The following is a 111851-nucleotide window of genomic DNA, read 5'->3' as shown; positions in this document are numbered from 1 at the left end:
GTTGCAGGCGAAGGGGTCAATGATGCAGTTACCGAAACCATGGTCATATCTCCTGGATGGGGCGCGGCCGGCCTCTGAGCGCCGGCCGCTGCGATGTCACGCGAAGGCGCCGAGGCCGGTGACAGCCTTGCCGACGATCAGATTCTGCATCTGATACGTGCCTTCGTAGGAGTAGAGCGCTTCACAATCCGCAAAGAAGCGTGCCGCCTTGTAGTCGGCAACGATTCCGTTGCCGCCCATCAACTCGCGGGCCCAGGCAACCGTCTCGCGGCATTTGGCCGTAGCGAACGCCTTGGCAAGCGCGGCATGGGCGTCCGTCAGCTTACCTTCGGCATGCAGTTGCGCCTGGCGCACGATCAGGCACTGCGAAGCCGTGATGTTGGCGATCATTTTGGCGAGAAGGTCTTGGACTAGCTGGAACGACGCGATCGGCTTGCCAAACTGCAAGCGCTCCTGGCTATACTTCAGCGCAGCCTCGTAGGCGCCCATCGCGCATCCGGTCGCCATCCACGCCACGGCGTAGCGCGTCATCTTCAGCACCTTCGCGGTGTCTCGGAATGAATTGCCGCTCTGGAGGCGATTCGTTTCCGGCACTCGAACATCCTTCAGCGTGATGTGGCCGTTCTGGACCACCTTAAGCGCGATCTTGTTCTCGATCTTCTCGACGCTGAAGCCGGGCGTGGTCTTGTTCTCGACGATGAAGCCCTTCACTTGGTTGTCGGCGATATCGCGCGCCCAGATGATTGAAACATCGCACCATGGAGCATTGCCGATCCAACGCTTCTCTCCATTGAGGATCCAGGTGTCGTCCTCACGCTTCGCCGTGGTCAGCAGGCCGCCGCTGGCACCTGAGCCCACCAGCGGCTCGGTCAGGCCGAAACAGCCGATCTTCTCGAAGCGCGCCATCTGTGGCAACCATTTCTGCTTCTGCTCTTCCGATCCGTCGATGTAGATGGAGCCCATCGCCAGGCCGACATGCACGCCTATGAAGGTCGCGATCGACGGGTCGACACGTGCGAGCTCCATCTGAACAAAGCCCAACAGCCCCAAGCTTCCACCTGCGCAGCCGTAGCCGTGCATTGCAAGGCCACCGATGCCCAACTCCTTAATCGCCGGCAGCAATTCGAAGGGGAAAGCGTCCCTCACCCAGTAATCTGTGATGACAGGCGCAACCTTGGTTTCCATGAACGCGCGCACCCGTTTCACCGTCGCGAGTTCGTCGGCGCTCAAGGTCTCGTAGAGATCGTAGAAATCGCTATTTGGCGGCGGTAGCGGCTTCCGTGCGACGATCTTGCTTGCTGCGGTTGCAGTGGGCATTTGAGACTCCTTTGGCTGCGGCTTGAAAAGCCGGGAAAAATTGAAGGACGTTTCGGATGTGTGATCGATTTCGCCGATGGCGCCTGGTCTCAGGCGACCCGCTCCGTCGATTTCGTTTGGCTCGACTTGGCTACCTTGTTGCGCAGCTCAATCAGGCCGAGCAGCACTTCGTCGCGTTCCGCCTCCAGCTCCTCGATGGAGCGTGATCCAGCCTCGGCATGGACGCTGTCGATGAGCTTCTTTTGCACTTCCGGAGTTAGCACCGGTGAGCCGAGGGTTTTCCACCAGGCCGTCATCGGGCCGGTGAACTGCTGGAAGAAGTGCTCGATGCCGCCCGGGCCACCGCCAAGATGGTTGAGCATCAGGCCGCCCATAACGCCCCAGCGCAGTCCCGGCCCCCAGGAAAGCGCCGTGTCGACATCGGCGGCGCTCACGACGCCCTCGGCGACGAGGTAATAGATCTCGCGGCTCAGCGCCGCCTGCAGACGGTTGGCGACATGGCCCGGCATTTCCTTGTTGACGCGCACCGTCCGTTGCCCGATCGAGGTGTAAAATTCGTCCGCACGCCGGATCGTCGCTTCCGACGTCTTGGCCCCGCCGACGATCTCGACCAGCGGGATCAGATGGGGCGGATTGAACGGATGACCGATCACGCAGCGCTCGGGATGGGTCGCGGCGCCTTTCTGGATTTCGCTCATGGTGAGTCCCGACGAACTCGACGCGATGATCACGTCGGGCGGCAGCAGCTCGTCGAGCTGGCCATAGAGCTTCTGCTTGAATTCGATACGTTCGGGGCCGTTCTCCTGGACAAGGTCGGCGCCGGCGAGCGCCTTCGCGAGGTCGGCCGTGAACGTCAGGTTCGACTGCGACGCTCCGGGCGAGAGGCCCAATCGCTTGAGCGCAGGCCAGGCGGTCTCGACGAACTTCCTCAGCGCGGCTTCCGCGTTCGGAGCGGGATCCGTCGCGACGACCTGCAATCCCTTGGCGAGAAACAGCGAGCTCCAGCTCGCGCCGATCACGCCGGTGCCGATGATGGCGATGCGGCGAATGGGTTTGGTGTCGGTCATGTTATTTCTCCGATGCGTTTTCAGATTTCGGCGTAGGCGATGCCGGTGAGATTGCCCTGGGCGAAGAGGAAATTCCGTTCACCGGATCCATCGAGCCGTGCGGAGTAGATTGAACCGGCGAAATCGGTCACGAACATGCGATCGTTGGGAATATCGAGCGCGATACCGATCCCCTCCATGAGGTGAGTCACCACGATCTCCGGCTCGGCAGGCTTGTTGTCGATCGAGGCCCGGTTCACGGTGTTGCCGCGCGGCGGGTCGCCGCGGTCGGTCCAGTAGAGAATGCGATTCTTGACGTCGAGTTCGAGGTCAATCGGCTCCGGCAGACCGTCGTAGAAGATCTCGATATCGGACCTGGTCGCTGCAGTTTGGCCGGCGGGAATTTCGACATTGGCGCGGAAGATGCGACCGAGCCCGGCATTGTCTGGGCCTTTTTGCGTCCAGTAGATATGTCCGGATTTCGGGTCGATCGTCAGCCCAACGCACCATCGCGTCTGATCCCGGCGATCGACTTCGCCGCGGCCGGCTTCAATGAGCGTCTCCAGCTGCGAGCCGTCGAGATTGCAGCGCATGACGCGCATACCCTCGCGGTCGCACCAATAGAGCTTGCCGCCCTTCTTATCGAGTATGATCTGTTTCGGAGTGTGGGTTTTTCCCTGTGGGACGATGGTCTTGCGGTTCTTGCCGTCGATATCGGCGCGCTCGATGGTCCCGTCATCCAGGCTTGGGATGCCCATGTTGGTCCAGTAGATATGGCCAGCCTCAGCATCGACGACGATGCCGTCGGGCAAATGGCAATCCGACACGATGGTCTTACGGTCGGAACCGTCCGTATTCATGGAGTGAATGCGGCCGGCGTTCAGCTCAAGAACAAAGAGACGAGGGGCGACGGCGATGGCTCTGGCGCCAGCGCTTAGATTGTTCTTCTTGACGGCTTCAGACATGTGGCACCCGTATGGCGATCTGACGCGAAATTGGTCAACGCTTGACCGCGACTGTGCCGCGAAGACTTGCCACGATATTGAATGGGACGATCGTCGCTGGAACGGTTGTGCTTTTTTAGCGCTGTCGTACGGCGCGGCTCATCCCTTGCCGCGCACTTGCAAATTTCGAACGCGAAGGATATTTTTTGACACCGGTCCATGACCGGTTCACAGAGGGTTTTGCGACTGCGGACATGCGGACCGCGCGAGCCCCGCTCAACCCGCTCCCGCAGCGTCTTCCATAACGCTTATTTGCCGGCGATGGCCATGCGCGCGAAATTCGCCCTGACGCTACCTTCCGCCTCCAAACCAGGGGCGACAGTCAGGTTGCCACTGATCGACGTTCGCGTGCCGTGGCGCACGAGGCATCAGGACAACGCCGCACAACATGCCCCATGCGGCAATTCTAGTTAGGGACCCTGCCCAGCCTGTGAGATGCGCTGATGTCAGCGCAATGGAGGGAGGATGGGATACCGTCAGCGATTCTTGACCACGACCGCTTCCGGCAAGCACCAATGCCAGCGGACCGCTAAGGCGCGCTTCGCGCTTGAGGCGCTTGACCGCTACAATTGAGGGTACGAAACCGCGGAAAATCGTAGTCCTGCGTACAAAATCGCAGGATTGGAAGTCCCGTTCCAATCCATCATCGGGGCGACGCAAAATCTCTGCGCTAACATATTGTTTTCGTTCAGTTTCCTATTTTGAGTCCGTCCAACCGATTTCTGGGCCGACAAATGATCTGAGCGATAGAACTAACGCCCGATCTTCGCCCGATCCAGCACTGCATCGCTGTACCGGTCGCGCGCGCAGCTCCCACTTCGACTTCGACCGCTCCGATCTCGCCAGCGTCGAACACACGATCAGACGGCCGATCAAAGTCAGAAGCAAAGCAGCGCTGCGCTTTGCCGGTGCCAAGCCCGGCAACGCTCCGATCGTAGATTCGGTGACCGTATCGCATGGAAGTTGCGCGCGGCGGGATGCGTGATTGTGCGCGTCGTAGGTTCAAATCGGGAACCTGCAGCCACCGACGCCGACATTCGCTGACGGTCGATATTTAACGTGTGATAATGCATATGCCCGCCCTGGCATCAGCTATTCAAATTCATCCACACCGCCTTGGGCTCGGTGAAATTCTCGATCGCCGCCGAGCCGTGTTCGCGGCCGAAGCCAGAATCGCGCACGCCGCCCCATGGCAACCGCACATCGGTGTAGCCATAGGTATTGATCCAGACGGTGCCGGCGTTCGCTTTCTTCGCGAAACGCTGCACGCGCCCGATGTCGCGGCTCCATACCCCAGCAGCGAGGCTGTAGGCAGTACCATTGGCAATGCGCAGCGCATCGGCCTCGTCGCGGAACTTGATGACACTCACCACGGGACCGAAGATTTCCTCCTGCGAGATGCGCATCTCGTGCTCGACGTCGGCGAACACCGCGGGGCTGATGAAGTAGCCGCGGTCACCGACACGCCTGCCGCCGGTCGTCAACACGGCGCCCTCCTTCTCGCCGATATCCACGTAATCGAGAACGCTTTTCATTTGTTTCTCGGAGATTACCGGGCCAAGCGCCGTGGCACGATCTGCTGGGTCGCCCATCCGGATCGCCTTCGCGCGCTGCGTCAGCCGTTCGACGACCTCGTCGTAAACCTTCTCGTGCGCAAGCACGCGCGAGCCTGCCGAGCATACTTGCCCGGCATTGAAGAAGATTCCTGACGCAGCGGCCTTGGTCGCGGCCTCAATGTCGGCGTCGTCAAAGATGACATTGGCGGACTTGCCGCCAAGCTCGAGCGAAACGCGCTTAAAGTTACCCGCCGCACCGCGCAGAATTCCGCGTCCCACCCCCGGCGATCCCGTGAAGGTAACCTTATCCACATCAGGATGATTGACGAGGGCGTCGCCGACGACCCGGCCGGGTCCAGTGACGATATTGAGCACGCCCGGCGGCAGACCCGCTTCGAGCGCCAACTCACCGATGCGCAGCGCCGACAGCGAGGTCAACTCGGCAGGCTTCATAACAATCGTGCAGCCGCAGGCCAAAGCGGGTGCAAGCTTCCACATCCCGATCATCAGCGGGAAATTCCATGGTACGATCACCGCAACCACGCCGACGGGCTCACGGACCGTGTAGGTGAGCGCGTCGTCCCGCGTTGAGACGACTTCGCCGCTGATCTTGTCCGCCCAGCCCGCGTAGTAGGTCAGCGTGTCGATGGCAGCCGGCAGGTCCTGGCGCAGCACACCCGAGATCGGTTTGCCGGCATCAAGACTTTCCAGCGCGGCGATTTCATCCGCATGCTTTTTCATCAGGTCTACAAGCCTGAGCAGGATATGGCCGCGCTCGGCGGCTCGCATCGTGCGCCAGGGACCTTCGAAGGCACGGCGCGCGGCAGCGACGGCCCGATCGACGTCAACCTCGTTGCCTTCCGCGACGCTCGCGATCACCTGCTCGGTGGCCGGATTCAGGGTCTTGAACGTACGCCCGGAGGCTGACAGGACGTGTTGCCCGTCAATCAGTAACAGTTTGGGTCTGGAGGCCGAAGCTGAGGGTGTCGTCTGACGGGAATAGTCATATGCAATCGACATCATATTTCCTCCGGTGATTGTGCACCAAAATGAGGATAAAACAGGCCGCTGTAAATATGATATGATCTGCCTATGCTCGACGCATATATGAAGCTAATTTCATATCTTGGGATGACCGATGCTACATATCGAGATCGAAACCATCTGGCGATTTCACAAGGACGAGAGCCCGCAGACCGCTGTGGTCATGCTCGGAATCCTTAACGATATCCGGCAAACCGGAAAGCTCGCCAGCGCAGCAAAGCATGCCCAGCTTTCTTATCGGCACGTCTGGAATCTGCTTGAGCAGTGGTCAGAATTCTTCGGGGTGCCGCTGGTCGAGAGCCATCGCGGCAAAGGCACTGCGCTCACACCGTTTGGGGAAAAGCTGGTCTGGGCGGGACAGCGTATGCACGCGCGCCTCGGTCCGCAGCTCGAAAATCTTTCGCAGGAACTCGCGACCGAAATCAAACCGTTTCTGCGCTATGGGCCGTCCGTCATTCGCGTTCACGCCAGTCACGGTTTTGCCGTTGCCAAACTGCGCGAACTCCTCGACCAGACGCCGGGGATCGGCATCGATCTGCGCTATGTGAGCAATCAGAATTCACTGCTGTCGCTTGCGCAGGGGGCCTGCGATCTCTCGGGGGTTCATTTGCCGCGCGGCGAATTGCGCGAGCAGAGCATCGACGCCTGCAAAGAATGGCTCGATCCGCTCGAATATCGCGTCATCAGTTTCGTGACCCGCGAGATGGGATTGATGGTCAAGCGCGGCAATCCGCTCGCGATCACCTCGCTCAAGGACCTTGCCGAGCGAAGGGCGCGTTTCGTCAATCGCGACCATGATTCCGGAACGCGGCTACTATTCGACCAGCTGCTGGCGCTGCACGAGATCGACGAAACCGGAATCAACGGCTCGCAGCAGATCGAATTTACCCACGCCGCCGTCGCCGCCTATGTAGCCAGCGACATGGCCGATGTCAGTTTTGGCGTCGAAGCCGCAGCGCGACAATTTGGGCTCGATTTCATCCGGCTTCTGACGGAAGACTATTCTTTCGTCTGCCGTCGCTCGTTTCTTGAAACGGAGCCGATGCAGCGCTTGCTTGAAGTCATGAAGGGCAGCACGTTCCACGAGGCCATCGCCCGCCTGCCCGGCTATGCGGCAGTCAATACCGGATCGGTCAGCACCGTCCGGCAATTCCTGGACAGCCTATACCCAAAGCCTGTCACATCCCGGAAGCGAAATCTGCCAAGGTGATGCAACGTCCGCACTCGAAATGTTGCCCGCTCCGTCAAGGCAGAATTCATTCTACAAACTTCGCTGGATCTAACCGCCGGTCACTTCCTTGGCTTCTTCCCGCGAACCGGCGCTTCCCCGCCGCTTTATCTCCTGCATCAACGCAGCCAACCAGCGCAACAAGCCAGCTCTCTTCATCGCATCGTGCCGGGCCGGTCCAGGCGGCATGCTACGCGCCATTTCTATGGCCCGATCGGCCTTTGTCTCCCAGTCGGGTTTTGGGTTCGTATCCCCCGTCAAAAGACGCCCCCATGCTGTTACGCGCCGCGCATTTGACCTTCGAAAATTCGCCTGCACGCGGCAGCGATTGACGAACGGGCCCCGGTCATTGCCTGAACTCGTTGGCCAATTCGCCAATACCGTCGATCGCGATCGTGACCTTGTTGACCTGATCTTTCATTGACCCGACGCCCAGCGATGTGCCGCAGCAGATCAGATCTCCCGGCAGCAATGTCATGTCGTGCGAGGTCTTGCTGACAAGTTGCTGTGCGCTGAAGATCATGTCCGAAATCGGATACGACTGACGCTCCTCGCCATTGAGAATCGTCCGAACGACGAGCTTCGCCGGATCGATCCCGGATGCGATGACGGGCCCAAACGGGCAAAAACTGTCGAAGCCTTTGGCGCGCGCCCATTGCGCAAACGTGGCATCTTTGCCGATGATATCGGCGGCGGTGATGTCGTTGACGCAGGTATAGCCAAAAATATAATCATCGGCCTGATCGACCGATACCCCGCTGCATCTGCGCCCGATGACGATCCCGAGTTCGCCCTCGTAAGTGACTTTACCGTCATAGGACGCCGGTCGTTTCACGACCGCATTCGGCGCGGCTGATGTCGTCGGCGCTTTCAGAAGGTAGAGCGGATCGTCGGGCTCAGTGACCTTCAATTTTGCCGCAAGCGCATGAAAATTATTCCAAAGAGCGATGATCTTCGAAGGTTCGGTCGGAGCCAGGAGTTCGACATCGGACAAAGCGAGGCGCTGGCCATTTGCCCGTGAGTTACCGAACATCTCGCCGTCATGTACGCGGATCTCTGATTGCGAGATCGTTCCAAACCCGGTCATGTCGCTGTGTCGAAAGCGAACCCAATAGGTCACGATGAAACTCTCCGAAGTTCAAGAGCAAGGTTACTGCGCGGGCGTCGGGCCGGCCGCAGGGTGATAACCGCGTTCAATAGAGCCCTGCGATTCTGGCGCGCTGCGTTACGAGCGCCAGAACTGCGTCGATCGCCGGTGTCGGAGTCTGCGTGAGACGCCCCATTTCCTGAACCACGGTGACGAGCGGATCGATCTCCATCGGGCGTCCGCGCTCAAGATCCTGCAGCATCGACGTCTTGTGCGCACCGACCTTGCGCGCGCCTTCGATCCGGCGCTCGACGTCGACGCGGAATTTGACGCCAAATGTCTCCGCGATGCACTGGGTTTCCAGCATCATGGCCTTCGACAGGGCGCGGGTTGCCGGATCCGTGCAGATCTTGTCCAGGGTTGCGTGGGTCAGCGCGCTGATCGGATTGAAACAGACATTCCCCCACAGCTTGAGCCAGATTTCGTCGCGGATCCGATCGAGAATGGGCGCCTGCAATCCGGCCTTGACGAACATCGCCGCAAGCCGTTCGACATCTGCAGTTCTCTCGCCGGATGCCTCGCCGAGCGGAAAGCGATCGCCATAGACATGACGGATGACGCCAGGCGCCTCGATCTCCGTCGCGGGATAGACGATGCACCCGATCGCGCGCTCCGGCCCCAATTCCCGCCATTGCCGTCCGCCCGGATCGATGCTTTCAAGCGTCGCCCCCTCGCACTCATTGCCGTGCTTGTAGAAATACCAGTAGGGAATCCCGTTGACTGCAGTGACGATCCGAGTGTGCGCGCCAAGCAGCGGCTGGATTGCTTCGATGACACCGGTGATCGAGTGCGCCTTCAGGCAAATGATCACAAAATCCTGCGGTCCCAACTCGGCGGGGTTGTCGGTACAACGGGGATGCACTACGCGCTCCTCATCGCCGATCAGCAATTTGAGGCCATTGGCGCGCATTGCGGCCAAGTGCGCGCCGCGTGCAACGAGGCTGACATCTGCACCCGCTTGAGCCAGCTGCACACCGAGATAGCCGCCGATCGCGCCGGCGCCGTAGATACAGATTTTCATACCGTCCTCCAAAGCACTGGACTGGTCGTTCATGACCCGCTTATCCCTTCAGCACGTCGATCAGTGTCTTCCCAAGACGCGCCGGCGAAGGAGACACACGAATGCCGGCGCCCTCCATCGCAGCGATCTTGGATTCCGCATCACCCTTTCCGCCGGAGATGATCGCACCGGCATGGCCCATGCGGCGGCCCGGAGGGGCCGTACGCCCTGCGATGAAGCCGACCATCGGCTTCCTTCGGCCACCTTTTGCTTCATCCTTGATGAACTGCGCGGCGTCCTCTTCCGACGAGCCGCCGATCTCGCCGATCATGATGATGGATTTCGTCGCCGGATCGGCGAGGAATAGCTCAAGCATTGCGATGAAGTCGGTGCCCTTGACCGGATCGCCGCCGATGCCGACCGCGGTGGTCTGCCCGAGCCCCTCTGCGGTGGTCTGATAGACCGCCTCGTAGGTCAGCGTTCCCGAGCGAGAAACGATTCCGACGTTTCCCTTCTGGAAGATATTGCCGGGCATGATTCCGATCTTGCATTCACCCGCCGTCATCACGCCGGGGCAATTCGGGCCAATCAGCCGGGACTTTGAACCGTCGAGTGCTCGGCCGACCTTGATCATGTCCGCCACCGGAATGCCCTCGGTGATACAGACGATGAGCGGAATCTCGGCATCGATCGCTTCGCAAATCGCGTCCGCCGCGCCCGGCGGCGGGACATAAATCACGCTGGCATCCGCGCCGGTCTTTTCGCGAGCTTCGGCCACGGTATCGAACACCGGCAAGTCGAGATGCCGGGTGCTTCCTTTGCCGGGCGAGGTGCCGCCGACCATCTTGGTGCCGTAAAGCACGGCCTGCTCGGAGTGGAAGGTACCGTTTTTACCCGTGAAACCCTGGCAAATGACCTTGGTATTGCCGTCAATCAGAATGGCCATTACGCGGCCTCCCTTCGTGTGGCTCTGACGATCTTTTGTGCGGCATCGTCGAGGTTGTCCGCCGGCACGACATTGAGACCGGACTCTTTGATGATTTTTTTGCCAAGCTCCACATTGGTGCCTTCGAGCCGCACCACCAGCGGTACCGTCAAGCCGACTTCCCGCACAGCCGCGACCACGCCCTCGGCAACGACATCGCAGCGCATGATGCCGCCGAAGATATTGACCAGAATTCCCTCAACATGCGGATCGGATGTGATGATCCGGAATGCCGCCGCGACCTTCTCCTTGGTCGCCCCGCCGCCGACGTCGAGGAAGTTTGCCGGCGTTGCGCCGTAAAGCTTGATGATATCCATGGTTGCCATGGCCAGACCGGCGCCGTTCACCATGCAGCCGATCGTGCCCTCCAGCGCGATGTAGTTGAGATCGTGCTTCGACGCTTCGATCTCCTTCTCGTCCTCCTCTGTCAGGTCGCGCAGTTCGACCAGGTCGGAATGCCGGTACAGCGCGTTCGAATCGAAGCTGACCTTGGCATCGAGGCATCGCAATTCGCCCTGCCTGGTGACAACCAGCGGATTGATCTCAAGCATCGCCATGTCGGTGCCGACAAAGGCTTTGTAGAGCTGCGCCGTCAGCTTCTCTGCCTGCTTTGCGAGATTAGCCTTGAGGCCGAGCGCGCGGGCCACTGCGCGCCCGTGATGCGCCATGATGCCGGTTGCGGGATCGACCGAGAAGGTCACGATTTTGTCGGGCGTATCATGCGCAACTTTTTCAATGTCCATCCCGCCTTCGGTCGAGACAACGAAAGAGACGCGCGACGTCTCGCGATCGACCAGCATCGATAGGTAGAACTCCTTCTCGATGTCGCAGCCGGCCTCGATATACAAGCGGTTGACCTGCTTGCCTGCGGGACCAGTCTGCGCGGTGACGAGCGTGCGGCCGAGCATTTCCCTTGCGCAGGCGGCCACTTCATCGATTGATTTGGCGAGCCGCACACCGCCTTTTGCATCGGCCGGTAATTCCTTGAATTTGCCTTTGCCGCGGCCGCCGGCATGGATTTGAGATTTCACCACGTACACAGGGCCCGGGAGCGTCTTGGCCGCAGCGACGGCTTGTTCAACTGTGAGCGCCGCTTGACCTTGAGAGACCGGTGCGCCGAAGCTCTTTAGAATGGCCTTGCTCTGGTATTCATGGATATTCATGCCGTCCTCGACTCTTGTATTTTGTATGCCAGTACTTTGGAGACGAAAAAGAGAGGTGCACGGATGTTCACCTCGCCTGGATTTTCAAACAGTGGCGCTCAAACCACGCCCATCGTCCGCGCATCTGCGTCGACGCGAGCGGCTTCATTGCCCAGAATGAACGCACGCCGCATCGGCTTGATCACGAACAATGCAAGCAGCGCTGCGGTGGCGTTCAGGCCGACAGCGATGACAAAGACCGCCTGCCAGCCGTAGGTTGTCGCAACCAGGCTCGCGAGTGGGACCAGCAGCGAGGCTGTCCCCTTGGCGGTGTAGAGCATGCCGTTATTGGTGGTCGCAAACTTGGCACCAAAGGTATCGCCGCTGGTTGCGGGAAACAGGCTGTAGATTTCGCCGAACACGCCGAAATATACAGCGGTCGCAAGGACGAAGACGATTGGGATATTGCCAAAGACGGAGAGGGTCAGCACCATGAGCGCTGCCGTCCCGAACGCGATGAACATCGTATGCTCGCGGCCAATGGTGTCAGACAGCCAACCGAAGAACGGGCGGCCGAAGCCGTCGAAAATCCGGTCGAGCGATATTGCGAAGGTCAATGCCGCCATCTGAAAGCCCAGAAGACTTACGGGTTCGTTCGCGATCTTGAAGTCATGCGCGATCGGCGCGATCTGGGCTGCCGTCATGAGACCGCCCGCGGCCACCATCACAAACACCAGATACATGACCCAGAATATTGGGCTGCGCAGCACCTGTGGCGGCGTGAAGTCGATCTTGGTTTGGGGCAGGTTGAGCTGCTTCTTTGTCACCGCCATCGCTTGCGACGGCTTGCGGATGAAGATTGCCAGAACAAAGACGATCAGGCCCTGCCCGATGCCGAATGTAAGGAACGCGCTTTGGTATCCGCTGGAAACGATCATCTGAGCGATCGGCACCACCGTGATGGCGGCACCGGCGCCGAAACCGGCCGCGGTCGCGCCGGCCGCAACACCTCGCCGGTCAGGAAACCATTTCAGGGCATTGCCGACGCATGTTCCGTAGACCGAGCCTGCACCAATTCCGCCGAACACGGCGGCGGCGTAAAGCATCGTCAGCGAAGTGGCGTAAGAATTTAAGACCCAGGCGAGGGCGATCATGACTCCGCCGAACATGACGACAATGCGCGGACCATATTTGTCGACAAACCATGCCTCGATCGGCACCAGCCAGGTTTCGGTGAGCACAAAGAGAGTGAAAGCCAACTGAATAGCTGCGCGGCCCCAGTGAAATTTTGCGTCGATCGGATCGACGAACAGGGTCCAGCCGTATTGCAGGTTTGCGATCATCGCCATGCAGGCAATACCCATCGCGAGTTGCAGCCAGCGGAAATTCTTGCCTTCAACCGTCGGTAACGCAGCAGCCTTTGTCGTGATTGTCATGCTTCCTCCGGGCCTGGTTTTGAAATGAGCCTCGTCCTGTCTTGCACGCCAGTCTGGTATGCAATATACCAGATGGCAAGCGAATAGTTTGCGGAACTTCAAAAAAAATCGCGCTTGTTACGCCGATCCCATCAGCGCGTGAAATATTGTGTCAAAAAAAGAAAGCCCCGAAATTCTGGGCTTAGTTTGGGAGAGACGGTCGTGCAGACACGGCAGCGAGATGTGAAATCAAACCAGGGGCTGCGCATCGCGGATTTTGACGAACGGGCTGGAGGTCGAATCTATTGGTCCCGTAACAGGTTAGATATACCAGATGCCAGACCTCAAGGCTCTGATGTCGCCTATTCCGCCGCCTGCTTCCGCGGCGGATCGAGGGCGCCGGAATTGTGGATCTCGGCGACCTGATGGTCGGTGAAGCCGAGCACCTGGCGCAGGATTTCGTCGGTGTGCTCGCCGAGCAGCGGCGAACGGGTCACATCGCTCGGGCTGTCCGACATCTTGATGGGATTGCCGACCGAAAAGTACTTGCCGCGGGTCGGATGATCGACCTCGACCACGGTGCCGGTGGCCCGCAGCGACTGGTCCTCGATGATCTCCTTCATCGACAGGATCGGGCCGCAGGGGATGTCGTCCTTGTTGAGGATATCCATCGCCTCGAATTTGGTCTTGGTCATGGTCCACTGTTCGATGCGTGCGAAGATTTCGTTGAGCCGTGACAGCCGGGCCGGCGGCTTGGCGTAATCCGGATGGGTCTTCCAGGTCGGCTCGCCGATCACGTCGCAGATCTTCTCCCAGACCGGCGCTTGCGTGATGAAATAGATGTAGGCGTTGGGATCGGTCTCCCAGCCCTTGCATTTGAGGATGCGGCCGGGCTGACCGCCGCCGGAATCGTTGCCGGCGCGCGGCACCGCGTCGCCGAACGGAATGCCTTCGCCGAACTGGCTGTATTCCTTCAGCGGACCATGGGCGAGGCGCTGCTGGTCGCGCAACTTGACGCGGGCAAGGTTCAAGACCCCGTCCTGCATCGCGGCGGTGACCTTCTGGCCCTTGCCGGTGACGGTGCGCTGATAGAGCGCGGTGACGATGCCGAGCGCCAGATGCAGGCCGGTGCCGCTGTCGCCGATCTGCGCGCCGGTGACGAGCGGCAGCCCGTCGCGGAAGCCGGTGGTGGAGGCGGCGCCGCCGGTGCACTGGGCGACGTTCTCATACACCTTGCAGTCTTCATACGGTCCGGGGCCAAAGCCCTTGATCGAGGCCACGATCATCTTCGGGTTGATGCTCTGGATCTTCTCCCAGGGGAAACCCATGCGGTCGAGCACGCCGGGGCCGAAATTCTCCACCAGCACGTCGCAGCTCTTGATCAGGGCGGTGAGGACTTCCTTGCCCTTCGGGTTCTTGGTGTCGAGCGTGATCGAGCGCTTGTTGTGGTTGAGCATGGTGAAATACAGGCTGTCGACGTTGGGAATGTCCTGCAGCTGGCCGCGCGTGATGTCGCCGACGCCGGGGCGCTCGACCTTGATCACGTCGGCGCCGAACCAGGCCAGCAATTGCGTGCAGGTCGGTCCCGACTGGACGTGGGTGAAATCGAGAATGCGAACGCCCTCGAGCGCCTTTGTCATCTGTTCTCTCCTTGACTATCTACTGTGTCATGCGCTGGATGGCCCGCTGGCGCGGCGCATGACGTCGATGTTGGCTTACTTCTTCTTCAAGAATGCTTTGCGGATTGAGGTTGCCGATGCGGCCGCTTTCGGAGCCGGCGGCGGGATCGATTACCGCGTTGATCAGGGTCGGCTTGCCGGAATCCATCGCCTCGTTGACGGCGCGCTTCAGCTCATCCGGCGACGTCGCGTTGACGCCGACGCCGCCGAAGGCTTCCATCATCCTGTCGTAGCGCGAGCCCTTGACGAACACGGTGGGCGCGGGATCGGCGCCCACCGAATTGACGTCGGTGCCGCGGTAGATGCCGTCATTGTTGAAGATGACGATGCAGACCGGCAGCTTGTAGCGGCAGATCGTCTCGACCTCCATGCCGGAGAAGCCGAACGCCGAGTCGCCTTCGACCGCGAGCACCGGCTTGCCGGTCTCTATTGCCGCCGCAATGGCATAGCCCATGCCGATGCCCATCACGCCCCAGGTGCCGACGTCGAGCCGCTTGCGCGGCCGGTACATGTCGATGACGCCGCGCGCGAGGTCGAGCGTGTTGGCGCCCTCGTTGACGAGGATGGCGTCCGGCCGTTCCTTGATGATGGTTCGGAGCACGCCGAGCGCGCCGTGGTAGTCCATCGGCGAATTGTTGTTCATCAGCCGCGGCGCCATCTTGGCGACGTTCTCTTCGCGCTTCTTGGCGACCGCGCCGGTCCAGTCGGACGGCGCCGCCGCCCAGTTGGCGCCCATGCCCTCGAGCAGCGCGGTGACGCAGGAGCCGATGTCGCCGACCACGGGGGCGACGATCTCGACATTGGAGTCCATCTCCTTGGGCTCGATGTCGATCTGGATGAACTTCTTCGGCTGATCGCCCCAGGTCTTGCCCTTGCCGTGCGACAGCAGCCAGTTGAGGCGCGCCCCGATCAGCATCACGACGTCGGAGTCCTTCAGCACCGTCGAGCGCGCCGCGCCCGCGCATTGCGGATGGGTGTCGGACAACAATCCCTTGGCCATGCTCATCGGCAGGAACGGAATGCCGCTCTTCTCGACCAGGCTCTTGATCGCGTCATCGGCCTGGGCGTAGGCCGCGCCCTTGCCGAGGATGATCAGCGGACGTTTTGCGCTTTTCAGGACATCGAGCGCGCGCTTGACCGCCGAGGGCGCGGGTATCTGCGCCGGCGCGGCGTCGATCACCTTGACCAGCGACTTCTTGCCGGCCTCGGCGTCCATCACCTGGCCGAACAGTTTGGCCGGCAAATCGAGATAGACGCCGCCCGGGCGGCCCGAGACCGCGGCGCGGATCGCGCGCGCCAGCCCGATGCCGATGTCGGCGGCGTGCAGCACGCGGAACGCGGCCTTGCACAGCGGCTTGGCGATCGCGAGCTGGTCCATCTCCTCATAGTCGCCCTGCTGCAGGTCGACGATCTCGCGCTCGGACGAGCCCGAGATCAGGATCATCGGAAAACAGTTGGTGGTGGCGTGGGCCAGCGCGGTGAGGCCGTTGAGAAAGCCCGGCGCCGAAACCGTCAGACAAACGCCGGGCTTTTTGGTCAGGAAGCCCGCGATCGACGCCGCGTTGCCGGCGTTCTGCTCATGGCGGAACGAGATGACCCGGATGCCCGCGGCCTGCGCCATGCGGCCGAAATCCGTGATCGGGATGCCCGGCACCCCGTAGATCGTGGTGAGCCCGTTGAGCTTCAGCGCATCGATCATCAGATTAAAGCCGTCGGTCAGCTCGCGCTCGGCTTCAGTTGTATCAATGCTCTTGGCTGCAGTTACGGACATTCCGCTTTCTCCCTGATCATTCTCGGCGTGGACGAGTGCGTCGTCTTCTGTGTCGTCGCTCAAAGCGAAACCATGGTTAATCTGGCATACCAGATACCAGATGGTCAAGCCTGTTTTCCATGATGAATATGCGCATTTTGTGAAACACTCTTGACAAGACGCTCTATTGGCATACCAAATGCCAATTGTGCCAGCAGATCCTTGCCGGCTCATTGTGCGAACGCTGCCCGGCGAAAGCAGCGGCTTCGCGGGCGCCGGGAACGAAGCGAAACGCGAAAAAGTCTGATCGCGGCGCGCGTGCAAAGCGGAATTTGAAATCGAGCAAACGAACACGTCTTCACACCTACGGATGAATGCAGGTCGCGATGAAGAGAAACGTGATCCGCCGCAAGGCCATCGAGCTGAAATCCCGTTCGGATAGCGATCCCGACCCCGGCGACGGCGGCGTACAATCGGTGGATCGTGCTCTCCTGATTATCGAAACGCTGGCCGAGGATGATGAGGGATATCGGCTGAAAGACCTCGCGGTGCGCACAGGTTTGTCGCCTTCGACGGTTCACCGGTTGCTGACAACGCTGGAGAAGCGGCGATTCGTCCAGTTCGATCGCGACGAATCGATGTGGCACATCGGGGCGCAAAGTTTCGCTGTCGGTTCGACATTCGTTCGACGCCGCAATTTCGTGACACAGGCCTTGCCCTATCTTCGCAAGCTTCGCGACCAGACGCGCGAAACGGCAAACCTCGCCGTCGTCGACGACGGCGCGATGGTTGTTCTGACCCGGGTCGAGAGCCGGGAGATCATGCGATCTGTCACCAAAGTCGGTGGCCGGGTCCCCATGGTCGCCTCGGGGCTCGGCAAGGCTCTGCTCTCGACCTATTCCGAACAGGACGTCTTCGCGATCATTCAGCGTGAGGGCATGCCAAGGCTGACGTCGAAATCGATCGTGCGCGCCGGCGAACTCTGCAAATCGCTTCACGACATCAGACAGCAAGGTTATTCGATCGATGATGAGGAAGCCCTGATCGGCCTGCGGTGTGTCTCCGCCGTCGTCTACGACGATTGCAGCGAACCACTTGCTGCCATCTCGGTGTCGGGCAAGGCCTCTCGCGTTCCGAACGACCGCCTGCCTGTTCTCGGGAAGCTCGTGCAGGAAGTCGCAGCCGAGCTGACCAAAGCGCTCGGTGGCACGATGCCCGACGCAAAGTCCTTCTGAGCCAGAATCTCCGGGATTGCGGTGTTCTCGCCGGCAAGCGGTTATCGCGTGCGTCGGCCACGTTCGTCCACACTCGATATCTTCCATTTTTGAATCCGCCTAATCGTCTGATATCGCGCAAACTTCGCGATCCATTCCGCATGATGGGAAACAAATTCAATCTCATTGAGATACTTCCTCCCTCCCCTGATGATCACGGCCGAACCAAAATAAATCAACGGGGTGTGAAATGGCGAAGATGCGAGCAATCGATGCTGCCGTGCGTATTCTGGAAAAGGAAGGCGTTGTGTGCGCGTTCGGTGTTCCGGGCGCCGCAATCAACCCGCTGTATTCAGCCCTGAAGAAGCGCGGTTCGATCAACCACATTCTGGCGCGTCACGTCGAGGGTGCGTCCCACATGGCTGAGGGCTATACGCGCGCCAAGGCAGGAAACATCGGTGTCTGCATCGGGACATCAGGCCCCGCCGGCACCGATATGATTACCGGTCTATATTCTGCGATCGCCGATTCGATTCCGATCCTTTGCATCACCGGCCAAGCGCCCCGCGCGCGTCTCTACAAGGAAGATTTTCAGGCCGTCGATATCGAATCGATCGCCAAACCCGTGACGAAGTGGGCGGTGACCGTGCGAGAGCCGGCGCTCGTGCCCCGCGTATTCAGTCAGGCGTTCCACATTATGCGTTCGGGACGTCCTGGTCCGGTGCTCATCGATCTGCCGCTCGATGTGCAACTTTCGGAAATCGAATTCGACGACGAAACCTATGAACCACTGCCGGTCTACAAACCGTCCGCAACCCGCAAACAGATCGAGAAGGCCCTCGATATGCTCAATGCCGCCGAGCGTCCGCTGATCGTGGCGGGCGGAGGCGTCATCAATGCCGATGCATCCGACCTCCTGGTCGCGTTCGCGGAGATCGTCAACGTTCCAGTCGTGCCGACGCTGATGGGCTGGGGCGCTATCCCGGATGATCACGTGCTGATGGCGGGGATGGTCGGGCTGCAGACCAGCCATCGCTACGGCAATGCGACGATGCTGGAATCCGATTTCGTACTCGGTATCGGCAACCGCTGGGCCAACAGGCACACCGGGTCGATCGAGACCTATACCAAGGGGCGGACTTTCGTGCATGTCGATATCGAGCCGACCCAGATCGGACGTGTCTTCAATCCTGACCTCGGCATCGCATCCGACGCCAAGGCCGCGCTTGAATTGTTCGTCGCAGTTGCGAAGGAACGGCGGAAATCCGGCAAGCTGAAGGAGCGTCAGGCCTGGCCTGCGGCGTGCCAGGATCGCAAACGCTCGATGCTCCGCAAGAGCCATTTCGACAACGTGCCGATCAAGCCGCAGCGCGTCTATGAGGAGATGAGCAGGGCGTTCGGGCGCGATACCTGCTACGTCAGCGTGATCGGGTTGTCGCAGATCGCGGGCGCGCAATTCCTCGGCGTCTACCGTCCGCGCAACTGGATCAATGCCGGTCAGGCCGGCCCCCTGGGCTGGACATTGCCGGCGGCGCTGGGCGTGCGCGCCGCCGATCCACATCGCGAGATCGTGGCCCTCTCCGGTGACTACGATTTCCAGTTCCTGATCGAAGAGCTCGCGGTCGGCGCACAGTTCAAGCTGCCCTACATCCACGTCGTGGTGAACAATTCCTACCTCGGTTTGATCCGCCAGGCCCAGCGCGGGTTCGACATGGACTATCACGTGCAGTTGTCGTTCGAGAACATCAACGCGCCGGAACTTGGCGTCTATGGCGTCGATCATGTTGCGGTTGCCGAAGGCCTCGGCTGCAAAGCGATCCGCGTGACTGATCCCAAGGACGCGCAGGCAGCCTTCGCGACGGCGCGCGACTTGATGGCGCAATACAGCGTGCCGGTCGTGGTCGAGTTCATCCTCGAACGAGTGACCAATATCGCGATGGGGACCGAGATCAACAACATCGTCGAGTTCGAGGACATTCTCGACTTGCCGATCGACGATACACCCCCAAGTCCGCCTGCGGCATCGCGAGGCAAGCTTCTGCCCGTCTAAAGGCAGATCAGTCCGGATCGATAAACACCGTTAGCGGAACACGCGAGGACATCCGATCGTGCCGAAATTTGCCGCCAATCTGACCATGCTGTTTAACGAAATGCCATTCCTCGACCGGTTTGCTGCGGCCAAGGCCGCCGGCTTTAGCGGCGTGGAGTATCTGTTCCCCTATGATTTCGAAAAGAGCATGTTGCGCGAGCAATTGGAGCAACATGGACTTACGCAAGTACTGCACAATCTGCCGGCGGGCAATTGGGGGGCCGGCGAACGGGGGATCGCTATTTTCCCGGATCGGGTCGATGAGTTTCGCGATGGCGTCCTGCGCGCCATCGATTATGCAAAGGCTCTCGATTGCCGTCAGGTCAATTGCCTGGTCGGCATCGCGCCCGCCGATGCAGACATGCGTGAGATGAACGAAGTACTCCTGAAGAATTTGCGATTCGCTGCCGACGCACTCTCGCCGGAAGGTATTCGCTTGCTGATCGAGCCGATCAACACGCTCGATATTCCCGGCTTCTTCCTGAACAGGACGCAGCAGGCTGTTCAGATCATCTCTGACGTCCGATCGGAGAATCTCTTCATCCAATATGACATCTACCACATGCAGGTGATGGAGGGCGATATCGCGCGAACGCTGCAAAAACATCTGCCGCGCATCGGGCATGTTCAGCTGGCCGACAATCCCGGCCGCAACGAGCCTGGCACCGGCGAGATCAACTACCCTTTCCTGTTCCGTTATCTCGACCAGATCGGATACGGCGGCTGGATTGGTTGCGAATACAAGCCGAGGACTTCGACTATTGAAGGCCTCGGATGGCACGCGATGCAAACAATGGACACATAGTCCAACACACTATAGGGAAGATCAAAATGATTGATGTCGGCTTCATAGGCCTCGGTATCATGGGACGTCCGATGGCCGGACATCTTCAGGCTGCCGGGCATCGGCTATTTCTCCACGACGTCGGGCCGGTTGCGCAGGAACTCGTGGCCGCGGGCGGCATCGTCTGCAAATCCGGCAAGCAGGTTGCCGACGAATCCGACGTGGTCATCGTCATGGTGCCGGATACGCCGCATGTCGAAGCGGTCCTGTTCGGCGCAAGCGGCGTCGCGGAGGGAATTTCAAAAGGCAAGATCGTCGTTGACATGAGCTCGATCTCGCCGCTCGCCACGAAGGAATTTGCGAAAAAGATCAACGCACTCGGCGCCGATTATCTCGATGCCCCGGTCTCGGGCGGCGAGGTCGGCGCGAAGGCCGCATCGCTGACGATCATGGTGGGTGGCCCGGAGAGGGCGTTCAATACCATGAAGCCGCTATTCGAGAAGATGGGCAAGAATGTCACCCTCGTTGGTGGAAACGGCGACGGCCAGACCACGAAGGTCGCCAACCAGATCATCGTCGCGCTCACGATCGAGGCGGTGGGAGAAGCTCTGCTGTTTGCATCAAAAGCCGGTGCCGATCCGGCTCTCGTGCGGCAGGCCCTGATGGGGGGCTTCGCTTCTTCGAGAATTCTCGAGGTGCACGGGGAGCGCATGGTGAAGCGGAACTTCGAACCCGGCTTTCGTATCGAACTGCATCAAAAGGACCTCAACCTTGCGTTGGAAGGTGCACGGGCGTTGGGGCTCTCGTTACCGAATACCGCAACAGCGCAGCAGCTCTTCAATTCCTGCGCGGCGCAAGGCGGCAAGGCCTGGGATCACTCAGCGATGGTGAAGGCGCTGGAGCTGATGGCAAGCCACGAAATCGGCAGCGCGTGAAGCCGATCGGAAGCAAGCCATGAGTATCGATTATCGCCGTCTGTTGCTCAACATGTTTCAGGCGGCGGTGAACGCGGCGGCGCCCGCCCTGTGCGTGCCGGCGCACCTGCCGCCGCGGCCGAAGGGCCGCACAGTCGTTGTCGGCGCCGGCAAGGCGGCGGCTTCGATGGCGGCGGCCGTGGAGGCTCATTGGAACGGCCCGATCGAAGGTCTGGTGGTGACCCGCTACGGCCACGGCGTGCCGTGCAAGCATATCGAGGTGGTGGAGGCATCGCATCCGGTTCCGGATGAGGCGGGATTGAAGGCGGCGCGCCGGATCCTCGACAAGGTCTCCGGGCTGACGGCGGACGATCTCGTGCTGGTTCTGATTTCGGGCGGCGGTTCCGCGCTGCTCGCTTTGCCCGCCGATGGCGTATCACTTGCCGACAAGCAAGCCATCAACCGCGCCCTGCTGAAATGCGGCGCGCATATCGCAGAAATGAACACGGTGCGAAAACATTTGTCTGCGATCAAGGGCGGTCGTCTTGCCGTCGCGGCAGCGCCGGCGCGCGTGGTTGCACTGATGATCTCGGACGTGCCAGGCGACGAGCTCTCCGTTATCGCGTCCGGTCCCACCGTGCCGGACCTCTTCACGCGCTCCGACGCGCTGGCCGTATTGATAAAATATGGCATTGAGATTCCGGCGGCCGTTGCCATGCATCTGAACGACGAGGCGTCGGAGACGCCGAAGCCGGGCGATCCGCGCTTTGCAAACGTCACAAGCCGTCTGGTGGCGACGCCGCAGAAATCTCTGGAGGCCGCGGCCAGGGTCGCGCGCGATGCCGGATTGGCTTCCCTGATCCTTGGCAATGCCATCGAGGGCGAGGCCCGCGACGTCGGCATCGTTCATGCCGGCATTGCGCGGCAATGCAGCGATTGGGGCCAGCCGCTCGAAATTCCCTGCGCTCTCATCTCCGGCGGGGAGACCACCGTGACCGTGCGTGGCAACGGCCGTGGCGGCCGCAATGCGGAATTTCTTCTAGGTCTTGGGATCGCTACCGATTGCAGGAACGGCATTTGGGCGCTCGCCGCAGATACGGATGGCATTGACGGCAGCGAAAACAACGCCGGAGCGATTCTCACGCCTGACACGCTGCATCGCGCCAAGCTCGCCGATATCGACGTCAAGTCGCGGCTTGCGGACAACGATGCTTACACCCTGTTCGCAGCCCTGGACGATCTTGTCATGACTGGCCCGACGCTCACCAACGTCAACGACTTCAGAGCCATATTGGTCACCAAAAGGAATTGATTTTGCGCCGCTCACGGAACGCGAAGATCATTGCTACGCTTGGACCCTCCAGTTCGTCGCCGACAACGATCAGATCCCTGTTCGATGCCGGCGTCGACATGTTCCGGCTGAATTTCAGCCACGGGACCCACGACGATCACAAGAGACGCTTCGAGGCGATCAGGGGTGTCGAACGCGATGTCGGCCGTCCGATCGGAATCATGATCGACCTACAGGGCCCCAAGCTTCGCATCGGTACTTTTTTCGACGGCCCTGTCGAGCTTCAGTCCGGAGACAAGCTCAGGCTCGATCTCGAAAACACACCGGGCGACCGGACGCGCGTGCCGCTGCCCCATCCGGAGATTTTCGCAGCCTTGGTTCCCGGCACCGATCTATTGCTCGATGACGGCAAGCTGCGCCTCGAAGTCCTGGAATGTGGTCCGCGCTACGCCGAAACGCGCGTGAAGATCGGTGGCAGATTGTCGGAACGCAAAGGCGTCAATGTTCCCGGTGTCATTTTGCCGCTGTCGCCCTTCACCGAAAAGGACCGTCGCGACCTGACCTTCGGACTTGAACACGGACCCGACTGGGTCGCACTTTCGTTCGTGCAAAAGGCCGAAGACATCGCCGAAGCACGAACCTTGATCGGATCTCGCGCGTTGATCATGGCCAAGCTCGAGAAGCCGGCGGCCATCGAAAATCTTGATGCCATCGTAGCACTTGCCGATGGCATCATGGTTGCGCGTGGCGACCTCGGTGTTGAATTGCCGCCGGCGCAGGTTCCGATAATCCAGCGCCGGATCGTGCGCGCATGCCGTCGCGAGGGGAAACCCGTCGTGGTGGCAACACAAATGCTTGAATCCATGACTGCGTCCCCGGTTCCGACCCGGGCAGAAGCCTCGGACGTTGCAGCGGCGGTCTATGAAGGCAGCGATGCTGTCATGTTGTCAGCGGAATCCGCCAGCGGGCGTTTCCCCGTCGAATCAGTTGTCATGATGGATTCGATCATTCACGGCGTTGAAAATGATGCTCACACTCAAACCCTGACGGGCCTCAAACCGGAGGATTTTCGGGCCAGCCATGCCGATGCGATATGTTCGGCCTTGCGTCTCGTCGCCAAGCTGGTCTCGGCGACGGCGACGATTGCCTACACAAAATCCGGTTTCACCAGCATGCGCGCGGCGCGCGAGCGGCCGCTCGCGCCGATTCTCAGTCTGACGCCGTCGATTGCAACGGCACGTCAGTTGACGCCGGTGTGGGGCATTCATTCGGTCGTGGTGGAAACAGAAATCACTGATGAGGCGTCAATGACCCAGCTCGCCTGCGATTCGGCCCTTGCGGGAGATTTTGGAAAGCCCGGCGATAACATCGTGATCATTGCCGGCATACCGTTCGGCGTATCCGGCACGACGAATCTTTTGCGCGTGGTAACGCTTTCTTCCGCGCTTGCACCAGCGGTCCTGACGGACTGACGTTGGATCGAAAAGGGCTGATTCCGCAGGGCAGTCCAAAAGTGGATCAGTTCGCCCGCTCGATCCCCGTTGGGCGCATCGGCCGGCCGGACGATGTGGCCCGAGCCGTCATGTTTTTCTCGAGCCGGGATTCCGACTTCATCACCGGCCAGGCGCTCTATGTTTGCGGCGGCGCCAGCGTCGGCTCAATCACGCTTTAGATTTTGCTCGGTCTATCCGGCCATGAGACGAGACAATGCCGGACCGACGTCTGATCGGCGCGGCGGATCAGCCCCCGCACGCCCGCAGGTGAACGCCGCGCAAGCCGACGCGAACGACAACGCTCGGGCAAGCTCGCCGGGATTCATTCGCGCCAGCGCCCGGCGCTCAATCCGCCCGATGGCACGCAAGGCGAACAGCAGTGCAGCTTGAAAGCTGTCGCCTGCGCCGATGGTATCCACCACATCCGTTGCGGGCGCCTCGACTTCAACCAGACCTGCCTCTCCGTGCCACGCCCGAGCTCCCTTGATTCCACGCGTGACAACGACGAGGCTTGCACCGGCAGCAATGAGTGACTTCGCCTTTTCCCGGTAGTCACTGCCGCCATAGAGAAATTCGAAATCGACAGCGGACATCCGCACGATATCGGCGGCGGCGGCGAACGCATCCATCTGATCCACGTAGCGCGCCTTGAGCTTGACCAGATTGGGCCGGCAGTTCGGGTCGAAGGAAATGGTGGTTGCACCGCCGGCGTCTTCGATCATCGCAAGCGCCTGGGCGGCCCCCTGGTCGTGGGCGAGAGTGGTCGATCCGACATGGATTGCCTCGATCTCGTCAAAGGGTATTGAGCCGCGCCGATAGGTCCAGGCTCGGGACGCCGTCGCCTCGTCGTAGAACGCATATTGCGGCTCGCCTCCCAAGTGTCGGACGAACGCAAGTGTCGTCTGATGTTCGCTGCGTGTCGCATGGCGGAGGTCAACCTGCGAGCCGAGCGCGTGGTCGGCGATGATGCGTCCGAACAAATCCGTCGAGATGCCGCCCACAAACCCTGCCGGCGCGCCCAGGCGCGCCATGCCGACGGCGATGTTGAGACAGGATCCACCGGCAACCGGTACGGCCGCGGCGCGCCCGTCGACAGATGTGACGGGCAGGAAATCGACCAGGGCATCTCCACAACTCAGCAGCATGGTTCTAGCTCTTCGCGTCAAGTCCGGCGTTCGATGCGATCCCCTGCATCGCCTCGCGGCTTTCAGAATCAAGTCTGCGCATCAGCCCGTGAACCTTTCGCTTGGTGCGATGGAAGGACGCCACCCCTGGCGCTGTGGATTCGCTGAGCCTGCCGATCGCCGACATCGAAGCCATGGCCTCGCCGATCGACCCGCGAGACTTCGCCGCAACGGCGCCCAGCATCGCGGCGCCGAGCAGGACGGGCTCTTGCGTTCCGGGGACGGCAACGGTCAGGCCGGTCGTATCCGCCATGATCTGGCGGACCAGCGGACTTCGTCCGGCGCCGCCGCTGATCACCATCATGTCGCTTTCGACGCCGTGCGATCGAAAGGCGTCCACGACATCCGCGAGTCCGTAGGCAAGCCCGCAGAGCCCGGCCACGAACAGCCGCTCCATCGAGCCGATGTCGGCATCGAGGTCCATTCCGACGACGACCGCACGCGCGTCAGGATCAGCGAACGGTGACCGGTTTCCGAGAAACTCCGGCAGTACGTGGATGTCACGGGCAAAGAATGCCGCTTCGCCGGGACCTGTCACGCGCGAGACGATGCGCCGCTCGAGAAATTCCGGAACTTCCATCGCAGCCGCGCGCGCCGCTGCGACAGTCTCATCATACGCAGGATGGGACCTGACCAGATGATCGATCGCCGCGCCGGCGGCGGACTGCCCGCCTTCGTTGAGCCAGAACCCGGGAACCATTCCTGAATGATAGGGACCCCAGACACCGGGCACGAAGCACGGCTCACGCGTCGTTGCCATGATGCAGGCCGAGGTCCCCATGATGTAAGCAAGGCGACGACACACATCGACCTCCTCACCCGATTTTCCCTGCCCGCCGATCGTGCCGACGCCGCCGGCGTGAGCGTCGATCAGCGAGGCGCCGACCGGCGTTCCCTCGAGCAGGCCGAAATCGCTCGCGGCGGATTTGGTCAGGCCGACGCCGAGCGGCGTGCCGGCCGCAACGATCTCGCTTCCAATTCTCGCATATTTGTCCGCGGCTAGATCGCCAAGACCGATGAACTCCAAATAGCTGCCGCTCCACCGTCGTTCGTGGGCAAGATAATTCCATTTGCAAGCCAGGGTACACATCGAACGCGCGGTCGATCCGGTCGCGCGAAACGAAAGGTAATCAGCGAGGTCGAAGAAATGCCCGGCTGCCTGATAGGTCGACGGAAGGTACCGATTCAGCCAAAGCAGTTTCGGAATTTCCATTTCCGGCGAGATCGAGCCGCCGACATAGCGGAGCACGTCGTCGCGCGTCTCGTTGACCCGGCGGGCCTCGGCAATCGCGCGATGATCCATCCACACGATGACATTCCGCCTGATGTCGCCGGATCCGCTGACCGTCAGCGGGTTGCCGGCGGCATCCACGACCACAAGCGAGCAGGTCGCGTCGAAACCGATGCCCCTGACGGCGGAAGCAGGAAGTCCTGCCTCCGCCATGGCCGCGCGGACCGAGGCCGCGCAGGCGGCCCAGATCTCGGAAGACGACTGCTCGGCGACGCTGCCCGCCTCGTGCCACACCGTGATCGGATGGCGGGCGCTCGCAAGCAGACTTCCGTTCTCGTCAAATATCCCGGCGCGCGCGCTCGATGTTCCGACATCGATGCCGACGAAGGCCTGCTGCATTGCAACCCCGCTTCAGATCAGCGCCAGCTCACCAGCACGTATAACCTCCGTCAACGAGGACAACGCTCCCGGTCATCAGGCTGGCGGCGTCGGACGCCAGAAACAGAACGACGGACGCAATCTCGTCGACCTCCCCCATCCGGGCCATCGGCGTGCCGCCGATCCAGGCATCGTACATCTGCGGGCTGTTTTTGACGAATGCGTTGAGGGGGGTTGCGACGTAAGTCGGCGCCACGGCGTTGACGCGCACGCCGCGCCCGCCCCACTCGGCCGCGAGCGACTTGGTGAGATGGTGCACCGCAGCCTTGGAGGCGTTGTAGTAGCACTGCTCCTGCGGCTTGTTGACGATGAAGCCGGACATCGACCCGATGTTCACAATGGAACCCGACCCGGCGTCCAGCATGAGTTTGCCGAAGGCGCGGCAGCACCAGAATGTGCCGTTGAGATTGACGTCGATGACGTTCAGCCAATGTTCGTCGGCAACCTTCTCGGCCGGAGTCTCGCTTCGTGCGATGCCGGCGTTGTTGACCAGGATATCGATGCCGCCATAGCGGGACGCCAGCTGGCCGGCGACCTCGGAAACGCTGCGCGAGTCGGTTACGTCCATGATGACGATTTCGGCATCCAGGCCTTTTGCCCTCAGGCTTGCGCGCCCGGCATCGGCAAGCTGGGGGTCACGATCGGCGATCACGACTTTCGCTCCCGCCTCGGCCAGCGCTTCCGCGCAGGCCAGTCCGATTCCCTGGCCGGCGCCCGTCACCACGGCCGTTTTCCGGTCCAGCTTGAATTTTTCCAGATACATCTTGTTGTTTTTCCTGTTTGCTTATCGTGGCGTAGCGCGCCGACCGCTCATGTCCCGATGACGGCGCCATCCTTGTCGAAGCGATGCAGGCGGGCTGGATCGGGCGAAAGCCACACACGGTCGCCGGCTTTCAGGCTGAACTCTCCGATGCATCGCGCCGTCAGCATCCCAAGCTTGCCGGCGTCGACGTAGAGGAAGGTGTCGCTGCCCAGATGCTCGGCGACCGACACGGTCCCGGGCCAGCCTTCCCCCTCCTTGCCGATTTTCAGATGCTCGGGCCTGACGCCGAGCGTGGCGACGGCGAGTTCGCCGACCGCCTCGCCGGGCACAAAATTCATCTTCGGCGAACCAATGAAGCCGGCGACAAACAGGTTTGCCGGCCGCTCGTACAACTCCAGCGGCGAGCCGTATTGTTCGATGTTGCCCGCGTTGAGTACGACAATCTTGTCGGCCATGGTCATGGCCTCGACCTGGTCGTGGGTGACGTAGACGGCGGTGGTACCGAGCTGCTTCTGCAATTTGGTGACTTCCAGACGCATCTGGACCCGCAGCGCCGCATCGAGATTTGACAAGGGCTCGTCGAACAGAAACGCCTTCGGCTCGCGCACGATCGCGCGCCCTATTGCGACGCGCTGACGCTGGCCGCCGGAAAGCTCGCGCGGCTTGCGGTCCAGATAGGGCGTCAGGTTCAAGGTGGCGGCCGCCGCCTCGACCTTGCGGTCGATGTCCGGGCGCGGCAGGCCTGCCATCTTCAGGCCGAACGCGATGTTGCCGCGGACGCTCATGTGCGGATAGAGCGCATAGGACTGGAACACCATCGACAGCCCGCGCTTCGCCGGCGGCACGTCCACCACGTTCTTGCCATCGATCAGGATTTGACCGCCGGTGACATCCTCCAGTCCGGCGATCAGGCGCAAAAGCGTGGTCTTGCCGCAGCCGGATGGCCCGACGAAGACCACAAAGGAGCCGTTGTCGATATCCAGATTGGCATCCTTGATGATGTTGACTGGCCCGAACGATTTGCGGACTCCCTGCAGCGTGATCTGGCCCATGATCCCTGTCCTTTGCTATTTGACGGCGCCGAAGGTGAGCCCGCGGACGAGTTGCCGCTGCGTGAACCATCCGAGGATGATGATCGGCGCAATGGCGAGCGTCGAGGCGGCTGACAATTTGGCCCAGAACAGGCCCTCGGGACTCGAATAGGATGCGATGAATACGGTGAGCGGCGCTGCGTCGAGGGTCGAGAGGTTCAGCGTCCAGAACGCCTCGTTCCACGCCAGGATGAAATTGAGCAGCAGCGTCGAGGCGAGCCCGGGAACGGCCATCGGCGTCAGCACGTAAATCAGCTCGCGTCCGATCGTCGCCCCGTCCATCCGCGCGGCCTCGAGGATATCCTTGGGAATTTCCTTGAAATAGGTGAAGAGCATCCAGATCACGATCGGCAGATTGCCGAGGCACAGGATCATGACGAGACCCGCGCGCGTATCAAGCATGCCGAAATCCCGGAAGATCAGATAGATCGGAACCAGCACGCCGACCGACGGCATCATCTTGGTCGAGAGCATCCAGAGCAGAACGTCCTTGGTGCGCTTGGTCGGCGCGAACGCCATCGACCACGCGGCCGGAATGGCAATGATCATCGCAATCAGTGTCGACCCGCCGGCAACGATGATCGAATTGAGCGCATGATGAATATAATCGCTGCGCTGCTGCACCGTCGCATAGTTCTCCGTGGTCCAGTGGAACAACAGGAATTTCGGCGGCATAGCGAACGCATCGAGCTCGGTCTTGAAACTGGTCAGGACCATCCACAGGATGGGGAGAAAAATCAAAAATCCGAACAGCCACGCGGCAGCCGTGGACACCCATACGCGTCTCGTAGTCACCTTGCGCGCCATGGCTTATGCCTCCAGATTCCGCCCGACGATCCGCACCAGGAAGAACGCGACGATATTGGCGATCACGACCGCAACCAGTCCGCCGGCCGAGGCGTTGCCGATGTCGTACTGGATCAGCGCCTGCGAGTAGATCAGGAACGCGATATTGGTGGTCTGCAGGCCCGGACCGCCGCCGGTGGTCACGAAGATCTCGGCAAAAACCGTCAGCAGGAATATCGTTTCGATCAGGATGACGACGGTGATCGGCCGCGCCAGGTGCGGTAAAGTAAGATAGATGAAGGTCGAAAGCGCGCTTGCGCCATCCATCTCGGCCGCTTCCTTCTGCTCCTCATCCTGGGACTGCAGCGCCGTCAGCAGGATGAGGGTGGCAAACGGCAGCCATTGCCAGGCCACGATCAGGATCACCGCGAGCAGAGGCGCATCGTTGAACCAGTCGATCGGCGTCGCTCCCACCAGTGTCGCGATCCAGGCGAACAGTCCGGACACCGGGTGCATCAAGAGGTTCTTCCAGACCAGCGCGCTGACGGTCGGCATCACGAAGAACGGCGCGATTACCATCAGCCGGACGATGCTGCGGCCGATCACCTGCTGGTCGAGCAGCAGCGCCAGCGGCGTGCCGAGCAGGATGGTGATCGCGAGCACCGAACCGACCAGCACCAGCGTGTTCTGCAGCGCGGTCAGAAAAGCCGGGTCGGTGAGAAAATATCGAAAATTCTCCAGCCCGACGAAGCTCCAGGTTTCCGAGTCGAGCAGGCTGTAGTGCAGCGTCGAAAAATAGATCGTCATCGCGAGCGGGACGATCATCCAGATGAACAGCAATGCGACGGCCGGCGTCAGCAGGGCCCTACCGAGGACCTGGGTTTGCTGCGTTGCCATCGCCGCCTCCTGTTATCGCTTGAAGGGAGATGCGGCTGCCGTCAGTCCTTGCCTGACGGCAGCCAGGACGGGTGCGGCGCGCTACTTGATATAGCCGGCCCGCTTCATTTCACGCTCGGTGGCCGACTGCGCGGCGGCGAGCGCCGCATCGACGGTCGAAGCACCCGACAACGCCGCCGAGAATTGCTGGCCGACGCTGGTGCCGATGCCCTGGAACTCCGGAATGGCCGCGTATTGCACGCCGACGTAAGGCACCGGCTGCACGCTCGGCTTGTTCGGATCGGCGGCGTCGATCGACGCCAGCGTCAGCTTGGCGAACGGCGCGACCTTCAGATACTCCGGATTCTGGTAGAGCGAGGTTCGGGTGCCGGGCGGCACGTTGGCCCACCCCTCCTTCTTGGCGACGAGCTGGGTGTAGTCCTTGCTGGTCGCCCAGGCGATGAATTTTTCCGCAGCCGCGGTCTTCTTCGAGCCCGCGGGAATGGCGAGGTTCCATGCCCACAGCCAGTTGGCGTTCTTGCCCAGTCCCGCATTCGGGGCGAGCGCAAAGCCTACCTTGTCGGCAACCCTCGAATCCTTCGGGTTGGTGACAAAGGACGCCGCCACCGTGGCGTCGATCCACATCCCGCATTTGCCGGAGTTGAACAGCGCCAGGTTTTCATTGAAACCGTTCGAGCTTGCGCCGGGAGGGCCTGCGGCCTTCATCAGATCAACATAGGTCGAGAGCGTCTTCTTCCACTCCGGTTTGTCGAACTGCGGCTGCCATTTCTCATCGAACCAGCGCGCGCCGAACGAATTGGACATCGCGGTCAGGAACGCCATGTTCTCGCCCCAACCCGCCTTGCCCCGCAGGCAGATGCCGTAGACGCCGGCCGATTTGTCGGTGAGCTTCTTCGCCGCATCGATCACGAAGTCCCAGGTCGGCTTTTCCGGCATCGTCAAGCCGGCCTTCTGGAACAGGTCGGTCCGGTACATCACCATCGAACTCTCGCCGTAGAACGGTGCGGCATAGAGCTTGCCCGATACCGACACGGCATCACGGATCTTGGGCAGCAGGTCCGCGGTATCGTAATCGGCTCCGAGATTGTCGAGCGGAATGAGCCAGTTCTTCTTGGCCCAGATCGGGACCTCATAGGTGCCGATGGTCAGCACGTCGAACTGCCCGCCCTTGGTCGCGATATCGGTTGTGACGCGCTGGCGCAGGACGTTCTCTTCGAGGGTCACCCACTTCACGGAAATCTCGGGGTTTTTGGCGGTGAATTCGTTGGTCAGCCCCTGCATCCGGATCATGTCGCCATTGTTCACGGTGGCGATGGTCAGGGTTGTCTGGGCGATGGAAGGGGCTGCACCCAACAAGGTAGCCGCGCCCAGGAGGGCGCTGAGGACGTGCTTCACGGTAACCTCCCTTATTGGCGTTGAGCATATGCTCACGCTTTGCAATTATGTTCACACTGAGTCCCAGGGTTGTCAAGGATCGGAATCGCACTTCGGCACCGGACCTGCGTGCTGGAGGAGATGCTCGAATAGGGGCACGCGCCGGATCGGCCCGCGGGCAACCCCGCGTCGGCGTGACAGCCGGACCGGTTCAGTCCGCTACGGCTTGAGGATGGCGCCTGCCGTCGCCTCGTCGGTGATCAGCCCGTTGAGGAGCCGCCCCTTCAGCGCCGCCCTGATCGCCGAAACCTTGGCACGACCGACCGCCGCTCCGATGGTCAGCGCCTGCGCCGGTACCCGCGGTGGAATGCTGGTGAGACGGAGGTTGGTCCCGCCGTTGATGATGCGGCCCTCCGCGTCGAATGCCCAGCCGGTCAGTTCGCCGACGGCACCGAGCCGCATCATCTCGAGCAGTTCTTCGCGCGAGACGAAACCATCGACATGGACTTGCGCCTGCTGATCCATCTGCCCCACGCCGACCAGGCGCAGGTCGGCCTTGGCAGCGACCGCCCGCACCTTGGCGATCGGATCGATCTTGAGCATCTGGTCGCGCTCGCGCTCGGACGACATCAGAAACGGCAGCGGCATCGGATAGTGGCGCGCCTTGGTCCGGTCCGCGAGACGGCCGACCGTGTCGAAGAAGCTGGCCGAGCCGTCGGCCGAGATATTTCCGACCAGCGACACGATCTGGTGGTTCGGACAGTCGATCGGGGACACGCGCTCAACGGCAGCCCGCACCGCTCTGCCGGTACCAAGCGCCACGATCGTCGGCTTTTCGGTGCGCAGCGTCGTTTCCAGGATGTTGGCGGCGCGTTCGGCAATTCCGGCGGACGAGAGCGGCGCGGCCGGGTCGGTCGGCACCACTTCGCAATACGCAAGATGAAACAAGTCCTTGAGCTGCGCGGCTAACTCCATGCACGCCGCGATCGGATGCTCGAGCCGGAATGTGATCAGGCGCTCGGCGAGGCAGAGTGAAACCAGGCGCTGGGCCGAGGCGCGAGAGACCTGCAGCATCTTGGCAATTTCATCCTGGGTGTGGCCGGCGATGAAGTACAGCCAGCCCGCACGCGCGGCTTCGTCGAGACGCGATTTCTCGTTGTCGGATGCTGCCATCAGTCTGCTTGCCGTTCCGTTCGCCAGAAATCAGCCATTCGTCCAAACACGCGATCGGCCCCCGCATCGCGAAGAATGGCCTTGCCGTCACGCGATTGATAGTGGCTGCCTCCGACAAATCCCCAAACCGTCATGCCGGCCGCCTTGCCGGCCCTGACGCCGCTAACGCTGTCCTCGATCACGAGGGTGCGGTGCGGATCCGCCCGCATCCTTTCGGCTGCGTAAAGGAAGAGATCGGGCGCCGGCTTGCCGCGCCTCACCATCTGCGAGGTATAGAGGTGCGCGTCGAAATGCGGCGCGAGGCCGGTCAGGGAAAGCGAGAACACCACCCGATCGACATCGCTGGACGAAGCAACGCAATGCGGGATTTGCAAGTCCGCCAGCACCGAATTCACCCCCTCAATCGCACAAAGTGAGGAAACAAACGCCGTGCGAACCCCCGTTTTCAATTCGGCTGCAAATTGCTCGGGGATCGTGCATCCCAACGCTTCGTAATGTTCGAATACCGCACTCAGATTCCGTCCGAGGAACAGGTCAAGTGCCTGATCCACACCAAGATCGATGCCATAGCCCGCCAGCGCTTCCGAAAGGCAGCGGCAGCTCAGCATCTCGCTATCGACCAGCACGCCGTCGCAGTCGAAAATGATCAGATCGGGCCGGAACATCGCTAGTTTTCCCAATCTATGAGAGCATATACTCATAGAATGGGCAATAACCCTCATCGTGGGGGATAGATTGAGCCCCTCAAAACCGAACTCCCGCGTCCGATTCCAGCGTGCGCCATGTCGCTTGCGACAAGCTACCGGGCACGGGCAAGATCCGCGACCGCGCCATGGGAGTACACGGTCCGAGCGTATTTGGCGGGAAGCTACATTCCCCAACGCAAAGCCGGCGTATGGACCGGCGCGTCCCAGAGGCGCTTTATCTCGTCATCGAGGATCGATACGGTCGTTGAACAGCCTGCCATGTCGAGGGATGTGACGAAATTGCCCACCAGCGATCGCGCCACAATCAGACCGGCGGGCTCGAGCCGTTGGCGCACGGCGTCGTACATCAAATAGAGTTCCGACAAAGGCGTCGCTCCAAAGCCGTTGATCAACAGGATGGCTTCGCCGCGTGCGCGCTCGCCCAGATCAGCCGTGATGGCATGGACCATCTCGGCCGCTATTTCGGCAGCCGGCTTCAATTTCACCCGGCGGCGCCCCGGCTCGCCATGGATGCCTACCCCGATCTCCATTTCGTCTTCGGCGATGTCGAAGGTCGGCTTGCCGGCGGCCGGAACCGTGCAGCTCGTCAGCGCGATTCCGATCGAGCGGGTGGCCGCGTTGACACGGTCGCCAAGCGCCTTCAGGGAAGCCAGGTCGCGCCCCTCTTCGGCAGCCGCGCCCACGATCTTTTCCACGATCAGCGTGCCGGCAACGCCGCGTCGTCCCGTCGAAAAAGTCGAGGTCTCCACCGCGACATCGTCATCGGTAACAACGGTCGCAATCGATTTCCCGGACATCTCGCGCGCCATGTCGAAGTTCATGACGTCGCCCTCATAATTCTTGACGATGAACAATACGCCGCCACCGGTGTCCGCGGCCTCGGCGGCAGCGAGGATGAGATCGGGTGTCGGCGAGGTAAACACCTGACCGGGACATGCGGCATCCAGCATTCCCTGCCCGACGAAACCGCCGTGAAGCGGCTCGTGTCCGGAGCCGCCACCCGACACCAGGGCAACCTTGCCCTTTGTCAGACGCCGGCGCTGCACGAACGGCGCTTGTTCGCCGATGCGCACGATGTCGGAATGCGCCGCACAGAATCCGGCAAGGCTTTCAGTCACCACGTCGTCGACGGCATTGATCAGCTTCTTCATCCTAACCCTCCCCGTTTTGCGCTTCGATTCGGCGTCAGGTGTCCTCGATCAGCCGTGCGACTTTTTCCGCGAACTCGCTCAACAGCGAGTCAAGCTTGTGGTTCTTCTGCTCTGAACCGAGATCGGGCAGCATCAATGTGAGCCGTCGGCTGCGCTCGCGCTCCTTCAGAAGCAGCAGCCGGCGCGGATGCGCGCGGTGATAGGCTTCGAGAAAGCGGTCCCTCTCCTGCGCCGAGAAGTGGCAGACCTGAATGATGGCATGGACGTGCTGCGCCGGGATCGGCGTTTGATAGGCCGGGTTGGCAATTTGAGTGATGAAGCTGCGGTTCTTGCCGAGTGCTTCGGCCAAACGCTGGCGCATGCCCGACGGCCGCCGGTCGAGCACATCGCGAAGGACGGCCTTGTACGCCGCGATCAGATCCTGCGACGCCGCTGGCGTTACGTCCGCGCTCATGCGGCAGAGCCGGCATAATTGGCAATCGCCGCCTTGACGGCGCCAAGCGCTCCCGGCGTCACCGAAAGGACGCGCAAGCCTTGATCCAGGAGGGCCGCGACTTGCGCGGGATCGCCGGCCAGATCGCCGCACAAGCTCGCTTCGCGGCCGGAGCGGTTGGCATGATCTACGACATGCCGGATCAGGTTGAACACCGCGCGCGAGGGACGCGAGAGATCGGCGAGCTGCGGTTCGTCCCGGCTCGCCGCCGCCACATACTGGATGAGATCGTTGCTGCCGATGGAAAAGAAGTCGGCGTTGAAGTCTTCGATGGTCAGCGCCGCTGCCGGCACCTCGACCATCATGCCGAGCGGCGGCATCTGCGCTTTTTGGCCCTCGCGACGCAATTCGTCGCAGGCCTGCTCGAACAGCGCGCGGCAGCGGTCGAGTTCCTCGGGCACCGTTATCATTGGAATCATCACCTTGAGATTCCCCGCGACGGCGGCACGGGCCAACGCTCGCAACTGCGCGCGAAAGACGTCCGGGTACCGCAACGACAGCCGCACACCGCGCACGCCCAGAAATGGGTTCATATCTCCAGGCTGCGTCAAGCCAGCGATCGGCTTGTCGCCGCCAGCGTCGAGCGTGCGGATCGTCACGGGCTTACCCGCTGCCCATTCAAGCATGCGCCAGTAGATCCGATATTGTTCTTCCTCGGTCGGCAGTTTTTCCCGGCCCTGAAACAGAAACTCGGTCCGCATCAAGCCGATCCCGTCGACCTCCGCAGGATCGAGTACGCTGAGTTCGGCAAGGCCGGTCACATTGATCATGACCCGAACCAATTCGCCGGTTGCGGTTAGCGCCGGACCGCTGAATGACGCCGCGGCCTGTCGAGCCTTCGACTGCTCGGCGCGGCGTAAACTGAAGCCGGCTCGCATATTCGTGTCGGGATTGACGATCAGAAGCCCGGCATCCGCATCGAGCAGCGCGTCGGTGCCCTGTTCGAGACGATCGACGTCTACCCCAACAATCATCGGGACGCCGCGCGACCTGGCGAGAATGGCAACATGGCTGCTGGGGCTTCCGCGGCGCAAGACCAACCCGCCATCGCGCCAATCGGTGGCCAGAAAGGTGGAAGGCGGCATATCGTCGGCGGCGAGGATGACGCCCGATGGCACGCTCTGATCCGCCTCACCTGCAAGATGCCGCAGCACGCGATCACGCAGATCGCGCAAATCAGACGCGCGCGCGCGGAAATAGGGATCTTCGGCCGCATCATACGACGCGATTTCCGGATCGATCGCCGCGCTCCAGGCCTGACCCGCGCCATCGCCGGCGTCGATCCGCGCCAGCGCCGGCGCGACAAGGCTGTCGTCCTCGAGCAGCGCCATCTGGAAGGCGAGAATGGCTTCCGCTTCATCGTCGCCCGCCTGGCGCGAGAGCGCGCAGAGGTCTTCCTGCGACGCCGCGAGCGCATCGACAAGGGCCCGATGCTCCTCTGCCGCAGAGCGGTATTGACGGACTACATGTTGCACCGAAATCAGGCGCACGAGCGGTCCCAACGCCAGTCCAGGGGCGGCGGACCGCCCCTCGATGCGATGAGCAGCCCGGTGCGTTCTATCGTCCATCCTGAAAATCTCCGTCGACAAGCGTCACGAGCGCCTCCAGCGCGGCCTTCGCATCGGCCCCCTCCGCGCGAAAATAAATCGTCGAATCCTTTGGTGCCCTGGTCGCCATCACCTTGACGATGCTCTTGGCATCGACCCAGGGACCGTCCGGCGACAGGCCAAGGTCAATGCGCGATTCAAACGCCTTTGCGAGCTTGGTCAACTTGACCGACGGGCGAGCATGGAGCCCCACCTCATGCCGCATAAGCACTGATGCCTTGTGTTTATTCATCACCCTTGCCCTGCATCAGACCGGCGTCAGTTCTTCGGCGGTTTGACGCACCGCTTCAAGCGAAGCCCCCGAAGCCGCTTCGGTCGCCGCCATGACGGCGCCCTCGACAACCGGCGCGTTGCAAACCACGACACGGGCGCGGCGCTCCTCGGGCAACATCTCGATCGCCATCTCGCTATTGGTTTCTGCGCCGCCGAGGTCGACCAGAATGGCAACGCCTCGCTCCGACCACGCCCGCTCGATCGCCGCCATGATCGCCTCGACGCTGGTGCCGAGCCCGCCGCCGGGATCGCCGCCGCACCAGCCGAGAGGCACTTCATGGCCGACCATTTGCTCGACCATCAGCGCGGTGCCCCGCGCTACGTCCGCCGAGTGCGACACAATGACGATTCCAACATTTTCGCTCATGCCAATCCTTCCATGACGTCTGCGACCGCGTCGACGATCAGCGCCGAGGATCGAGCCCCCGGATCCATGTGACCTACGCTGCGCTCGCCCAGAAACGACGCACGCCCGCGAATCGCCCGCATTGGTATAGTCTCCTCGGATGCAGCCTTGGCTACGGCCTTCAGGCGCACCGGGAGTTCTGTGCCGCCTTCGCGCAGAACTGCGAGCACCGGAAAAAGCACGTCGAGCATGGTCTTTTGCCCGACATCGGACTTGCCCCGCGCCCTGACTGCATCGATGGCCGTGGCAAACGCATCGGCGACCCGCTCACACGTCACCTCGTCATCCAGCGTTTTGCCGAGCGACATGAAAAGCGTGCCGTAAAGCGGACCTGATGCGCCGCCGACTTTCATGACGAGAGTGGTGCCGACGCCCTTCAGGGATTCGCCGAGGTTTTTCGCGGAGAGCTCATCAACCGCCGCCAGCACGGCTTCAAAACCGCGGCGCATGTTGGCCCCGTGATCGCCGTCGCCGATTGCGCGATCGAGATCAGTCAATTCTTCGGCGCTGGCAATGACACGCTGCGCCACCGTTTCAAACAACAATTTGCGAGCCTCGCGGTCGATCATCATGCATGCCCCCGCAATCCATCGGCGCCGATTCGGCGACCTGCCTGATCGAAATAAAGCGGGGACTCGAATTCGAGGGAAACCTGATCCCCCGCCTTGAGTGGCTGGACCGGATCGGCAAGCGTCACCAGCGAATGGGTCGCGAGCTTGAGGTGAACGTGGTTTTGATCGCCGAGATGTTCGACCCAATGCACCTGTGCGCGTGGTCCGGGGCCATCCGCGGTCGAGATGCGGATATGCTCGGTCCTTAATCCCACCGTCTCCACCTGCGGCGGCACCGGTCCGCCCAGAAGCCCGGCTGGAATGAGGTTGATGACCGGTGTACCCAACCGGCCCGCTACATAGGCACTGTTGGGCCGTTCATAGATCTCTCGCGGCGTACCAAGCTGAATGAGTAATCCCTCGTTCATCACGCCGATCCGGTCCGCCATGGTCATCGCTTCGATCTGGTCATGCGTCACGTAGAGAATCGTCGTTCCCAATTCGCGCTGGATGCGCTTGAGCTCGAGGCGTAATTCGGCCCGAAGTTTTGCATCCAGCGAAGAGAGCGGCTCGTCCATCAGATAGACAGCTGGCTCGCGCACCAGCGCCCTGCCGATGGCGACCCGCTGCATTTCACCGCCGGAAAGCGCGGTGGCCCGGTTACCGAGCTTGTGTTCGATGTGAAGCAATTCCGATATCTGCTGAACCCTGCGGCGTATCGTCTTCTCGTCGACGCGCCGGGCCGGAGAACGCAGGGGGAAAGCCAGATTGTCATAGACCGTCAGATGTGGATAAAGCGAATATTGCTGAAAGACGAACGCGACGTCGCGTTCGGCCGGAACTTCCCTGGTCACGTCGCGGCCCTGGATCACCACACGGCCTTGATCGGGCCGCTCCAGGCCGGCGATCAACCGCAGCGTCGTCGTCTTCCCGGCGCCGGTCGGGCCAAGCAGCACGACAAATTCACCATGCGCGACCGAGAGCGAGAGACCACGGACCGCTTCCACGGCACCGTAGCTCTTGCCGACATCGAGCAGTGTGACCTCAGCCATGGTGCCCTCCATAAAGTGCCGACGAGAGCGCCCGGCCGCTGACCGCGTCGAACAGCGATAGTTTGTCCGGACGCAGCGCAAGCCCGACCGTTTCGCCAATTCGGACCGCGTTGCCTGACGGCAGCCGGGCCTTGATTTGACCGTTGGCCGTCGTCACCGTGACGATCTGCGTCGTACCGAGATATTCGGCGCCGATCACGCGACCGCGCAAGCCCGCGCTATCTGCGAACGACACGTTCTCGGGTCTCACGCCGAGTGCGAGAGAGCCCTCGGCACGATCTTCGAACAGTTGGGGCATTTCGAGCGGCACGCCGTCCACCTCGATACTGCGAGCGCCGCGCGGCAGCGATGCCCAGACAGCAAGAAAACTCATCGGCGGAGCACCGATGAAATCGGCAACGAACATCGACGCGGGACGATCGTAAATCTCCTGAGGCGTACCGATTTGTTCGACGCGGCCCTGATTCATGATAGCTATAACATCAGCCATCGCCATCGCCTCGAGCTGGTCGTGGGTGATGTAGACCGTTGTCGCATCGATACGGTCGTGCAATTCCCGCAGCTCACCACACATCAACTTGCGAAACTCGGAATCGAGGGCGCCGAGCGGCTCGTCCATGAGAAATGCCTTCGGCCGACGCACAATGGCGCGGCCGAGCGCAACGCGCTGCCGGTCGCCGCCGGAGAGGCCGCCGACCCGGCGGTCCAGTAGATGATCTATCCTCAGCAATCTTGCCGTTTCCTCGACGCTTCGTCTGACCTCGTCGCGCCGGTAATTCTGGCAGCGCAGCGGAAAGGCAATATTCTGGCGCACGTTCATGTGCGGGTAGAGCGCAAACAGCTGGAACACAAAGGCAATGTCCCGCGCCGACGCGGGCAGCACCGTCACGTCTTCGCCATCGAGCAGGATGCGGCCGGACGTCGGCAGTTCGAGGCCCGCCATCATGCGCAAGGTCGTCGTCTTGCCGCAACCCGAGGGACCCAAAATGACGAAGAACGAGCCGTGATCGACGGTGACGTCCACGCCCTTGACGGCAGCGAATGTTCCGAATGTCTTGGCAACGGATTCGAGTTTGATCTCTGCCATGGCGGTTAATCCGGAAAGTGACTGACGATCACGAAGCCGAGCGTCCCGGCCAGGATCGTCACGAAGGAATGGCTGTACAGGTTCAACGACAGCGGCTGCATCAGCATCACGACGCCAAGGCCGATCAACGCCATCGCCACAGCCTCGCAAGGACCGCGACGGAGCCAGAGCGGCCATCTCGATGTGTGTCGTGCAACCCTTTCCGTCATTTGCGAACCGCCCCAAAGGTAATGCCGCGCAGCAAATGGCGACGCAACAGGATGGTGAAGCAAAGGATCGGGATGAAGAATATTGTTGTCGCAGCCGCCACCGCGGGCCAATCCTGGCCACCTTCGCCGATGATGAAGGGGATAAAGGGCGGCATCGTTTGGGCATCGCCGCTGGTGAGCAGAACCGCGAAGGCGTATTCGTTCCAGGCGAAGATCAGGCAGAAGATCGCGGTTGCCGCGATGCCGGTCGTCGCCTGCGGAAGAACCACCTTGAAGAACGCCTGAAGCCGTGTGTAGCCGTCGACCATCGCAGCCTCTTCGTACTCGCGCGGGATTTCATCCATGAATCCCTTCAACAGCCATACGGCCAGGGAGACATTCACGGCGGTATACAACAGGATCATCCCGAGCTTGGTATCGGTTAGTCCCAAGTGCCGGAACATCAGATAGATCGGGATCGCGACCGCTATCGGCGGCATCATCCGTGTCGACAGGATGAAGAACAGCAAATCGTCGGCAAGCGGCACGCGAAAGCGCGAAAACGCATAGGCGGCGATCGTGCCGAAGCAGACGGCGAGAAAGGTCGAGCCGAAGCCGATCACCATGGAATTCACGAAGCGCGGCACCACTTTCGACGGTCCGCCGATCACCATGTTACGCGAGCGCACGAGACGCTCATACCAGGTCTGCGGCGGCGGCAAGGTGGCCAGGAATTCAGGCGTCTGTCGCGAGCGCGTCGTAAACAAATTGACGTAGCCTTCCACCGAAGGCTCGAACAAGACCTTGGGTGGATAGGCGATCGAATCCGGCGGCGTCTTGAACCCGGTGAGGAAGATCCACAACAGCGGTAGAATGGTTATGACCGCGTAGGTGACGACCAGGAACGAAGCGATCAGCTTCGATCGTGACGATGGCTCGGCCACTGAATGAGCGGTGACGGGCGTGCTCATCGTTGCTTCACCCGGTTGAGCGCCTTTACATAGATATTGGCGGCACCGAAGACGGTGACGAAGAGAATAATGGCCAAGGCCGACGAATAGCCGGTCCGCCATTTTTCGAACGCCTCGCGTTTCAGGGTGATCGACGCGACCTCCGTGGTGGATCCCGGCCCGCCCGAGGTCAGCAGATTGACCATGTCGAACATCTTGAAGTTTTCGATCGCCCGAAAAAGGATGGCGAGCATCACGAACGGCATCACCATCGGCAGCGTGATGGACCAGAACTGCCGCAACGGGGATGCGCGATCGACCTCGGCTGCCTCATAGATGTAATCAGGTATCGAGCGCAAACCGGCGAGGCAGATCAGCATCACATAGGGTGTCCACATCCAGGTATCGACCATGATAATGGACCAGGGTGCCAACCGGACGTCGCCGATCATCTGGAACGAACTCGGATCGACCCCGGTCACCAGCGCGATCCCGCTGTTGAACAGCCCTATCTGCGGCTGCAGCAGAAAGGTCCAGAAGTTGCCGACGACCGCGGGCGAAAGCATCATCGGCAGCAGGATGATGGTGGTCCAGAAACTGTGGCCGCGGAAGCCGCGGTTGATCAGGAGCGCCAGGCCAAAGCCGAGTATTAGTTCGAGCGCTATCGACCACAGCACGAAATGAGCGGTGGCCTGCATGGCCTGCCACACCTCGGGATCCGTCAGTATGTCGCGGTAGTTGTCGAGGCCGACATATCGGAGCACCGCATTCGGGCGATTGGCCCGGTAGTTCGTGAACGATAGCTGGATCGTCCACAGCAGCGGGAAGATGTTGACCGCCAGCAGCAGCAGCACCGACGGCGTTATGAACAACCAGGCAATGGCCCTGTCGGACATCCCGCCGAACCGTAACGCAAGTCGGCGTGGGGTCCGGGCCACGGCCCGCTCTGCAAGAGTGCTCATCTGAGACCTGTCGTTCACGGATCGGAACACGATTAGGGGGTCTCCCGGCCGAGGCCGGGAGACCTGCGACGCGTCAGGCTAGATCTTACCTTCGTCCTTGAACACCTTCTGCCAATCCTTGACCAGCAGGTCGAGCGCCTCCTTTGCGGTGCCCTTGTCGGCCACGACGTAGTCATGGACGCGCTTCTGCATGTCGAGCAGCAGCGACGCATAGGCAGGCTCTGCCCAGAAGTCCTTGACGATGTCCATCGACTTCAGGAAGTCGGCGGCAAACGGCGCACTCTTGGGGAAGGACGGGTCGTTGAGCACGGCCTTGTGGCAGGAATAGCCGCCCAGCGCCCACCACTTCTTCTGAACGTCGGGCTGCGCGAACCATTTGATGTAGGCGAGCGCGTCGTCCTTATGGTCGGAGTAGGAGACGACCGAGATCCCCTGCCCGCCGAGCTGGGTGAAATGGAACTTCTGCTTCGGGTTGACGAAGAAGCCGATCTTGTCGCCGCCGACATTGGGATCCTTGTAGAGGCCGGGAAAGAAGGCGAAGAAGTTCATCTGCATCGCGACCTGACCGGACTTGAAGGCGTCGAGCCCCTCAGACATGTAGGCATTGCTCATGCCCGGCGCGGTGCAGCATTTGTAAAGCGACTTGTAGAATTCCAGTCCCTTGACCGCATCGGGCGAGTTGACGAAGCCTTCCATCTGATAGGGCTTTTTGGGATCGTCGTACTGGAAGCCCCAATCGTAGAGCGCGTTGGTCACGCCCATCGTGATGCCTTCGGAGCCGCGCTCGGTGTAAATGTAAGTTCCGTAGACCTTCTTGCCGTCGATTTCTCGGCCCTGAAAGAACTCGGCGATCTGCTTGAGTTCATCCCAGGTCTGGGGCGGGCTGAGATCGCGCTCGTACTTCTTCCTGAATTCGGCCTGAATCTCCGGCCGGGCGAACCAGTCCTTGCGGTAGGTCCAGCCGATCGCATCGCCCATCGCCGGCAACGCCCAATAGTTCGGAGTATTCTTCGGCCATTGCGAATAGCCGACCACGGTGGCCGGCATGAAATCGTCCATCGAGATCTTTTCTTTGGCGAAGAAGTCGTTGAGCTTGACGTAGTGACCGTTCTCGGCGGCACCGCCAATCCACTGGCTGTCACCGATGATGAGGTCGCAAAGTTTCCCCTTTGAATTGAGTTCGTTGAGGAAACGGTCGGCGTAGCTCGTCCATGGGACGAACTCGTATTTCATCTGAACGCCTGACTTGGCGGTGAAGTCCTTCGAGAGTTCCACCAAAGCGTTGGCCGGATCCCACGCCGCCCAGCACAACGTTAACTGCTTCGTCTGGGCGACGGCCTGACTGCCAAGACAGGAGGCGACAACAACCGCGGTCGCCCCCAAAGCACGCACCATTTGGATCATCACAACCTCCCTGTTGTCGCAGGCGATTGCCTGCTTGCGCTTCCCGTCCTCGCCGTTCGGCAGTCGTGAGCGCGGAGATCAATCCGCCATTCATTACCGCTGCGCGAGTGTTTAGTGTTTTTGTTAAGTTACAGATTTTCACTAAACACAATGACTGTCAATGGGACACCATCGATTTTTCATCGAGCCAAGTTATTGCTGCAACGCAACCACTATTGCATCGGCGTCGGCCAACTCACATCCGGCAGGGAAATTCCCCTTGTTTAGTAAATGAGATAGGACTGCTCTGCGTGTCCACGCGTGATAGCGGCGAGCACCAGCGCATGCCGCCGCAGCGCCTTCACAACCCCGTTTTGCGAATAGAGCCCTCGGGCAAGATCGGCCCCGCTAGTTCCGGGATTTCCGAACGAGATCACTCTCTTGGAGACCCGACGTGCAGTTGACCCGTCGCAAAGCGCCGCCCGCAATTTCGCTGCGGATCAACAGCGCCGCGTTGTCCGTTAGCGCTTGAATATCAGGCGCTGCGCACTCAAACGTTCCTGCCAATTGTAGCGTTCGAGTTCGGGATCGAGGTGCTCCTCCACCGGCCGGCCGATACAGAGGTAGGCAATCAGGGTCCAGGATTCCGGCACCTCGAGGACCCGGCATAACGTCTCCGGTTCGAGGATCGAAATCCAGCCAAGCCCAAGTCCCTCGGCGCGAGCGGCAAGCCATAAGGTCTGAATTGCGGCAACAACGGAATATCGAAGGGTCTGCGGCATGGTTTGACGACCCAGGCCACTGCCCGCCTCCGTCGCCTCGTCGGCGAAGACCGCAAGATGGACCGGAGCATCTTCGAGCCCCTCAAGTTTCAGTCTGGCGTAACGCGCACGCTGTTCGCCGTCATAGGTTTCGAGCGCATTTGCGTTGGCCCGAACAAAGCTCGACCTCACCGCTTCCCGGCATTCGGCGGATTCGACCAGCACGAACCTCCAGGGCTGGCAATGCCCAACGGACGGAGCGTGGCTGGCGAGTTCAAGCAGCGAGTGAATCAAAGCCGGATCGACGGGATCGCGGCGAAACCGGCGAACGTCGCGGCGCCAGAGGACGAGGTCGCGGAGCGACTGCCGAAAGGCGGCATCGAATGGTCGCGGAGATGGATCGGGCGTCTCGGTCATATCGCGATCCGGTCGATGACGTGGAAAAACGTGCCCGTTGTCGAGCCCTGTCGGGCACCTTGTTCAGGAACTTCCGCGCCGGCGGCATCCCAGCAATCGACCAGCGGATCGTCGCTCGTCGAAACCGTGCTCGCGTAGTGGAACTCATGGCCGAGCACTTCCGTGCCCTTCGCGCCCAGGGCGCAGGCTATGCGAAGCCGCGCGCGTCGATAGCCGAGGTGCAGCCTGCGCTTCGCGAAGGAAGTTTCGAGTCCGAGCAGACCGGTCATTTCGTGCCTGTTCCCGTCGGCATCCTCGAGGCCGCGCCCCAGCACCATATGGCCACCACACTCGCCGTGGATGGGAATGGAGCGGCGGGCCAGTTTCTGAAGACCCTCCCGGAAGCTGTGAGCGGATGCCAGCGCGCCGGCATGGAGTTCTGGATAACCGCCCGGCAACCAGACTGCATCCGCCGTGGCATCGGGAGGGTCGTCGGCCAGCGGCGAGAACGGAACGATTTCCGCGCCCGCGTGCCGCCATTGCCGAAGGACATGAGGATACATGAAGGAAAATGCCCTGTCCTGCGCGAGCGCGATGCGCTGCCCGGGCGGCTGCAGCCGCGATCGCGCTCCGTCAGAATGCGCTTCGCGGATCGCGATGGCTGCCTTCGCGGGCCTCGCCGATTGCCCGATCGCATCGAGATCGATTGCAGCGGCAATGATATCCGCAAGCGCGTCCAGACGCTGGTCGATCGCGGGTATCTCGCCGGCCTGGACCAGGCCGAGATGCCTCTCGGGCAGCGCGAGACGGTCCTCGCGCAGTATCGCACCGAAGATCCGCATATTGATCCGGTCGAACGCCGGCGCCACCAGCGAGAAATGACGCTGGCTCGCCACGCGGTTCAGGATCACGCCGGCGATATCGACGTCGTCCCGATATCGGGCACAACCGAGCGCGACGGCCGCCGCCGTCTCGGTTTGGCCGGCGACATCGAGCACGAGCACCACCGGCCACCCAAGGAGAGCCGCCAGATCGGCGGTCGCGCCGGTCCCGGACCGTCCCCGCGCCGCGGCGCCATCGAACAGCCCCATCACACCCTCGGCAATGGAAATAGTCGCACCGGCCGACGCTTCGGTCGCGAGGGTTGCGATCAACTCCTCCCCCATCGCCCAGCTGTCGAGATTGAAACTCGGCCGGCCCGCGGCGATTTCGTGAAAAGCCGGATCGATATAGTCCGGACCGCACTTGAAGGGCTGTACGGCACCGCCTTGGCGCCGAAGCGCCCGCAACAGCCCGAGTGTCACCGTTGTTTTTCCGGCACCCGAGCGTGGCGCTGCGATGATAAGGCCCGGCGGACCGACGGAAAAGTTCATCGCGCGCCAACCATATTCGCCAGAAGCCGTTGCCTCATTTCCGCAATGGCACCGACGATCACGATCGCGGGCGCGTCGACCCCTTGCATCGCAGCGTCCCGGGCGGCCGTCCCGAGCTGCGTTTCGATAATCCGTTCCTCCGGTGTCGTCGAGGAGCTGATGATCACGGCAGGCGTATCGGGAGCCATGCCGCCGCGTTCAAACGCGCTCATGATCTCCGGCAGATTCGCCATCGGCATATAGACGATGATCGGCTGCCCGGCGCTCGCCAGCTTCTCCCACTCGGCCGCCGACGTGCCGTCCACCGCCCGGCTTCCCGCCACCAGGATAACGGCGTGGTTGGTCTCCCGCATTGTCGCGGGAATGCCGGCCAGCGCTGCCGCGGCAAGCCCCGACGTGATGCCGGGAATGATCCTGAACCGAAGCCCGGCACGCGTCAGCGCCAAGGCTTCTTCTCCACCGCGCCCGAACACAAAGGGGTCGCCGCCCTTCAGGCGCAGCACGCGTCGCCCCATCCTGGCGCGCGCGATCAGAAGGTCGTTGATATCGGCCTGCTGAGAGGAAGGTCTGCCGCCGCGCTTGCCGGCAAAGATCAGCTTGGCCTGGTTGCCCGCGAGTTGCAGGATGCGTGGATCGACCAGCGCATCGTGAACGATGTCGTCGGCCGCTCTCAGCGCATGCAACGCGTGCAAGGTCAAAAGCCCGGGGTCGCCGGGACCCGCACCTGCAAGCCAGACTTCGCCAGGCGGAAAGTCCGGGAAATCAGGGAGACCGTCGGCGAGCAGCTTCATGGCGAAATCGTGCTAGGTTTTGCTGCGCCCGAACGGAGCAGAATGTGAACGACGCCGCAGACGCGAATCAAAGGAGACCGGGCCAGCCGCTCAGGCGCGGCTGGACCACGGGTACTTGCGCGACGGCCGCAACGCGCGCGGCCTACGAGGCGCTTGTCACCGGTGAGTGTCCGGACCCCGTCGAAGCGGGGCTTCCCGGCGGGGCGCGCGTCAGTTTCGCGGTTGCGGTCTTCGAAACGTTTGACGGGGCTGCGACCGCCGGCATCGTGAAAGATGCCGGCGACGATCCCGATGTCACGCATGGCGCCCTGATCAAGGCGACGGTGAGAGCGGGTACGCCAGGGTCCGGCGTCACCTTTGCTGCGGGCGAAGGCGTGGGGACGGTGACCAAACCCGGCCTCCCCATCCCGCCGGGTGAGCCCGCCATCAATCCGGTGCCGCGCGAGATGATGCGAGCGGCGGTTCGCGAAGTGGTGGAGCGCTTCGGCGCCTCCGGCGACGTTATCGTCGAACTCTCGATTCCCGGAGGAGAAGCGCTCGCCGCCAGAACGCTCAATGCGCGTCTCGGCATTGTCGGTGGACTTTCCATCCTGGGAACGACCGGAATTGTCGTGCCCTATTCCTGTGCGGCCTGGATCCACTCCATCTACCGCGGCATCGACGTGGCACGCGCGAGCGGCATCAAGCACATCGCGGGGTCCACCGGATCGACTTCCGAGATGGCTGTTCAGAAGTTGTACGGTCTTTCCGAAACCGCGCTCATCGACATGGGCGATTTCGTCGGCGGCATGCTGAAATACGCGAAACGACACCCGGTCCCGCGCATCACCATCGCCGGAGGCTTTGCCAAGATGACGAAGCTCGGACAGGGACTGCTCGATCTGCACTCCAAGTCTGGCAGCGTCGACCGTATCTGGCTTGCGGAACTTCTCCGGGAGGCGGACGCGCCGGCCGACCTCATCGAACTCTGCCGTGACGCCAATACGGCATTGCAGGTCTTGCGCGAAGCAGAACAGCGCGGGATCCCGATCGGTCAGTTCGTTGCCAGGGCTGCGTGGAAGACCGCTGCGCAGGTTCTCGACGGATCGCCAAGCGTCCTCGACATCGCCGTATTCGACCGCGAAGGCAAAATCGTCGGACGCTGGGGCTAGCGGTTCGATCATGCGCCGCCTCCCCGGAATCGCCGACGATAGCCGCTGTCGTAGAGTGCACTGTCCCGGAAATAGCGCGCTGCCAGTACGTCACCGACGATGATCAGCGCCGTGCGCTCGATATCGGTCTTCTTGACCTCGGCTACGATCGTGCCGAGCGTCGCCCGGATGATCCGCTCGTCAGGCCAGCTGGCACGAAACACGATGGCAACCGGGCAGTCCTCCCCGTAAGCCGGAAGCAGCTCCGCGACGGTCTTGTCAATCACGTGAATCGAGAGATGAATGGCCAATGTCGCGCGGGTTGCCGCGAAAGCCCCGAGATTTTCGCTCGCCGGCATCGCCGAGGCGCGTCCGGGAGTTCGGGTCAGTACCACCGATTGCGCCACTTCGGGCAATGTCAATTCCCTGGCCAGCGCCGCGGCGGCCGCAGCGAAGGCGGGTACGCCCGGCGTGACCGTGTACGGGATATTGAGGGCATCCAGGCGCCGCAACTGTTCGCCGAGCGCGCTCCAGATCGACAGATCTCCGGAATGCAGGCGCGCGACGTTTTGGCCTCGCTCGGTGGCACGGACGATTTCTGCGACGATCTCGTCGAGCGACATCGACGCCGTATCGATGATACTGGCTCCGGGCGGGCAATAGCCGAGCAAAGCTTTCGGCACCAAAGAGCCGGCATAGAGGCAGACCGGGCAAGCCGCGATAAGATCGCGTCCCCGCACGGTGATCAGGTCGGGTGCACCCGGTCCGGCTCCGATGAAGTGAACGGTCATGAGGCCTCACTGATGGCGATGGCACAGGTCACCTTGTTGGCCGCGACCCGCGCGCCGAGCAGCCGTGCATTGCGACCCGCCGCGACGAGGGCCGACGCTTCAGCGATCGACGGAACTCCCTTGAGCGCCTGAACGCGCGATGAGCGCGTCACGACCCTGTCGGTGGCGCGATCCAGATCCGCAAGCGAGCACCGGACAAGACGAACCGACAACGATTGCGCAGCATTTGCAATCCCGCTGTCATCCGCCTTCGACGCTTCGGTCGCGATCGCATCGAGTTTCTCGCGCGCGATTCCAAAGCTCGCAAGAACCGTGAGAATCAAGCTCACAATGTCTTCGGACAATGTCCCGCGGCCACATCCGATCCCGGCGACGATCATGGCCTCCTCACTCGCCATTGCGTAACCGGCATCGCCGGGCGCCAGCCAGACATGGTACCCACTTTATCCGCTCTCGCGACCTGCAGTCGAATGAGCTCGCCGCCGAAACGGCCGAAATAATCGGCCAGCCGGGCCTCGGTCTCGAGCGACACCGCGTTGGCCACCAGGCGGCCGCGAGGTTTTAGAGCTGCCCAGACCGCTTCGAACACACGATCGTCCATCATGCCGCCGCCGACAAACACGGCATCCGGTCTGGCAAGCCCCGCCAGCGCCTCCGGTGCGCGGCCTTGCACGATCTGAAGTTCCGGCACGCCGAGGGCTGCGGCGTTGCAGGCAGCCCGGGCGGCCCGGTCGTTGCGCGCCTCGATGCCGATCGCGCTCAACGAGGGATGGCGCAACAGCCACTCGATCGCGATCGAGCCCGCACCGAGCCCGACATCCCAGAGCAGTTCGCCATGTCGCGGTTCCAGCGACGAAAGGGTCACGGCGCGAATTTCGCGCTTTGTCAGCTGGCCGTCATGCTCAAAGAACGCGTCGTCAAGGCCGGATGCGAGGGCAATGAACGCGGCCTCCGGTTCCGCGATCACCTCGATGGCGATCGTATTGAGCGGGAGAATTTCCTCGATCTTGAAATGCGATGCCGTCGCGTGACGTATCCGCTCGCGAGGTCCCCCCATCGCCTCCAGCACCGTGATCCGCGATCGCCCCATGCCACGCGCGTCGAGAAGCCCGGCAAGGTGCGCAGGCGTCGCGCCGTCCCAGGACAGCGCCAGGATGCGTGCGCCGGGCTGCAGGTGCCGAATGATGCCCTCGAGCGCGCGGCCATGCAGCGAAACAAGCGAAACGTCCTGCAGCGACCAGCCCATCCGTGCTGCGGCAAGACTGAAGGCGGATGGTTGCGGCAGGCAAACGAACTCCTCGGCTGGGACAAATGCCGCGAGTTGCTTGCCAACGCCGAAATAGAAGGGGTCACCGCTCGCGAGAACCACGACAGAACGTCCGCGATGCCGCCTGACCTCGCCAAACGCATCGCTCATGGGACTGGGCCAGGCAAGACGCCGGCCACAGATAAGATCACCCGCGAGTTCCAGATGGCGCGCGCCGCCGACGACCAGTTCCGCCGACCCGATCAACTGCCGCGCCACGGAGCACAGCCCCTCCACGCCATCCTCGCCAATGCCGATGATAGACAGCCAGCGCTTCTCCGTGCAGGTTGCGATCTCAGCACTCATGGAGATGGCCTCGATGCGCGTTCTCATCCTCGGAGGTACCACGGAAGCCTCGGAGCTGACGCGCCTGCTTGCGGCCGACAAGCGCTTTAATGTCACCCTTTCGCTTGCCGGGCGCACCGCGAGCCCCAAAACACAGCCCGTTCCAACGCGGGTCGGCGGCTTCGGCGGCTCTGACGGTCTGGTGGCGTGGCTGAAGCAGAACGCAACGCAAGCGGTCATCGACGCGACGCATCCCTACGCCGATCAAATCTCGTCCAACGTCGTAGTCGCCTGCGCACGACTCGCGATCCCGCTCGCCTCGATCGTACGCCCTGCCTGGGAGCGCCAGCCGGGCGACAGCTGGCTTCCCGTCGCGAGCGCCGAAGCCGCCGCCGACGTGCTTGGGCCAAACCCCCGCCGGGTTTTCTTGACGCTGGGCCGCCTGGAGCTTGGCACCTTCGCAAGCAGCCCTCATCATCATTACATTGCGCGCACCATCGACCCGCCCGGCGACGTCGCGCTGCCGCCCGATATCAAATTGTTGTCCGGTCGCGGCCCCTTCGACCTGCAGGCGGAAACGACGCTTCTCAAGCAGGAGAAGGTCGATGTGCTTGTCTCCAAAAACTCGGGTGGAACGGCGACCTACGCCAAGATCGAAGCCGCACGCAATCTTGGGATTCCGGTCGTGATGATGGCGCGTCCGCCTAAATTGCACGGACATGCCGTCGAAAATGCCGAGGCGGCCATGATTTGGCTCGAACAGCAGCTTGCTCATCGCACGACGTCCTGCTCCGCCCGCGGCGTATAGACCCACGGGCCGTGGTCCTTTCGCGATATGAGCCGTGTTGCCGCTGATCCAATGATGACCAGCGTGCGCATATCGGCAACGGCCGGATCTGCTTCTGCCAGGATTGTCGTGACGACGCGCGATTCGGGTGTCGCGGCGCTTCTGACGAAGAGCACGATGGTCTGCGGCGACTTTGTCGCTCGCAACAGATCGAAAGCGCGCCCGAGTTGATGTGGCCTCGCGCGGGAAGCGGGGTTGTAAAGTGCAATGACGAAATCACCTTCGGCCGCGGCCCGCAGGCGTCGTTCGATCGTTTCCCATGATTTCAAATTGTCCGACAGCGAGATCGCGCAGAAGTCTGCGCCGAGCGGCGCGCCGACTTCAGCTGCAGCCGCAAGCATCGCCGTGATCCCGGGCTCGACATGAATATCGAGGTCTCGCCACGCGGGATTGCCGGATTCGATTGCTTCGAAAACCGCAGCCGCCATTGCGAATACGCCGGGATCGCCGCCCGAGACAACGGCGACGCTTTTGCCTTCGGCGGCGAGCGTGAGCGCGTGGCGTGCCCGGTCGATCTCGACGCGATTGCCGGAAGCATGACGGCAACCGCCGAAGAGAGTGGTTGGAATTCGATCGAGATAGGTTTCGTATCCAACGAGATCCGTTGCCGCCTGCAGCGCCCGCCCCGCCGCCGGCGTCAGGAGATCGATCGATCCCGGTCCAAGGCCGACGACGGCGAGCGAGCCGCTCACAACCGCCTCCCCTGACCGGGGATCAGCACCATCGAAAAGTAAGGGCCCCTGCCATCGGGACATTCGGACAAGGGCATGATCTGCTCCCCTTGCATGGTTCCGCGCTCGATATAAATCGCGCGCGACAGCAATCCGGCCGCTTCGACAGCCCGGCGGACCTTTGCGAGGTTCTTGCCGACTTTCATGATGACGGCGGCATCGGTCTCGGCGAGCCGGCGGGTCAATTGCTCCTCGCCCAACGTCCCGGGCAATATCGAAAGGATGTCGTTGCCCCAGGTGATGGGCGCATTGGCGCGCGTCCAGCAGCCCGACATGCCGGTGACGCCGGGGACAATTTCGACCGGGAAATCGCCTTCGAGACGGCGCCACATATGCATGAAGGAACCGTAGAAGAACGGATCTCCTTCGGCCAGAAGCCCGACGGACTTGCCTTGCCGCAGCATCTCCGACAGCGCAGCGCCGCTTTCCTCGTAGAACTGGCCGATCTGCCTTTGATAGGAAGGATTCTCCGGCGGGATCTCGTCGGTCACCGGATATTCAAGCCGAAACTCGGTGCGTCCCGGCGCAATCAAAGGATCGACAATGCCGCGCGCATTTCCCTGCAGCCCGCGCTTGGCGAAAAAAGCCACGACGTCGACATTGCGCACCAGCCCTGCTGCCCGCAACGTCAGATAGCGGACATCGCCCGGCCCCACGCCGATGCCGTAGAGCGTCCCGCCACAGGCGGTTCCCGCGATCGCGTCAATGCTTGTCATTCTCGCTCACTTGCCAGCGCATTGATTGCCGCAACGGCCATGGCGCTCCCGCCTCTGCGACCGCGCACAACAAGGAATGGCACCCGCGTCTGCAATCCAAGCGCTTCCTTGGATTCGGCTGCGCCCACGAAGCCGACGGGCACACCGATGATGGCGGCGGGAAGCGGCGCGCCCTCGTCGAGCATATCAAGCAACCGAAACAGCGCCGTCGGCGCATTGCCGATGGCGACGATGGCGCCGTCGAGATTAGGCCGCCAGAGTTCCAGGGCCGCCGCCGAGCGCGTATTCCCGGCTTCTGCGGCGAGGCCAGCAACGGCGGGATCGTCGAGCGTGCACATCACCCTGTTGTCGCGAGGCAGCCTGTTGCGCGTGATGCCGTGTGCGACCATCTTTGCATCACACAAGATCGACGCGCCCCTCAGCAAGGCCGCGCGCGCGCTTGCGGCAAATGTCGGGGACATCACGATATCGCTGGCGATGTCGGTCATGCCGCACGCGTGGATGATCCTGACCACCACCTTTTCCTCGTTCTCCTTGAAACGGGAGAGATCGGCTTCAGCGCGGATGATCGCAAACGAGTTACGGTAAATCTCGGCTCCATCCCGGATATAGCTGCGAAATTCAGTCATGGTGGTGCCCTTTGGAAACGATCGAAGAGCGCGTCAGGATCAGCGACAAGCGCTGCGAACGAGCAACTCCGTGCAGGCCGATCCTGGGCGGTTCCGTTACGAACGATCCCGTAGAGACCATCAGCGCCGACAAGCGTGAGGTCGGCCGCGTCGGACTTGGCGCACCCCTTGGCGCAACCGGAGACGTGAGCGGTCCCTTCAAAGCCGAAGCGGGGTAACAATTCGGCTAGACGGCGAGCATCGCCACGGGTATCGAGGCTCGTCGATCGACAGGCCGGCGCACCTGGACATGCTTCGATTCTAAGCAGTGGATCGCAGGGTTCGGCAACAAAGCCTGCGGCACCGGCGGCAGCCAGGATCGCATTTCCCGCCGATGCCGAGGAAACCTCGGCATACAGGATACGCCAGGGTGACAGCCTGATTTCCTTGACACCGAAAGCCGCCATCTCGCCGGCACATTTGCGAAGCTGATCGGTCTCGACGCGGCCGAAAGGCGCTACGACGCCCACGGCGAACCGGCCCAGGCCCAAATCAAGCAGGCCAACTCGCCGATCCAGCGACACATCGATTTTTGGTGGATCGCGCGTCAGCGGATCGAGCCGTCGCTTCATCGCCGATCGGACGAAGGCAAGGCCTTCAACGGAAAGGTCACGCATGCGTTGCCGCGTCCCGTTCGAGATCACCTTGAGGAAGGCGTACGCGGCTTCCATCGCAGCTGCAGCGGCCGTTGCGGGAGAGACTGAGCCCAGCCATTCGATTCCGGCCTGCGTGTCGAGGCCGACCGCGACCGCGGGGGCTGCGCCGAGGCGAATAGCGGCAAGACGAATATCGGCGCGCTCGGCCGCAAGCGTCAAGCTGCCACAACCGTCGACGACGAAACCGAACTTGGACGGCAACGCCCAGAGAGCCTGCTCGGATGCGAGCAGTCGCGCGAGCTCCCCGGCGATGCCGCTGATATCAAGCACCTCGGCCGGGTCGATCCCCGCGAGCGGGCTGATCATGAGGTTACGGACCGCCTCCGCTTCCGGTGTCGGGTCGAGAAGCCCAAGCGTTCCGATCACGTCTTGCAGCCCCGGCAGATTTTCTTCGCCGACACCGCGGATTTGCAGATTGGCACGCCGCGTCAGGTCGATATGACCGTTGCCGAAACGCCGCGCGGCATCGGCGAGAACGACCAGTTGGTCCAGGCTGAACATTCCGCTTCGTGGGCGTACCCGCACGATCAATCCGTCACCGCTTTGCATCGGCGTCAAAGCGCCCGGGCACCAGCCCTTCACCTCGAATGCCACAGCCCGATTCACTGTGCGGCCTCCATTGACGGACCGCGATCGCCCGGTGATTTCCTGGTGGCGCGGTCCAACTCGCCGGCAACGGCGTTGCGCCGCGCGACCCAAAGCCCGCGCGCCAGCGCGTCGCGCAGCCGCGCAACGATGGCTGCCGCGCCTGCCGGGTTGGTCGCGATCATTCCGGCGAGCACGGCCTCATCCGCAATCAGGGCATCGTGCGTGAGATCGAATAAATGACCGGGCACAGCACGGGTCGTCGCCGCGAAGGCGTAAAGCGCGTCGACGCCTTGGGCGATCTCGGCCACGCCACGGTGACCGTGGCTGAGCATACCCTCGATCCAGCGGGGATTGGTCAGCCGTCCCCGCACCACCCGCGCGATCTCCTCACCAGCCGTGCGAGCCTTGGGCGTCGATGGCGTGCTGGTATCGAGGTGGTAGAGTTCTACATCATTGCCGAGCAATGCCGCCGCCGCCGCAAAGCCGCCGACGAAATCGGCAACCCCGTCACCATCGAGAAGATCGCGCTCGCGGTCGTCTTGCGGGTGGACCAGCGCATCGGCCAAGGACACGCGGGTACGGAAGCCATCCCCCGCCGGCATGGCCGCCTGCGCGCCACCGTAGGAATGGGTTACGGCGGAGAGGTAGGCCTCGCCGAGATCTTCACGCGCTCCCCAGTTGCTGTCGAGCGTGAGCGCCGCGATTCCCGCGCCGTAACTACCGGGCGCACCGCCGAAGATGCGCGCAATATCGTCGCCGCACCGGCCCGCGCCGGCGATCGGATTAGCGGCGTCGTCCTCGTCGAGATCGGCGATCCTGCGAATCGCCGTATCAAGCAGGGCGATCTGTGTTTCGAAAATATCCCTGAAAAGACCGGATATCCGTAGCGTCACATCGATGCGCGGCCGTTCGAGTTTCGCCAGCGGCAGAATTTCGACGCCGGTGACGCGGTTCGACGACATGTCCCAGACCGGTCGAGCGCCCAGGTAACCGAGCGCCTGCGCCAGGTCGTCGCCGCCGGTTCGCAGCGACGTGGAGGCCCAGAGGTCGATCACGAGCGAACGGGGATAGTCGCCGTGATCTTGCAAGTAGCGGCGCACCACTTCATCCGCGGCCCTTAGGCCGATCGTCGTGGCCGTCCGCGTCGGAATCGATCGCGGATCCATCGTCGTCAAATTCCTTCCCGTGGGCAAAACATCAGCCCTGCCCCGGCTCGGCGCCCCGGCCGGGCCCGGGCTCACGCGGCGCCCGTCAAGCGCCGCCAAGAGCGCCTTCTCCTCGTGCGACGCGCTGCTGCGCACCGCCCCTGCAATCCATTGACGCTGCTCACCCGTTACCGACGTGCATGCTGCCGCAACGATCGCTTCGACCAGCGATGACTGTGCATCATCCGCGGGAGCTCGCCCGAAAACGTGCAGCCGGTCGCGGATACTGAGTTCCTTGATATCGCACAGACGGGCATCGAGCTTGACGATCGCATCCCTCGCCGGCTCGTCTCTCGAGAGATTACATTCGGCGGCCAGACCCGATGTCCAGGCGCAGTCGATGATGGCGCCTTCGAGCAAATCGAGCCGGCGGCGATCGAGCCCCCCTGCTTCGGCATATTCCTCGACCAGCGCCTCCAGTTCGGCCGCCACGCCGTGCAGCCCCGCTGCGCTCAGCGGCGGGGTGAGATGGCCGATGGTCACGGCACTTAGTCGGCGCTTGGCCTGCACTGCCTCGCCGGGATTGTTGACGATGAAGGGATAGATGACCGGCAACGGACCCGTCACTGCCTCGGGCCAGCACTCGGCGGAAAGGGCTAGCGCCTTGCCGGGCAGCCACTCTAGCGTACCGTGGGTGCCGAGATGGATGAGTGCGTCGATCTTCGCCTGCTCGCGCAGCCAGGCATACAGCGCGACATAGGCATGGCGCGGGGGAATCGACGTGTCGTGATAGCCGGCCTTGCGGTCATGCGCCGCCCCGCGGTCGGGCTGAAGAAGAACCAGCAGTTTTCCTGCTTTCAGCACCAGAAAGGAGAAGACATCGTTTTCAGCGGTGGGAGCGCCCCAGCTATTTTCGATCTCGTTCTGCAGACTCGGCGGAAAGGCCTTCAGCCATGACGCATACGTGTTCACGGCAATATCGATGCCGGCGCAATCTCCCGAAAGCAGCCGCTCGACATCAGCCGCGCACAATCCTGCTTCGCCGACATCGTAGCCTTCCGCATGCATCAGCTTGACGATTTGAACGACGCTTTCGGCCGTATCCAGTCCCACGGCATAGCCGGCACGTCCCGCGCGAGCCGGATAATCGGATAGAACGAGCGCCAATCGACGCTCCGCGCGCGGGGTTCGGCCCAACTTGACCCAGCGGGCCGCCTGACGCGCGACAAACTCGATCCGGTCGGGACAAGGTCTGTGCCGAACGGACGCAAATTCAATCCGGGAATCGAACTCGTCCTCGGTCTTGAACGAAATGGCACGGCTCAACAACCGACCATCCAGTTCGGGCAGCACGACATTCATGGCGAGATCTGACGGGGACAATCCGCGTGGCGACGAGGCCCAGGCCTCCTGCGAGTTGCTCGCCAGCACAACCTGCAGCACGGGAACGCCGGCAGCGTCGAGAACCGTCGTGCCATCTTCGCGCAGAGCGGAGAATGCCGTCGCATTGAGGATAATCGCCGGCCGCCGAACCGCGATCACCCGTTCGAGAACTTCTGCCGCCGCCGGATCCTTGAGGCTGGAGACTGCAACTGCGACCGGCGCGAGGTTCTCCGCTTCGAGCGCCGCCATCAAGACGCGGATGGGGGCCGTGTCGGCCGCGAGCAGGCTCGCTTTATAGAACAGGACCAGCGCAACGGGGCGTTTGTCGACCGCGCCAAACAAATCCTTCAGGGGTACCGTGCGTCCGTCGGCGGAAAACCCGACGGCCGGTCCGACCGGCATCGGATCGGTCCAGGCGGTGTCTCGACCCAGCAGGCTGCCGACATATCCCAGGGCCTGGCGCAGATTCTCCGGGCCGCCTTCGCGAAAGAAACGGTCCAGACGAGACAGCGTCTCCGTTGTCACCGTGGAGATTTCGGCCAACCGGGAATCGGGGCGATCGTCACCGGGCAAGGCGGCAAACAGAATGCCGCTACCGCGCGCGATCGAAGCGATGATTTCCAGTCCATACCGCCAGTATTCGAAACCGCCGAGACAGCGCACGATGACCATCCGTGCATGCGCGACGACGCGCTCGACATAGAGGTCCACGGACATCGGGTGCTTCAGTCTCTTGAGGCTCGCAAGCCGCAACGCCGGCAGTACCTCGGCATCCGACTGCCAGGCGGCGGCCAGAGCGGACAGGTCGCTGTCCGCGAAGGAGAGCACCACGAGATCGGCTGGCGACTGTTCGAGATCGACCGCGGCTTCCGCCTCGTCCAGTTTCGCAACGTTGGTCGCCAGCAGATGCATGCGGAATCAACCCAGGATCAGGTTTCGAATTGCGGCGGCGTCGAGCCCCTTCTGGCCGATGACGACCAGACGGCTGCTTCGCTCCTCGTCCTTGTGCCATGCGCGATCGAACCGGTGCTGGATGCGGGATCCGACCCCCTGAATCAGCAGACGCATCGGCTTGTCAAGAATCTCCACAAAGCCCTTGACGCGAAGGATGTCATGCGCCGCCGCCGCCTCGGCAATTTTCTGAACCAGGGTTTGCGGGGTTTCGAAACGCCGGAGATCGATGACAAAGGACTCGAAATCGTCGTGGTCGTGTTCGGCTTCGGCATCGTGGTGGGAGTACCGGTTTGCAATATCGTCTTCGGCGGCAACGCCGAGTCCCAGCAGGATAGCGGGCGACACGCGGCCGCTTTCCACCTCGACGATCTTGACCGATCTGGAAATCACCCGTCCGATCTCGCCGACCACTCGGCCCCGCTCTTCCAGCGACATCAGATCGGCCTTGTTCAGAACAATGAGATCGGCGCAGAGAAGTTGATCCTCGTAGACTTCCTCGAGCGGATTGTCGTGATCGAGGGCCGTGTCCTGCGCGCGCTGCCGGCTGACGGCATCCGGATCGTCGACGAACCGTCCTGCGGCAACGGCGGCGCCGTCGACGACGGCGACCACGCCATCGACCGTCACGCGCGAGGCGATCTCCGGCCAGTTGAAGGCCTGCACCAGCGGTTTGGGAAGCGCGAGGCCGGAGGTTTCGATAACGATGTGCTCCGGCGGAACCGGATGATCGAGCAGACGTTTGAGGGCGGGAACGAAATCGTCCGCCACCGTGCAACAGATGCAACCGTTGGATAACTCTATGATCCGGTCTTCCGGGCAGCTCTCGATGCCGCAGCTCTTCAAAATCTCGCCGTCGATGCCGATGTCGCCGAATTCATTGACGATCACCGCAAGGCGGCGCCCGCCGGCATTTTCAAGAACATGGCGAACGAGTGTTGTCTTGCCGGCGCCGAGGAAGCCCGTGATGATCGTGCAGGGAACTTTGGCTAGGGATGTCATCAGCAATCTTCCTTCAAATTTCTGTTCGCTAGACCGGGAGCGGCGGAACTCGCGCAATCGTATTCTTGCGGATGTGGACGGGCCGTTCCCGCCAGACCGGCAGTCCCTCGGCATGGGCATGGTGAAGCCGCGCAAACCGAACGATGTCATCTGCATGCTGCTCGGGGTCGAGTGCGCCAAGCACGTAAGTCCATTTGCCGGGTCCCGAGACCGCCACCGTGCAACCGCGCGTGCAGTTTGACAGGCACTCGACAGGCACAATCTCGATCTCTTGCTGGCCATCCTCGATGAGCTGCGACAGGATCCCTATCAAACGCGCGCCGGGGCGCGGCTGCTGATCCTCGGTCGTCTCGCCATTGAGACGGCACGTGATGCAGACAAACAGCTTTGAGGCGCTCGGGGGCGGCAAGGCCGCGGTATCGATCGACGTGGGCATGTGCTTTCTGCGCTCAGCTCGGGAAGCCGGCAGCAGTGCCGGTCAAAGCGCTAGAGAGGACAATGACGACCCGGTCGAACGAGGGTGCACCCAGCGCCGGAACCGACGCGAGCATGGCAGCACGCGCTGCAAGCACGCCTGGTCGATTGAGCAAAGTTGTCATCGCGGACCTCCGTCGTCGTGGGCTTCGTCTGCCCTGGCTTGGCGCCGCTTCCGACGGGGCCCAGTCGCGACAACATTCGTCGTCGGCTCGTGAGCCTTCTATGACCATCGCGACGCCCCGCGCGATGAGCCGGATAACAGCATTCTCGACGGCAGGTCTCCTGGCTCTCGGGTCTCAGCGTCAGGCCACCTTCCCGGTTTCCCAGTGGTGTGTTGGCCTTCAGCTCACCGACTACAGTTGCGGGGGCAGCCGCGGATTTGGGGCCTGATGACCCCTTACCGCATTCCCATTCAATCCCCTTGCGGGGAACCGTCGCCCGATTGATAAGGGCAAGGATCAACCCCCGTCAATCGAATTCGCGGATCATGAGCGTTCCTCCCCTGCCTCGTCTGACCTTCGTTCTCGGCGGCGCGCGCTCGGGAAAGAGCCGATATGCCGAGGGTCTGGTGACGGGCTGCGCCCCGCCCTGGGTCTACGTCGCCACCGCTGAGGCACATGATGACGAGATGACGGCGCGGATTGCCGAGCACCGGCACCGGCGTGATCGCAGGTGGCGCACGGTCGATGCGCCTTTGGACTTGCCTGCAGCGATCCAAGCGCATGGCAGCACGGGACAGGCCGTCCTGATCGATTGTCTCACGTTCTGGCTCAGCAATGTCATGCTGGCCGGTCAGGATTCGATCGCCGAGCTGCAGCGGCTTGTCGCGGCGTTGAGCAAGGCCAGCGGCCCAATTGTCGTCGTCTCCAATGAAGTCGGCTGTGGAATCGTTCCCGATAACGTGCTGGCGCGGAAATTCCGCGACGCTCAAGGCCGCGCTAATATGGAGGTTGCGGCCATCGCCGACCGCGCTGTCCTGATTGCAGCGGGATTGCCGCTCATCCTGAAATAAGTCGATGTGAGGAACGTTTTATCATGACAGCCGAAACCAACGATGAAGCGCGCCACAAGGCCAAGATGGCCAACCGCAAGGCAGTCCAGGACGCCGAGGTTGCCGGAAAGACCATCGAGAAGGGGCTGCTCATTGTCCACACCGGCAAGGGCAAGGGCAAATCGACCGCGGCCTTCGGCCTCCTGCTGCGCGCGATCGGGCGCGGTTTTCAGTGCGGCGTGGTGCAGTTCGGCAAGGGAGCCTGGCAATCGGGCGAGCGTACCGCAATCGAGCGCTTCGGCGATCAGGTCAAGTGGCACACCCTGGGCGAAGGCTTTACCTGGGAAACACAGGATCGCGCGCGCGATGTTGCTGCCGCTGAGCGCGCATGGGCCAGGGCGACCGACCTGATGGAAGATCCCTCCATCAAATTACTGGTCCTCGACGAGCTCAATATCTCCTTGCGCTACGAGCACATCGACCTCGGCCAGGTGCTTGCAGCGTTCGCGAACCGGCGGCCTGACCTGCACGTCGTCGTCACCGGCCGCAACGCCAAGCCTGAATTGATCGAAGCAGCCGACCTCGTGACCGAGATGGTGGCCGTGAAGCATCATTTTGCGGCCGGCGTCAAAGCACAGCCAGGCATTGAATTTTAATGCCTGCGCGCGCGATCATGCTGCAGGGTACAGGCTCGGATGTCGGCAAGTCGCTGCTGGTTGCGGGATTGGCGCGCGCGTTCGCCAATCGCGGCTTGCGGGTGAGACCGTTCAAGCCACAGAACATGTCCAACAATGCCGCCGTTACCGCTGATGGTGGCGAGATCGGGCGCGCGCAGGCGCTGCAGGCGCGGGCTGCCCGTGTGCAACCGAGCGTGCACATGAACCCGGTGCTGCTAAAGCCCCAGAGTGAAACCGGGTCGCAGGTGGTCGTACAGGGCCGCGTCGTCGGCAACGCCAGGGGGCGCGAATATCAGGCCATGAAGCCCGGACTTCTTGGCGCCGTGCTCGAAAGCCTGCGCCACATTGCAGGCGAGGCCGACCTCGTGCTGGTCGAAGGCGCGGGTTCGGCCTCTGAAGTGAACCTGAGAGCCGCCGACATCGCCAATATGGGCTTTGCACGAGCGGCCGGCGTGCCCGTCGTGCTGGTCGGCGATATCGACAGGGGCGGCGTCATCGCCAGTCTCGTCGGCACCAAGGCCGTCATCGCCGCCGAGGACGCCGCGATGATAGCCGGCTTTATCGTCAACAAATTTCGCGGCGATCCGTCGCTGTTCAGCGATGGGATGGCAACAATCGCGCGACACACGGGCTGGCAGCCACTCGGCCTCGTGCCGTTCTTCGACCTGGCGTACAGGCTGCCGGCGGAAGACGCGCTCGGACTCGGGACTGGCCGGGCTCGCGGCGGTGGCGACCGCAGCTTGATCGTCGTGCTTGCTTATCCCCGCATCTCGAACTTCGACGATTTTGATCCGCTGGGCCTTGAACCCGGCGTCGATCTCGTCTTCATCCGACCTGGAGAGCCCATTCCCGGCGACGCCGCGCTGGTCATCCTGCCAGGCTCGAAGGCCACCATGGCCGACCTCGCCGTGCTGCTCAAAACCGGATGGGACACGGACCTCAAGGCGCATGTGCGGCGTGGCGGTCATGTGCTCGGGATTTGTGGCGGGTATCAGATGCTCGGCACGCATATTTCGGATCCCGACGGAATCGAGGGACCTGCCGGTTCCGTCGCCGGTCTTGGACTGCTAGATGTCGAGACGGTGCTTCAGGGCGACAAGATGCTCGTCGAAATCTTCGGCGAGAGTGCCGACGGGAGCGCGCCCTTCAAGGGCTACGAAATGCACGTCGGACGCACGACCGGGATGGAGTGCGCAAAACCGCTTCTGCGTTTCGCCGACGGACGCAACGAAGGCGCGGTCAACGGCTCGGGCCGCATCGCCGGGTGCTACGTTCACGGGCTCTTTTCCGACGACCGGCAGCGCGGCCACTGGCTGCGTCGTATTGCAAGCCAAGCTTCCGGGTTCGCCTACGAAGCCGATGTCGAGGCGACCCTCGATCGGCTGGCCGACCACATCGAGCGGCACGTCGACTGCAACCGCCTCCTCGACCTTGCACGCCCGCCCGATTTCAAAGCAACGCCATAGCCGCGGCGAGTGCCGCCACACACACAAATTGAATAGCGTATGCGACCCGGTATTGCCTGAGAGCCAAGCGAATATCCCGGACGGAGGCGGCCTCACGGCCATCGCCGATCCAATGGTCGTCGATCATCGCGCCGTCATAGGCGCGCGGCCCGGCCAGCCTCAAACCCAGCGCTCCCGCCATCGCTGCCTCGGGCCATCCAGCATTCGGCGAGCGGTGCCTGGACGCATCGCGCCACACGACCGCGATCGCGCCTCGGGGAGAAAGCCCCGGTAATGCCGCCGCGGCCAGCACCAGCCACAGCGCGGAGAGACGCGATGCGGGCAGATTGACGAGATCGTCCACGCGCGCCGACGCCCAGCCGAAGGCGAGATAGCGATCGGATTTGTGGCCAATCATGCTGTCGGCGGTATTGATCGCTTTATAGCTGAAAATGCCGGGCAATCCCGCAACCAGGAGCCAGAACAGCGGCGCCACGACGCCGTCAGAAAAATTTTCCGCCAGGCTTTCGATGGCGGCGCGGCTGACTCCGGCTTCGTCCAGGGCTGCGGTGTCACGCCCGACGATCATCGACACCGCACGACGGCCTGCCTCGATCCCCTGCTGCTCCAGCGCATCGGCAACGGCCAGGACATGCGCATCGAGGCTGCGCTGCGCGAGCAGCGTGCTGGCCACGGCTCCGCAAACGAACGTCGTTGCGAAGCCTGCAAGAAAGTGATGCGCCAGCAGGAAGATGACCGTCGCGGAGAAACCGCTGACAGCGAGCAGCGAGAGCAGCGTTCCAACGCCAAGCATGCGCCGACGCTCAAACGAGAACTCACGGCGGTTCCAGGCGCGGTCGCACCATGCTATCAGCGCTCCAATCCAGCCTACGGGATGGCCGATCCTGCGATAGAGGACGTCCGGAAATCCGAAAGCGGCTTCGATAGCGAGCGCAATGAGAGCGAGTTCAGCGAACATGCGTGATCCGGAACACCTGGGTAGTGCGAGGGCCCTGCCTATCATGCGGCCTGCGACCGCGGAACCTATCTCGCATGGCGGCGATTTGGACGCTGCGCGAGAACGGTATCCCGGCGCGCCGGAGCCGTGGATCGATCTTTCCACCGGCATCAATCCAACCCCCTTCCCGATTCCCAATCTACCGGCGGAAATCTGGTCGCGCCTGCCGGCGCGCTCTGAAGAGGAAGCGCTGCTGGCCGCGGCAGCGGCGAGGTACCGTGTCCCCGATCCCGAGATGATCGCCGCCGCATCGGGCACGCAGGCCCTGATCCAGCTTCTTCCCCGTCTCGTCCCGACGTCTCGCGTGGAGATTCTCGGGCCTACCTACGAGGAGCACGAGGCCTGTTGGACGAGACAAGGCCATCGCGTTTCGGTCGTGAAGGATCTTGAGCAGAGTGAAGGCGCCGACGTTGTCATCGCCGTCAATCCCAACAACCCGACCGGGCGTGTTATTCCAGTGAACAGGCTTCGCACCGTTGCAACGGCGCTTGCCAGAAAGAACGGTCTGCTCATCGTCGACGAAGCCTTCATCGATGTGCTTCCCGAAACCGCGAGCATCGCCTCCGATCCGCCGCCTGCAACGATCGTTCTGAGGTCCTTCGGTAAAACCTATGGATTGGCGGGATTGCGGCTCGGCTTTGCGATTGCCGAAATCCCGCTCGCAACGCGCATCCGCGCCGAATTCGGCCCTTGGGCGGTTTCAGGCCCCGCGCTGCGGATCGGCAAGACCGCGCTCTCTGATCCGCATTGGCTCGCCGAGACGACCGCGCGTCTTCGGTCTGATCAGCAGCGGCTCGATGCCGTGCTGGAGGCTGCGGGCTTTACTATACTTGGCGGGACGCCGCTCTTCCGCCTTGCCCGTCATGTCGAAGCGACCAAGCTCGCAGAACGGTTGGGCCGCCATGGCATCCACGTTCGCTGCTTTGCACGTGAACCGCAGTGGCTGAGATTTGGACTGCCCGCAGACAAGCTGGCATGGAACCGTCTCGCTGCTGCGCTTTTGAGTGAATAACAGCGGCGCATTTGATCTCCCGATGCACACATCGGTGCACACGGTGCTCACTAGCGCATCGAAATAAGGACCTCATCATCGGGTTGAGGAAATCTAAATAGTCGTCCGTGAAGAATTCCCAAGTCGTTGATTTAGAATCTGGAAACGGGACGCTGTGACAATCGAGTTTGCCGGGAATCGGGTGTGCGGAAGGGGATTCCTTGCAAATTTGATTTGTGATTCACTCGCCTTTGAATGTTTTGGCGGGGGACCAGATGCGGCCATCGGAACGGCGGGAGACGGGAGAGCAGGATCTGTTCCGCTCCCGGCTCGATCAGATCATCGACCTGAAGCATCCACTGGTGGCGCTGGGGCGCACGGTGGATTGGCGGTTCCTGGAACGGGAGTTTGGGGCGGTCTACTCGGATGATCCGGGCCGCCCGCCACTGCCGACGCGATTGATGGCGGGGCTGGCGATCCTCAAGCACACCTACGACCTCTCCGATGAGGTGCTGTGCGAGCGCTGGGTCGAGAACCCCTATTACCAGTTCTTCTGCGGCGAGGAGTTCTTCCAGCACCGGCTGGTGTTCGATCGCTCGTCGCTGACGCGCTGGCGCAATCGCATGGGCGAGGCGCGGCTGCAGGCGCTGCTCCAGGCGAGCCTTTCGGTGGCCGCCAGGACCAAGGCGATCAAGCCGTCCGAGCTGTCACGGGTGATCGTCGATACCACGGTGCAGCCCAAGAACGTGACGTTCCCCACCGATGCCAAGCTTCTGAACCGGGCGCGCGAGAAGCTGGTGCGGCTGGCGCAGCGCCACGGGGTAGATTTGCGCCAGTCCTATGCGCGGGTGGGCAAGTTCGCCCTGATCCAGCACCAGCGCTATGCCCACGCCAAGCAGTTCAAGCGTGCCAACCGGATGCTCAAGAAGCTGCGCACCTATCTCGGCCGCGTCATCCGCGACATCGGCCGCAAGATCGAGGGCAACAGCGGGCTCGAAGGGACGTTCGCACAGCTGCTATTGCTGGCGCGGCGCGTGCGCGAGCAGCAGCAACGTCAACGCGGACCGAAGGTCTATTCCCTGCATGCGCCGGAAGTCGAATGCATCGGCAAGGGCAAGGCCCATCGGCCTTACGAGTTCGGCGTCAAGGTCAGCGTTGCCACCACCCTCAAGCACTGCAAGGGCGGCCAGTTCGTCACCCACGTGAAGGCGCTGCCCGGCAATCCATATGATGGCCACACCTTGGAAACCGTGATCCCGGACATGGAAGCGTTGGTCGGCAACACCATCGCGCGCATCCTCGCCGACAAGGGCTACCGCGGCCACAATGCGCCGCCCGATTACAAGTTCAGGGTCTTCATCTCGGGGCAAAAGCGAGGGGTGACGCCGCAGATCAAGCGCGAACTCCGCCGCAGGTCCGCCGTCGAGCCCGTCATCGGCCATCTCAAGGCCGAGCACCGCATGGGCCGCAACTATCTCTGGTTCCGGCGCGGCGACGCCAACAACGCCGTCCTCGCCGCCGTCGGCTACAACTTCCGCCGCCTGATCCGCTGGCTCAGGATTTTGCTGCGCCAAATCCTGGCCGCTCTCTTCGCCGACCCGTTGATCAATTCAGTCTGAAATCAGCGTTCTTCACGGACGACTAAATAACATATTGTTTTGATTTACTTTTTTATTCGTCGCCACTGCGTCGCGCAACTCAAGCCTAGGCCTCCCACCGATCGCCCTTGATGATCCGGACGAACTGGCGCGCGTGATATTCGGCGCTATCGACATTCACGATGGTGACGTCGGGCGCAGCCGAAATGTCATCGACCGTCCGGCTTAACCGGTGCTCGATTTTGCCATCGCTGCTGCGCCCCCGCATCGCCAGCCTTTCAGCAAGAACGTTTGTCGGCGCCGTGATCGAAACCACCACGACGTCGGCGTAAGCGCGGCGCACCGTTGCAATCACGGTCCGCGATACATTGGCAATCACCGTGCGCCCGGCGCGCAGGTCGTCGTCGATCCTACGTGACAAGGCGTAGCAATGGCCGTGCGCCTCCCAGTGCACGGCATATTCGTTCCGCGCCAGCGCCTGCCGGAACGCGTCCGGGCTGACCTCTTCATTGTCTTCAGACGCCGAGGCTACGCGCGTGATCACGCGGCGCGGAAACACAATATTGGGATCGTCGGCGCAGGCGGCTTTTGCCAGCCCAAGCAGCGTATCCTTGCCGGCGCCGCTTGGGCCAACCACCAGAATGAGACTGCCGGGTCCAATCGCGGCGACACGATGTTCTGCGACAACAGGCGCCTCCGTCATGCCACACGCTGCCCTTCGCGCCAGACACTGCGCACCGCCGGAACGTTATGGGCGACGTGCACCCGGATCACGTCGGCGCGCTTGCCGACCGCGATCTCGCCGCGGTCAGCTAACCCCACCGCTTCCGCCGGTGTCTTGGTAACGGTACGAACCGCCGACGCCAGATCGATTGCCGGCACGCGCTCGGGCAATTGCAGGGCAGCCATCAAAAGGCTCGAGGGAATGTAGTCGGACGACAGGATGTCCAACAGCCCTTCGCGGGCGAGATCGATCGCGGCGATGTTGCCGGAATGCGAGCCGCCCCGCACCACGTTCGGCGCCCCCATCAAGATGCCAATACCCGCCTGATGCAGTCCGCGCGCGGCCTCGATCGTGGTCGGAAACTCCGCCACCGATACGCGATCGCTGATGGCGTCGGCGACGTTTTCCTCGGTCGTATCGTCGTGGCTGGCGAGCGGGATTTCATATTGTTGCGCCAGCGCGACGATCGCGCGCATATTGGTGGCGGCGTAGGTTTTCTGATAGGTAAACCGTCTCGCGAACAGCACATCGAGCTCGGCGTCGGTCATGCCGGCGCCCTTGCCGCGATAATAGTCGCGCAGCTTGACCTCGTCGCGGAATTGGCGTTGGCCAGGCGTATGATCCATCAGCGACATCAGTCGGACGTCCGGCCGTCCGATCAGCTCCCTGGCCTCCTCGACCACGCTCGGCATCGGGATCTCGCAGCGCAGATGCAGGAAATGATCGGCACGCAGCAGGTTCGCCTCCCGCGCCGATGCGATCGCTTCAGCCAGTACCCCGGCCCGGCCGTCGACCTCTTCGGCGCCATCCTCGCGCCAGACCCGCAGCGAATCCAGCACCGTCGTGATGCCCGATGTCGCAAGCTGTCCGTCATAGGAGACGACTGCCGCAATCGGATCCCAGAACACTTTTGGGCGCGGCACATAATGCGCTTCGAGATGATCGGTATGCAGCTCGATCAGGCCGGGCATGATCAGGTCCCCGGCGGCATCCTCGCTGCCGGCAGGCGCATGGCCTTCGCCAAGTTCAGCGATGCGGCCATCGGCAAAAGCCACCCAGCCACGTTCGATCACGCGATCGGCCAGGACTATCCTGGCGTTTGCAATGACGGTCTCGTGCTTGATCGAAGTCATCTCACATCTCTTCCTTCATGCAGCAGCCGCAAACGACGTCACATCAACGATTCGGTCGGCGATCAGATGACGGATCTCGTCGTCATGGACGATTGCCACCATCGCCACGCCCTGACGCTTCTTCTGGTCGATCAATTCCACCACCACGGCGCCATTGGCGGCATCGAGCGAAGCGGTCGGCTCGTCCAGAAGCAGAATCGGCAAATCGGAAATGAAACCGCGCGCGATGTTGACGCGCTGCTGCTCGCCGCCCGAGAAGGTCGATGGCGGCAGCGCCCACAGCCGTTCGGGAATGTTAAGGCGGTGCAGCAGCGCACCGGCCTGTTCGCGCGCTTCGGGACGCGCCACCCCGTTCGCTATCAGGGGTTCGGCCACGACGTCGATGGTCGCCACCCGCGGCACCGCGCGCAGGAACTGGCTGACATAGCCGATGGTAGCGCGACGCACGCTGAGAACCTGCCGCGGCTCGGCCTTGGCGAGATCCATCATGGCGCCCTGGTGCCGGATTCCGATCCGGCCGCCGTCGCAACGGTAGTTGCCGAACATCATCTTGAGGATCGACGATTTGCCCGCGCCGGATGGGCCGGACAGCACCACGCATTCGCCCGGCTCGACATGAAACGAGACGCCGCGGACCACCGGCAGTTCCACTCCACCCTGCAGATGCATGGTAAAAGTCTTTTCGGCGTTTGATATGTCGATCATCGCAGTCATTGGCTTAGCTCACGCCGGCAAAATCGAGGAAACGAGCAATTGGGTGTAGGGCTCGCGGGGATCGTCGAGCACCTGATCGGTCAGTCCGGTCTCGATAACGCGGCCGCCCTTCATCACCATCACGCGATGCGACAACAGCCGCGCCACCGCGAGGTCGTGGGTGACGACGATGGCCGCAAGTCCGAGTTCGCTGACGAGGTTGCGCATCAAATCCAGCAGGCGCGCCTGGACCGACACATCGAGGCCGCCGGTCGGCTCATCCATGAATACCAGGCGCGGCTCGGTGACCAGATTGCGCGCGATTTGCAGCCGCTGCCGCATGCCGCCCGAATAGGTCCGCGGCGCATCGTCGATGCGGCCAACATCGATCTCGACGCGTTCCAGCCATGACGACGCGGTGTCGCGGATGCGGCCATAGTGATTCCAGCCCACCGCCATCAGCCGTTCGCCGACATTGGCGCCGGCGGAGACGGCCATCCGCAAGCCCTGCGCCGGATCCTGATGCACATAGCCCCAGTCGGTCCGGAACAGAAAGCGCCGCTCGGCCTCGCCAAGGCTCGCGAGATCGCGCAACACGCCATCGCGCATTCGGTACGACACCCGTCCAGTGCTCGCCGCAAGCTGCGCCGACAATAGCTGCAGCAGCGTCGTCTTGCCCGAGCCGGACTCGCCGACGATCGCCAGCACCTCGCCGGGGTAGAGCGCAAACGACACATCGCGGCAGGCGGTCAGCCGACCATAATTCTTGCCCAGTCCTTCGGCGATCAGCAGAGGCTGGTCGTTTTCCGGCGCGCTCACCTGTTCAGCCATGCGCCCTCTCCTTGTGCGGGGCCACGCTCTCGCTGCCGCGATGGCCCGCCACCTGGCGCGTCTCGCAATAGTCGGTATCGGAGCAGACGAACATCCGGCCGCCCTTATCGTCGGTGACGATCTCGTCGAGATAGGAATCACCGGCCCCGCACAGTGCACAGGGCGCGTCGAACCGGTAACGCGTGAACGGGTGGTCCTCGAAATCGAGCGAGACCACCGTGGTGTGCGGCGGGATCGCATAAATGCGTTTCTCGCGGCCGGCGCCGAACAATTGCAGCGCCGGACAATTGTCCATCTTGGGATTGTCGAATTTCGGCGTTGGTGACGGGTCCATCACATACCGCGCATTCACCTTCACCGGATAGGCGTAGGAAGTCGCGATGTGGCCGAAGCGGGCGATGTCCTCGTAGAGCTTGACATGCATCAGGCCGTATTCGCCGAGCGCGTGCATGCGCCGCGTCTCGGTCTCGCGCGGCTCGAGGAAGCGCAGGGGTTCAGGGATCGGCACCTGATAGACCAGCACCTGTCCCGCATGCAGCGGCGCCTCGGGAATCCGGTGCCGGGTCTGGATGACGGTGGCGTCCGTGGTGTTGGTCGTGGTCGCAACGCCGGCGGTCTTGCCGAAGAACTTTCGGATCGAGATCGCGTTGGTGGTGTCGTCGGAACCCTGGTCGATCACCTTCAGCACGTCATCGGGACCGAGGATCGCCGCGGTCACCTGCACGCCGCCGGTACCCCAGCCATAGGGCATCGGCATTTCGCGGCTGGCGAACGGCACCTGGTAGCCGGGGATCGCGATCGCTTTCAGGATCGCGCGGCGGATCATCCGTTTGGTCTGCTCATCAAGATAGGCAAAATTGTAAGCTGGAGCGTTCATTCGGCGGCCTCCTGCATCGCTGGAGCTTCCGCAGCCTCGGCAAACTCCTTGCGTAATTTGCGCAACAGGCCGAGCTCGGACTGGAAGTCGACGTAATGCGGCAGCTTGAGATGCTCGACGAATCCGGTCGCCTGCACATTGTCCGAATGCGACATCACGAACTCTTCGTCCTGGGCAGGAGCAACGACCTCTTCCGCGAGCTCGCGCGCGCGTAAGGCACGGTCGACCAGTGCCATCGACATGGTCTTGCGCTCGCTTTGTCCGAACGCCAGACCGTAGCCACGGGTAAAGCACGGCGCTTCGCTCGCCGAGCCCTTGAACTGGTTGACCATCTGGCATTCGGTCAGCGCGATTCCGCCGAGCGGCACCGCGAAGCCGGCGTCTTCGGCGAAAAATTCAACCTCGACCTCGCCGAAGCGAATTTCGCCGGCGAAGGGATGGTTGCGGCCGTAGCCGCGCTGCGAGGAATAGCCGAGCGCCAGCAGAAAGCCCTCATCCGCCCGCGCCAGGTTCTGCAACCGTAAATCGCGATCGGCCGGAAAGCTGAGCGGCTCGCGCGTGAGGTCGCCGACCGCCGCATCAGCCCCCGCTTCGGGTGACGGCTCGATCAGGCCGTCGCGGCCGAGAATGTCGGTGACGCGCGGCATGGCCGCGGCTGACGCTTCACCCGTCGCGGGCAACTCGGGCACCCACCCCTCCGCAAGCTGCGGGTCCAACAGACGATGCGTATAGTCGAAGGTCGGTCCGAGAATCTGGCCGCCCGGAATGTCCTTGAAGGTCGATGAAATCCGGCGGCGCACCTGCATCTCGCCGGTATCGACCGGCTCGGTCGCGCCGAACCGTGGCAGCGTGGCGCGGAAGGCACGGACCAGGAAGATCGCCTCGATCATGTCGCCACGCGCCTGCTTGATGGCGAGCGCCGCAAGCTCGCGGTCATACAACGAGCCTTCGGTCATGACGCGATCGACGCCGAGCGAGAGCTGTTCCGAGATCTGGTCGAGCGAAACCTCGGGAACATCCCGATCGCCACGGCGCTCATGCGCCAGCAGGCGGTGGGCGTTCTCAATGGCGCGTTCGCCTCCCTTGACGGCAACATACATGGTCAGGCTCCCATCGTGACAAGCCGCGTCGTGCGGGGTATCGCGACAATGACATCGTCATGGACCAGCACGACATCGATGCCGCGGGGAAACATTGTCTGATTGATCGAAAGCCGTTCGAACAGGTCCGGCGGCTGGATCGTGGCCTGCAGTACAATCGTGCCGTCGATGCCAGGCCCCCGCAATTCGAAGGCCGGTCCTGTGGTGAGGCTTTCGACCTGCAGGATCAGCGTCGTGGAGCGATCGGGATATTCATTGCTGCCGAACGCGAACCGTTCCAGCGCCGGAAGGCCCGGTGCGTCGCCGATCAACGCAAAGCTGGCGACCGAGGCATCCGTAATCACCGGCGCGCTGGTGTGAAATTTCAGCCATTTGGCGACGGCCGATGTCTGGGACATCCGGGCATCGAGCCAGATCGGCGTGTCATGGTCGAACAAGGTCAGTGCGATCGCTGCGGTGCCGCGCATCATGCCGGGCGGTTCGCCGGCGACCGCCTCGATGCGCTGAACGCTGCCGGGACGCGCCATCGCATCCATCACCGAGCGGAAGGTTGATTGCGCCGACAATACCTTGTCGACAAATCCTGCTGGCAACTCCGCAACCGTCGTCATGCCTCACCCCTCGCCGCGCACCAGCGTATAGAAATCGACTCGCGTCGCCGCGGTCTCCGCAGCCTGACGCTTCCGGTTCGCGGCGATCGCGGCCCGCAACGGGGCGATCACCCCGGATTCGACCACGCCGGCGAATTGATCCGACTGCAGCATGGCGTCGCACAGCGCGATCATCCGGGCCTTCTGCCGGTCGCGCCCGAGCGTGTAGCCGAAACCCACTTCGCCGGTCGAAAGCCGCACCGCCGCACGCGATACCGTTGCCTCGCCAAGATTGAACGGCGCACCGTCGCCACCGATGCGGCCGCGGACCATCACGAGGCCATTCTCGGGCTCGCGCAGATTTTCATGGGCCGGCAACGCGACCGCATCGAGACGGCCCGAGATCTCGGCCGAGTCGGAATGCGCGAGCACCGCCATCGCCAGCTTGCGCTGCGCCTGCCTGGCATTTTCTGTCGTTGTGGTCATAGCGGCCCTTGCCGGAATCAAGTTGTCTATTATACTAGACAACTTGATAACGAAACGCCATGACTGTTTCGTGACAAAAGGATGATTTTCCGGATGCGTTCCATGGGCGGGTCCACACCATGAACATGCAGGATGCTGCTACCGGTGTCGCGCTGTGGCGGCAGGTCGCCGACGGAATCGAACGCGGCATCGCCGATGGCCGCTTTGCGGCCGGTGAAAAGCTGCCGGGCGAGACCGAGATCGCCGAAACCTATCGGGTTAACCGCCATACCGTGCGCCGGGCGTTGGCGACGCTTTCGGAACGCGGGCTGGTGCGCGCCGAGCGCGGCAGCGGCACCTATGTCGAGACGCGACGGCTGGCTTATCCCCTGCGCTCGCGGACGCGGTTTTCCGAAATCGTCGGCGCCGGCGGCCGCGAGCCGCACGGCCAGTTGATCGACGCCTCCGAGGAAGTCGCGACGCGCGAACTGGCGCGGGAACTTGCACTGAAGACCGGCGCGCCGTTGATCCGGATCGAATCCCTGCGATTAGCCGACCGAACGCCGATCTGTATCAGCACCACGTGGCTATCGGCCGAACGCTTTCCCAGCGCCGGGAGCGTATTCGTCGGCGCGCGCTCGATGACAAAGCTGCTCGCGCATTACGGCATCCGCGACTATCGCCGGGGATCAACCCGGATCAGCGCGGCCATCGCCGACGCTTCCGACGCCGCGCGGCTCGATCTTGCGCTTGGACGTCCCGTCCTCGTGGTCGACAGCACCGACCTCGATCCCGACGGCAAGCCGCTCGTGACAAAACGCTCGCGTTTTGCCGCCGAGCGCGTCGAGTTCCTGGTCGAGAACAGCTAAAACTGGGCGACCGCGCGCCGCCCGATGATGGCGAAGCGCAGCTTGCCCGAGATCCAGTCGATCGCGGCAACCGCCACCAGGATCATCAGGATCAGGAACGAGACCTTCTGCCACTCCAGCACGCGGATCTGCTCAGCCAGCTGCAGGCCGATACCGCCGGCACCGACAATGCCGATAATGGTGGCCGAGCGCGTGTTCGATTCGATGAAATAGAGCACCTGGCCTGCGATCACAGGCAGTACCTGCGGCATCAGGCCGAAGCGTATCTCGTGCAGGACACTGCCACCGGAGGCGCGGATGCCCTCGACCTGCTTCTTGTCCGCGGCCTCGATCGCCTCGGAAAACAATTTGCCGAACGCGCCGAAGTCGGACACCGCGATGGCCAGCACGCCGGCGAACGGGCCGAGGCCGACCACGTTGATCCACACCAGCGCCCAGATCAGTGTATCGACGCCGCGGATGGAGTCCAGGAACCGGCGAACGGGAAAGCGGATCAGGTTCGAGGGAATGATATTTCGCGCGGCCAGCAGGCTGACCGGCAGCGCGAACACCGCTGCGATCGTGGTGCCGAGCAACGCGATCGACAGAGTTTCGCCGAGCGCGGAGAGATAGATCGGCAACGAGGAGCCTGGGTCGGGTGGGATCATCATCAGCGTGATCCAGCCAAGCTGGTGCAGGCCTGAGAACAATCTTGCCGGCGAGAAGTCGAGATCGACCAGCCCGAACACGAAAATGGCGAAAGCGCCAAGGATCATCGCCGGCATCGCCAGCCGCGCCGAAGCCGGCCGCTCGAAGACGTCGGGGTATTTCGCGCGCAGCTGCCCTGCATCGGGTTTCGGTAGCTGGCTCATGCGCGGGCGTCCTTGCCGAACAGCCGGCCGCGCAACCACCCGGTGGCGATATCAATCACAAAGACGGTGACGATAATCATAACCAAAATCGCGCTGACGTCCGAATAGTAGAATTTCCGGATCGCGACCACGAGCTCCTGCCCGATGCCGCCGGCGCCGACGAAGCCCATGACGGACGCCTCGCGGACGTTGATCTCAAAACGCAGCAGCGCGTAGCTCGCGTAGCCTGCGGTTACTTGCGGCAACACTGCGAACCGCATGCAGGACAGCCAGCTTGCGCCGGTCGATCGTACGCCTTCAACCGGCTTCATGTCGGCGTTTTCGACGATCTCGGAGAACTGCTTTCCGAGCGCGCCGGTGGAATGGATGGCGATGGCGAGCACGCCCGCCATCGGCCCGAGGCCGAATGCGATGACGAAAATCAGCGCAAACACAATGCCGGGGACCGTCCGGGCGAATTCCAACAGGCGGCGGACGGCGAAACGCAGCAACGGCGCGGGCGAGGTATTTTCGGCCGCAAGGAAATTCAGCGCAAACGCCAGCACCGCACTGGCCAGGGTACCGACATAGCTGATCAGGATGGTCTCGCCGAGCATCTTGAGCCACTTGTGCCAGCCCCAGAACCACTCACCGATGTCAGTCCAGACCCGGGCGCCGTTTTCCAGCGTGAAGATGCGGTCGAAATAGCTGACGAAATGTCCGAAATAGGTGAAGAAGGTGCGCAGGTTCACTTCCGCGCCGATGGCGGAAATGACGAGTGCGGCGAAAAACACCGCCGCCGCCAATGTCATTCTCAGGCGCTTGCGCGCGACTGCCCTGCGATAGGCCTCGTTGAGCGCCGCCAGCTGAGGGCCGGGCAGAATGGATACGGCCGTGGCCATCGATGATTACGATCCGGTTCAACGCCAAACGAGAAAAAGGCCGGGTCACATGGACCCGGCCTGGTCTTGTATCCGCCGTCCGATCAGGACGCCTTCTTGCGCAGATTGTCGACGAACTTAATCAGCTCGATGGTCTTGTCGTAGTCTGCGTTGGTAATCGGCTGCCAGGGCAGATTCTTGCCATCGGACAGTTTCTTGAAGGCTTCCTTGTCCTTTTCAGGAGCGTTGAGGAATGCCTGCTTGATTGCGGCCTTCATGTCCTCGGGCAGGTCGCTGAGATAGGCGTAGGGCGAGTTGATGATGAGGTCCGACTTCACGATGACGCGAAAATCTTCCTTCTTCAGCGGCGTGCCGTCGCTCGACTTGACCATGTTCTTGGCGAGCATGCGGGTGAGGTTCGAATCATCTTCCGCGTTCCACCAATTGGCGGCGACGTCGACCGTGCCCTGGGCCAGCGCCAGCACGGCGTTCTCATGGCTGCCGGTGAAGATCACCTTTGAGAAATAGGCGTCGGGATCGATCCCCATCTGGTTCATCTTGAAACGCGGCATGTTGTTACCCGACGTCGAGTTCGGGTCGACCAAGCCAAGGTTCTTGCCCTTTAGGTCTTCGATCTTCTGGTACGGGCTCTTGGCGAGCACGTAGAACACCGAATAATAACCCTTGGAGCCGTCGGCGTTGACATCGATCACGAAGGCGTCGGTCTTCACCCCGGTGAGGCGGGCGCGCGAGAACGACGCCGGACCGTAATAGCCGATCTGGATGTTGCCGGCGCGCTGTCCTTCGATGACGGCGGCATAGTCGTTGGCGACGCGCAGATTCACCTTGATGCCGAGCTCTTTCGACAGATAGTTCACGAACGGCGTGTAGCGTTCAAGAACGCCGGAGCCGTTCTCGGCCGGAATCACGGCAAAGGTGATTTCCGGATATTTCGCCTTCCAGTCTTCGGCTGACGCGGATGCGGTGAACGCCAGCGCGGCGGCGCTGGCCAGAACGATGCGACGAGTGATCATGATGTACCCTCTTGTTGTAGTTACGCCCATCGGCCGATTGCAGGCTTGCAACGGCCGCCCTGTACTGAAGCGATCAGGCCGCAGCTGCGGTGCCGAGCGCCGGAACGGTTGCGGTTTCAGGCGCATGAATCGGCGCGCTGCCCATGACTTCGTTGGCCTCGAGATCGTAAAGCTCACGCGCGATATGATCGGTCAGCGTCACCGGCGCGCCGTCGAACACCACGCGGCCGGCCGACATCCCGATCAGGCGATCGCAATAGTTTCGCGCCAGATCGAGCGAATGCAAATTGCAGATCACGGTGATGCCGAAGTGCTTGTTGATGCGCAGCAGCGCGTCCATCACGATCCGGGTGTTGCGTGGGTCGAGCGAGGCGATCGGCTCGTCGGCGAGGATGATGTCGGGCTCCTGCACCAGCGCGCGCGCAATCGCAACACGCTGCTGCTGACCGCCGGAAAGCTGGTCGGCGCGCTGGGCCGCGAGCGATGCCATATCGAATTGCTCGAGCGCGGACATCGCCAGCGCCTTGTCGTGTTCGGGCCAAAGCTGTGCCAGCGAACGCCAGGACGGGATTTCCGCCAAACGCCCCATCAATACATTGGTCAGCACATCGAGCCGGCCAACCAGGTTGAATTGCTGAAAGATCATCGCCGAACGCGCACGCCACTGCCGCAAATCCCTGCCGCGCAGCGCAGTGACATCGATGCCTTCGAACACGATCCGGCCTTCGGTGGGGTCAGCGAGGCGGTTGATCATTCGCAGCAGCGTCGATTTGCCGGCGCCAGACCGACCGATCACACCGATAAAGGCACCGGGTGCTACCGAGAAGGAAGCATTGTCAACCGCGGCTTTGGTGCCGAAACGGCACGTCAAACCTTCTACCACCAGCATGCATTGCTCCAACCGCGTCGTCCTCGGTCATCGCTAGCGCCGGTATCTAACAGTTGTGTGACAGCCGCGCCGCGGTGCGGCGATCATCCACACCGGGGACAACTGTCATGTATCCGTCATGACATTGTCATCAGGCCCATTGATGACGTGCGCAGCACCTCTAATCCCGATTGCTCATGGAAACGCAAATGGCCGGCAAGATGCTCTCCGTTGAACCGACCGTCGATCCCACCGCCTCAGTGCGTGAAAGCCAACTCGGCGCCTATACCGAGGTCGGTGCGCGGACCATCCTGCTCGACGTCACCATGGACGACTATTCCTATGTCGTGAACGACGCACAGATCACCTACACCACGATCGGCAAATTCTGCTCGATCGCGGCGATGACCCGGATCAACCCCGGCAATCATCCGATGTACCGGGCGTCGCAGGCGCATTTCACCTATCGTGCCAGCGCCTATTTTCAGGGCGAGAGCGACGACGCCGATTTCTTTGAATGGCGGCGCGAACACCGCGTCCATATCGGCCATGACGTCTGGATCGGGCATGGCGCCATCGTATTGCCGGGGCGCTCGGTCGGCACCGGCGCGGTGGTCGCGGCCGGTGCGATCGTGACCAAGGACGTCCCCGCCTACACCATCGTGGCGGGAAATCCGGCGCGGGCGATCAAGCGGCGATTTCCCGAGGCCATCACCAGCCGACTGGCCGAGCTTGGTTGGTGGGATTGGGACCATGAGACGCTCCGTGCCGCCCTGCCTGATTTCCGAAGGCTTGGTATCGAGAATTTCCTCAGGAAATACGAGGCGGCGGGCGGCTCGGCTCGCTCCCACGCCAGACGGCGGAGTGCAATATCGTGACAGATATCCTTCTTGAAGGCGGCCGGGCGCTGGTCGGTCGCAAAATTGTCGAGACCTCGCTGCGGGTCGCCGGTCGCGAAATCAGCGCCGTGGGTTCGGACCAGGGACGCGCCTCGCTCCACATTGATGCCGATGGCCTCAAGGTGCTGCCTGGCATCGTCGACCTGCATGGCGACGCGTTCGAGCGGCAGATGATGCCGCGCGCCGGGGTCGACTTTCCCGTCGATGTGGCGCTGGCGGACAGCGACCGGCAGGCAATCAGCAACGGCATCACCACCGTCTATCACGCCACGACATGGTCCTGGGAGCCCGGACTGCGCAGCGGCGATAATGCAAGGCTTCTGCTCGAGGCGATCGAATCGATGCGGCCGCAGCTTGCCGCGGATACACGATTCCATTTGCGTCACGAGACCTATAATCTCGATGCCGAGGCCGAAATCGTCAAATGGCTGGCAGAAGGACGCATCGATCTCTTGGCGTTCAACGATCACATGGATTCGACGATTGCCAGTCTGGCAAAACCGCAAAAGCGCAGCCGCATGGTGGAACGAACCGGACTCTCGAACGACGCGTTCGACCGGCTGGTGGAGCGGGTCGTTTCCCGCGCTCACGATGTGCCTCCATCAATCGCACGCCTGGCGCAGGCCGCGCGCGTAGCCGATGTCCGGATGCTGTCGCACGACGATGCAAGCCCGGCGATGCGGGCGGCATTTCGCTCGCAAGGCGTCGGGATAGCCGAATTTCCGGTGAACGAGGAAACCGCGCGCGGGGCGGCCGAGGCCGGCGACTTCATCGTGTTCGGCGCGCCCAACGTCGTGCGCGGTGGCAGCCATACCGGGTGGACCAAGGCATCTGACATGATCGCCAAGGGCCTGTGTTCGGTGCTGGCGTCCGACTATTACTATCCGGCGCAATTGCTGGCGGCGTTCCGGCTTGATGCCGACGGCGTGCTGCCGCTTGCCAAAGCCTGGGAGCTGATTTCGGCGGCGCCGGCGCGCGCTGCGGGTCTTGGAGATCGCGGCGTTCTCGCCGAAGGCCAGCGCGCCGACATCATCCTCGTCGATGACCGGATGCCGCTGCGGCCGCGAATCGTCGCGGTCATTGCCGCGGGACGTCTGGTGCATTTGACGGATGCGAGCCGTCTCATCCATTCATCCGCCATCCCGCGCAAGGCAGTTGCAGCCGCGTGACGCGGCTCTATTGTGCGGCGATGGGGAATTATCCACGCTATGCCATTTATTACGCTCCCGCACCCGGCAGTGTGCTGGACCGTTTTGGCGCAGATTTACTCGGCTACGACGCCTATCGCGGGGACGACCTGCCCTTTCCGCGCGACCTGACCCTGGCCACGCCCGACTGGCGCGACCTGACCCAGGATCCGCGAAAGTACGGCTTTCACGCCACACTGAAGGCGCCGATGGCGCTGGCGCTCGGCAGGACCGAGGCTCAGCTCGCCGCGGCGTGCGAGGCTTTTGCCGGTACGGCACGGTCCATTCCGGCGATTGAGCCCGTCGTCGATTCGATCAGCGGCTTTATCGCCGTGATGCCGGCAAAACCGTCGGCGGAACTGCTGCAGTTTGTCGGGGATGTGACCCGAGAATTCGATTCATTCCGCGCGCCGCTGACGGCCGGGGATCGCGCGCGACGAAATCCCGCGAAACTGACACCGAGGCAGTGTGAATATCTCGATCGCTGGGGCTACCCTTATGTGATGGAAGAGTTTCGGTTTCACATGACGCTGACCGGCCGACTGGATGAAGCGCGGCGCGAGCCCGTGATGGCGATGCTGAGGGATCGGTTTTCCGCAATCGGTCTCAAGACGCTCGCGATCGACCGGGTCGCACTGTTCCGCCAGGATCATGCTGACTCACGCTTCCGGATCATCCAACATTGCGCCGTCAAGCAAATGCAGGACTAGCTGGGATCGGAAATGGCGGACCGCCAACTAGGGATCGAGGCGCCTAAGCGGGTCCGTCCGACGGATGCTCCGTTACCGGCTCATCATCGGCAATGGCCCGCCAGGCCGCGCCGTCGAGATCGTCATACTGCCCGCTCTTGAGCGACCAAAGAAATCCGAGCAACCCTACGAGGCCGAGCGCAAGCGCCAGCGGCACCAGAATGACCAGCACTTCCATCATGACCTCCGTTGCGCGACGCCGCGCGCGCGAAGCGCGTTCAGCATTACCAGCAGTGAGGAGCCGGACATCGCGACCGCCGCGATCAGCGGCGTCACGAACCCGGCAATCGCGATCGGAACCGCAAGGAAATTGTATCCGACCGCAAGCCAGAGATTCTGCCGCATCAAATACAGCGCCTTCCGCGAGAAATCGATCGCGGCAACCACGGGAGCGAGGGGCTTGCCGAGAAACACAAGATCCGCGGTGGCCTGGCTCAGATGGGCGGCACTGATCGGCGACATCGAAACATGCGCGGCGGCGAGCGCCGGCGCGTCATTCAGCCCGTCGCCGACCATCATGACCTTGAAGCCCTGCTGTTTCAGCTCTTCGATGCGCGCGATCTTGTCGGCTGGCGTGACGCCGGCACGCCACTCGCCAATTCCGAGCGATTGCGCGGCCGCCCGCACGGCCGGTTCCCGGTCGCCCGAGACAATCTCCACCGCGATGCCGCGTGCCTGAAGCACGGCCATCATCGCTGGCGCATCCGGGCGCAGAAGCTGCCGGACCGCGAACACATAGCGGGCACCGCCCCGGCTGAACGCGACGGCCGACACTTCCGGGTCCCGGATCAGAATCTCGTTGGCCAGCCGGTCGGCACCGCAAAAGGACGGCCTACCCAGCCTGATCTCCTCGCCCTCGATGAAAGCGCGAACGCCCTGCCCGGGCTCCTCGACCACGCCGGCCAGCGGTGATCGGGCGTTCGACGTACGCGCCACCGCGGCGGCGACCGGGTGATGACTTGCGAGCGCCAGCCGTCCGGCAAGCTCGAACATTTCGGGCGGGATAGCTGCGGAATTGACAACGTCGAGTTCAGGCAAGGTCAGGGTTCCGGTCTTGTCGAAGATAATCCGGTCGACCTCGGCCAGCCGTTCGATGGCATCGCCCGAATTGAGCAGCACACCGGCGCGGAACATTGCGCCCGATGCCACCGTCTGGACGGTCGGAATGGCGAGGCCAAGCGCGCAGGGACAGGTGATGATCAACACCGCGATTGCGGTAACAACCGCATCGTGCCAGTTCGCCCCCATCAAGGCCCAGCCGATCATGGTCAACAGCGCCGCGGCATGTACCACCGGCGCATACAGCCTCGAGGCGCGGTCTGCGAGACGCACATATCGGGAGCGGGCCTGCAAGGCATTGTCGAGTAGCCGGGTGATGTCCGCCAGCAGCGTGCCTTCCGACGCCGCCGAGACGCGGACGCGCAGCGTGCCAGAAATATTGAGCGACCCGGCATAAACGGCCGTGCCTTGCGCTGCGGTGACGTGCACGGTTTCGCCGGTGATCAGGCTTTGGTCGATCTCGGATCGGCCCTCGATCACCGTGCCATCGACCGCGCAGCGCTCGCCGGGCCGCAGCAGGACGATGTCGCCGGTATGGATCGCAGCGACCGGCACCTCGGCGATCTCGCCGGCACCGACGAACGTGGTCGCGGTCTCGGCCTTCAGCGCCGCCAGGTTTCCGGCAACCGCCCGCGTTCGTCGTCGCATGTTCTGGTCGAGATAACGGCCCACCAGCAGAAACGTCAGCAGCATGATCGCCGCATCGAAATAGGCATGTTCGGCGTGGTGGATAGTCTCGATCAGCGACATGCCCAGCGCCAGCATGACGCCGACGCTGATCGGAACGTCCATGTTGACGTTGCGGGTGCGCAACGCCTGATACGCCGAGCGGAAGAACGGTTGGCCGGCATAGGCTGCGGCCGGCAGCGCGATCAGCGCCGACAGCCAGTGAAAGAAATCGCGCTGCTCGGACATCATGTCGCCGATGTTGCCGGACCACACCGGGATCGACAGCATCATCACGTTCATGGTCGCGAACGCCGCGACCCCGAGGCAGCGCAGCAGGAAGCCCGATCGCTCGGCTTCCGCGGCCTCCGCGCTTTCGGTCTCGAACGGGTGGGCCTTGTAGCCAAGCTCGGCGAGCCGGTCGATGAATCGGGCCGGATCGACCGCACCCTGGCGCCATTCCAGCGCCACGCGGCGGTCGGTGAGATTGACGCGTGCGAGCGTGACATCGGGGATCGCCGATAGTCCGCGCTCGATTTTGGACATGCATCCGGCGCAACTGACGCCCTCGACTGCCAGATCGATGTGGGACAGACCGGAGCCTACGTCCCGGACGTAATGCGAAAAGTCGCGCACGGCCTGCATGGTCGATGCCTTCCTAGTTCAACAGCACACGATTCTTCGACAGGAACATCCGTCGGCCCGCCGCATCGCCCTGAAGCACGAGGTCCCATTGCCCCGGCGCGATCAGCGACGCGCTGCCGCGGTAGATACCGATCCCGGTCTCCGCAAGTGTCACCGCCTGATCCGCGCGCCTGTCGGCTGGACGTTCGAAGCGGCCCTGAAACTTCAGACCGGACATCGGCCGGCCGTCGTTGTCCCGTGCCTCCACCTGCAGCGTCGCACCACCATCGGGGCCGCGCTGAACGTGTGCGTCGACTTTCCAGTTGCGCGCGTTCTGATCGTGGGCGGCCGCGATCTCCCCCTCATAGGCCAGGCTGGCGCTATAGGCGCTGTCGACCTCGGTGCCCGGCAAGGTCTGGATCGCGAACTTCATCATGACCAGATTGACCCCGATCACGACACCGAAGAACGCGACCAGCAGAAATAACACCGCGCGTCCGGTCAACGGTTTCGGTGTGTGAGACACTCTGTTCATGCGATACTCCGTCGGGATGCTACGGCGTGACGAAATTGTCGATCGCCGAGGCGACTTCGCCGAGACCAATGTCGGTCACCCGGAATCGCACCGGGATCGACTTCTCGGGGTTGTTCTCGGACGGCGCCGTTACCAGCAGCCGCAATTCGGTGGTCTGATCGCGGCCGAGCACGATCATCGGCCGATCGGGGGTCACGGAATCGATGCCAACGACATGGACCGTCGCGTTCGCTGGCCCGTCGATATCGATGGCGATGACGCGATCGACTTCGCGTTTGTTCAGAAGACGGACTGTGTAGGCATTTCGGATCGAGCCGTCGCTCAATTTCACCGCGACCGGATTGCGGTCATGCAGCACATTGACGTCGAGCAGCGACCGCGTCAGCAGTGCATACAGCATGATCGCGCCGACGACTGCGATCATCGCGCTGTAGACGATCGTGCGCGGCCTGACGATGCGATAGATCGGCGGCTTGCCGGCCTGGCGCCGCTGGATGTTGATGTCGTTGTCGTAGCCTATCAGCCGGGTTTCCCTGCCGATCTTCTTCATCACGGTATCGCAGGCGTCGATGCACAACCCGCACTGGATGCAGTCGAGTTGCGCGCCGTCGCGGATATCGATGCCGGTCGGGCAGACCGCGACGCATTGATAGCAGTCGACGCAATCACCGACCGCCTTGCCGAGCGCGCGCAATTCGTTGGCCTTTTTCAGCGAGGTGCGCGTTTCACCCCGGTCGTATTTGTAGGTGACGTTGAGCGCCCATTCGTCGGTGAGCGCGGCCTGGATTCGCGGCCACGGGCACATATAGACGCAGACCTGCTCGCGCATGAAGCCGGCGAGCAGATAGGTCGTAGTTGTCAATATGCCGATCCAGATATAGGCCAGCATCGGCGCCTGGAACGTGACCAGCTGTTTCACCAGCGTCGGCGCATCGTTGAAATAGAGCACCCAGGCGCCGCCGGTCCACCACGCGATCATCAGCCAGATCGAATGTTTCAGCGTGATTTCGGGAAAGCGCTGCAGCTTCAGCGTACCTTTGGCAGCGTCCTTTTTCATGCGCTCGCGGCGGTCGCCTTCCACCATTCGCTTGACGGCGTAGAACAGGTCGGTCCACACGGTCTGCGGGCAGAGATATCCGCACCAGATCCGGCCGCCGATCGAGTTCATCAGGAACAGCGTGATGGCGGCGACGATCAGCAACCCCGTGAAGTAATAAACCTCCTGCGGCCACAGTTCGATGAAGAAGAAATAGAACCGGCTGTTCGGCAGATCGACCAGCACCGCCTGGTCGGGCGCGCCGAGACCGCGATGCCAGCGTACGAACGGCAGCAAATAGTAGACGCCGAGGCAAAACGCCATCAGGCCCCATTTGATGCGGCGGAATGTTCCGGAGACGCTTTGCGGATAGACCTTCTTACGGGCGGCATAAAGCGGTCCGTAATCGTCAATCTCCACTTCGATCGGGGATGCGGTCGTGTTCATCTGAGGGATCTCGCATTTGCGGCCGAGCCTAACCGGAGGCCTCAGATGCGCAGTTGATCCACCTCAAACAAACCTGGGGAACCGTCGCCCGCCGCGCTCACTTTCCGCCGCCGAGCGAGTGAACATAGACCGCCAGCGCCTTGATCGTGGGGGGATCCAGACGGCCGACCCAAGCCGGCATGACGCCGCCACGGCCGTTGGTAATCGTCTCGATCAGGGTCGCCTCGTCAGAACCGTAGAGCCATATCTTGTCGGTGAGGTTGGGCGCGCCGAGTTCCTGGTTTCCCTTGCCGCCGTCACCGTGACAGGCTACGCAGTTGTCCGCGAAAATCTTCGCGCCCGCCGCCGCGTCATAGCCCTGGCTCGTCGACAGGCCGGACAATGATCGGACATAGTTCGCGACGGTGACAATCTGCTCCTTCTTGAGGACCCCCTCCTTGCCGAAGGCCAGCATCGCGCTCTCATGGGCCTTCGTATGTCCCGAGCGCGCGCCGAACTGGATCGTCTGCACGATCTGGTCGAGCGTGCCGCCCCACAGCCAATCGTCATCGTTCAAATTCGGATAACCCTTGGCACCGGCCGCGCCACTGCCATGGCAAGGCGCGCAATTGTCGCCGAACACCGTCTTGCCGCGGGCGCGGGCGAGCGCCAGCAACGCCGGGTCCTTTTCGATATCCGCGAGCGGCGCGGCGCCGAGCGCAACCATCTTGTCGCCGCGTATCTTTTCCAGATTGGCAAGTTCGACACCGACGTCCGCCCGGGACGAGTAGTGCAACAGGCCGCTGGTATTGCTCCACAGCATCGGCCAGGCGGGATACACGACCCAATAACCCACCGCCCAGACAATGGTGAGGTAGAAGGTGATGACCCACCAGCGCGGCAGCGGCGTATTTAGTTCCTTGATGCCATCCCATTCGTGACCGGTGGTCGTTTTTCCGGTGACGTGGTCCAGATCGTTGTGGTCAGCCATGATTGGTCAATCCTCCCGCAGCGGCATTTTCGACGCATCGTCGAATGCCGCCCGATTGCGAGGCCAAAGCGCGTAAGCCACGATGGCGAGAAAGATGCCGACGAAAATCGGCGTCCAGAATGTCGTGACGAAATCCGATGTGAAATTCTGGACTGTTAGGATTGCTTTCATCGTCCTGCCTGCTCAGCGAAGATTGGCTTTTTCGTTGTAGAGCTTGAAATCCACCAGGGTGCCCAGCATCTGCAGATAGGCAACCAGCGCGTCCATCTCGGTGGGCATTCCCGGCTTGCCGTCAAAATTGCGCACGAACGCCTTCGGATAGCGTTTTGCGAACCCGCCGGCCCCGGCGCTGTCCGGATCGGCCTGCGCCTTCAGGTCGTCGACGGCGTTGGCGATCTGATCGTCCGAATAGGGCACGCCGACGCTGCGGCTGGTCCGCAGATGGTCCGCGATTGTCCGGGGATCAACTTCGGTGTCGGCGAGGAACGGATAACCGGGCATCACCGATTGCGGAACGATGGCGCGCGGGTTGGTCAGATGCGTCACGTGCCATTCGTCGGAATATTTGGCGCCGACGCGTGCGAGATCCGGCCCGGTGCGCTTTGACCCCCACTGGAACGGATGGTCGTACATGCTCTCCGCGGCCAGCGAATAATGGCCATAGCGTTCGACCTCGTCGCGCAACGGCCGGATCATCTGCGAGTGGCAGAGATAGCAGCCTTCACGGACATAGATATTGCGGCCGGTCAGCTCGAGCGGAGTGTACGGCCTGACGCCATCGACCACTTCAATTGTGCTCTTGAGATAGAACAACGGTGTGATCTCGACGAGGCCACCGATCGCGATCACCGCGAGGATGCCCACGATGAGGACGATCGAGTTTTTCTCGAGGATCTGATGTCGGGTCCAGAATGACATTGCCTTGCTCCTCACTCTGCCGGCTGAAGAGCAACGGGTGAGTGCAGCGCCGTCGATTCGGCCTCGCCGACCCGCACGGTCATCCAGAGGTTATATGCCATGATCAGCGCACCAATCAGGAACAGCGCCCCGCCCGCGGCGCGGATGATATAGAAGGGATGCATCGCCTCGACGGTTTCGATGAAGGAATATTCGAGGAAACCCAGCGAGGTGTAGGCACGCCACATCAGGCCCTGAAGAATTCCCGACACCCACATCGCCGAGATGTAGAGCACGATGCCGATGGTCGCGGTCCAGAAATGCCAGTTGACGAGCTTGAGGCTGTAGAGCCCCTTGCGATTCCACAGCCAGGGGATCAGGCAATACAGCGCGCCGAACGAGACGAACCCGACCCAGCCGAGCGCGCCCGAGTGAACGTGGCCGATGGTCCAGTCGGTGTAGTGGCTGAGCGAGTTCACTACCTTGATCGACATCAGTGGGCCTTCGAACGTGGCCATGCCGTAGAACGCGACCGACACGACCAGCATCCGCAAGACAGGATCGGTACGCAGCTTGTCCCAGGCACCTGACAGCGTCATCAAGCCGTTGATCATGCCGCCCCAGGAGGGCATCCACAGCATGATCGAAAACGTCATGCCCAATGTCTGCGCCCAGTCCGGCAGCGCGGTGTAATGCAGATGGTGCGGCCCGGCCCAAATGTAGAGAAAGATGATCGCCCAGAAGTGGATGATCGACAGCCGATAGGAATAGACCGGCCGCTCTGCGCGCTTGGGAATGAAATAGTACATGATGGCGAGGAAACCGGCCGTGAGGAAGAAGCCCACGGCGTTGTGCCCGTACCACCACTGGAACATGGCATCCTGCACGCCGCCCCAGGCGATGTAGGACTTCGAGCCCCACACCGAGACGGGCAATGCGGGATTATTGCCGAGGTGAAGCACCGCAATGGTGACGATGAAGGCGAGATAGAACCAGTTCGCGACGAAGATGTGCGGTTCCTTGCGCTTCACCAGCGTCATCAGGAACACCAGCAGATAGGTCACCCAGACGATCGTGAGCCAGAGGTCGGCGTACCACTCCGGCTCCGCATATTCCTTCGATTGGGTCACTCCGAGCAGGTAGCCGGTGCCGGCGATCAGGATGAAGAAATTATAGCCGAGAACGACGAACCACGGCGCCAGATCGCCGGCGAGACGGACCCGGCAGGTTTTCTGGACCACATAGAACGACGTAGCGATCAGCACGTTGCCGCCGAAGGCAAATATGACCGCCGAGGTATGCAGCGGCCGCAAGCGACCGAAACTGGTCCACGGCAAATCGAAATTCAGCGCAGGCCAGGCAAGCTGCGAGGCGATCAGCAGTCCGACGGTGAAGCCCGCTATTCCCCAGAATACCGATATTGCCGCCGCGAACTTGACCGGGCCGAAATTGTAGTTGGGCCGGCCGTCGATCTCCTGAGGAGGCAACGCGGCCGGACGGTCGAAATAGCGATTGAAGATCGCAAAGGCCGCCGCGAGGCTCGCCGCCGCGCCGAGCGAAGCGTGGAAGGCGAAAGCCGTGTCGAGCGCCTTGGCGGCGGCTATCAAGCAGAGGAAGGCGGCCGCCGAAAAGAATACGGCCAAGCCGGCTTCGCCGTGCGTCATCCATTTTTCGGATTGAGACTGGTTCATCGAATGATTCTCTTTGGAGCGGCCCGGAGCGGCACCGCTCCATCAATCCCGATTCCGCCGCCGATGAATTGATCAAGATCAAGTTACGCCGGGCCACAGGCGACCAAACCCGCGGCGGCCGCAAGGCGTGCGCGCGTTCAGAAACTGCGGCGCTTGCGATGGCCGTCGGCTGGCATCTGCTGCAGTGACCGGGACTGGCGTTCGCCCCAGGCCAACACACCGGCAAAGATTACGAACATCGCCACCACAGCTACGGAAACCAGCACCGAATCGATAGGCATAACGACCTCCTTTGATTTCATCGAGAGTATGGCGAACCAAAGCAGGCGGTCTTTGACGTCGATCAAACTCGCCCGATAAAAGTCCGCGGCGCTGGACTCAAGCGGCGGCCAGGGCTTCGGCGCGTGCTGCATCAGCCAGGCGAATGCCGCCATGCACGATGTCGATCACCCCGTCGCGCTCCAGCTTGGTGAAGGTACGGCTAACCGTTTCGATGGTCAGACCGAGGTAATCGGCGATGTCCCGCCGACTCATCGGCAACGGCGTTATCGCAGAGATTTGGCCGATCCGTGCCAGCCGCTCCCTCCATTTGACGAGGAAGGTCGCGACCTTCTCTTCCGCCGACCTTCGTCCGAGCAGGACCATCTGGTCGTGGGCCTGGTCGAGATCGCGGGTGACGAATTCGTTGATACGGCGCAGGACATTCGGCCGCTCATCCACGAAACGAACGAATGATTTCTTGACGAAACGGCAGACCACGACCGGTCCCGCCGCGTCGGCCGAGATGCCGTGACGGCCGTTGACGGCAATACCGAGGAAATCCCCGGGCAGCGCAAATCCGACAATCTGCCGGCGGCCGTCGGGCAACAGCTTGTAAAGCCGCATCACGCCTTCGAGCACGTTGAAACATGAGGTGGCGATCTCTTCCTGACTGAACACCGGCTCGTTGGGGCGGTACCGGAGGCGCTGCCCGAGTTGTTCGAGTTCGCGCAATTCGTCATGGTCGAGCGCCGCGCAAATCGCTTGCGGACGCACCGCGCAGTCCACGCAAGGTTCCGCACAGGGTTGGCCTGCGACAACGATTTTCTTCATGCACGACTCCAGTCGCCGTCCGAGGGACCAGTCCAGGCATCTTAAAGGATTGGCCCCAGTCAAATTGATTCAGATCAAGCGTGAAAGATTTCGGTCCCGATATCGTGCCCTTGCGCCGATGCCCGGCCGGTCGAAGAAAATTGTGCCGCCATGTTGCGACCCACCCTGCACCAAACACTGACCGCGCTGATTCTGGTCGCGCCGGCGTTGATCACGCCAACACTGGCCGCCTCACCTTCCGAGGCCCGTGGCAAGACTTTCGCGCTCAATAATTGCGCGCGATGTCACTCCGTGGATCGGGTGACCCAAAGCCCGCTCAAGATCGCGCCGCCGTTCCGGACCCTGCACACCCGCTATCCGGTAGAAACCCTGGCTGAGGCGCTGGCCGAAGGCATACAGACCGGCCACCCGACCATGCCGCAGTTCCAGCTCGATCCGGACCAGATCCACGATTTACTGTCGTATCTGAAGACCCTCGAATAGCCGGCTTGCAGGCCCCGGGCGTACCGCTCCGGGCCGCGGCACCGAGACCAGCCCCCGCCTCGCCTACAGCGCCTGCGCCGTCCAGGCGATCATATTTTTCGCGAGCCGGCCGAACGCTACGTCGAACGCGGTGACCGCGGCCGGCGGCTCGACCTTGTCGAACTTCTCGCTTTCCTCGAACAGGCGCGATGCGACCACCATGCCGTTCTTGTCGACGATCCTCGCCGACAATCCGATCTCGGCGGCTGGCGTCGGATCGACGGCAATCCGGAAGCGCCGGACATCGATCAGGAGCTGGAAGTCGGTCTGCCCGATATCGGCCATGCGCAGCGGTGCATGCGCGAGATCGTAGTTCTCGAAGCTCTCGATCAGCCTCGCCTGGATCAATTTCGGAAGCGCGTCGGCCCACATCGCCTCGGAGAACCCCGGGTATTCCTGCGCCGGCTGGAACAGGAAACGCTGCGTCTCCAGCATGGCCACGGCGGTGGGCTCCGGGATCGCCCATTGCACATTGATGGTTTTGCCCGGCGCTCCCGGATTTTGCACGGCGCGCAAATCATAGGTGATTTTCGGCGGCGGCGTTGTGGCGCCGGTCATGCGTTCGAGGCCGGCGACAATGCCGTCGAGTTTTGCCGTATTCCGCGACAGTCCTTCGGAAAAAACCTTGAAATTGGCGATGGTGTCCTTTAGCGGCCCCGAGTTTTCCGCCAGCACCGAATCCACCCGCCGCAATGCGTCCCGGGCGGCCTGGGTCATGCTCTGGCCTGTCCCTTGTTCCGCAATCAGCGTCGGCACCGGGCCGGAATTGGCCTTCGCCGTGCCGCCCTCCAGCGCAATCACGGGGACGCCGGTGAGACCCTGGAATTCGAGACCGACCTTGGTGTCGGCCCGCACCGGCGTCGCCGACGAAACCGAGATCGTCGCATTGACGCGGCGCGGATCGTCCGGCGCCAGGCCGAGATCGCTGACCTCGCCGACGCGGATACCGTTGAAGAGGACTCCCGCGCCCACCAACAGCCCGGGCACCGAGCCCTCGAACTGCACGTGGTAGGTCACGCGCTGCCCGAGCCCTCCGGTATTGTGAAGCCAGTAGATGAAGCCGAACACAGCGGCGATGGCCGCCAGAACGAAGGCGCCGACAATGACGAAGGGAGCCCGGGTTTCCATCTCTTAACTCGCTTTGGGTTGCAGCATCAGGGAACGCTTGCCGTGGAAATAGGCCCGCACCCAGGGATGCTCGGATTGGAGCAGTTCGCGCATCGGTCCGATGGCGACAATCTTGCCGTCCGCCAGCGCTGCGACGCGGTCGCAGACGGTATTCAGGCTGGCGAGGTCATGGGTGACCATGAACACCGTCAACCCCAGCGTCTTCTGCAATGTCTTGATCAGCGCATCGAAATCGCCCGCCGCGATCGGGTCGAGCCCCGAGGTCGGCTCATCGAGAAACACTATCGCGGGGTCGAGCGCGAGCGCGCGCGCCAGCGCCACGCGTTTGGTCATGCCGCCGGACAATTCGGACGGAAACTTGTCACCGTCCTCCGGCGCCAGTCCGACCATTTCGAGCTTGGCGGTGGCAATCTCATCCATCAGCGCCTGCGAAAGAACCAGATTTTTCCGCAGCGGAAACTGGATGTTCTGCCGCACGGTAAGCGATGAAAACAACGCCCCCTGCTGGAACAGGATGCCCCACCTCCCCGCGGCGCTCTGCGTGCTGCGGCTATGCGTATCGCCGATCATCGCGCCCATCACTTCGAGGGTTCCCGCCCATCGTGGGATCAAGCCGATGATGGTGCGCATCAGCACGGATTTGCCGCCGCCTGAGGCGCCGACCAGGCCCAGGATCTCGCCCTTTCGGACATCCAGCGTCAGATGGTCGATCACGACCTGCTTGCCGAAACCGACCACGAGATCGTGTACGCGAATGGCAAATTGCGGGGGTACTTCCTGCATCGCTACATTCCGATCGAGGCAAAGAAGACCGCAAACAGACCGTCAAGCACGATCACCAGGAAGATCGACTTGACGACCGAAGTCGTCGTCTGCTTGCCGAGCGACTCGGCACTTCCCTTCACCCGCAAGCCTTCGCTGCAGGCAACGATGCCGATCACCAGCGCCATGAAGGGCGCCTTGATGATGCCGACCTCGAAATGCGTGACCGACACCGCTTCATGCAGCCGTGCAATGTAGATTTCCGGTCCCATGCCGCCGTAGAATTGCGCCACCAGTTCGCCGCCGTAGAGCGCCGCCATCGATCCGATGAAGCTCAGGATCGGCAGCGCACAAATCAGCGCGATAACGCGGGGCAGGATCAGGATTTCGACGGGATCGAGGCCCATGGTCGAGAGCGCGTCGATTTCCTCGCGCATTTTCATCGATCCAAGCTCGGCGGTGTAGGCGCTTCCGGAGCGGCCGGCGACCATGATGGCGACGATCAGCACGCCGAGCTCGCGCAGCACCAGGATCCCGACCATGTCGACGACGTAGGAATCGGCACCGAATTTGCGGAAATGGAAGAAGCCTTGTTGCGCGATGATCGCCCCGATCAGGAAGGTGATCAGCACGACGATCGGTATCGCCTGCCAGCCAACCCGGTAGAACCGGTAAACCAGCGATGTTAGCCGCAGCGATCTCGGCCTGCGCAGCACGCCGACGATGGCCAGAAACAGCGAACCCAGCATCTGCAGGAATACGGTGGCGTCTTCGCTCGCGCCGACCGCGGAGCGACCGACGTCGTTGACCCTGGCCACGACGGGATTTAGCGCCGGCGTCGGCGCCGGATTGCGGCGGTTGACCTGGCGGACCTCCTCGATCAGGCCGACATAGTCGTCGGCAACGCCAACCATTTCGGTGCGATGACCCGCCGACTGCGCGCGCCGCGTCATTTTTTCAATGAGCCAGGCCCCCAGCGTGTCCAGTTCGCGCACCTCGGCCAGATCCAGCTTGACTGTTCTGGACTGGTCGAGCCGCGGCGCGACGGCGTCGGCGAGCAGTTCGAGGCTGGTCACATTGGCTGATGTCCAGGACCCGCTCGGACGCAATTCAAGAAAATCGCCGGATGGCGTGGCCGTTAACATTGGTGCGGTCGCCAAGATCATTTCCCTCAAGAACATAGCCGGGCTTTCCTAGGCCGCGCCGGCGGCTTCCATGTTGACCTGCCTCAAGGCGCCGGGCGCCAGCCGACCTAGAATTCGAATAGTTGACGCAACAAAGACGCAACAAGAGTGAGCGGGATGTTCAATTCAAGCGAACTGGGGGAGGAGCTGCAGGCCCTCAAAAGCGAGGTGTCGCGGCTCCTCTACACGAGCGGCGACGGACTTTTCGACGCGGCGAAGGGCCGCGCCGACGCCCTCGCCGACCAGATCAAGGCGGCCTTGAGCGAACTCGGCGAGACCTTGAGCGGGGAAGAAGATCATGTCGAGAAACTGATCGCCGAGCGACCGATTGCGACGCTCGCATCCGCTTTCGCGCTCGGCGTCGTCATCGGCTTCATGATGCGGAGGCACTAAAGTGAACAGCGAGAATGTCGTCAAAAACCTGCGCGCGCTGTGGCGCACCGACCGGATCATCGCGGATATCCGGATGCGGCATATGCTGGTCGGTCTCGGCTTGCGGGCGTTTGCCGCGCTGATCGCAGGCTTCGGTCTGCTGATGCTGGAGTTGTCGGCCTATTTCGCCCTCGTCCAGATCTGGAGCGCGATTTCCGCCGCAGCCATCCTTGGCGTGGTCAATTTTGTGATCGCAGCGGTGCTGTTCGTAATCACCGGGAGGCCGCCGGCCGGCCGCGAACTCGAACTCGCCAACGAAATTCACGGCTCCGCCGTCGACGCGCTACAGATTGAGGCCCGGGCCATGCAATCGCAGTTCACCGGCATGGTCCACCATCCCCTGAACAGCGCCCTGCCGCTCATACTGGTGCCGCTGATCACGATCATCGTCAAGAGTTTGAAGAAATCGAAGGCAGCGGCCGCCTCCGCAGCCCCGGCCGCCGCGGAGACTAACTAATCACGTCAGCATTCGCCCGAGCACAAACACAAGGAGCGTTACCACTATGTCAAGAGCCCAACCGAAGCCGATCCTGAATGCTTCCCTGCCGGCCCAGTTTCGGCAAATCCGTATTGCGCTGGCCCGCGAGCCCGGTCATCCCGAAGGCGACGACGAGGTAGCGTATATCTTCGTGGCGCCAATCGATGCCGAAGGCCGTATCGACCCGAAATTGTGGCGAACGCATCGTGAAGCATGCCGCGTCGCACGGCTGCGTCCAAACGAACAAGACGAGCATGGTCATCTCGTCTACCATCCAGGCGGCGCCTGGGGATTTCACTATGACGGCGAAGCCAGCCTGCCCGACGAAGCCGGTTATCATTTCACCGACGAACGCTTCGTCGTTGGCGAGTATGTCTCGATCAACGAGCGCGGCAAGATTCACCCCTACCGCGTGACGTCGATGTCGTATCTTTAGCCACGGCGTGATCGCAGCAGCGTTCGCCGGATGAACGAGAGCGCCGCGCTCTCACGGTTGACCTAGTACCCACTTTTCTTGGATCGTGAGTCGTGATTCAAGATATGGATGATACCCGAAGCAAGAGAAGTCCACCTTTCGAGGAAAGATCGCAAGGTGCTTGAGGCGTGTTGTCGCTCACCGGTGACGTTGCAGCGCGATTTGAAGCGGGCGCGGATAGTTCTGTTGGCGGCGGTCGGGCGCAGCACCCGGTCGATCGCCAAGGAAGTTGGGGTCCAGCCGCGGATTGTCAGCCTTTGGCGGCATCGCTATGCCGATCATGGCCTAGAAGGGCTGCAAGACAAGCCGCGGCCGGGCAAGCAGCCGATCTATACGAAGGCCACCGACAAGCGGATTCTGAGGCTGCTGGACAAGCCGCCACCGGAAGGGTTCGCACGCTGGACCGGGCCCCTGCTGGCCGGGGCGCTGGGCGATGTTGACGTCCAATATGTCTGGCGGTTCCTGCGCAGCCACAAGATTGACCTCGCGGCTCGCAAGTCCTGGTGTGAGAGCACCGACCCGAACTTTACGGCCAAAGCCGCCGATGTTGTTGGCCTCTATGTCGCCCCGCCCGCGAAGGCCATTGTGCTATGCGTGGACGAAAAGCCCTCGATCCAGGCTTTGGAGCGAGCGCAGGGTTATCTGAAGCTGCCCAATGGCCGCGCCTTGACCGGCCAGAGCCACGATTACAAGCGGCATGGCACCACAACATTGTTTGCGGCGCTCGAAGTCGCCACCGGAAAGATCATCGCAACGCATTCAAAACGCCGTCGTCGCGTCGAGTTTCTCGACTTCATGAACAGCGTCACCGCGGCCTTTCCGGACCGAAAGCTTCACGTCATTCTCGACAACCTCAACACCCACAAGAAAAACGAACATTGGCTCAAGGCCCACCCCAACGTGCAATTTCATTTCACGCCGACAAGTGCGTCCTGGCTCAATCAGGTCGAGGTATGGTTTTCGATCCTGCAGGGGCAGTCGCTTAGCGGCACCTCCTTCACAAGCCTCAAGCAGCTTCAGGAACACATCGATGCCTATGTCAACGCGTACAACGACAAAGCCGAGCCCTTCGTCTGGACCAAGAAAAAGGTCCGTCAACGCCGTTTCAAAGGCCGCCGTATCACGAAGCTCTGATTCCGGGTACTAGAGCTTTAGCCTGACGTCGCAAATATCGTGCTCGACGGGATCCGGCTTGACCTCAAAACCGAGACTGCGGCACATCGCCAGCATGATCGTGTTTTCGGCAAGTACATCGCCCGAGATGGCTTTCAGCCCTTCGGATTTCGCGTATTCGATGATCAGTTGCATCAGGGCCCAGCCAAGTCCCCTGCCCTTGAGATCCGATCGCAGCAGGATCGCATATTCGGCGGATTCGTAGATCGAGTCCGAGTGAATCCTGACCACGCCCACCATCTCGCCGGTCACTTCGTCGAACGCGACAAAGGCCATGGCGCGGGCATAGTCGAGCTGGGTGAGGCGCGCGATGAATTCATGGGAAAACTCCTTCATCAGCGCGAAGAATCGCAGCCGCAGATCGTGGGGGGTCACGTGCCGCAACAGGCCATGGATCAGCGGTTCATCCTCAGGCAGGATCGGGCGGACGTATACCCACCAGCCGTCCTTGACCTCGATATGACGCTGCCATTGCGACGGATACGGCCGCACCGCGAAGTTCGCAGGCCCGGAGCCCGCGAATTTCCGTTCCACGCGCCCGACCACGACACGCGCGTCGACCGCGAGCACGCCGGCCTCATCCGCCAGCAGCGGGTTGATGTCCAGTCCGCGAATTTCGGGAATGTCAGCGGCCATCTGCGCCAGCTTGACCAGAACCATCGCGACGGCATCCTCCTTGACTGCCGGCACGTCGCGGTAGGCGCGAAGCAGCCGCGAGACACGGGTACGCTCGATCAGGGCGTGCGCGAGCTGCAGGTCGAGCGGCGGAAGCGCCAGCGCCTTGTCGTTGATGATCTCGACTGCCGTGCCGCCGCGGCCGAACACGACGACAGTGCCGAAGGTCGGGTCGTCGGCGAGGCCAAGAATGAGCTCACGCGCCTTCGGCCGCAGCACCATCGGCTGCACCATCACGCCCGATATCCGCGCTTCCGGCCGCAACGCTTTCGCCCGCGCCAGAATGTCCGATGCCGCAGCGCGAACCGCATCGGCGCTGGTGAGATTGAGCACAACGCCGCCGACATCCGACTTGTGAACGATATCGCGCGACATGACCTTGAGCACCACGGTCGCACCTTGCGCGAACAAACCCGAGGCGTGGGCAACCGCCTGTTCGGCATCCGCGGCGGCGAATGTCGGCACCATTGCGATCTCATAGACGTCAAACAGCCGCTTGATTTCGATCGGATCGAGGAAATGGCGGCCATCGGCAAGCGCCGCAGTAACGACATTCCGTGCGGCCTCGATATCCGGCGCAAACGCGCCGGGCATCGCCGGCGGAACCTGCGCCAGCGCCTCCACGACCTCACGATGCCGCACCAGATGCATAAAACCCCGTACCGCATCGTCCTCGGTCGGGTAGTTCGGAATCCCGGCGTCGCTCAGGAGATTGATGACCTTCGGTTCTGCGCCGACCCAGACCGCGAGCACGGGCTTGGCGGAGCCCTGGTGCTGCCGGCGATATTCCTGCACCACCCCGGTCACGGTCGCGGCGATATCGTCGGCGCGCGCGATCGCAGTCTGGACGTTCAGCACCAGGATGGCGTCATTGCCGGGATCGGCCAGCAACACCTCGAGCGCCGCCGCATAGCGCGCGGGATCGGCGTCGCCGATGATGTCGACCGGGTTTGATCCGGACCAAGTCGGCGGCAACACCGTGTTCAATCTTTCCCGGATCGCAGGCGCGATGGCAGCGGGAATCCCACCCAGTTCGGCCAGCCGGTCGACGGCGAGCACCCCGATGCCACCGCCATTGGTCAGGATCGCGAGCCGTTTTCCCGGCGGCGACTTGAGCCGCCCGAGCGTCTCGGCACAGTCGAACAACTCGCGAAGATCCGATACCCGCAACACACCGGCGCGCTGGAAGGCCGCGTCGTAAACGGCGTCCGAGCCTGCCAAGGCGCCGGTGTGGGTCGCGGCAGCTTTGGCGCCCTGGGCCATGCGCCCGGATTTGACGACGACGACCGGCTTGATCCTTGCGGCGGCACGCGCCGCCGACATGAACTTGCGGGCGTCCTTGATCGCTTCGACGTAGAGCAGGATGGCCTGCGTCTTCGGATCCAGCGCGAAGTAGTCAAGCAGATCGGCGATATCGACGTCGAGTTGATCGCCAACCGATACGATCCCGGAAAAGCCGACGGCGCGCTGCGCGGCCCAGTCGACCATGCCGGCAGCGATGGCGCCGGACTGCGAGACCAACGCCAGATTGCCCATCGCGGGCATGTGCGCGGAAAAGCTCGCGTTGAGATTGACGACGGGCATCATGATACCCAGACAATTGGGACCGATCAGCCTCATGCCGTATTTTTGCGCCGCCCGTTCGGCTGCGTCTGCCGACGATCCCGCACCATGGCCGAGCCCGGCGCTGATAATGATCGCGCCCGCGGCGCCGCGGCGGCCGGCCTCATCGATCAGTCCGACGACCGTCGTTGCCGGCGCGGTGATGACCACGAGTTCCGGCGCAAAAGTCAGCTTGCCGAGGCTATCGACCGTTGTAACGCCGTCGATCCCGGCATAGCGCGGATTCACCAGGCCGAATTCGCCCTTGAAGTGCGCCTTGCGAATATTGCCAAGGATAGCCCGCCCGACGGAGCCGTGGCGCGGGCTGGCCCCGACCAGCGCGATCGAACGGGGCGACAGCAGATTTTTCAGGCGATAGGTCGACATCGATCTCAATATCTGGCCGGTGCCGGCCCCTTGCGGACCCAGTGGCGTCTTCCGCGCCGAGGGTTCTTGAAGTCACATTGTAACCCGGCCCGGTCTCGGCCCGATGACAAATCTGGTCGCACTCCCCGTACCTTTCGCGGTCGATTCCCTGTTGAGACAGATCAAAGCCTGATCCGGCCCGGCGTGCGATCCTTAATTTGGAGTTCTTTCACCAAGGGTCATCTGAGGGAGACGTACCATGCCGGTAAATGTCGGAACGATTGATCAGTACGTGCGGATCGTGCTGGGATTGGCGCTGGTCGCATTTGCGTTGCAGGATGGCTTGTCGATTCAGGGATGGCATTGGGCCGGATTGATCGGTCTGGTGCTGCTCGCGACCGCGTTCTTCAGGAGCTGCCCACTCTATACCGCCTTGGGCATCTCAAGCCGCACGGCCCGCCAGTAACTCGGCCATCCCAGCGTTGGCTAGAAAACGCCTCACTGGAGCGTCGGCTCTGATTCAATCAGAGCCGATTAGTCCTGGCACTATTGATCACCCCCGAACATAGTCGCCCGGTGCATCGGGCAAATTTCTGCCCTCCGCCGTGCCAATGCGCGGCGGCTCAGATAGCTCCCCGGACCGGGCGGCCAGCCATTTGGTCCATTCCGGCCACCACGACCCTTCGACCGGCGCTACCGTCTTTAGCCATTCGTCGGGACCGGTATAGGTGGCATGTGCCGGCTTCGTCCTGACCCGATAGCTGTGCCCCTGCTCGCTCGGCGGCGCCACGATGCCTGCATTGTGGCCGCCGCTGGTCAAAAGATACGTCACGTCCGCATCTACCAGAAAATTTATCTTGTAAGTCGATTTCCAGGGCGCGACGTGATCGCGCAGCGTGCCGACCACGAACATCGGCGTGTGAATATCCGCCAGCGAGATCGGCTTGCCCTCGACGAGGTAACGGCCCTCCGCCAGATCGTTGTCGAGGAACAGCTTGCGCAGATATTCCGAATGCATCCGGTATGGCAGGCGGGTGGCATCGGCGTTCCAGGCCATGAGGTCGCTCGGCGGCGCCCGCTCGCCCATCAAATAGTCGCGGGTCATCCGCGACCAGATCAGATCGTTCGAGCGCAGCAGCTGGAATGCGCCTGCCATCTGGGTGGTGTCGAGTACACCGTGCTGCCACGTCATGTCTTCGAGAAATGTGACCTGGCTTTCGTTGATGAACAGGGTCAGTTCACCAGCTTCAGTAAAATCCGTTTGCGCGGCCAGCAAGTTGATTGACTTCAACCTGTTGTCGCCCTCGCGTGCCATGGTCGCGGCGGCGATCGACAACAATGTCCCGCCAAGGCAATAGCCCAACGCATGGACTTGACGGCCAGGTACGATGTCTTCGATGGCGGCCAACGCCGCTTCCACCCCGAGCACGCGATAGTCGTCGAAGGCGATATCGCGGTCAGCGGCTCCAGGATTGCGCCATGAGATCATGAATACGGTAAAACCCTGGCCGGTGAGATAGCTCACCAGCGAGTTCTGCGGCGACAGATCCAGAATGTAGTATTTCATGATCCAGGCCGGCACGATCAGGATCGGCTCCGGATGTACCTTGCCGGTGACCGGATAATACTGGATCAGTTCAATCAGCTCGTTGCGGAACACGACCTTGCCGCGTGACGTGGCAACGGTTTCGCCGACGACAAAATCGCCGGCGTTGGCCGATGCCTTGCCGCCCGACAACAGGCGCATCCAGTCGCTACAAAAATTCTGCCAGCCGAGCAGAAAATTCTCGCCGCCGCTCTGGAACGCCTTCTGCAACACTTCGGGATTGGTCGCGGCGAAATTGGACGGTGCCAGCACGTTCAGCATCTGCCGGACGGAGAACTCGACGATCGCCTCGTTCTGCTTTGCAACTCCGCGCACCCCAGTGGTCGCGTTGTGCCACCATTGCTCCCCCAGCAGAAACGCTTGCGCGAATAGATTGAACGGCGGACTTTCCCACTCCGGCCGGGCAAAGCGCCGGTCCTGCGGCTGCGGCTTGATCAGCGACCAGGGCCCCTGATCGGGCTTTAGATATTGCTGTGCGGATTCGATCAGCCGCTTCGCATCCTGAACCGCCTCCTGCGAGATCTCGATCTGCCGCTGCGGCGATGCCGCCAGATGCGAGAGCCAGTCGGTGTAGGCAAGCAACAGGGCAACGGGCGAAATGCCCCCTGTCAGGCGCGCCAACATCGCATGAAACGCGCGATCGGCCTGATGGGCCTCGCCTTCGGTTTGCTGGCGCGCTTGCACTGCTGTCGCCAGTACGTCACCCGCCACGGCGGGCGCAAGGCTGGAAACGGCTGACGCTTCAGCCTTCGGCATGGTCGATGTCAGCGGCATGGAACTCCAATCAGTTCAGCGGATGGCTCTTGAACAGGCTGGAAGTAGCTTCGATCAGTCGTTCGCCATGCCTGAACAGCCGATCGCAGTCGCGGCGTACAAACTCGATCTGGTGTTTGCTGCATTCCTCGTACATCGTCCTGATGTCCTTGACGGAATGCGCACCGGACATCTTCGATGCGAGCTCCGAGAACAGGTGCATCTCGGTCTGTGCCCGCTCAACCATCGCATTGCCGGTAAATACCAGTTCCTCGAGCATCAATTTTTGTGCCCCGAAGACGAAGTTGGCGACGCGCTGATTGGCCTTGGCCATTTGGGTGGCAGCTTCGGCCGTTGCCTGCTCTGGGCTCACTGCATCCGCTTCTGAAAGCTCTGGCATGGACATGATGACCTCCGGTCTTGCGTTGCCTGAATTCCTACACCCCCAATTCAGCGAGCTTATTGAGCTACATCAAACCATTCAGATCGAGCCCCCGTCAGGCCCGCTTTCTTGAGGCAAATCAACGGCCTCCTCGGGATTTTCCGGATCGATCCAGACGACGGCGTGGTTATGAACAGTCATGGCTTTTCTCTTTGTTTGAGCGAAAGATCAGAGTGGCGCCGCCAGGGCCTTGCGGCGCATCGCCCGGTCAGTGCGACATCAGCACCGGAACCGTCATAGATTCGAATATGCCGCGGGTGACGCCACCGAGGATGCGTTCTCTCAGGCGGGAGTGACCGTACCCGCCCATCACCAGCAGGCCGACATCGATATCGGCCGCGATCGACAGGATGGTGCCGTGAACATTTTCCCGGTCAGCCGTCAGCCGCTCAGCGCGCGCCTTGATGCCGCGCCGAGCGAGATGAGCGACGATCTGATCCGAACTTGCTTCGTTGTCGTCGTGCCGATCCTCGTTTACGGCAATCACGGTGACGGCGTGGGCGGCGGTCAAAAACGGCAGCGCATCGCGCAACGCTCGAGCGGCCAGCCGGCTTCCGTCCCAGGCAATCCCGACATGGCGTGCATCGAGCTGTCCCTTGTGGATGTAGGGGACCATCAGCATCGGTCCACCGGAATTGAACAGAATCGCCTGCGGAATGATGTTGTCATAACTGGAATGGGAGGCTTCCGGCTGAAGCACGACCGTTAGATCATAAAGCCGCGCAAGCTCTCCCATGGTTTCTTCGGCCTCGGCGGGGATCGCCGCCAACGTCCGGGCGCCGTACGCGATATTGGCGAGCTTGGCCTCGATTTCGAACACCGAGATCGCCGCATTTGCCCTCTCGAGGGCCCGATCGTGCTCAACTCCCATCACGGCGGCAACGGCGGCGCCGCCACCTTCGACCACCATCCCGACGGCGCTCATGGATTCATAGCCGATGGCGATGGCATCGAGATGGGATCGACGCGCTGTGGCCAGCGAGACCGCCGCGTCAACCACCGGCCTGACGGATCGCTCCGTCGGAATATGAACCAGAATATTCTTGAACATGGTCGTTCTCCCAAGCATTTGCGAAGCGGCACGGTCATCACGATCAGACGTGGCCGAATGTCTTCTCGACCTCTCTGCACATGCAAAAGTATCTGACAGTTCCGCTGCCAAGGTTGACGCACATCAAACCTGGCGAAGGCGGACCCAAGGATAGTTAGCGGTGGCATGGAAACAATACCCGTACGGTCGAGCGCGACGTCAGCGCGCCTCGACCGGCTTGAGGCCGCGATAAGCTTCGACCGCGGCCGCCAGCAGCTTCTTCTTTTGTTGTCGATAGCCCGGTGGCCGGAGATTACCTTGCTTGCCGCCTTCAGGCGGCAGCGATCCGGCACCAAGGCGGCCGAAGCGCTCCAGATCGCGAAGATCACCCAATACGCGCTGGAGGCGCTTTGCCGGTCGGTGCAATCGGCGGAATTCGCCACGCACGGATACCGGAACAATGTCGGTCAGCACTTCCAGCATGTACCGCAGACGTTTCGCCTTGATCCGCAGCCGGTGACGGCGCGACGCGCCCATGGTCTTGAGACGGCGCCCGTTGCGGATCAGCCGCTTATGCCAGCGATCAAGCTTATGCTTGCTGTAGCTCCTCAGCGGCTCGGCGAGCTTGCGACGCTCGGCCTTCTTCCAACGTGCGACCCACGGACCGCGCTCTATCCAGTCTGACAGTCCCTCCATCAGGCGCCGGAACCGTTGGGATCTCAGGCAACGAACGAGCCGGCGATGATCCCGCAACCGGCGGACATCGAGATCCTGGCCGATCGTGCCCTGGGCCCATGTCCGGTACCGCTTGCGGCCTGCATAATCCACGGCGACGTCGGTATCGCGCGCGGCGCCGAGCGATCCGTTCAGCCAGGCTATTTCCTTCTTGAAGCGGAGCCATTCCGCGTCGACCGTCATCGGCGCGAAAAAGGATACGGCCGCCCGCAACCGCGTGATGGCCACGCGGATCTGATGCACGGCTTCGGCATCGCCGGCGCACGCACTGCTGTGATGCGCTGTTATCCTTGCGGTGCAGTCCCGTGCGATACCCTGGAACGCCGCCGCGCAATCTAGCCGGACCGCCGTCGATGATGGCTTGCGCCCGCTATATGCAGGCTTCGTTTTTCCGGACTCCCGTGTCTGGCCCATCCTCGTCACCGGCTATCAAGCGGGGCCGGGCCAAGCGTGGAAAGCCAGGCCATGCTCCGGTGCAGCGTGTCGTTGGGGCTTCCCGAAGCATCGACCACATGCCAGACGATCGCGCCGATCGCCGACGCCTCCTGCTTCAAGGCGACGTCCCGCGTCGCATCCGACGCGTCGTTTTTCCGTTGGGCGATCCGCGCCAGCCGCGTCGGAAGATCCGCCGTCAGGAACAGGCCGACGAAATGCGCGTTGTGCCTGCGTGCCAGATCGAAGAGCGCTTTTCGCTGGGTCTCCTGCATAAACGAGGCATCGAGGACGACCGAGCAGCCTTGCGCCAAAACGCGTTGCGCGGTATTCGAAAGCACATCGTAGACGCGCTGCGAGGTATCGGCTTGATAGGCCGTCTCCGGCAGGCCTGTGGTTTCGCTGACGTCAAACAGGCGTTTGCGAACGACATCCGAACGGACAATGACGGCGCCGGGCACGGGCTCGATAATGCCCGCAAGCCCCCGCGCCAAAATCGACTTCCCGGTCCCGGACAGACCACCGATCGCGACCAGCCGCGGGGGCTTTGGCATGGCGAGGCGTCCCGCAAGGTCGAAATATTGCTTCGCGTCATGCCAGGCCGCCCCTCCGCCCCCGGCCTGCTCGCTTTTCATAAAAAGCACGTGGGCCCGAATGGCCGCCCGCATCGAAAGGAACAGCGGTAGCACGGCGAGGCCGTCCAGATTTTCGTCGGATGCCCCGGCGAGATAGCGATTGAAGAGAATGTTTGCCGCCGCGCCATTCCGGAAATGAATCAGGTCCATCAGCATAAACGCAAGATCGTAGAGGATATCCGTCGTGGCGATGTCCGGATCGAATTCGATGGCGTCGAACAGCAATGGCCGGCCGTCCACCAGCGCAATGTTGGCAAGATGGAGATCGCCATGGCAGCGCCGCACGAAGCCTTGCCTGGCGCGACGGGCCAACGTCGTTCGAAGCATCGTTACATGATCGCGGCTACCGGCATCGAGCCGATCGATGGCTGCTGCGTCAAGCCCGCGCACCGTATGGAATTTCGCGGTGTTGCGGTCGATGATTGGGGAGTTGGAGGCGAGCCAATTCTCGCCGCCGGCGCGAGGTGCCCTGTCGTGCGATTGCAGGATTTTGTCGGCAAGGGCGATCGCAAGCGCCGGCTCGATCGGTTGCGCCGCCGCAAGGCGATCAAGCGTCCGCTCCTCGTCGAAGCGCGCCATTTCGACCGCCCATTCGACCGGAACTCCGCTTCCGCCGATTTCAAGGGAGCCGTCGTTACGGCGTGTGATCGCGACCACGCGTCGATAGAGTTCCGGCGCATTGCCGGCATTGACTTTCAATTCCTCTTCGCAGGCGCGCCTGCGTTTTTCGAGCGTCGAATAATCGAGAAATGGCAATCGTACGGCGCGCTTGATCTTCAATGCGATGCCGTCGCCGAGAAGGACAACCGAGGCGTGGGTGTCGATCCGCCTGCCGCCTTTCGCCGCGCCAAACCGGGAGCCATCGAGAAACCCGAGTACCCGGCCCTGACGGTCGGCTTCGGAGACTGTCTCAGCCTCGGCGGGAGGTTCCGGCGTCATGACCGCAACACGGCAGCGCCGGTGATCTGTCCCGACCGCAACTTCGACAGCACCTCGTTGGCCTCTCGCAGCGGAAAGACGGTGGTATGCGTCTTGATGCCCGCTTGCGCTGCGATCGCAAAGAATTCCATTCCGTCGCTCCGCGTGAGGTTGGCTACGGAAAGAAGCTGCCGTTCCTCCCAAAGGATATTGTAGGGGAAAGAAGGGATGTCCGACATGTGAATCCCTGCACAAACGACGCAGCCGCCCTTTCGCACGGCGCGCAACGCCGTCGGCACGAGCGCGCCGACCGGCGCATAGATGATGGCGGCGTCCAGCGGAACCGAGGGCCGCTGATCCGAGCCTCCGGCCCAATCGCAGCCGATGGAAACGGCCAGGCGTTGCGCTTCGATATCACCCTCGCGCGTGAACGCATAAACCGAACGTCCTTGCCAGCGCGCTACCTGGGCGATGATGTGCCCGGCGGCACCGAAACCGTAGATACCGAGACGCCTCCCGTCTCCGGCCATGACCAGGGAGCGCCAGCCGATCAGGCCCGCGCAGAGCAGCGGCGCGATCGCGACGTCATCGCCCGCCTCGCCGAGCGGAAAGCAGTAACGGGCGTCGGCGACGAGGTGTGTGGCAAAACCGCCGTCGCGCGTGTAGCCCGTGAACAGCGGACGGTCACAAAGATTTTCCCGGCCGCTCCTGCAATAGGCACATTCGCCACAGGTGTAACCGAGCCAGGGAACCCCGACACGATCGCCGATCTTGACGGCGGCTACCCCGGGGCCAAGCATGTCTACGCGGCCGACCACCTCATGACCGGGAACGATGGGATAGCTGATGCCGGGCAGTTCGCCATCCACGACATGCAGGTCGGTCCGGCACACACCGCAGGCGCTGATCGCGATGCGCACGGCTCCAGGTCCCGGCGCCGGATCGTCCCGTTGCTGAAACTGGAGCGGAGCGCCGGGCGCCGTCAGAACCATGGCGTGCATCGCGTGTGCCGTCCTCACCACAAGCGATCGTACCCTATCCATGGCAGCGCGGCCAAAGTTTGATCCTCATCAAACGGGTTCGATCCGGCTCCCGCTATGATGGCTTCAGAACAGGAGATTAGCCATGCGCGCCCATCAAATCATGACCCGGTCCGTCTATTCGGTCTTGCCGGAGGCTACCATCCTCGAGGCCGCAAACATCATGCTGCAGCGGCATATCAGCGGGCTTCCCGTCGTCGATGCCGCCGGAAAACTGGTTGGCATCGTCTCGGAAGGCGATTTCATCCGCCGCAGCGAAATTGGTACCCAGCGCAAGCGGGGCCGCTGGCTCAAATTCCTTCTTGGCGCAGGCGAAGCGGCAACCGAGTTCGTTCATGAACACGGCCGCAAGATATCCGAGGTCATGACCAGAGATCCGCTGACCATCTCCGAGGATACGCCACTCGAGGAAATTGTGAAGACAATGGAGAACAATGGCGTCAAGCGCCTGCCGGTCATGCGCGGAGACAAGCTCGTCGGTATCGTGTCACGTGCCAACCTGCTACAGGCCGTCGCGACACTCGCCCGGGACATCCCCGATCCGACCGCCGACGACGATCATATCCGCCGCCGTATCGTCGACACCCTAGGGAAGAACGACTGGTGTCCGTTCGGCCTCAACGTCGTCGTGCGCGACGGCATCGTTCATCTCAGCGGCGTTATCACCGAAGAGCGTTCCAGGCAGGCATCCATTGTCGGAGCGGAGAACGTTGCAGGTGTGAAGAAAGTTCACGACCATCTGTGCTGGGTCGACACCATGTCCGGAATGTATCTGGAGTCACCGGAAGACACGAACATGGCGAAGGCGAGCTAAGCCTGCTCCCGAAATGGCTGGTGCGGTTGAAGGCTACCGCGCCGGCGTGACCGAGTACCTTCCAGTACCCCCTTGCGCTGTTTGGTTGCGAGCTCCGGGCTTCCCTGTCAACCAGTTGGCGACAAGGTCGAAGGTAAAGCCTGAAACCTGATACTTCCGGTCATCGGTTTACCCGCAGATCGGAAACTTCCTCAGCGGAGGAGCGGCGCCTTGGCGCCCACGCATCGCTGCAAGGCGCGTATCACGTCTTCGCGTGAGATCATACCCGCCAGCCGCTGGTCGTTGTCGATCACCGGCATGCTGCGTATGCGATGATCGACCATTAGCTGAAGCACCCTGGTGAGTCTGGTGTCGGTCCCGACATAGATGAATTCCGAAGTCATGACATCAGCGACCGTGCGCTTCATCAGATCGCCGTAGCGCGGCATCATGTGCGCCGGGGTGAAGATGAAACAGGCAAGGTGGTCGAACTTCGACACCAGCCCCACGACTTGGCCGTTTTCTTCGACCGGGTAGGTGTTGAAGTCGTCTCTTTCAAAGAGATCGCCGAGTTCGCGCAGCGTGACGCCGCGTGCTACCGTCTTGACGTCGCGCGTCATATGGTCGGCGACGATCTGATCGATAAAGCTGTCCAAAACGTGATCCTCAGTCGAGACTCAACAACATTCAAGCAGACCGTCAGCCAGCGGCGTTGATTGAGATCAATATCAATGTGACAGCATGGAACAGCGGTTCGATGGATTGATGAGCCGTCGCGTCACGCCCCCGAGGATCCATTCGCTCAGCCGCGAGTGGCCATAAGCGCCGGCGATGACGACGCCAGCCCCTACGTCCGACGCGATCCTCTCCAGTTGCGTGGCGGCGTCGCCGCGCTGCTCGGGCACCAGTTGCGACGCACGCACGCCATGCCGCGACAACCACGCCACGACATCCCCCACCCGCGACAGTGCCGCCGGCCGGTCGGCCTCGTCCTCGACAATTTCGGCGACGGTGACTTCCTTCGCCTGACCAAGCAACGGCAGCGCATCGCTGACCGCGCGCCTCGCCTCGGCGGTGTCCTTCCAGGCAACCAGGACGCTTCGCAGGTCCAGCCAGTCGCAGGATTCGGGAACGACAAGCAGGGGGCGTCCCGTCTGCATCACGAGATCGCTCGGATTGACCTGCGCGAAAGGATCGGCAGAGGCGCCGCGGGTGGCTTCCCCGACCACGATGATATCGCAGGCGCGAGCCTGCCGAACGACATGTCGCGTTGGAAAATCCTCGGCGCAGCGCCATTCCAATTCAGCCGCACGGTTTTGCATGGCAGCGCGAAACTCGCCTTCCAACTCCGCCAGCCGATTCTTGACCGCGGCCCACCCCTGATCAATCAGCCTCTGGGCCGGTTCGCCTTCCGTGAAATAGAGCGGCGGAGTGAACTCGGCCGCGGCAACGCCGATTACTTTGGCGCCGAACCGTTCAGCCAGTTGGGCGGCAATTTCCAGCCGCGACTCATTTGGCTGGCCAAGCGCCATGCCGACCATCACCGTCGCATATTTCATTCTTGCCTCCGAAAACCCGGGTGGCACGATTTGTAGGGGTTCGGTCGAGCGAGGAACTGAGGCAGATCAAGAAATCGACAATTCGCCGTTGTGAGGCGCAGCCCCGGCGATTCGGCCGACGAGGACTTGCTGCAAAGCAGTAGCTTGCCATCGGGCATCTTGGTATTCTTCGGCGATGCCCGGCAATAAAGGCGGAACGTGACCACCATCGTACATCCAGCAACCGACGATCCCGTTCGAAACGAGCGTTTTCGGCTGGGTATCGAAGGATCCGGCATTGGCGTGTGGGATCTGGACCTTTCGACGCACCGGTTGCTTTGGTCGGATACGACCAGAGCGCTCTTTGGCGTTCCTCGGGACCTGCCCCTTACTTACGAACTGTTCCTTTCCCTTCTTGACCCGGAAGAGCGCGAAAGCACCCGGCAAGGCGTAGCGCAATCTGTCGAGACCGGCTGCGGTTTCGACATGCAATACCACGTCAACGGCCGATCGCAATCGCGCCAATGGGTTCGCGCGCGCGGCAGCATCGTAAGGGGCGAGCAAGGAGGACCTGGCCATCTCAGCGGGATCATGATCGACGTCGATGATCAGAAGCAGATTGAGCAAGCACTGAGAGTAAGTGAAAGTCACCTGCGGTCGATTCTCGACACCATTCCAGATGCAATGATCGTCATCGACGGCAACGGCATCATGCAGTTCTTCAGCAGCGCCGCCGAGCGGCAATTCGGCTACACGGAGCGCGAAGCCATCGGCCAGAACGTCAGCATTCTGATGCCCAATCCCGACCGCTCCCGCCACGACGGTTATCTCGCGCGCTATCGATCGACCGGCGAACGGCATATCATAGGAATCGGCAGAATCGTAACCGGTCAACGCAAGGACGGAACGACCTTCCCGATGCATCTTTCGATCGGTGAAATGCAATCCGGCGGAGCGCCCTACTTCACCGGCTTCGTCCGCGATCTGACCGAACATCAGCAGACCCAGGCGCGGCTTCAGGAACTGCAATCCGAGCTCGTTCACGTCTCGCGACTGAGCGCGATGGGAGAGATGGCCTCGGCGCTCGCGCACGAGCTCAATCAGCCGCTCGCCGCGATCAGCAATTACATGAAGGGGTCGCGCCGCCTGCTGAGCGCGAGCTCCGATCCCAACATTTCAAAGATTGAAAGCGCGCTGGACCGCGCCGCCGAACAGGCCATCCGCGCCGGGCAGATCATTCGGCGTCTTCGCGATTTCGTCGCCCGAGGGGAATCCGAGAAACGGGTCGAAAGCATTTCCAAACTGATCGAGGAGGCCGGGGCGCTCGGTCTGACCGGCGCCCGGGAGCAAGGCGTGCAGATTCGCTTCAACCTTGACTCGCTACACGATCAGGTGCTGGTCGATCGGGTCCAGATTCAGCAGGTCCTGGTCAATCTGTTTCGCAATGCGCTCGAGGCCATGGCGCAATCGTTGCGCCGCGAGCTCGCCGTTTCCAATGTTCCGGTTGCCGACGATATGATCGAAATCGTCGTCTCCGATACCGGATCCGGATTTGGGGACGACGTGGAGCAAAGCCTGTTCCAGACCTTCTTTACGACCAAGGAAACCGGCATGGGCGTGGGCCTGTCGATCAGCCGCTCGATCATCGAGGCGCATGGCGGCCGGATGTGGGCCGAAGGCAATCCTGCGGGTGGCGCGACGTTTCGCTTCACGCTGCCGGCAGCATCGAGCGAGAGTTTGACAGATGGCGCATAGAGGAAGGGTTTATGTCATTGATGATGACGAGGCGATGCGGGATTCACTCGATTTCCTGCTCGGTGCCGCCGACTTCAACGTCAGGCTGTTCGAGTCGGCCCTGCGTTTTCTCGACGCCCTTCCCGGTGTCGACTTTGGATGCGTGGTCTCCGACGTTCGCATGCCCGGCATCGACGGCATCGAACTTCTGAAGCGCCTGAAGGCGGACCGCAACACATTCCCGGTCCTGATCATGACAGGACACGGCGATGTTCCGCTGGCCGTCGAGGCGATGAAACAGGGCGCTGTCGATTTCCTCGAAAAGCCGTTCGAGGACGATCATCTGATCGGCATGATCGATATCGCGTTGAAGCAGGCTGAATCGGACGCGCGAAGCGAGGCCGCGACGCTGGATATAGCCGCCAGGGTCGCGAGTCTCAGCCCCAGGGAGCGTCAGGTCATGGAGGGCCTGATCGGAGGGCTCTCGAACAAGCTGATTGCCAGGGAGTATGATATCAGCCCGCGCACCATCGAGGTCTACCGCGCCAACGTCATGACCAAGATGCAGGCCGGGAGCCTCTCCGAGCTCGTCCGCCTTGCGATGCGGGCCGGCGCGATCAAGGATTGAGGAAAATCAAGTCGCCCCGCGCACAAATGCGCTTTCATCATTTAATGGATGAATATTTCCATATCAATCCGGGCGACGATTCCTGATGACTTCGGTACCCTCAGCGCCTGTTGTCTATGTTGTTGACGACGACACCGGCGTCCTCGGATCGCTGCGATTCCTGCTTGAAACCGACGGTTTCGACGTTCGGACTTTTCGCAGCGGCCCCGCCCTGTTGAACGGGAGCCTGGCGGGCGAGGCCGACTGCTTCGTGATCGACTACAAGATGCCGGCCATGAGCGGCATCGACCTGGCGAACCGGCTGCGAAACCGCCATATCGGCGCCCCGATCATTCTGATTACCGGCTATCCTGATGAAAATATTCAGGAAAAGGCCGCGACCGCCGGCATACGCCACGTGCTGCTGAAACCCCATCTCGAGGAAAGCCTCGCCAGCCGCATCAGGGGCGCGATTCAGGAGGGCCCGCCCCCGGCTCCCTGAGCTTGAACACTCGGGCCTCCGGTAAACTACTTAGGTTATTCCCCTTAAGATATTGAGCGAAGTTTTCAGAGCGGATCGCCCCACGTAGAACTCGGTCATCGCCGCAACGGAGATGGCTCATGTTCACCCAATCGCTCAACACCTCAATTGGATCCACCAAGGTTGTTCCGGTTCCCCCAGCCAGTCCCGACCAGTTCTGCGCCCTGACCGGGCATGCCGGCGTGGTGGCGACGGAGTTTTCGTACCGCAAGGACGAGGAGATCTACGGCGAGGATGAGCCGGCTGAATATGTCTATCAGATCATCCGCGGCGCGGTTCGGACCTACAAGCTGCTTTCCGATGGGCGCCGCCAGATCGGCACGTTTCATCTGCCGGGCGACATCTTCGGGCTCGAATTGGGCAGCAACCATCGCCTTGCGGCGGAAGCCATCATCGATACCACCGTGCGCTTGGTAAAACGCAGCAGCCTCGAGCAGGCGGCGGGCGTCGATGTCCGGGTCGCGCGCAAGCTCTGGAGCATGACGGCCGGCGAACTCCGGCATGCGGAAGATCACATGCTGCTGCTCGGGCGCAAAAGCGCGATGGAACGGGTCGCGAATTTCCTGCTCGAGATGGATCGCCGCCTCGCCGTCGCCGGGATGATGGCGCTGCCGATGTGCCGCCGCGACATCGGCGATTATCTCGGACTGACGCTGGAGACGGTGTCGCGGGCGCTTTCACAGCTCCATGGCGAGGGCGTGTTGGGATTTTCAGGCGCAAGGCAGATCGTGCTGCGCAACCGCCAGCGCCTGCGGAACATGGACGCCTGAGGCTCGGCTTCGGGCCGGTCCGGCAGCACGGAAGCAGCGCAATGATCGAAGCACAGCGCGCATCCCGGCTTCTCGTATCGAAGCGCCAAGGCTCCTTGTCCGCGCAAGGAGCCGCTCAGCGGAGCGCCCTGTCGACGCCCGGGAATGCCGCGCTGCTTTTGCAGGCACCGC

Annotated in this window: 112 protein-coding genes and 1 riboswitch (1 of these 113 cut by a window edge); of the genes, 30 read left to right on the top strand and 82 right to left on the bottom strand. The window is 62.2% G+C overall.

Going from position 1 to position 111851, the window contains the following annotated elements:
* The 5 genes from V1289_RS40475 to V1289_RS40455 all read right to left on the bottom strand — a co-directional run.
* Nucleotides 1–41, bottom strand: partial view of an enoyl-CoA hydratase-related protein gene (locus tag V1289_RS40475; RefSeq protein WP_334404777.1) — the beginning only. 811 nt of this gene lie to the left of the window's left edge; 41 of the gene's 852 nt are visible here — the first part of the coding sequence; its start codon is at nt 39–41; its stop codon lies beyond the left edge, outside the window.
* Between the two features lie 55 nt (nt 42–96).
* Nucleotides 97–1317 (bottom strand): acyl-CoA dehydrogenase family protein, encoded by a 1221-nt coding sequence (locus V1289_RS40470; RefSeq protein ID WP_334404775.1) that lies wholly within the window; start codon nt 1315–1317, stop codon nt 97–99.
* An 89-nt stretch (nt 1318–1406) separates the two neighbouring features.
* Nucleotides 1407–2384, bottom strand: coding sequence for a 3-hydroxyacyl-CoA dehydrogenase NAD-binding domain-containing protein (locus V1289_RS40465; protein WP_334404773.1), 978 nt, complete (start codon nt 2382–2384; stop codon nt 1407–1409).
* A gap of 20 nt (nt 2385–2404) precedes the next feature.
* Nucleotides 2405–3328, bottom strand: coding sequence for a 3-hydroxyacyl-CoA dehydrogenase (locus V1289_RS40460; protein ID WP_334404771.1), 924 nt, complete (start codon nt 3326–3328; stop codon nt 2405–2407).
* Between the two features lie 1127 nt (nt 3329–4455).
* Complete coding sequence (locus V1289_RS40455; protein WP_334407868.1) at nt 4456–5943, bottom strand: aldehyde dehydrogenase family protein; 1488 nt, start codon at nt 5941–5943, stop codon at nt 4456–4458.
* A 118-nt stretch (nt 5944–6061) separates the two neighbouring features.
* Between V1289_RS40455 and V1289_RS40450 the strand changes: the two genes are divergently transcribed.
* A complete protein-coding gene (locus tag V1289_RS40450; RefSeq protein WP_334404769.1) occupies nt 6062–7177 on the top strand; it encodes a substrate-binding domain-containing protein in 1116 nt (371 codons plus the stop codon).
* Nucleotides 7178–7541: 364 nt separating this feature from the next.
* Here V1289_RS40450 and V1289_RS40445 read toward each other — a convergent pair whose 3' ends face one another.
* The 7 genes from V1289_RS40445 to oxc all read right to left on the bottom strand — a co-directional run bounded on the left by V1289_RS40445 (nt 7542) and on the right by oxc (nt 16334).
* The gene (locus tag V1289_RS40445) at nt 7542–8315 is read right to left on the bottom strand and encodes a fumarylacetoacetate hydrolase family protein (protein ID WP_334404767.1); all 774 of its coding nucleotides are present in this window, start codon (nt 8313–8315) and stop codon (nt 7542–7544) included.
* Between the two features lie 73 nt (nt 8316–8388).
* A complete protein-coding gene (locus tag V1289_RS40440; RefSeq protein WP_309184067.1) occupies nt 8389–9363 on the bottom strand; it encodes a 2-dehydropantoate 2-reductase in 975 nt (324 codons plus the stop codon).
* Between the two features lie 40 nt (nt 9364–9403).
* Nucleotides 9404–10288: a succinate--CoA ligase subunit alpha gene (sucD, locus tag V1289_RS40435; protein ID WP_334404764.1), complete on the bottom strand. Its 885-nt coding sequence runs from the start codon at nt 10286–10288 to the stop codon at nt 9404–9406.
* On the bottom strand, nt 10288–11490 hold the full coding sequence (gene sucC, locus V1289_RS40430) for an ADP-forming succinate--CoA ligase subunit beta (RefSeq protein WP_334404762.1): 1203 nt from the start codon (nt 11488–11490) through the stop codon (nt 10288–10290). Before sucC ends, sucD begins: the two co-directional genes overlap by 1 nt.
* Before the next feature lie 98 nt (nt 11491–11588).
* Nucleotides 11589–12905 carry an oxalate/formate MFS antiporter gene (oxlT, locus tag V1289_RS40425; RefSeq protein WP_334404760.1) on the bottom strand — a complete coding sequence of 439 codons (1317 nt, stop codon included), beginning with the start codon at nt 12903–12905 and terminating at the stop codon, nt 11589–11591.
* Nucleotides 12906–13246: 341 nt separating this feature from the next.
* Nucleotides 13247–14524: a formyl-CoA transferase gene (gene frc / locus V1289_RS40420; protein WP_334404758.1), complete on the bottom strand. Its 1278-nt coding sequence runs from the start codon at nt 14522–14524 to the stop codon at nt 13247–13249.
* 19 nt (nt 14525–14543) lie between these two features.
* Nucleotides 14544–16334, bottom strand: coding sequence for an oxalyl-CoA decarboxylase (gene oxc / locus V1289_RS40415; protein ID WP_334404757.1), 1791 nt, complete (start codon nt 16332–16334; stop codon nt 14544–14546).
* A gap of 365 nt (nt 16335–16699) precedes the next feature.
* Here oxc and V1289_RS40410 point away from each other — a divergent pair, with 365 nt between their 5' ends.
* From V1289_RS40410 to V1289_RS40380, 7 genes are all read left to right on the top strand, one after another.
* Complete coding sequence (locus V1289_RS40410; protein WP_334404755.1) at nt 16700–17548, top strand: IclR family transcriptional regulator; 849 nt, start codon at nt 16700–16702, stop codon at nt 17546–17548.
* Nucleotides 17549–17777: 229 nt separating this feature from the next.
* Nucleotides 17778–19577: a glyoxylate carboligase gene (gcl, locus tag V1289_RS40405; protein ID WP_334404753.1), complete on the top strand. Its 1800-nt coding sequence runs from the start codon at nt 17778–17780 to the stop codon at nt 19575–19577.
* Between the two features lie 58 nt (nt 19578–19635).
* Nucleotides 19636–20421, top strand: coding sequence for a hydroxypyruvate isomerase (gene hyi, locus V1289_RS40400; protein WP_334404751.1), 786 nt, complete (start codon nt 19636–19638; stop codon nt 20419–20421).
* Nucleotides 20391–21335 carry a 2-hydroxy-3-oxopropionate reductase gene (glxR, locus tag V1289_RS40395; RefSeq protein WP_334404749.1) on the top strand — a complete coding sequence of 315 codons (945 nt, stop codon included), beginning with the start codon at nt 20391–20393 and terminating at the stop codon, nt 21333–21335. Before hyi ends, glxR begins: the two co-directional genes overlap by 31 nt.
* Before the next feature lie 19 nt (nt 21336–21354).
* Nucleotides 21355–22626 carry a glycerate kinase type-2 family protein gene (locus V1289_RS40390; protein ID WP_334404747.1) on the top strand — a complete coding sequence of 424 codons (1272 nt, stop codon included), beginning with the start codon at nt 21355–21357 and terminating at the stop codon, nt 22624–22626.
* Nucleotides 22627–22628: 2 nt separating this feature from the next.
* Nucleotides 22629–24077, top strand: a complete 1449-nt coding sequence (gene pyk, locus V1289_RS40385; protein ID WP_334404745.1) for a pyruvate kinase — start codon at nt 22629–22631, stop codon at nt 24075–24077.
* Nucleotides 24078–24118: 41 nt separating this feature from the next.
* The gene (locus tag V1289_RS40380) at nt 24119–24277 is read left to right on the top strand and encodes an SDR family oxidoreductase (protein WP_334404743.1); all 159 of its coding nucleotides are present in this window, start codon (nt 24119–24121) and stop codon (nt 24275–24277) included.
* 12 nt (nt 24278–24289) lie between these two features.
* On the opposite strand, the gene V1289_RS40375 is transcribed toward V1289_RS40380, so the two are convergent.
* The 24 genes from V1289_RS40375 to cobA all read right to left on the bottom strand — a co-directional run bounded on the left by V1289_RS40375 (nt 24290) and on the right by cobA (nt 47166).
* Nucleotides 24290–25243, bottom strand: coding sequence for a carbohydrate kinase family protein (locus V1289_RS40375; protein WP_334404741.1), 954 nt, complete (start codon nt 25241–25243; stop codon nt 24290–24292).
* 4 nt (nt 25244–25247) lie between these two features.
* Complete coding sequence (locus V1289_RS40370; protein ID WP_334404739.1) at nt 25248–26912, bottom strand: FGGY-family carbohydrate kinase; 1665 nt, start codon at nt 26910–26912, stop codon at nt 25248–25250.
* A gap of 28 nt (nt 26913–26940) precedes the next feature.
* Nucleotides 26941–27714 carry an SDR family NAD(P)-dependent oxidoreductase gene (locus V1289_RS40365; protein WP_334404737.1) on the bottom strand — a complete coding sequence of 258 codons (774 nt, stop codon included), beginning with the start codon at nt 27712–27714 and terminating at the stop codon, nt 26941–26943.
* A gap of 47 nt (nt 27715–27761) precedes the next feature.
* Complete coding sequence (locus V1289_RS40360) at nt 27762–28766, bottom strand: ABC transporter ATP-binding protein (protein WP_334404735.1); 1005 nt, start codon at nt 28764–28766, stop codon at nt 27762–27764.
* A 15-nt stretch (nt 28767–28781) separates the two neighbouring features.
* Nucleotides 28782–29612: a carbohydrate ABC transporter permease gene (locus V1289_RS40355; protein WP_334404733.1), complete on the bottom strand. Its 831-nt coding sequence runs from the start codon at nt 29610–29612 to the stop codon at nt 28782–28784.
* Nucleotides 29613–29615: 3 nt separating this feature from the next.
* Nucleotides 29616–30488 (bottom strand): carbohydrate ABC transporter permease, encoded by an 873-nt coding sequence (locus V1289_RS40350; RefSeq protein WP_334404731.1) that lies wholly within the window; start codon nt 30486–30488, stop codon nt 29616–29618.
* A gap of 81 nt (nt 30489–30569) precedes the next feature.
* Nucleotides 30570–31883 (bottom strand): ABC transporter substrate-binding protein, encoded by a 1314-nt coding sequence (locus V1289_RS40345; RefSeq protein ID WP_334404729.1) that lies wholly within the window; start codon nt 31881–31883, stop codon nt 30570–30572.
* A 198-nt stretch (nt 31884–32081) separates the two neighbouring features.
* The gene (locus V1289_RS40340; protein ID WP_334404727.1) at nt 32082–33035 is read right to left on the bottom strand and encodes a sugar-binding transcriptional regulator; all 954 of its coding nucleotides are present in this window, start codon (nt 33033–33035) and stop codon (nt 32082–32084) included.
* A complete protein-coding gene (locus V1289_RS40335) occupies nt 33035–33700 on the bottom strand; it encodes an HAD family hydrolase (RefSeq protein WP_334404725.1) in 666 nt (221 codons plus the stop codon). The genes V1289_RS40340 and V1289_RS40335 overlap by 1 nt, the downstream gene beginning before the upstream one ends.
* Before the next feature lie 203 nt (nt 33701–33903).
* Nucleotides 33904–34893, bottom strand: coding sequence for a dihydroxyacetone kinase subunit DhaK (gene dhaK / locus V1289_RS40330; RefSeq protein ID WP_334404723.1), 990 nt, complete (start codon nt 34891–34893; stop codon nt 33904–33906).
* 34 nt (nt 34894–34927) lie between these two features.
* Nucleotides 34928–35347: a hypothetical protein gene (locus tag V1289_RS40325; RefSeq protein ID WP_074281062.1), complete on the bottom strand. Its 420-nt coding sequence runs from the start codon at nt 35345–35347 to the stop codon at nt 34928–34930.
* On the bottom strand, nt 35344–36954 hold the full coding sequence (ptsP, locus tag V1289_RS40320; protein WP_334404721.1) for a phosphoenolpyruvate--protein phosphotransferase: 1611 nt from the start codon (nt 36952–36954) through the stop codon (nt 35344–35346). Before ptsP ends, V1289_RS40325 begins: the two co-directional genes overlap by 4 nt.
* Entirely contained in the window at nt 36944–37225 is a 282-nt protein-coding gene (locus V1289_RS40315; RefSeq protein ID WP_074281060.1) for an HPr family phosphocarrier protein, read from the bottom strand. The genes ptsP and V1289_RS40315 overlap by 11 nt, the downstream gene beginning before the upstream one ends.
* A 15-nt stretch (nt 37226–37240) precedes the next feature.
* Entirely contained in the window at nt 37241–37633 is a 393-nt protein-coding gene (gene dhaM / locus V1289_RS40310; protein WP_309184042.1) for a dihydroxyacetone kinase phosphoryl donor subunit DhaM, read from the bottom strand.
* A complete protein-coding gene (gene dhaL, locus V1289_RS40305) occupies nt 37630–38244 on the bottom strand; it encodes a dihydroxyacetone kinase subunit DhaL (RefSeq protein WP_309184041.1) in 615 nt (204 codons plus the stop codon). Before dhaL ends, dhaM begins: the two co-directional genes overlap by 4 nt.
* On the bottom strand, nt 38241–39275 hold the full coding sequence (locus V1289_RS40300; protein WP_334404718.1) for an ABC transporter ATP-binding protein: 1035 nt from the start codon (nt 39273–39275) through the stop codon (nt 38241–38243). The genes dhaL and V1289_RS40300 overlap by 4 nt, the downstream gene beginning before the upstream one ends.
* Nucleotides 39268–40362 carry an ABC transporter ATP-binding protein gene (locus V1289_RS40295; protein WP_334404716.1) on the bottom strand — a complete coding sequence of 365 codons (1095 nt, stop codon included), beginning with the start codon at nt 40360–40362 and terminating at the stop codon, nt 39268–39270. The genes V1289_RS40300 and V1289_RS40295 overlap by 8 nt, the downstream gene beginning before the upstream one ends.
* A gap of 5 nt (nt 40363–40367) precedes the next feature.
* Nucleotides 40368–40496 carry a hypothetical protein gene (locus V1289_RS50040; protein ID WP_442896126.1) on the bottom strand — a complete coding sequence of 43 codons (129 nt, stop codon included), beginning with the start codon at nt 40494–40496 and terminating at the stop codon, nt 40368–40370.
* 71 nt (nt 40497–40567) lie between these two features.
* A complete protein-coding gene (locus tag V1289_RS40285; RefSeq protein WP_334404712.1) occupies nt 40568–41521 on the bottom strand; it encodes a carbohydrate ABC transporter permease in 954 nt (317 codons plus the stop codon).
* Nucleotides 41518–42480 (bottom strand): carbohydrate ABC transporter permease, encoded by a 963-nt coding sequence (locus V1289_RS40280; RefSeq protein ID WP_334407866.1) that lies wholly within the window; start codon nt 42478–42480, stop codon nt 41518–41520. The genes V1289_RS40285 and V1289_RS40280 overlap by 4 nt, the downstream gene beginning before the upstream one ends.
* Before the next feature lie 60 nt (nt 42481–42540).
* The gene (locus V1289_RS40275) at nt 42541–43857 is read right to left on the bottom strand and encodes an ABC transporter substrate-binding protein (RefSeq protein WP_442896225.1); all 1317 of its coding nucleotides are present in this window, start codon (nt 43855–43857) and stop codon (nt 42541–42543) included.
* A 509-nt stretch (nt 43858–44366) separates the two neighbouring features.
* Nucleotides 44367–45023 (bottom strand): 5,6-dimethylbenzimidazole synthase, encoded by a 657-nt coding sequence (gene bluB, locus V1289_RS40270; protein WP_334404708.1) that lies wholly within the window; start codon nt 45021–45023, stop codon nt 44367–44369.
* Complete coding sequence (locus tag V1289_RS40265; RefSeq protein WP_334404706.1) at nt 45020–46375, bottom strand: cobyrinate a,c-diamide synthase; 1356 nt, start codon at nt 46373–46375, stop codon at nt 45020–45022. The genes bluB and V1289_RS40265 overlap by 4 nt, the downstream gene beginning before the upstream one ends.
* Nucleotides 46372–47166 (bottom strand): uroporphyrinogen-III C-methyltransferase, encoded by a 795-nt coding sequence (gene cobA / locus V1289_RS40260; RefSeq protein WP_334404704.1) that lies wholly within the window; start codon nt 47164–47166, stop codon nt 46372–46374. Before cobA ends, V1289_RS40265 begins: the two co-directional genes overlap by 4 nt.
* Nucleotides 47167–47210: 44 nt before the next feature.
* Here cobA and V1289_RS40255 point away from each other — a divergent pair, with 44 nt between their 5' ends.
* Nucleotides 47211–48317: a cobalt-precorrin-5B (C(1))-methyltransferase gene (locus V1289_RS40255; protein WP_334404702.1), complete on the top strand. Its 1107-nt coding sequence runs from the start codon at nt 47211–47213 to the stop codon at nt 48315–48317.
* Nucleotides 48318–48325: 8 nt separating this feature from the next.
* Here the strand turns inward: V1289_RS40255 and cobM are convergent, their stop codons facing one another.
* Genes cobM through cbiE form a run of 3 tightly spaced genes read right to left on the bottom strand, consistent with a single transcriptional unit; the run spans nt 48326 to nt 50699 of the window.
* Entirely contained in the window at nt 48326–49087 is a 762-nt protein-coding gene (cobM, locus tag V1289_RS40250) for a precorrin-4 C(11)-methyltransferase (protein WP_334404700.1), read from the bottom strand.
* Entirely contained in the window at nt 49084–49467 is a 384-nt protein-coding gene (locus V1289_RS40245) for a cobalamin biosynthesis protein (protein WP_334404699.1), read from the bottom strand. The genes cobM and V1289_RS40245 overlap by 4 nt, the downstream gene beginning before the upstream one ends.
* Nucleotides 49464–50699, bottom strand: a complete 1236-nt coding sequence (cbiE, locus tag V1289_RS40240) for a precorrin-6y C5,15-methyltransferase (decarboxylating) subunit CbiE (protein WP_334404697.1) — start codon at nt 50697–50699, stop codon at nt 49464–49466. Before cbiE ends, V1289_RS40245 begins: the two co-directional genes overlap by 4 nt.
* A gap of 13 nt (nt 50700–50712) precedes the next feature.
* Here cbiE and V1289_RS40235 point away from each other — a divergent pair, with 13 nt between their 5' ends.
* Nucleotides 50713–51486 (top strand): cobalt-precorrin-6A reductase, encoded by a 774-nt coding sequence (locus V1289_RS40235; protein WP_334404695.1) that lies wholly within the window; start codon nt 50713–50715, stop codon nt 51484–51486.
* Here the strand turns inward: V1289_RS40235 and cobJ are convergent.
* The 8 genes from cobJ to V1289_RS40195 are packed head-to-tail and all read right to left on the bottom strand — an operon-like array spanning nt 51450 to nt 59964.
* The gene (gene cobJ, locus V1289_RS40230; RefSeq protein WP_334404693.1) at nt 51450–52217 is read right to left on the bottom strand and encodes a precorrin-3B C(17)-methyltransferase; all 768 of its coding nucleotides are present in this window, start codon (nt 52215–52217) and stop codon (nt 51450–51452) included. The two genes, V1289_RS40235 and cobJ, sit on opposite strands and share 37 nt — an antisense overlap.
* Nucleotides 52214–52972, bottom strand: a complete 759-nt coding sequence (locus tag V1289_RS40225) for a precorrin-2 C(20)-methyltransferase (RefSeq protein ID WP_334404691.1) — start codon at nt 52970–52972, stop codon at nt 52214–52216. The genes cobJ and V1289_RS40225 overlap by 4 nt, the downstream gene beginning before the upstream one ends.
* The gene (locus tag V1289_RS40220; RefSeq protein WP_334404689.1) at nt 52969–53601 is read right to left on the bottom strand and encodes a precorrin-8X methylmutase; all 633 of its coding nucleotides are present in this window, start codon (nt 53599–53601) and stop codon (nt 52969–52971) included. Before V1289_RS40220 ends, V1289_RS40225 begins: the two co-directional genes overlap by 4 nt.
* Complete coding sequence (cobG, locus tag V1289_RS40215; protein WP_334404687.1) at nt 53598–54902, bottom strand: precorrin-3B synthase; 1305 nt, start codon at nt 54900–54902, stop codon at nt 53598–53600. The genes V1289_RS40220 and cobG overlap by 4 nt, the downstream gene beginning before the upstream one ends.
* Entirely contained in the window at nt 54899–58324 is a 3426-nt protein-coding gene (gene cobN / locus V1289_RS40210; RefSeq protein ID WP_334404685.1) for a cobaltochelatase subunit CobN, read from the bottom strand. The genes cobG and cobN overlap by 4 nt, the downstream gene beginning before the upstream one ends.
* Before the next feature lie 6 nt (nt 58325–58330).
* Entirely contained in the window at nt 58331–59365 is a 1035-nt protein-coding gene (gene cobW / locus V1289_RS40205) for a cobalamin biosynthesis protein CobW (RefSeq protein WP_334404683.1), read from the bottom strand.
* A 28-nt stretch (nt 59366–59393) separates the two neighbouring features.
* The gene (locus V1289_RS40200) at nt 59394–59801 is read right to left on the bottom strand and encodes a DUF1636 domain-containing protein (RefSeq protein WP_334404682.1); all 408 of its coding nucleotides are present in this window, start codon (nt 59799–59801) and stop codon (nt 59394–59396) included.
* 13 nt (nt 59802–59814) lie between these two features.
* On the bottom strand, nt 59815–59964 hold the full coding sequence (locus V1289_RS40195) for a hypothetical protein (RefSeq protein WP_334404679.1): 150 nt from the start codon (nt 59962–59964) through the stop codon (nt 59815–59817).
* A 133-nt stretch (nt 59965–60097) separates the two neighbouring features.
* A riboswitch (cobalamin riboswitch) is annotated at nt 60098–60293 on the bottom strand.
* Nucleotides 60294–60329: 36 nt separating this feature from the next.
* On the opposite strand from V1289_RS40195, the gene cobU reads away from it, so the two are divergent.
* From cobU to V1289_RS40180, 3 genes are read left to right on the top strand one after another with little or no spacing between them, the layout of a single operon-like run.
* Nucleotides 60330–60854: a bifunctional adenosylcobinamide kinase/adenosylcobinamide-phosphate guanylyltransferase gene (gene cobU, locus V1289_RS40190; RefSeq protein WP_334404677.1), complete on the top strand. Its 525-nt coding sequence runs from the start codon at nt 60330–60332 to the stop codon at nt 60852–60854.
* Nucleotides 60855–60877: 23 nt separating this feature from the next.
* Nucleotides 60878–61489, top strand: coding sequence for a cob(I)yrinic acid a,c-diamide adenosyltransferase (gene cobO / locus V1289_RS40185; protein WP_334404675.1), 612 nt, complete (start codon nt 60878–60880; stop codon nt 61487–61489).
* Complete coding sequence (locus V1289_RS40180; RefSeq protein ID WP_334404673.1) at nt 61489–62976, top strand: cobyric acid synthase; 1488 nt, start codon at nt 61489–61491, stop codon at nt 62974–62976. The genes cobO and V1289_RS40180 overlap by 1 nt, the downstream gene beginning before the upstream one ends.
* On the opposite strand, the gene cbiB is transcribed toward V1289_RS40180, so the two are convergent.
* Nucleotides 62960–63934: an adenosylcobinamide-phosphate synthase CbiB gene (cbiB, locus tag V1289_RS40175; protein ID WP_334404671.1), complete on the bottom strand. Its 975-nt coding sequence runs from the start codon at nt 63932–63934 to the stop codon at nt 62960–62962. The genes V1289_RS40180 and cbiB overlap by 17 nt on opposite strands.
* A gap of 85 nt (nt 63935–64019) precedes the next feature.
* Here cbiB and cobD point away from each other — a divergent pair, with 85 nt between their 5' ends.
* Nucleotides 64020–64985 (top strand): threonine-phosphate decarboxylase CobD, encoded by a 966-nt coding sequence (cobD, locus tag V1289_RS40170; RefSeq protein WP_334404669.1) that lies wholly within the window; start codon nt 64020–64022, stop codon nt 64983–64985.
* A 254-nt stretch (nt 64986–65239) separates the two neighbouring features.
* Nucleotides 65240–66583, top strand: a complete 1344-nt coding sequence (locus V1289_RS40165; RefSeq protein WP_334404667.1) for an IS5 family transposase — start codon at nt 65240–65242, stop codon at nt 66581–66583.
* Between the two features lie 85 nt (nt 66584–66668).
* On the opposite strand, the gene phnN is transcribed toward V1289_RS40165, so the two are convergent.
* The 8 genes from phnN to phnG are packed head-to-tail and all read right to left on the bottom strand — an operon-like array spanning nt 66669 to nt 72996.
* Nucleotides 66669–67265, bottom strand: a complete 597-nt coding sequence (gene phnN / locus V1289_RS40160) for a phosphonate metabolism protein/1,5-bisphosphokinase (PRPP-forming) PhnN (RefSeq protein WP_334404665.1) — start codon at nt 67263–67265, stop codon at nt 66669–66671.
* On the bottom strand, nt 67262–68419 hold the full coding sequence (locus tag V1289_RS40155; RefSeq protein WP_334404663.1) for an alpha-D-ribose 1-methylphosphonate 5-triphosphate diphosphatase: 1158 nt from the start codon (nt 68417–68419) through the stop codon (nt 67262–67264). Before V1289_RS40155 ends, phnN begins: the two co-directional genes overlap by 4 nt.
* Before the next feature lie 15 nt (nt 68420–68434).
* The gene (phnL, locus tag V1289_RS40150) at nt 68435–69133 is read right to left on the bottom strand and encodes a phosphonate C-P lyase system protein PhnL (RefSeq protein WP_334404661.1); all 699 of its coding nucleotides are present in this window, start codon (nt 69131–69133) and stop codon (nt 68435–68437) included.
* 9 nt (nt 69134–69142) lie between these two features.
* The gene (phnK, locus tag V1289_RS40145; protein ID WP_334404659.1) at nt 69143–69943 is read right to left on the bottom strand and encodes a phosphonate C-P lyase system protein PhnK; all 801 of its coding nucleotides are present in this window, start codon (nt 69941–69943) and stop codon (nt 69143–69145) included.
* The gene (locus V1289_RS40140; RefSeq protein ID WP_334404657.1) at nt 69936–70820 is read right to left on the bottom strand and encodes an alpha-D-ribose 1-methylphosphonate 5-phosphate C-P-lyase PhnJ; all 885 of its coding nucleotides are present in this window, start codon (nt 70818–70820) and stop codon (nt 69936–69938) included. The genes phnK and V1289_RS40140 overlap by 8 nt, the downstream gene beginning before the upstream one ends.
* Entirely contained in the window at nt 70817–71920 is a 1104-nt protein-coding gene (locus tag V1289_RS40135; protein ID WP_334404655.1) for a carbon-phosphorus lyase complex subunit PhnI, read from the bottom strand. The genes V1289_RS40140 and V1289_RS40135 overlap by 4 nt, the downstream gene beginning before the upstream one ends.
* Before the next feature lie 2 nt (nt 71921–71922).
* Entirely contained in the window at nt 71923–72531 is a 609-nt protein-coding gene (phnH, locus tag V1289_RS40130; RefSeq protein WP_334404653.1) for a phosphonate C-P lyase system protein PhnH, read from the bottom strand.
* A 3-nt stretch (nt 72532–72534) separates the two neighbouring features.
* Nucleotides 72535–72996: a phosphonate C-P lyase system protein PhnG gene (gene phnG / locus V1289_RS40125; protein WP_334404651.1), complete on the bottom strand. Its 462-nt coding sequence runs from the start codon at nt 72994–72996 to the stop codon at nt 72535–72537.
* Between the two features lie 119 nt (nt 72997–73115).
* On the opposite strand from phnG, the gene phnF reads away from it, so the two are divergent.
* A complete protein-coding gene (gene phnF / locus V1289_RS40120) occupies nt 73116–73844 on the top strand; it encodes a phosphonate metabolism transcriptional regulator PhnF (protein WP_334404649.1) in 729 nt (242 codons plus the stop codon).
* Here phnF and phnE (V1289_RS40115) read toward each other — a convergent pair.
* The 4 genes from phnE (V1289_RS40115) to phnC form a co-directional block, all read right to left on the bottom strand.
* The gene (gene phnE / locus V1289_RS40115) at nt 73841–74695 is read right to left on the bottom strand and encodes a phosphonate ABC transporter, permease protein PhnE (protein WP_334404647.1); all 855 of its coding nucleotides are present in this window, start codon (nt 74693–74695) and stop codon (nt 73841–73843) included. The genes phnF and phnE (V1289_RS40115) overlap by 4 nt on opposite strands.
* On the bottom strand, nt 74692–75576 hold the full coding sequence (phnE, locus tag V1289_RS40110; protein WP_334404645.1) for a phosphonate ABC transporter, permease protein PhnE: 885 nt from the start codon (nt 75574–75576) through the stop codon (nt 74692–74694). Before phnE (V1289_RS40110) ends, phnE (V1289_RS40115) begins: the two co-directional genes overlap by 4 nt.
* Before the next feature lie 83 nt (nt 75577–75659).
* The gene (gene phnD / locus V1289_RS40105) at nt 75660–76589 is read right to left on the bottom strand and encodes a phosphonate ABC transporter substrate-binding protein (RefSeq protein WP_334404643.1); all 930 of its coding nucleotides are present in this window, start codon (nt 76587–76589) and stop codon (nt 75660–75662) included.
* 73 nt (nt 76590–76662) lie between these two features.
* Nucleotides 76663–77478, bottom strand: coding sequence for a phosphonate ABC transporter ATP-binding protein (phnC, locus tag V1289_RS40100; RefSeq protein WP_334404641.1), 816 nt, complete (start codon nt 77476–77478; stop codon nt 76663–76665).
* A 188-nt stretch (nt 77479–77666) separates the two neighbouring features.
* Between phnC and V1289_RS40095 the strand changes: the two genes are divergently transcribed.
* Genes V1289_RS40095 through V1289_RS40085 form a run of 3 tightly spaced genes read left to right on the top strand, consistent with a single transcriptional unit; the run spans nt 77667 to nt 80253 of the window.
* Nucleotides 77667–78335, top strand: coding sequence for a chloramphenicol acetyltransferase (locus V1289_RS40095; protein ID WP_334404639.1), 669 nt, complete (start codon nt 77667–77669; stop codon nt 78333–78335).
* Nucleotides 78332–79525, top strand: a complete 1194-nt coding sequence (locus V1289_RS40090; protein WP_334404638.1) for an alpha-D-ribose 1-methylphosphonate 5-triphosphate diphosphatase — start codon at nt 78332–78334, stop codon at nt 79523–79525. Before V1289_RS40095 ends, V1289_RS40090 begins: the two co-directional genes overlap by 4 nt.
* A 20-nt stretch (nt 79526–79545) precedes the next feature.
* Nucleotides 79546–80253, top strand: coding sequence for a DUF1045 domain-containing protein (locus V1289_RS40085; RefSeq protein WP_334407865.1), 708 nt, complete (start codon nt 79546–79548; stop codon nt 80251–80253).
* Nucleotides 80254–80296: 43 nt separating this feature from the next.
* On the opposite strand, the gene ccoS is transcribed toward V1289_RS40085, so the two are convergent.
* The 10 genes from ccoS to V1289_RS40035 all read right to left on the bottom strand — a co-directional run bounded on the left by ccoS (nt 80297) and on the right by V1289_RS40035 (nt 89309).
* Nucleotides 80297–80470 (bottom strand): cbb3-type cytochrome oxidase assembly protein CcoS, encoded by a 174-nt coding sequence (gene ccoS / locus V1289_RS40080; RefSeq protein ID WP_334404637.1) that lies wholly within the window; start codon nt 80468–80470, stop codon nt 80297–80299.
* Nucleotides 80470–82662 carry a cation-translocating P-type ATPase gene (locus tag V1289_RS40075; protein WP_334404635.1) on the bottom strand — a complete coding sequence of 731 codons (2193 nt, stop codon included), beginning with the start codon at nt 82660–82662 and terminating at the stop codon, nt 80470–80472. Before V1289_RS40075 ends, ccoS begins: the two co-directional genes overlap by 1 nt.
* Nucleotides 82663–82675: 13 nt before the next feature.
* Nucleotides 82676–83176, bottom strand: a complete 501-nt coding sequence (locus V1289_RS40070) for a FixH family protein (RefSeq protein ID WP_334404633.1) — start codon at nt 83174–83176, stop codon at nt 82676–82678.
* 19 nt (nt 83177–83195) lie between these two features.
* Nucleotides 83196–84659 (bottom strand): cytochrome c oxidase accessory protein CcoG, encoded by a 1464-nt coding sequence (ccoG, locus tag V1289_RS40065; protein WP_334404631.1) that lies wholly within the window; start codon nt 84657–84659, stop codon nt 83196–83198.
* A 97-nt stretch (nt 84660–84756) separates the two neighbouring features.
* Nucleotides 84757–85629 (bottom strand): cytochrome-c oxidase, cbb3-type subunit III, encoded by an 873-nt coding sequence (gene ccoP / locus V1289_RS40060; RefSeq protein ID WP_334404629.1) that lies wholly within the window; start codon nt 85627–85629, stop codon nt 84757–84759.
* A gap of 6 nt (nt 85630–85635) precedes the next feature.
* Nucleotides 85636–85800, bottom strand: a complete 165-nt coding sequence (locus tag V1289_RS40055; protein ID WP_334404627.1) for a cbb3-type cytochrome c oxidase subunit 3 — start codon at nt 85798–85800, stop codon at nt 85636–85638.
* A gap of 12 nt (nt 85801–85812) precedes the next feature.
* Nucleotides 85813–86547 (bottom strand): cytochrome-c oxidase, cbb3-type subunit II, encoded by a 735-nt coding sequence (gene ccoO / locus V1289_RS40050; protein ID WP_334404625.1) that lies wholly within the window; start codon nt 86545–86547, stop codon nt 85813–85815.
* A gap of 11 nt (nt 86548–86558) precedes the next feature.
* Nucleotides 86559–88190, bottom strand: coding sequence for a cytochrome-c oxidase, cbb3-type subunit I (ccoN, locus tag V1289_RS40045; RefSeq protein ID WP_442896224.1), 1632 nt, complete (start codon nt 88188–88190; stop codon nt 86559–86561).
* Nucleotides 88191–88354: 164 nt separating this feature from the next.
* Nucleotides 88355–88651 (bottom strand): hypothetical protein, encoded by a 297-nt coding sequence (locus V1289_RS40040; protein WP_334404622.1) that lies wholly within the window; start codon nt 88649–88651, stop codon nt 88355–88357.
* Nucleotides 88596–89309, bottom strand: a complete 714-nt coding sequence (locus tag V1289_RS40035; protein ID WP_334404621.1) for a helix-turn-helix domain-containing protein — start codon at nt 89307–89309, stop codon at nt 88596–88598. Before V1289_RS40035 ends, V1289_RS40040 begins: the two co-directional genes overlap by 56 nt.
* A 150-nt stretch (nt 89310–89459) precedes the next feature.
* Between V1289_RS40035 and V1289_RS40030 the strand changes: the two genes are divergently transcribed.
* Nucleotides 89460–89792, top strand: a complete 333-nt coding sequence (locus tag V1289_RS40030; protein ID WP_334404620.1) for a c-type cytochrome — start codon at nt 89460–89462, stop codon at nt 89790–89792.
* A 63-nt stretch (nt 89793–89855) separates the two neighbouring features.
* Here V1289_RS40030 and V1289_RS40025 read toward each other — a convergent pair whose 3' ends face one another.
* From V1289_RS40025 to V1289_RS40015, 3 genes are read right to left on the bottom strand one after another with little or no spacing between them, the layout of a single operon-like run.
* The gene (locus V1289_RS40025; RefSeq protein WP_334404618.1) at nt 89856–90959 is read right to left on the bottom strand and encodes an ABC-type transport auxiliary lipoprotein family protein; all 1104 of its coding nucleotides are present in this window, start codon (nt 90957–90959) and stop codon (nt 89856–89858) included.
* A gap of 3 nt (nt 90960–90962) precedes the next feature.
* Nucleotides 90963–91742 carry an ABC transporter ATP-binding protein gene (locus tag V1289_RS40020; protein ID WP_334404616.1) on the bottom strand — a complete coding sequence of 260 codons (780 nt, stop codon included), beginning with the start codon at nt 91740–91742 and terminating at the stop codon, nt 90963–90965.
* 2 nt (nt 91743–91744) lie between these two features.
* The gene (locus V1289_RS40015) at nt 91745–92887 is read right to left on the bottom strand and encodes an ABC transporter permease (RefSeq protein WP_442896223.1); all 1143 of its coding nucleotides are present in this window, start codon (nt 92885–92887) and stop codon (nt 91745–91747) included.
* 135 nt (nt 92888–93022) lie between these two features.
* Between V1289_RS40015 and V1289_RS40010 the strand changes: the two genes are divergently transcribed.
* The 4 genes from V1289_RS40010 to V1289_RS39995 all read left to right on the top strand — a co-directional run bounded on the left by V1289_RS40010 (nt 93023) and on the right by V1289_RS39995 (nt 95424).
* Nucleotides 93023–93298, top strand: a complete 276-nt coding sequence (locus V1289_RS40010; protein ID WP_334404612.1) for a hypothetical protein — start codon at nt 93023–93025, stop codon at nt 93296–93298.
* Nucleotide 93299: 1 nt separating this feature from the next.
* On the top strand, nt 93300–93794 hold the full coding sequence (locus V1289_RS40005; RefSeq protein WP_334404611.1) for a phage holin family protein: 495 nt from the start codon (nt 93300–93302) through the stop codon (nt 93792–93794).
* 46 nt (nt 93795–93840) lie between these two features.
* Nucleotides 93841–94251, top strand: a complete 411-nt coding sequence (locus V1289_RS40000) for a hypothetical protein (RefSeq protein ID WP_334404610.1) — start codon at nt 93841–93843, stop codon at nt 94249–94251.
* A 108-nt stretch (nt 94252–94359) separates the two neighbouring features.
* Nucleotides 94360–95424, top strand: coding sequence for an IS630 family transposase (locus V1289_RS39995; protein ID WP_334404609.1), 1065 nt, complete (start codon nt 94360–94362; stop codon nt 95422–95424).
* Between the two features lie 9 nt (nt 95425–95433).
* Here V1289_RS39995 and V1289_RS39990 read toward each other — a convergent pair whose 3' ends face one another.
* The gene (locus tag V1289_RS39990; protein ID WP_334404608.1) at nt 95434–98127 is read right to left on the bottom strand and encodes a bifunctional acetate--CoA ligase family protein/GNAT family N-acetyltransferase; all 2694 of its coding nucleotides are present in this window, start codon (nt 98125–98127) and stop codon (nt 95434–95436) included.
* 238 nt (nt 98128–98365) lie between these two features.
* Here V1289_RS39990 and V1289_RS39985 point away from each other — a divergent pair, with 238 nt between their 5' ends.
* Entirely contained in the window at nt 98366–98572 is a 207-nt protein-coding gene (locus V1289_RS39985) for a YgaP family membrane protein (protein WP_309183994.1), read from the top strand.
* A gap of 87 nt (nt 98573–98659) precedes the next feature.
* Here V1289_RS39985 and V1289_RS39980 read toward each other — a convergent pair whose 3' ends face one another.
* From V1289_RS39980 to V1289_RS39955, 6 genes are all read right to left on the bottom strand, one after another.
* A complete protein-coding gene (locus tag V1289_RS39980; RefSeq protein WP_334404606.1) occupies nt 98660–100486 on the bottom strand; it encodes a PHA/PHB synthase family protein in 1827 nt (608 codons plus the stop codon).
* A 10-nt stretch (nt 100487–100496) separates the two neighbouring features.
* On the bottom strand, nt 100497–100871 hold the full coding sequence (locus V1289_RS39975; protein WP_334404605.1) for a hypothetical protein: 375 nt from the start codon (nt 100869–100871) through the stop codon (nt 100497–100499).
* Nucleotides 100872–101115: 244 nt separating this feature from the next.
* A complete protein-coding gene (locus V1289_RS39970) occupies nt 101116–101958 on the bottom strand; it encodes a universal stress protein (protein WP_334404603.1) in 843 nt (280 codons plus the stop codon).
* A 198-nt stretch (nt 101959–102156) separates the two neighbouring features.
* Complete coding sequence (locus V1289_RS39965; RefSeq protein ID WP_334404601.1) at nt 102157–103086, bottom strand: CHAD domain-containing protein; 930 nt, start codon at nt 103084–103086, stop codon at nt 102157–102159.
* Nucleotides 103087–103091: 5 nt separating this feature from the next.
* Nucleotides 103092–104678, bottom strand: coding sequence for a bifunctional aminoglycoside phosphotransferase/ATP-binding protein (locus V1289_RS39960; RefSeq protein ID WP_334404599.1), 1587 nt, complete (start codon nt 104676–104678; stop codon nt 103092–103094).
* Nucleotides 104675–105658: a zinc-dependent alcohol dehydrogenase family protein gene (locus tag V1289_RS39955; protein ID WP_334404597.1), complete on the bottom strand. Its 984-nt coding sequence runs from the start codon at nt 105656–105658 to the stop codon at nt 104675–104677. The genes V1289_RS39960 and V1289_RS39955 overlap by 4 nt, the downstream gene beginning before the upstream one ends.
* A gap of 124 nt (nt 105659–105782) precedes the next feature.
* Here V1289_RS39955 and V1289_RS39950 point away from each other — a divergent pair, with 124 nt between their 5' ends.
* Complete coding sequence (locus tag V1289_RS39950; protein ID WP_309183987.1) at nt 105783–106511, top strand: CBS domain-containing protein; 729 nt, start codon at nt 105783–105785, stop codon at nt 106509–106511.
* 191 nt (nt 106512–106702) lie between these two features.
* Here V1289_RS39950 and V1289_RS39945 read toward each other — a convergent pair whose 3' ends face one another.
* Nucleotides 106703–107110: a CBS domain-containing protein gene (locus V1289_RS39945; protein WP_442896222.1), complete on the bottom strand. Its 408-nt coding sequence runs from the start codon at nt 107108–107110 to the stop codon at nt 106703–106705.
* A 108-nt stretch (nt 107111–107218) separates the two neighbouring features.
* Nucleotides 107219–108049: a universal stress protein gene (locus V1289_RS39940; RefSeq protein WP_334404593.1), complete on the bottom strand. Its 831-nt coding sequence runs from the start codon at nt 108047–108049 to the stop codon at nt 107219–107221.
* Nucleotides 108050–108247: 198 nt separating this feature from the next.
* On the opposite strand from V1289_RS39940, the gene fixL reads away from it, so the two are divergent.
* The 4 genes from fixL (at nt 108248) to V1289_RS39920 (ending at nt 111680) form a co-directional block, all read left to right on the top strand.
* Complete coding sequence (gene fixL / locus V1289_RS39935; RefSeq protein WP_334404592.1) at nt 108248–109783, top strand: sensor protein FixL; 1536 nt, start codon at nt 108248–108250, stop codon at nt 109781–109783.
* Complete coding sequence (gene fixJ / locus V1289_RS39930; protein ID WP_334404590.1) at nt 109773–110390, top strand: response regulator FixJ; 618 nt, start codon at nt 109773–109775, stop codon at nt 110388–110390. The genes fixL and fixJ overlap by 11 nt, the downstream gene beginning before the upstream one ends.
* A gap of 85 nt (nt 110391–110475) precedes the next feature.
* On the top strand, nt 110476–110871 hold the full coding sequence (locus tag V1289_RS39925; protein ID WP_334404588.1) for a response regulator transcription factor: 396 nt from the start codon (nt 110476–110478) through the stop codon (nt 110869–110871).
* A 119-nt stretch (nt 110872–110990) separates the two neighbouring features.
* Nucleotides 110991–111680 carry a helix-turn-helix domain-containing protein gene (locus V1289_RS39920; protein ID WP_334404587.1) on the top strand — a complete coding sequence of 230 codons (690 nt, stop codon included), beginning with the start codon at nt 110991–110993 and terminating at the stop codon, nt 111678–111680.
* Nucleotides 111681–111851: the final 171 nt, after the last annotated feature.

Source organism: Bradyrhizobium sp. AZCC 2289 (assembly GCF_036924615.1).
In the GTDB taxonomy this organism is placed as follows: domain Bacteria; phylum Pseudomonadota; class Alphaproteobacteria; order Rhizobiales; family Xanthobacteraceae; genus Bradyrhizobium.
The sequence above is the reverse complement of the archived record's forward strand: the minus strand, read 5'-3'. Positions and strand labels throughout refer to the sequence as shown.

What these genes read in the sequence shown, in the direction of transcription:
- V1289_RS40470 (WP_334404775.1), bottom strand. Translation starts at nt 1,317, where the DNA reads ATGCCCACTGCAACCGCAGCAAGCAAGATCGTCGCACGGAAGCCGCTA.
- V1289_RS40465 (WP_334404773.1), bottom strand. Translation starts at nt 2,384, where the DNA reads ATGACCGACACCAAACCCATTCGCCGCATCGCCATCATCGGCACCGGC.
- V1289_RS40460 (WP_334404771.1), bottom strand. Translation starts at nt 3,328, where the DNA reads ATGTCTGAAGCCGTCAAGAAGAACAATCTAAGCGCTGGCGCCAGAGCC.
- V1289_RS40455 (WP_334407868.1), bottom strand. Translation starts at nt 5,943, where the DNA reads ATGTCGATTGCATATGACTATTCCCGTCAGACGACACCCTCAGCTTCG.
- V1289_RS40450 (WP_334404769.1), top strand. Translation starts at nt 6,062, where the DNA reads ATGCTACATATCGAGATCGAAACCATCTGGCGATTTCACAAGGACGAG.
- V1289_RS40440 (WP_309184067.1), bottom strand. Translation starts at nt 9,363, where the DNA reads ATGAAAATCTGTATCTACGGCGCCGGCGCGATCGGCGGCTATCTCGGT.
- sucD (WP_334404764.1), bottom strand. Translation starts at nt 10,288, where the DNA reads ATGGCCATTCTGATTGACGGCAATACCAAGGTCATTTGCCAGGGTTTC.
- sucC (WP_334404762.1), bottom strand. Translation starts at nt 11,490, where the DNA reads ATGAATATCCATGAATACCAGAGCAAGGCCATTCTAAAGAGCTTCGGC.
- oxlT (WP_334404760.1), bottom strand. Translation starts at nt 12,905, where the DNA reads ATGACAATCACGACAAAGGCTGCTGCGTTACCGACGGTTGAAGGCAAG.
- frc (WP_334404758.1), bottom strand. Translation starts at nt 14,524, where the DNA reads ATGACAAAGGCGCTCGAGGGCGTTCGCATTCTCGATTTCACCCACGTC.
- oxc (WP_334404757.1), bottom strand. Translation starts at nt 16,334, where the DNA reads ATGTCCGTAACTGCAGCCAAGAGCATTGATACAACTGAAGCCGAGCGC.
- V1289_RS40410 (WP_334404755.1), top strand. Translation starts at nt 16,700, where the DNA reads ATGAAGAGAAACGTGATCCGCCGCAAGGCCATCGAGCTGAAATCCCGT.
- gcl (WP_334404753.1), top strand. Translation starts at nt 17,778, where the DNA reads ATGGCGAAGATGCGAGCAATCGATGCTGCCGTGCGTATTCTGGAAAAG.
- glxR (WP_334404749.1), top strand. Translation starts at nt 20,391, where the DNA reads ATGGCACGCGATGCAAACAATGGACACATAGTCCAACACACTATAGGG.
- V1289_RS40390 (WP_334404747.1), top strand. Translation starts at nt 21,355, where the DNA reads ATGAGTATCGATTATCGCCGTCTGTTGCTCAACATGTTTCAGGCGGCG.
- V1289_RS40375 (WP_334404741.1), bottom strand. Translation starts at nt 25,243, where the DNA reads ATGCTGCTGAGTTGTGGAGATGCCCTGGTCGATTTCCTGCCCGTCACA.
- V1289_RS40370 (WP_334404739.1), bottom strand. Translation starts at nt 26,912, where the DNA reads ATGCAGCAGGCCTTCGTCGGCATCGATGTCGGAACATCGAGCGCGCGC.
- V1289_RS40365 (WP_334404737.1), bottom strand. Translation starts at nt 27,714, where the DNA reads ATGTATCTGGAAAAATTCAAGCTGGACCGGAAAACGGCCGTGGTGACG.
- V1289_RS40360 (WP_334404735.1), bottom strand. Translation starts at nt 28,766, where the DNA reads ATGGGCCAGATCACGCTGCAGGGAGTCCGCAAATCGTTCGGGCCAGTC.
- V1289_RS40355 (WP_334404733.1), bottom strand. Translation starts at nt 29,612, where the DNA reads ATGGCGCGCAAGGTGACTACGAGACGCGTATGGGTGTCCACGGCTGCC.
- V1289_RS40350 (WP_334404731.1), bottom strand. Translation starts at nt 30,488, where the DNA reads ATGGCAACGCAGCAAACCCAGGTCCTCGGTAGGGCCCTGCTGACGCCG.
- V1289_RS40340 (WP_334404727.1), bottom strand. Translation starts at nt 33,035, where the DNA reads ATGGCAGCATCCGACAACGAGAAATCGCGTCTCGACGAAGCCGCGCGT.
- V1289_RS40335 (WP_334404725.1), bottom strand. Translation starts at nt 33,700, where the DNA reads ATGTTCCGGCCCGATCTGATCATTTTCGACTGCGACGGCGTGCTGGTC.
- dhaK (WP_334404723.1), bottom strand. Translation starts at nt 34,893, where the DNA reads ATGAAGAAGCTGATCAATGCCGTCGACGACGTGGTGACTGAAAGCCTT.
- V1289_RS40325 (WP_074281062.1), bottom strand. Translation starts at nt 35,347, where the DNA reads ATGAGCGCGGACGTAACGCCAGCGGCGTCGCAGGATCTGATCGCGGCG.
- ptsP (WP_334404721.1), bottom strand. Translation starts at nt 36,954, where the DNA reads ATGGACGATAGAACGCACCGGGCTGCTCATCGCATCGAGGGGCGGTCC.
- V1289_RS40315 (WP_074281060.1), bottom strand. Translation starts at nt 37,225, where the DNA reads ATGAATAAACACAAGGCATCAGTGCTTATGCGGCATGAGGTGGGGCTC.
- dhaM (WP_309184042.1), bottom strand. Translation starts at nt 37,633, where the DNA reads ATGAGCGAAAATGTTGGAATCGTCATTGTGTCGCACTCGGCGGACGTA.
- dhaL (WP_309184041.1), bottom strand. Translation starts at nt 38,244, where the DNA reads ATGATGATCGACCGCGAGGCTCGCAAATTGTTGTTTGAAACGGTGGCG.
- V1289_RS40300 (WP_334404718.1), bottom strand. Translation starts at nt 39,275, where the DNA reads ATGGCTGAGGTCACACTGCTCGATGTCGGCAAGAGCTACGGTGCCGTG.
- V1289_RS40295 (WP_334404716.1), bottom strand. Translation starts at nt 40,362, where the DNA reads ATGGCAGAGATCAAACTCGAATCCGTTGCCAAGACATTCGGAACATTC.
- V1289_RS50040 (WP_442896126.1), bottom strand. Translation starts at nt 40,496, where the DNA reads ATGGCGTTGATCGGCCTTGGCGTCGTGATGCTGATGCAGCCGCTGTCG.
- V1289_RS40285 (WP_334404712.1), bottom strand. Translation starts at nt 41,521, where the DNA reads ATGAGCACGCCCGTCACCGCTCATTCAGTGGCCGAGCCATCGTCACGA.
- V1289_RS40275 (WP_442896225.1), bottom strand. Translation starts at nt 43,857, where the DNA reads ATGGTGCGTGCTTTGGGGGCGACCGCGGTTGTTGTCGCCTCCTGTCTT.
- bluB (WP_334404708.1), bottom strand. Translation starts at nt 45,023, where the DNA reads ATGACCGAGACGCCCGATCCATCTCCGCGACCATTCGATGCCGCCTTT.
- V1289_RS40265 (WP_334404706.1), bottom strand. Translation starts at nt 46,375, where the DNA reads ATGAACTTTTCCGTCGGTCCGCCGGGCCTTATCATCGCAGCGCCACGC.
- cobA (WP_334404704.1), bottom strand. Translation starts at nt 47,166, where the DNA reads ATGAAGCTGCTCGCCGACGGTCTCCCTGATTTCCCGGACTTTCCGCCT.
- cobM (WP_334404700.1), bottom strand. Translation starts at nt 49,087, where the DNA reads ATGACCGTTCACTTCATCGGAGCCGGACCGGGTGCACCCGACCTGATC.
- V1289_RS40245 (WP_334404699.1), bottom strand. Translation starts at nt 49,467, where the DNA reads ATGATCGTCGCCGGGATCGGATGTGGCCGCGGGACATTGTCCGAAGAC.
- cbiE (WP_334404697.1), bottom strand. Translation starts at nt 50,699, where the DNA reads ATGAGTGCTGAGATCGCAACCTGCACGGAGAAGCGCTGGCTGTCTATC.
- V1289_RS40235 (WP_334404695.1), top strand. Translation starts at nt 50,713, where the DNA reads ATGCGCGTTCTCATCCTCGGAGGTACCACGGAAGCCTCGGAGCTGACG.
- V1289_RS40225 (WP_334404691.1), bottom strand. Translation starts at nt 52,972, where the DNA reads ATGACAAGCATTGACGCGATCGCGGGAACCGCCTGTGGCGGGACGCTC.
- V1289_RS40220 (WP_334404689.1), bottom strand. Translation starts at nt 53,601, where the DNA reads ATGACTGAATTTCGCAGCTATATCCGGGATGGAGCCGAGATTTACCGT.
- cobN (WP_334404685.1), bottom strand. Translation starts at nt 58,324, where the DNA reads ATGCATCTGCTGGCGACCAACGTTGCGAAACTGGACGAGGCGGAAGCC.
- cobW (WP_334404683.1), bottom strand. Translation starts at nt 59,365, where the DNA reads ATGACATCCCTAGCCAAAGTTCCCTGCACGATCATCACGGGCTTCCTC.
- V1289_RS40200 (WP_334404682.1), bottom strand. Translation starts at nt 59,801, where the DNA reads ATGCCCACGTCGATCGATACCGCGGCCTTGCCGCCCCCGAGCGCCTCA.
- V1289_RS40195 (WP_334404679.1), bottom strand. Translation starts at nt 59,964, where the DNA reads ATGACAACTTTGCTCAATCGACCAGGCGTGCTTGCAGCGCGTGCTGCC.
- cobU (WP_334404677.1), top strand. Translation starts at nt 60,330, where the DNA reads ATGAGCGTTCCTCCCCTGCCTCGTCTGACCTTCGTTCTCGGCGGCGCG.
- cobO (WP_334404675.1), top strand. Translation starts at nt 60,878, where the DNA reads ATGACAGCCGAAACCAACGATGAAGCGCGCCACAAGGCCAAGATGGCC.
- V1289_RS40180 (WP_334404673.1), top strand. Translation starts at nt 61,489, where the DNA reads ATGCCTGCGCGCGCGATCATGCTGCAGGGTACAGGCTCGGATGTCGGC.
- cbiB (WP_334404671.1), bottom strand. Translation starts at nt 63,934, where the DNA reads ATGTTCGCTGAACTCGCTCTCATTGCGCTCGCTATCGAAGCCGCTTTC.
- V1289_RS40165 (WP_334404667.1), top strand. Translation starts at nt 65,240, where the DNA reads ATGCGGCCATCGGAACGGCGGGAGACGGGAGAGCAGGATCTGTTCCGC.
- phnN (WP_334404665.1), bottom strand. Translation starts at nt 67,265, where the DNA reads ATGACGGAGGCGCCTGTTGTCGCAGAACATCGTGTCGCCGCGATTGGA.
- V1289_RS40155 (WP_334404663.1), bottom strand. Translation starts at nt 68,419, where the DNA reads ATGACTTCGATCAAGCACGAGACCGTCATTGCAAACGCCAGGATAGTC.
- phnL (WP_334404661.1), bottom strand. Translation starts at nt 69,133, where the DNA reads ATGACTGCGATGATCGACATATCAAACGCCGAAAAGACTTTTACCATG.
- phnK (WP_334404659.1), bottom strand. Translation starts at nt 69,943, where the DNA reads ATGGCTGAACAGGTGAGCGCGCCGGAAAACGACCAGCCTCTGCTGATC.
- V1289_RS40140 (WP_334404657.1), bottom strand. Translation starts at nt 70,820, where the DNA reads ATGAACGCTCCAGCTTACAATTTTGCCTATCTTGATGAGCAGACCAAA.
- V1289_RS40135 (WP_334404655.1), bottom strand. Translation starts at nt 71,920, where the DNA reads ATGTATGTTGCCGTCAAGGGAGGCGAACGCGCCATTGAGAACGCCCAC.
- phnH (WP_334404653.1), bottom strand. Translation starts at nt 72,531, where the DNA reads ATGACGACGGTTGCGGAGTTGCCAGCAGGATTTGTCGACAAGGTATTG.
- phnG (WP_334404651.1), bottom strand. Translation starts at nt 72,996, where the DNA reads ATGACCACAACGACAGAAAATGCCAGGCAGGCGCAGCGCAAGCTGGCG.
- phnF (WP_334404649.1), top strand. Translation starts at nt 73,116, where the DNA reads ATGAACATGCAGGATGCTGCTACCGGTGTCGCGCTGTGGCGGCAGGTC.
- phnE (WP_334404647.1), bottom strand. Translation starts at nt 74,695, where the DNA reads ATGAGCCAGCTACCGAAACCCGATGCAGGGCAGCTGCGCGCGAAATAC.
- phnE (WP_334404645.1), bottom strand. Translation starts at nt 75,576, where the DNA reads ATGGCCACGGCCGTATCCATTCTGCCCGGCCCTCAGCTGGCGGCGCTC.
- phnD (WP_334404643.1), bottom strand. Translation starts at nt 76,589, where the DNA reads ATGATCACTCGTCGCATCGTTCTGGCCAGCGCCGCCGCGCTGGCGTTC.
- phnC (WP_334404641.1), bottom strand. Translation starts at nt 77,478, where the DNA reads ATGCTGGTGGTAGAAGGTTTGACGTGCCGTTTCGGCACCAAAGCCGCG.
- V1289_RS40095 (WP_334404639.1), top strand. Translation starts at nt 77,667, where the DNA reads ATGGCCGGCAAGATGCTCTCCGTTGAACCGACCGTCGATCCCACCGCC.
- V1289_RS40085 (WP_334407865.1), top strand. Translation starts at nt 79,546, where the DNA reads ATGGGGAATTATCCACGCTATGCCATTTATTACGCTCCCGCACCCGGC.
- ccoS (WP_334404637.1), bottom strand. Translation starts at nt 80,470, where the DNA reads ATGGAAGTGCTGGTCATTCTGGTGCCGCTGGCGCTTGCGCTCGGCCTC.
- V1289_RS40075 (WP_334404635.1), bottom strand. Translation starts at nt 82,662, where the DNA reads ATGCAGGCCGTGCGCGACTTTTCGCATTACGTCCGGGACGTAGGCTCC.
- V1289_RS40070 (WP_334404633.1), bottom strand. Translation starts at nt 83,176, where the DNA reads ATGAACAGAGTGTCTCACACACCGAAACCGTTGACCGGACGCGCGGTG.
- ccoG (WP_334404631.1), bottom strand. Translation starts at nt 84,659, where the DNA reads ATGAACACGACCGCATCCCCGATCGAAGTGGAGATTGACGATTACGGA.
- ccoP (WP_334404629.1), bottom strand. Translation starts at nt 85,629, where the DNA reads ATGGCTGACCACAACGATCTGGACCACGTCACCGGAAAAACGACCACC.
- V1289_RS40055 (WP_334404627.1), bottom strand. Translation starts at nt 85,800, where the DNA reads ATGAAAGCAATCCTAACAGTCCAGAATTTCACATCGGATTTCGTCACG.
- ccoO (WP_334404625.1), bottom strand. Translation starts at nt 86,547, where the DNA reads ATGTCATTCTGGACCCGACATCAGATCCTCGAGAAAAACTCGATCGTC.
- ccoN (WP_442896224.1), bottom strand. Translation starts at nt 88,190, where the DNA reads ATGACGCACGGCGAAGCCGGCTTGGCCGTATTCTTTTCGGCGGCCGCC.
- V1289_RS40040 (WP_334404622.1), bottom strand. Translation starts at nt 88,651, where the DNA reads ATGGCGGCATTCGCCTGGCTGATGCAGCACGCGCCGAAGCCCTGGCCG.
- V1289_RS40035 (WP_334404621.1), bottom strand. Translation starts at nt 89,309, where the DNA reads ATGAAGAAAATCGTTGTCGCAGGCCAACCCTGTGCGGAACCTTGCGTG.
- V1289_RS40030 (WP_334404620.1), top strand. Translation starts at nt 89,460, where the DNA reads ATGTTGCGACCCACCCTGCACCAAACACTGACCGCGCTGATTCTGGTC.
- V1289_RS40025 (WP_334404618.1), bottom strand. Translation starts at nt 90,959, where the DNA reads ATGGAAACCCGGGCTCCCTTCGTCATTGTCGGCGCCTTCGTTCTGGCG.
- V1289_RS40020 (WP_334404616.1), bottom strand. Translation starts at nt 91,742, where the DNA reads ATGCAGGAAGTACCCCCGCAATTTGCCATTCGCGTACACGATCTCGTG.
- V1289_RS40015 (WP_442896223.1), bottom strand. Translation starts at nt 92,887, where the DNA reads ATGATCTTGGCGACCGCACCAATGTTAACGGCCACGCCATCCGGCGAT.
- V1289_RS40010 (WP_334404612.1), top strand. Translation starts at nt 93,023, where the DNA reads ATGTTCAATTCAAGCGAACTGGGGGAGGAGCTGCAGGCCCTCAAAAGC.
- V1289_RS40000 (WP_334404610.1), top strand. Translation starts at nt 93,841, where the DNA reads ATGTCAAGAGCCCAACCGAAGCCGATCCTGAATGCTTCCCTGCCGGCC.
- V1289_RS39995 (WP_334404609.1), top strand. Translation starts at nt 94,360, where the DNA reads ATGATACCCGAAGCAAGAGAAGTCCACCTTTCGAGGAAAGATCGCAAG.
- V1289_RS39990 (WP_334404608.1), bottom strand. Translation starts at nt 98,127, where the DNA reads ATGTCGACCTATCGCCTGAAAAATCTGCTGTCGCCCCGTTCGATCGCG.
- V1289_RS39985 (WP_309183994.1), top strand. Translation starts at nt 98,366, where the DNA reads ATGCCGGTAAATGTCGGAACGATTGATCAGTACGTGCGGATCGTGCTG.
- V1289_RS39980 (WP_334404606.1), bottom strand. Translation starts at nt 100,486, where the DNA reads ATGCCGCTGACATCGACCATGCCGAAGGCTGAAGCGTCAGCCGTTTCC.
- V1289_RS39975 (WP_334404605.1), bottom strand. Translation starts at nt 100,871, where the DNA reads ATGTCCATGCCAGAGCTTTCAGAAGCGGATGCAGTGAGCCCAGAGCAG.
- V1289_RS39970 (WP_334404603.1), bottom strand. Translation starts at nt 101,958, where the DNA reads ATGTTCAAGAATATTCTGGTTCATATTCCGACGGAGCGATCCGTCAGG.
- V1289_RS39965 (WP_334404601.1), bottom strand. Translation starts at nt 103,086, where the DNA reads ATGGGCCAGACACGGGAGTCCGGAAAAACGAAGCCTGCATATAGCGGG.
- V1289_RS39960 (WP_334404599.1), bottom strand. Translation starts at nt 104,678, where the DNA reads ATGACGCCGGAACCTCCCGCCGAGGCTGAGACAGTCTCCGAAGCCGAC.
- V1289_RS39955 (WP_334404597.1), bottom strand. Translation starts at nt 105,658, where the DNA reads ATGCACGCCATGGTTCTGACGGCGCCCGGCGCTCCGCTCCAGTTTCAG.
- V1289_RS39950 (WP_309183987.1), top strand. Translation starts at nt 105,783, where the DNA reads ATGCGCGCCCATCAAATCATGACCCGGTCCGTCTATTCGGTCTTGCCG.
- V1289_RS39945 (WP_442896222.1), bottom strand. Translation starts at nt 107,110, where the DNA reads ATGACGCGCGACGTCAAGACGGTAGCACGCGGCGTCACGCTGCGCGAA.
- V1289_RS39940 (WP_334404593.1), bottom strand. Translation starts at nt 108,049, where the DNA reads ATGAAATATGCGACGGTGATGGTCGGCATGGCGCTTGGCCAGCCAAAT.
- fixJ (WP_334404590.1), top strand. Translation starts at nt 109,773, where the DNA reads ATGGCGCATAGAGGAAGGGTTTATGTCATTGATGATGACGAGGCGATG.
- V1289_RS39925 (WP_334404588.1), top strand. Translation starts at nt 110,476, where the DNA reads ATGACTTCGGTACCCTCAGCGCCTGTTGTCTATGTTGTTGACGACGAC.
- V1289_RS39920 (WP_334404587.1), top strand. Translation starts at nt 110,991, where the DNA reads ATGTTCACCCAATCGCTCAACACCTCAATTGGATCCACCAAGGTTGTT.